The 115,343-nt window shown below is 52.7% G+C and carries 86 protein-coding genes and 1 pseudogene (2 of these 87 running past the window's edge); 19 read left to right on the top strand and 68 right to left on the bottom strand.

Annotated features, from left to right (window positions below; all coding sequences use genetic code 11):
* On the top strand, positions 1-628 hold the 3' portion of the coding sequence (locus HFP08_RS08970) for an ABC transporter ATP-binding protein (protein ID WP_168120241.1). It extends 389 nt beyond the left edge of the window; the window shows 628 of its 1,017 coding nt (coding positions 390-1,017); the start codon falls outside the window, past its left edge; it ends in the stop codon at positions 626-628.
* Entirely contained in the window at positions 618-1,667 is a 1,050-nt protein-coding gene (locus HFP08_RS08965; protein WP_168120240.1) for an ABC transporter permease, read from the top strand. Before HFP08_RS08970 ends, HFP08_RS08965 begins: the two co-directional genes overlap by 11 nt.
* Before the next feature lie 1,345 nt (positions 1,668-3,012).
* On the opposite strand, the gene HFP08_RS08960 is transcribed toward HFP08_RS08965, so the two are convergent.
* From HFP08_RS08960 to HFP08_RS08940, 5 genes are all read right to left on the bottom strand, one after another.
* Entirely contained in the window at positions 3,013-5,361 is a 2,349-nt protein-coding gene (locus tag HFP08_RS08960) for a helix-turn-helix domain-containing protein (protein WP_168120239.1), read from the bottom strand.
* Between the two features lie 22 nt (positions 5,362-5,383).
* On the bottom strand, positions 5,384-6,277 hold the full coding sequence (locus HFP08_RS08955; RefSeq protein WP_168120238.1) for a carbohydrate ABC transporter permease: 894 nt from the start codon (positions 6,275-6,277) through the stop codon (positions 5,384-5,386).
* A gap of 275 nt (positions 6,278-6,552) precedes the next feature.
* A complete protein-coding gene (locus HFP08_RS08950) occupies positions 6,553-7,458 on the bottom strand; it encodes an ABC transporter permease (protein WP_168120237.1) in 906 nt (301 codons plus the stop codon).
* An 80-nt stretch (positions 7,459-7,538) separates the two neighbouring features.
* Positions 7,539-9,179, bottom strand: a complete 1,641-nt coding sequence (locus HFP08_RS08945; RefSeq protein ID WP_168120236.1) for an extracellular solute-binding protein — start codon at positions 9,177-9,179, stop codon at positions 7,539-7,541.
* 496 nt (positions 9,180-9,675) lie between these two features.
* A complete protein-coding gene (locus HFP08_RS08940; protein WP_168120235.1) occupies positions 9,676-10,035 on the bottom strand; it encodes a hypothetical protein in 360 nt (119 codons plus the stop codon).
* Here HFP08_RS08940 and HFP08_RS08935 point away from each other — a divergent pair.
* Positions 10,004-10,951 (top strand): helix-turn-helix transcriptional regulator, encoded by a 948-nt coding sequence (locus HFP08_RS08935; protein ID WP_168120234.1) that lies wholly within the window; start codon positions 10,004-10,006, stop codon positions 10,949-10,951. The two genes, HFP08_RS08940 and HFP08_RS08935, sit on opposite strands and share 32 nt — an antisense overlap.
* Positions 10,952-11,311: 360 nt before the next feature.
* Here the strand turns inward: HFP08_RS08935 and HFP08_RS29235 are convergent, their stop codons facing one another.
* The 3 genes and pseudogenes from HFP08_RS29235 to HFP08_RS08925 form a co-directional block, all read right to left on the bottom strand.
* Positions 11,312-11,755, bottom strand: coding sequence for an SRPBCC family protein (locus tag HFP08_RS29235; protein ID WP_240941227.1), 444 nt, complete (start codon positions 11,753-11,755; stop codon positions 11,312-11,314).
* Positions 11,741-12,247 (bottom strand): annotated as a pseudogene (locus HFP08_RS08930) (SRPBCC family protein); the annotation flags it as partial. The pseudogene HFP08_RS08930 and the gene HFP08_RS29235, both read right to left, overlap by 15 nt.
* A gap of 22 nt (positions 12,248-12,269) precedes the next feature.
* The gene (locus HFP08_RS08925) at positions 12,270-12,599 is read right to left on the bottom strand and encodes an ArsR/SmtB family transcription factor (RefSeq protein ID WP_168120233.1); all 330 of its coding nucleotides are present in this window, start codon (positions 12,597-12,599) and stop codon (positions 12,270-12,272) included.
* Between the two features lie 1,056 nt (positions 12,600-13,655).
* Here HFP08_RS08925 and HFP08_RS08920 point away from each other — a divergent pair.
* Positions 13,656-14,918 (top strand): Nramp family divalent metal transporter, encoded by a 1,263-nt coding sequence (locus HFP08_RS08920; RefSeq protein WP_168120232.1) that lies wholly within the window; start codon positions 13,656-13,658, stop codon positions 14,916-14,918.
* On the opposite strand, the gene HFP08_RS08915 is transcribed toward HFP08_RS08920, so the two are convergent.
* From HFP08_RS08915 to HFP08_RS08845, 15 genes are all read right to left on the bottom strand, one after another.
* Complete coding sequence (locus HFP08_RS08915) at positions 14,904-15,776, bottom strand: hypothetical protein (RefSeq protein WP_168120231.1); 873 nt, start codon at positions 15,774-15,776, stop codon at positions 14,904-14,906. The genes HFP08_RS08920 and HFP08_RS08915 overlap by 15 nt on opposite strands.
* Before the next feature lie 203 nt (positions 15,777-15,979).
* The gene (locus tag HFP08_RS08910) at positions 15,980-17,524 is read right to left on the bottom strand and encodes an extracellular solute-binding protein (protein WP_168120230.1); all 1,545 of its coding nucleotides are present in this window, start codon (positions 17,522-17,524) and stop codon (positions 15,980-15,982) included.
* A gap of 100 nt (positions 17,525-17,624) precedes the next feature.
* The gene (locus HFP08_RS08905; RefSeq protein ID WP_168120229.1) at positions 17,625-18,509 is read right to left on the bottom strand and encodes a carbohydrate ABC transporter permease; all 885 of its coding nucleotides are present in this window, start codon (positions 18,507-18,509) and stop codon (positions 17,625-17,627) included.
* Positions 18,510-18,527: 18 nt separating this feature from the next.
* Complete coding sequence (locus HFP08_RS08900) at positions 18,528-19,442, bottom strand: ABC transporter permease (protein WP_168120228.1); 915 nt, start codon at positions 19,440-19,442, stop codon at positions 18,528-18,530.
* A 214-nt stretch (positions 19,443-19,656) separates the two neighbouring features.
* A complete protein-coding gene (locus HFP08_RS08895; protein ID WP_168120227.1) occupies positions 19,657-21,459 on the bottom strand; it encodes a cache domain-containing sensor histidine kinase in 1,803 nt (600 codons plus the stop codon).
* 23 nt (positions 21,460-21,482) lie between these two features.
* Complete coding sequence (locus HFP08_RS08890; protein WP_168120226.1) at positions 21,483-22,106, bottom strand: SGNH/GDSL hydrolase family protein; 624 nt, start codon at positions 22,104-22,106, stop codon at positions 21,483-21,485.
* Positions 22,103-23,743 carry a response regulator gene (locus tag HFP08_RS08885; RefSeq protein WP_168120225.1) on the bottom strand — a complete coding sequence of 547 codons (1,641 nt, stop codon included), beginning with the start codon at positions 23,741-23,743 and terminating at the stop codon, positions 22,103-22,105. Before HFP08_RS08885 ends, HFP08_RS08890 begins: the two co-directional genes overlap by 4 nt.
* A gap of 246 nt (positions 23,744-23,989) precedes the next feature.
* Positions 23,990-24,472 carry a DsrE/DsrF/DrsH-like family protein gene (locus HFP08_RS08880; RefSeq protein WP_168120224.1) on the bottom strand — a complete coding sequence of 161 codons (483 nt, stop codon included), beginning with the start codon at positions 24,470-24,472 and terminating at the stop codon, positions 23,990-23,992.
* 218 nt (positions 24,473-24,690) lie between these two features.
* Complete coding sequence (locus HFP08_RS08875) at positions 24,691-24,954, bottom strand: metal-sensitive transcriptional regulator (RefSeq protein WP_168120223.1); 264 nt, start codon at positions 24,952-24,954, stop codon at positions 24,691-24,693.
* 140 nt (positions 24,955-25,094) lie between these two features.
* Positions 25,095-25,322, bottom strand: a complete 228-nt coding sequence (locus HFP08_RS08870) for a sulfurtransferase TusA family protein (protein ID WP_168120222.1) — start codon at positions 25,320-25,322, stop codon at positions 25,095-25,097.
* Entirely contained in the window at positions 25,322-26,476 is a 1,155-nt protein-coding gene (locus tag HFP08_RS08865; RefSeq protein ID WP_168120221.1) for an MBL fold metallo-hydrolase, read from the bottom strand. The genes HFP08_RS08870 and HFP08_RS08865 overlap by 1 nt, the downstream gene beginning before the upstream one ends.
* Positions 26,477-26,478: 2 nt before the next feature.
* Positions 26,479-27,060 carry a sulfurtransferase TusA family protein gene (locus tag HFP08_RS08860; RefSeq protein ID WP_168120220.1) on the bottom strand — a complete coding sequence of 194 codons (582 nt, stop codon included), beginning with the start codon at positions 27,058-27,060 and terminating at the stop codon, positions 26,479-26,481.
* A 345-nt stretch (positions 27,061-27,405) separates the two neighbouring features.
* Positions 27,406-28,113, bottom strand: a complete 708-nt coding sequence (locus tag HFP08_RS08855; RefSeq protein ID WP_168120219.1) for an LrgB family protein — start codon at positions 28,111-28,113, stop codon at positions 27,406-27,408.
* Positions 28,082-28,462: a CidA/LrgA family protein gene (locus tag HFP08_RS08850; RefSeq protein WP_168120218.1), complete on the bottom strand. Its 381-nt coding sequence runs from the start codon at positions 28,460-28,462 to the stop codon at positions 28,082-28,084. The genes HFP08_RS08855 and HFP08_RS08850 overlap by 32 nt, the downstream gene beginning before the upstream one ends.
* 121 nt (positions 28,463-28,583) lie before the next feature.
* Entirely contained in the window at positions 28,584-29,363 is a 780-nt protein-coding gene (locus tag HFP08_RS08845) for a helix-turn-helix domain-containing protein (protein ID WP_168120217.1), read from the bottom strand.
* A gap of 246 nt (positions 29,364-29,609) precedes the next feature.
* Here HFP08_RS08845 and HFP08_RS08840 point away from each other — a divergent pair, with 246 nt between their 5' ends.
* Both HFP08_RS08840 and rnhA read left to right on the top strand, forming a co-directional pair.
* Entirely contained in the window at positions 29,610-31,124 is a 1,515-nt protein-coding gene (locus tag HFP08_RS08840) for a PAS domain-containing sensor histidine kinase (RefSeq protein WP_168120216.1), read from the top strand.
* A 90-nt stretch (positions 31,125-31,214) separates the two neighbouring features.
* On the top strand, positions 31,215-31,922 hold the full coding sequence (gene rnhA / locus HFP08_RS08835) for a ribonuclease H (RefSeq protein ID WP_168120215.1): 708 nt from the start codon (positions 31,215-31,217) through the stop codon (positions 31,920-31,922).
* A 204-nt stretch (positions 31,923-32,126) separates the two neighbouring features.
* On the opposite strand, the gene HFP08_RS08830 is transcribed toward rnhA, so the two are convergent.
* Entirely contained in the window at positions 32,127-33,872 is a 1,746-nt protein-coding gene (locus HFP08_RS08830) for an ABC transporter ATP-binding protein (protein ID WP_168120214.1), read from the bottom strand.
* A gap of 393 nt (positions 33,873-34,265) precedes the next feature.
* Complete coding sequence (gene lacZ, locus HFP08_RS08825; protein WP_168120213.1) at positions 34,266-37,397, bottom strand: beta-galactosidase, LacZ type; 3,132 nt, start codon at positions 37,395-37,397, stop codon at positions 34,266-34,268.
* 433 nt (positions 37,398-37,830) lie between these two features.
* Between lacZ and HFP08_RS08820 the strand changes: the two genes are divergently transcribed.
* Complete coding sequence (locus HFP08_RS08820) at positions 37,831-38,655, top strand: helix-turn-helix transcriptional regulator (protein ID WP_168120212.1); 825 nt, start codon at positions 37,831-37,833, stop codon at positions 38,653-38,655.
* 15 nt (positions 38,656-38,670) lie between these two features.
* On the opposite strand, the gene HFP08_RS08815 is transcribed toward HFP08_RS08820, so the two are convergent.
* The 12 genes from HFP08_RS08815 to HFP08_RS08760 all read right to left on the bottom strand — a co-directional run bounded on the left by HFP08_RS08815 (position 38,671) and on the right by HFP08_RS08760 (position 53,738).
* Positions 38,671-39,882: an ROK family transcriptional regulator gene (locus HFP08_RS08815; protein ID WP_168120211.1), complete on the bottom strand. Its 1,212-nt coding sequence runs from the start codon at positions 39,880-39,882 to the stop codon at positions 38,671-38,673.
* A 13-nt stretch (positions 39,883-39,895) separates the two neighbouring features.
* A complete protein-coding gene (locus HFP08_RS08810; protein WP_168120210.1) occupies positions 39,896-41,200 on the bottom strand; it encodes a sulfatase-like hydrolase/transferase in 1,305 nt (434 codons plus the stop codon).
* A gap of 6 nt (positions 41,201-41,206) precedes the next feature.
* Complete coding sequence (locus tag HFP08_RS08805; protein WP_168120209.1) at positions 41,207-42,712, bottom strand: tripartite tricarboxylate transporter permease; 1,506 nt, start codon at positions 42,710-42,712, stop codon at positions 41,207-41,209.
* 37 nt (positions 42,713-42,749) lie between these two features.
* Complete coding sequence (locus HFP08_RS08800) at positions 42,750-43,238, bottom strand: tripartite tricarboxylate transporter TctB family protein (RefSeq protein WP_168120208.1); 489 nt, start codon at positions 43,236-43,238, stop codon at positions 42,750-42,752.
* Between the two features lie 35 nt (positions 43,239-43,273).
* Positions 43,274-44,290, bottom strand: a complete 1,017-nt coding sequence (locus HFP08_RS08795) for a tripartite tricarboxylate transporter substrate binding protein (RefSeq protein WP_168120207.1) — start codon at positions 44,288-44,290, stop codon at positions 43,274-43,276.
* 306 nt (positions 44,291-44,596) lie between these two features.
* On the bottom strand, positions 44,597-45,751 hold the full coding sequence (locus HFP08_RS08790; RefSeq protein ID WP_168120206.1) for an AGE family epimerase/isomerase: 1,155 nt from the start codon (positions 45,749-45,751) through the stop codon (positions 44,597-44,599).
* A gap of 275 nt (positions 45,752-46,026) precedes the next feature.
* Positions 46,027-46,869, bottom strand: a complete 843-nt coding sequence (locus HFP08_RS08785; RefSeq protein WP_168120205.1) for a carbohydrate ABC transporter permease — start codon at positions 46,867-46,869, stop codon at positions 46,027-46,029.
* On the bottom strand, positions 46,870-47,775 hold the full coding sequence (locus HFP08_RS08780; protein ID WP_168120204.1) for a carbohydrate ABC transporter permease: 906 nt from the start codon (positions 47,773-47,775) through the stop codon (positions 46,870-46,872).
* A gap of 106 nt (positions 47,776-47,881) precedes the next feature.
* Entirely contained in the window at positions 47,882-49,231 is a 1,350-nt protein-coding gene (locus HFP08_RS08775; RefSeq protein WP_168120203.1) for an ABC transporter substrate-binding protein, read from the bottom strand.
* Positions 49,232-49,373: 142 nt separating this feature from the next.
* Entirely contained in the window at positions 49,374-51,176 is a 1,803-nt protein-coding gene (locus HFP08_RS08770) for a cache domain-containing sensor histidine kinase (RefSeq protein ID WP_168120202.1), read from the bottom strand.
* A 283-nt stretch (positions 51,177-51,459) separates the two neighbouring features.
* Entirely contained in the window at positions 51,460-52,164 is a 705-nt protein-coding gene (locus tag HFP08_RS08765; protein WP_240941203.1) for a beta-xylosidase family glycoside hydrolase, read from the bottom strand.
* Positions 52,134-53,738, bottom strand: coding sequence for a response regulator (locus HFP08_RS08760; protein ID WP_168120201.1), 1,605 nt, complete (start codon positions 53,736-53,738; stop codon positions 52,134-52,136). Before HFP08_RS08760 ends, HFP08_RS08765 begins: the two co-directional genes overlap by 31 nt.
* 171 nt (positions 53,739-53,909) lie before the next feature.
* Between HFP08_RS08760 and HFP08_RS08755 the strand changes: the two genes are divergently transcribed.
* Positions 53,910-54,887, top strand: a complete 978-nt coding sequence (locus tag HFP08_RS08755; RefSeq protein ID WP_168120200.1) for an SHOCT domain-containing protein — start codon at positions 53,910-53,912, stop codon at positions 54,885-54,887.
* A gap of 264 nt (positions 54,888-55,151) precedes the next feature.
* Here HFP08_RS08755 and HFP08_RS08750 read toward each other — a convergent pair whose 3' ends face one another.
* Positions 55,152-55,469, bottom strand: a complete 318-nt coding sequence (locus HFP08_RS08750) for an L-rhamnose mutarotase (protein ID WP_168120199.1) — start codon at positions 55,467-55,469, stop codon at positions 55,152-55,154.
* A 184-nt stretch (positions 55,470-55,653) separates the two neighbouring features.
* Here HFP08_RS08750 and HFP08_RS08745 point away from each other — a divergent pair, with 184 nt between their 5' ends.
* Positions 55,654-57,615, top strand: coding sequence for a stalk domain-containing protein (locus HFP08_RS08745; RefSeq protein WP_168120198.1), 1,962 nt, complete (start codon positions 55,654-55,656; stop codon positions 57,613-57,615).
* A gap of 65 nt (positions 57,616-57,680) precedes the next feature.
* Here the strand turns inward: HFP08_RS08745 and HFP08_RS08740 are convergent, their stop codons facing one another.
* Positions 57,681-58,460 (bottom strand): helix-turn-helix domain-containing protein, encoded by a 780-nt coding sequence (locus tag HFP08_RS08740; protein WP_168120197.1) that lies wholly within the window; start codon positions 58,458-58,460, stop codon positions 57,681-57,683.
* Positions 58,461-58,643: 183 nt separating this feature from the next.
* On the opposite strand from HFP08_RS08740, the gene HFP08_RS08735 reads away from it, so the two are divergent.
* From HFP08_RS08735 to HFP08_RS08725, 3 genes are all read left to right on the top strand, one after another.
* Complete coding sequence (locus HFP08_RS08735; protein ID WP_168120196.1) at positions 58,644-59,450, top strand: phytanoyl-CoA dioxygenase family protein; 807 nt, start codon at positions 58,644-58,646, stop codon at positions 59,448-59,450.
* A gap of 71 nt (positions 59,451-59,521) precedes the next feature.
* Entirely contained in the window at positions 59,522-59,845 is a 324-nt protein-coding gene (locus tag HFP08_RS08730) for a 2Fe-2S iron-sulfur cluster-binding protein (RefSeq protein ID WP_168120195.1), read from the top strand.
* 132 nt (positions 59,846-59,977) lie between these two features.
* Positions 59,978-60,433 carry a VOC family protein gene (locus HFP08_RS08725; protein ID WP_168120194.1) on the top strand — a complete coding sequence of 152 codons (456 nt, stop codon included), beginning with the start codon at positions 59,978-59,980 and terminating at the stop codon, positions 60,431-60,433.
* Here HFP08_RS08725 and HFP08_RS08720 read toward each other — a convergent pair.
* The 5 genes from HFP08_RS08720 to HFP08_RS08700 all read right to left on the bottom strand — a co-directional run bounded on the left by HFP08_RS08720 (position 60,430) and on the right by HFP08_RS08700 (position 64,843).
* Entirely contained in the window at positions 60,430-60,981 is a 552-nt protein-coding gene (locus HFP08_RS08720) for a glutathione peroxidase (RefSeq protein WP_168120193.1), read from the bottom strand. The genes HFP08_RS08725 and HFP08_RS08720 overlap by 4 nt on opposite strands.
* Positions 60,982-61,209: 228 nt before the next feature.
* The gene (locus HFP08_RS08715; protein WP_168120192.1) at positions 61,210-61,785 is read right to left on the bottom strand and encodes a nitroreductase family protein; all 576 of its coding nucleotides are present in this window, start codon (positions 61,783-61,785) and stop codon (positions 61,210-61,212) included.
* 17 nt (positions 61,786-61,802) lie between these two features.
* A complete protein-coding gene (locus tag HFP08_RS08710; RefSeq protein ID WP_240941200.1) occupies positions 61,803-62,810 on the bottom strand; it encodes a FecCD family ABC transporter permease in 1,008 nt (335 codons plus the stop codon).
* 3 nt (positions 62,811-62,813) lie between these two features.
* The gene (locus HFP08_RS08705) at positions 62,814-63,794 is read right to left on the bottom strand and encodes a FecCD family ABC transporter permease (protein WP_168120191.1); all 981 of its coding nucleotides are present in this window, start codon (positions 63,792-63,794) and stop codon (positions 62,814-62,816) included.
* 68 nt (positions 63,795-63,862) lie between these two features.
* The gene (locus tag HFP08_RS08700) at positions 63,863-64,843 is read right to left on the bottom strand and encodes an ABC transporter substrate-binding protein (protein ID WP_168120190.1); all 981 of its coding nucleotides are present in this window, start codon (positions 64,841-64,843) and stop codon (positions 63,863-63,865) included.
* A gap of 255 nt (positions 64,844-65,098) precedes the next feature.
* On the opposite strand from HFP08_RS08700, the gene HFP08_RS08695 reads away from it, so the two are divergent.
* Entirely contained in the window at positions 65,099-66,682 is a 1,584-nt protein-coding gene (locus tag HFP08_RS08695; RefSeq protein WP_168120189.1) for an AraC family transcriptional regulator, read from the top strand.
* A gap of 54 nt (positions 66,683-66,736) precedes the next feature.
* Here HFP08_RS08695 and HFP08_RS08690 read toward each other — a convergent pair whose 3' ends face one another.
* The 5 genes from HFP08_RS08690 to HFP08_RS08670 form a co-directional block, all read right to left on the bottom strand.
* On the bottom strand, positions 66,737-67,705 hold the full coding sequence (locus HFP08_RS08690) for an aldo/keto reductase (RefSeq protein ID WP_168120188.1): 969 nt from the start codon (positions 67,703-67,705) through the stop codon (positions 66,737-66,739).
* Positions 67,706-67,870: 165 nt separating this feature from the next.
* The gene (locus HFP08_RS08685) at positions 67,871-73,225 is read right to left on the bottom strand and encodes a GH92 family glycosyl hydrolase (protein ID WP_168120187.1); all 5,355 of its coding nucleotides are present in this window, start codon (positions 73,223-73,225) and stop codon (positions 67,871-67,873) included.
* Positions 73,226-73,254: 29 nt separating this feature from the next.
* On the bottom strand, positions 73,255-74,949 hold the full coding sequence (locus HFP08_RS08680) for an S-layer homology domain-containing protein (RefSeq protein ID WP_168120186.1): 1,695 nt from the start codon (positions 74,947-74,949) through the stop codon (positions 73,255-73,257).
* On the bottom strand, positions 74,949-78,947 hold the full coding sequence (locus tag HFP08_RS08675) for a discoidin domain-containing protein (protein ID WP_168120185.1): 3,999 nt from the start codon (positions 78,945-78,947) through the stop codon (positions 74,949-74,951). Before HFP08_RS08675 ends, HFP08_RS08680 begins: the two co-directional genes overlap by 1 nt.
* 344 nt (positions 78,948-79,291) lie before the next feature.
* Positions 79,292-80,173 (bottom strand): SMP-30/gluconolactonase/LRE family protein, encoded by an 882-nt coding sequence (locus HFP08_RS08670; RefSeq protein ID WP_168120184.1) that lies wholly within the window; start codon positions 80,171-80,173, stop codon positions 79,292-79,294.
* A 270-nt stretch (positions 80,174-80,443) separates the two neighbouring features.
* Here HFP08_RS08670 and HFP08_RS08665 point away from each other — a divergent pair, with 270 nt between their 5' ends.
* Positions 80,444-81,328 carry an ATP-binding cassette domain-containing protein gene (locus HFP08_RS08665; RefSeq protein ID WP_168120183.1) on the top strand — a complete coding sequence of 295 codons (885 nt, stop codon included), beginning with the start codon at positions 80,444-80,446 and terminating at the stop codon, positions 81,326-81,328.
* Between the two features lie 77 nt (positions 81,329-81,405).
* Complete coding sequence (locus HFP08_RS08660; protein WP_206109211.1) at positions 81,406-82,179, top strand: ABC transporter permease; 774 nt, start codon at positions 81,406-81,408, stop codon at positions 82,177-82,179.
* 135 nt (positions 82,180-82,314) lie between these two features.
* Here the strand turns inward: HFP08_RS08660 and HFP08_RS08655 are convergent, their stop codons facing one another.
* The 13 genes from HFP08_RS08655 to HFP08_RS08595 all read right to left on the bottom strand — a co-directional run bounded on the left by HFP08_RS08655 (position 82,315) and on the right by HFP08_RS08595 (position 99,029).
* Positions 82,315-83,121, bottom strand: coding sequence for a TetR/AcrR family transcriptional regulator (locus HFP08_RS08655; protein ID WP_240941199.1), 807 nt, complete (start codon positions 83,119-83,121; stop codon positions 82,315-82,317).
* 141 nt (positions 83,122-83,262) lie between these two features.
* The gene (locus HFP08_RS08650) at positions 83,263-83,781 is read right to left on the bottom strand and encodes a hypothetical protein (protein WP_168120182.1); all 519 of its coding nucleotides are present in this window, start codon (positions 83,779-83,781) and stop codon (positions 83,263-83,265) included.
* Positions 83,782-83,857: 76 nt separating this feature from the next.
* Positions 83,858-84,109 (bottom strand): DUF7667 family protein, encoded by a 252-nt coding sequence (locus HFP08_RS08645; protein WP_168120181.1) that lies wholly within the window; start codon positions 84,107-84,109, stop codon positions 83,858-83,860.
* 151 nt (positions 84,110-84,260) lie between these two features.
* Positions 84,261-84,896, bottom strand: a complete 636-nt coding sequence (locus tag HFP08_RS08640; RefSeq protein WP_168120180.1) for a DNA-3-methyladenine glycosylase family protein — start codon at positions 84,894-84,896, stop codon at positions 84,261-84,263.
* A 214-nt stretch (positions 84,897-85,110) separates the two neighbouring features.
* On the bottom strand, positions 85,111-85,887 hold the full coding sequence (locus HFP08_RS08635; protein ID WP_168120179.1) for a pirin family protein: 777 nt from the start codon (positions 85,885-85,887) through the stop codon (positions 85,111-85,113).
* Positions 85,888-86,196: 309 nt separating this feature from the next.
* Positions 86,197-88,245 carry an alpha-L-arabinofuranosidase C-terminal domain-containing protein gene (locus HFP08_RS08630; protein WP_240941197.1) on the bottom strand — a complete coding sequence of 683 codons (2,049 nt, stop codon included), beginning with the start codon at positions 88,243-88,245 and terminating at the stop codon, positions 86,197-86,199.
* A 37-nt stretch (positions 88,246-88,282) separates the two neighbouring features.
* Positions 88,283-89,206, bottom strand: a complete 924-nt coding sequence (locus tag HFP08_RS08625) for a carbohydrate ABC transporter permease (RefSeq protein ID WP_168120178.1) — start codon at positions 89,204-89,206, stop codon at positions 88,283-88,285.
* A complete protein-coding gene (locus HFP08_RS08620) occupies positions 89,200-90,180 on the bottom strand; it encodes an ABC transporter permease (RefSeq protein WP_168120177.1) in 981 nt (326 codons plus the stop codon). Before HFP08_RS08620 ends, HFP08_RS08625 begins: the two co-directional genes overlap by 7 nt.
* A 159-nt stretch (positions 90,181-90,339) precedes the next feature.
* Positions 90,340-91,941 (bottom strand): extracellular solute-binding protein, encoded by a 1,602-nt coding sequence (locus HFP08_RS08615; RefSeq protein ID WP_168120176.1) that lies wholly within the window; start codon positions 91,939-91,941, stop codon positions 90,340-90,342.
* Between the two features lie 113 nt (positions 91,942-92,054).
* Positions 92,055-93,665: a response regulator transcription factor gene (locus HFP08_RS08610; protein WP_168120175.1), complete on the bottom strand. Its 1,611-nt coding sequence runs from the start codon at positions 93,663-93,665 to the stop codon at positions 92,055-92,057.
* On the bottom strand, positions 93,640-95,433 hold the full coding sequence (locus tag HFP08_RS08605; protein ID WP_168120174.1) for a sensor histidine kinase: 1,794 nt from the start codon (positions 95,431-95,433) through the stop codon (positions 93,640-93,642). The genes HFP08_RS08610 and HFP08_RS08605 overlap by 26 nt, the downstream gene beginning before the upstream one ends.
* Before the next feature lie 476 nt (positions 95,434-95,909).
* Positions 95,910-96,899 (bottom strand): transposase, encoded by a 990-nt coding sequence (locus tag HFP08_RS08600; RefSeq protein WP_168120173.1) that lies wholly within the window; start codon positions 96,897-96,899, stop codon positions 95,910-95,912.
* A 468-nt stretch (positions 96,900-97,367) separates the two neighbouring features.
* Positions 97,368-99,029, bottom strand: coding sequence for a 2-isopropylmalate synthase (locus tag HFP08_RS08595; protein ID WP_168120172.1), 1,662 nt, complete (start codon positions 99,027-99,029; stop codon positions 97,368-97,370).
* A 338-nt stretch (positions 99,030-99,367) separates the two neighbouring features.
* Here HFP08_RS08595 and HFP08_RS08590 point away from each other — a divergent pair, with 338 nt between their 5' ends.
* Complete coding sequence (locus tag HFP08_RS08590; RefSeq protein WP_168120171.1) at positions 99,368-101,554, top strand: alpha-galactosidase; 2,187 nt, start codon at positions 99,368-99,370, stop codon at positions 101,552-101,554.
* 28 nt (positions 101,555-101,582) lie between these two features.
* On the opposite strand, the gene HFP08_RS08585 is transcribed toward HFP08_RS08590, so the two are convergent.
* The gene (locus HFP08_RS08585) at positions 101,583-102,653 is read right to left on the bottom strand and encodes an undecaprenyldiphospho-muramoylpentapeptide beta-N-acetylglucosaminyltransferase (RefSeq protein WP_168120170.1); all 1,071 of its coding nucleotides are present in this window, start codon (positions 102,651-102,653) and stop codon (positions 101,583-101,585) included.
* 122 nt (positions 102,654-102,775) lie between these two features.
* A complete protein-coding gene (locus HFP08_RS08580; protein ID WP_168120169.1) occupies positions 102,776-105,013 on the bottom strand; it encodes a glycoside hydrolase family 43 protein in 2,238 nt (745 codons plus the stop codon).
* Positions 105,014-105,250: 237 nt separating this feature from the next.
* Between HFP08_RS08580 and HFP08_RS08575 the strand changes: the two genes are divergently transcribed.
* Genes HFP08_RS08575 through HFP08_RS08565 form a run of 3 tightly spaced genes read left to right on the top strand, consistent with a single transcriptional unit; the run spans position 105,251 to position 108,271 of the window.
* Entirely contained in the window at positions 105,251-106,405 is a 1,155-nt protein-coding gene (locus HFP08_RS08575; protein WP_168120168.1) for a GntR family transcriptional regulator, read from the top strand.
* A gap of 7 nt (positions 106,406-106,412) precedes the next feature.
* Positions 106,413-107,891: an alpha-N-arabinofuranosidase gene (locus HFP08_RS08570; protein ID WP_168120167.1), complete on the top strand. Its 1,479-nt coding sequence runs from the start codon at positions 106,413-106,415 to the stop codon at positions 107,889-107,891.
* A gap of 14 nt (positions 107,892-107,905) precedes the next feature.
* Positions 107,906-108,271, top strand: a complete 366-nt coding sequence (locus HFP08_RS08565) for a hypothetical protein (RefSeq protein ID WP_168120166.1) — start codon at positions 107,906-107,908, stop codon at positions 108,269-108,271.
* A 556-nt stretch (positions 108,272-108,827) separates the two neighbouring features.
* Here HFP08_RS08565 and HFP08_RS08560 read toward each other — a convergent pair.
* From HFP08_RS08560 to HFP08_RS08545, 4 genes are all read right to left on the bottom strand, one after another.
* Positions 108,828-110,099, bottom strand: coding sequence for an MFS transporter (locus HFP08_RS08560; RefSeq protein ID WP_481856552.1), 1,272 nt, complete (start codon positions 110,097-110,099; stop codon positions 108,828-108,830).
* A gap of 281 nt (positions 110,100-110,380) precedes the next feature.
* The gene (locus tag HFP08_RS08555; RefSeq protein WP_168120164.1) at positions 110,381-113,716 is read right to left on the bottom strand and encodes a 6-bladed beta-propeller; all 3,336 of its coding nucleotides are present in this window, start codon (positions 113,714-113,716) and stop codon (positions 110,381-110,383) included.
* A 279-nt stretch (positions 113,717-113,995) separates the two neighbouring features.
* Positions 113,996-115,147, bottom strand: a complete 1,152-nt coding sequence (locus tag HFP08_RS08550; RefSeq protein WP_168120163.1) for a response regulator — start codon at positions 115,145-115,147, stop codon at positions 113,996-113,998.
* A protein-coding gene (locus HFP08_RS08545) for an ATP-binding protein (RefSeq protein WP_168120162.1) crosses the window boundary here: on the bottom strand, positions 115,144-115,343 show its 3' portion. Its footprint extends 3,058 nt past the window's final position; 200 of the gene's 3,258 nt are visible here — the last part of the coding sequence; its start codon lies beyond the right edge, outside the window; its stop codon occupies positions 115,144-115,146. Before HFP08_RS08545 ends, HFP08_RS08550 begins: the two co-directional genes overlap by 4 nt.

Genomic DNA, 115,343 nt, shown 5'->3' with positions numbered 1-115,343 from the left:
GAGCGCGGAGAGACTGCTCGGGAAGGTCGGCCTCTCCGGCGCCGCCGGCAAGAAGGTCGGCACCTTCTCCCGCGGCATGAGGCAGCGCCTCGGACTGGCCGACGTGCTGATCAAGAAGCCCGAGATGATCATACTCGACGAGCCGACGCTAGGCATCGACCCGAGCGGCGTGGCGGAGCTTCTTGAACTGATTACCTCGCTCAGCAAGGAGGAGGGCTTGACCGTGCTGTTATCCTCGCATCATCTGCATCAGGTGCAGCAGATTTGCGATCGCGTCGGATTATTCGTGCAAGGAAGCTTGATTGCCTGCGGCGGCGTAGAGGAACTGGCGAGCTCTCTCCAAGAGGATGAATTCGTTGTGGTCGAACTCGAGGTCGCCGCTTGCTCCGACGAGCTTTTCGAAGCGCTCCAGGCGATAGAGGGTGTGGAAAACGTTTACAGAATGCCAAGTCCAACCGGAGGCCACAGCAGCGTCTCGCTTCGCCTCTCCTGCCGGGAAGACCTGACATCGGTCATCGCGAGACAAGCCGCCTCCAAAGGTGAATTGCTGGCGATTCGCCGCAAATCGTACAATTTGGACGATATCTATCGTCGCTATTTCGAAGGAGGCGAAACCGATGGCGCTTAAGCGGCTCATCACTTCAGAAGCATCAAAAGCTTCAAAGCTTCCCCAAACGGCAAGCAGCGAAAATGGAAGGAGCAAGCCGCTCCATTCGCAGGCTTCTCCCTTCTGGATCATGGTGCAGAAGGAGTTCGGGGATCATATTCGCAGCTGGCGCTTCGCCATACTGCTCGTCATCATCTTCCTGGCGTGCATCGGCTCCGTCTATGCAGCGATCACAGCGATCAAGAGCGGCGGAGGTACGGAGGATACCGGTACCGATTTCCTCTTCTTGAACGTGTTCACCTCGTCGGACGGCACGCTGCCGAGCTTCATTTCCTTCGTGTCCTTCCTCGGTCCGCTTATGGGCATCTCGCTCGGCTTCGACGCGGTGAACACGGAGCGCAGCAAAGGAACGCTCAGTCGTCTCATCTCGCAGCCGATCTACCGCGATGATTTCCTGAAGGCCAAATTCGTCGCTTCGCTGCTGCTGATCGCCGTCGTCATGCTCGCGCTGGGCTTCCTCGTCATGGGGGCAAGTCTGATCGTAATCGGCTATCCGCCGACGCCGGAGCAATTCTGGCGCGTGCTCTTGTTCCTGTTGTCCACCGTCGTCTATGTCGGCTTCTGGCTGAATCTGTCCATTCTGTTCTCGGTGCGCTTCAAGCAAGCGGCAACCTCGGCGCTGTCGGGCATCTCGCTATGGATCTTCTTCTCGGTCTTCTACAGCATGATTCTAGGTCTGATCGCCAAAGGGATTGCGCCCGCCAGCGATGCAAGCGCCGACTCGATCATGAGCTATCAGCAGCTGATGCTTGGGCTTGGCCGACTGTCTCCGGCCCAGCTCTTCAACGACGCGACCTCGGCGCTGCTCATGCCGAGCGTCAGATCGCTCGGACCGCTTACGATGGAGCAGGTGTACGGCGCGCTTCCAAGCCCGCTGCCGCTCGTCCAAAGCCTGAACATCGTATGGCCGCAGCTGACCGGCTTGCTTGCCGCGACGATGATCTGCTTCGGGTTGTCCTACTACGTCTTCATGCGGCAGGAAATTCGGTCAAGGTCCTAAGTGACACCCGTTTCGTCCCACAGCGCGGCGGGAGCTGCGCGGCGGGAGCTGCGCGCGGTGCAGAAAGTGGCGAAAGAGCCGCTCTCCCATTTTGGAGAACGGCCCTGCATATAATCGACAGCCTCAATATATACCATGCACATTAAGCACGGCGATCAACTGGAATTTCTCCAGTATATTTTCTTCTTTTCGACTAAATTATTATTTATGCAGGAATTACTCCAGCTTATAACGCCCAGCTTGCATCATACGAGCAGATACAGTGAAATAAGCAGGACAAATTCCAGCTTATTCATAATCATCGCCGCCGTTTAGCCATTATGCTGGAGTATTTCCATCCTATGTAAGCACAAGCAACCTCTACGCAACTCTACACGCTAATTTTTTCGCCTTTGTGCGAAAAAGGAACAGCCTTTACGACACCTTCCGGCTCCCTTGCCTCAAAACCAAGCAGCAACGAAAATACGCCAGTATCCTCGTTGCTGCTTGGTTAAAGTAATCTATTGGCTATTTATGAACAATCTTCACCTCTACATTATTCGCGCGATTGCTCGCCGAGCTGTGCTGGACGAACACCTCATAGTCGCCTGCGGCCGGAATGTTCGGCTGATATTATGAATCTGAGGAGGAGGTCCTCAGCGCCGAAATGAGGTTGTCGATTCATTGCAGGCCATCACATAAAAGTTCTGTTTGAAATTTAACGGCACACAGCGCGCCTGCTCGCACCAAAAAGCATTCTAAGGAAGACTCATAACGCTAATATCCTCAAAATGCCCGTTCCCTGAATCTAAGGAAGATTCATAACGTTATTGCAGCAAAGCAAGCCCTTTTTTGAGCTTAAAACGTGAAATAAGCATATGAATATTCGTTAGCTTTCCATTCATGCCTAATTATTACTTTTAACGCTATCAGTATTCGTTAGAGCTCCGTCTGAGCAAGGTGAAACAACTATGCCCTTCTAGGGCGTCGGGACGCGTTTCGTCCCGGAGAAATATAGAGAAAGTGCTAACATATACCTTCCTATATTTCAAGGTGAAACGGCTATGCATTACTTGAGCGGCGGGCGCGTAACATTTCCCGCACATGCAGATTACTTCGAAAACCAGTATCAGCGCTCTTGCTCCACTTGCTTGCCTCACGCTCTTGTTCCACTCACTTGCCTCACTCGCTTGCCTCACTCGCTTGCCCCACTCGCTTGCCTCACTCTCAGCGCTCTTGCTCCTTTCGCATGCCGCTTGCCTCACGCTCAGGGTCCCTCCTCCACTCGTTTGCCTCACGCTCTTTTTCCACTCACTTGCCTCACGCTCCTGCTCCACTCACTTGCCTCACCCTCAGCGCTCTTGCCTCATTCTCTTGCATCGCTCTGATATTTGCCGCTTTCCCGATACGCGCTTGGCGTTACGCCTTCATATTTCTTGAACAGTCGAATATAGGTGCTGATGCTGTAGAAGCCGACAAGATCGCTAATATCCTTGATGAAAATATCGTCCCGCAGCAGCAGCTCCTTCGACTTCTCCACCCGGAACCGGTTCATATAGTCGGTTAACGTGTCGCCCGCCTGCTCCTTGAAAAATCGCGACATATAGGAGGGATGCAGGCCGAAATGCTCCGAGATCATGTTGATGCCGAGCTTATTGTCCTTATAATGCTCTTCAATGTAATCAAGCACGCGATCCTTCAGCCGGTACTTGCTGCTCTTCCGTCTCTCCTCCGAGAGCAGGCAGATCTTGTACAGGAACTGGGACATGCGCTCGCGCATGGCGGATACGGTGCTGCCGCTGGACAGCTCGCGAATCGCCGCCAAATTCTCTTCATAGAGCTCGTCGCGCTCCAGATTCGCCTCCATGCCTGCCTTCATCATCGTGCTGCACATATCAAACAGGAGGCAGCGGAGCAAATCAGCCGATACGTTCTCCTGCTCCAGATTGCCGTCGATAATCGCGTCGAGCGTCGCCTTCGCTCCCGTATAATCGCCCGCGTTCACATAATTAATCAATTGCTGCTCCTTTTCGATCGAATAATCGTAAGAGAGCTCCTGATGCTTGATCTGATCATGCCAAATAATCGATTGGCCGCTCTGCAGCATCCGATATTCCATCGCCTCCATCGCCTCTTGATACGCTGTCGGCAGCTCCGCCGCGCTCCGGTGAATGGAGCTGACCGATACCGTGAAGAAGATTTTGAAGCGACTTCCAATGAAGCGCTGCGCTTCCTCCGCCACTCGTTTCAGGGATGCGTTCGCCTCCTCCGCAGACGTATTCCCCTTGAAATTGACGATGCATACCAGCATCTCGTCAAGCTCGCTCATCCAGCCTTGATGCTCCTGTCCCGCCAGCTCCTCCACAATATTCGTCATAATGAGATGCACGAATTCGCGCTTCTTCTCAGCATCTTGCTCATCCAGTCGGAAGAAGCCGCTGTAATCCTCGATGTAGAACAGCAGCACCGCGACTTGATCGCCTTGGAGCGTCATGCCGTGCTCGGGAAGCATCTCGGCAATCGGATAGCCGTTCTTGATCCGTCCCTTGAGCAAACGCGCAATCAGATTGGAGCGAAGCGCCTTATTCTGCGTCTCTATCGTTTGATTCATGAGCTGATAGCGTCCCAGCGTATTGTCCAGCGCCTCCTCCAGATAGTCGTACTCGCTGGAACTGGATGCTCTGGAAGGGTCGATTTCGCTGCGCGCCGCCACGCTTCGAATCAGCTTTTGCAACGGATGGTAGTTGCGTCTTGCGAGCAGAACGGCAATGATCGAGCCGACAACGGCTGCAATCGCAAGCGTCAGAATGGAGATATTGCGCACATATTCGGCCTTCTGGCTGTAGAGCCGCGATGGAAGCGCATAGACGATCTTCCAATTGGTCAGAGAAGATTTCGTATAGGACAGCACCATCTTCTCGCCGTCCCAATGCTCGATAATCGTGCCGGTGGAAGCCTCCTTCTTCTCCTGAGGAAAATGGAACTCCCGTTCCTCCGCGCCGCTTGGCTCCGAGGACGCAAGCAGCCGATTCTCTTCATCGAGAATATAGACCTTCCCTTGATTATAGGCTTGCAGATTGCGAATGGACTCCATCAACCGCTCCTGATTCAGCTCGATAACGAGCGTCGATGCGGATTTGCCTCCCCTCGACTTGAAGGGAAGCGACTGCGTGTACATAATGCCCGAACGGGCCCCTTTGCTGAAGTCGCTCATGTTAATGAATTGCCCGCGATGCTCTTGCGAGAGAAAGCTTCTCCAATCCGAGAGCGACAGAGCCGAATTTTCATAAAATAAGGAATAATACATCTCCGTCTCGTAATAGGAGCTGTCCGTCAGCACGAAGTCCCCGCTATTGAAATAAATGTAGAAATGATCCACAAAGCGCTTGGCGATGTTGTAGGACTTGAAATCGGCGAGCGTGTGCACGATATCAAGGCGCTGCTTGGCGTCAAGCTGGTCCTGATTGCTGATAATGGACGTCACCTTGGCATTCAGGGACACCATCTCCGTCAGCCGGTAAACATAATCCGTATAATTGTCGATCTCTTGCTGAAGCTGCGACAGCAGGGCGGAATTGGCGCGATTGATTTCGTCGTTGATAACATGTCTGGTCTGCAAATACGTCGCCGTCATCATCACAATGGGAATGAGCAGCACAATCGCATAGGACTGCAGCCATCTCCTTTGCACGCCGTGCTTCTTCCAACCCCGCATTTCCGCACGCTCCCTCCGGTCGTTATCCTTTGATTGACCCAATCATAACACCTTTGACAAAGTATTTCTGCAGGAAAGGATATACCGCCAGAATCGGCAAGGTCGCCACGATAATCGTCGCATACTTGATGCTCTCTCCTACGGCCTCGACATCCGAAGCCGAAGCGTCGCCTGACATATAGGCCGTGCTGTTCTGAATAAGAATCTCCCGAAGAATGAGCTGCAAAGGGAACAGCTCTCTGTCGCGCAGATACAGCATCGCGTTGAACCAGGAATTCCAATGATTCACCCCATAGAACAGAATCATGACCGCCATGACGGGAAGAGACAGCGGAATGACAATGCGGAACAGAATGGTGAAATCCTGGGCTCCGTCTATGCGGGCAGATTCAATAAGACTGTCCGGAATGCTCTCGAAGGAGGTTCTGAGAATGATCAGATTCCAGGTGGAGATCATCCCGGGAATAATGAGCGCCAGCAGCGAATTACCCAGATGCAGCCAATTGTTGACGAGCAGATAGATGGGAATGAGGCCGCCCGAGAAGAACATCGTGAATACGATCATCAGCATCACGATTCTGGCCCAAGGCACGCCCTTCCGCGACAGCACGTAGGCGCCCAGACTCGTCATGAACAAATTAAGCAAGGTTCCGCCAAACACGATGAGGATGGTGTTGAGATAACCCCCGAGTATGTTCGGATTCTGGAACACCTTCGTATAAGCGTCGAAGGTCAAGCCCTGCGAGGTCAGCAGGAGACCCGAGTGGGAAATCAGCTTCCTCGAATCGCTGATCGAGGAAAGCAGTACATAGACGAACGGGTATAGCGTAATCAAAATCATGAAGAGCATGAAGAGAACAAGAATGACTTGAAAAATCTGTTCACCCCTGCTCTTTCGAATGGCGCTGGTTTCCATTTTGTATCACCTCCTCATGTTGAATTGCGGCTTGGCGGATATGGGCCCGCCGCGATGAATGGCGGCTTGCGGCGAGTCTGGGGCAAATCCCGGTGAGTCTGCAGATGTCCTCGGCGAGTCTACGGCAGACTTCGGCAAGTCTACGGCAGACCTCGGAGAGTCTATGCCAAATCCCGGCGAGTCTACGGCAGACCTCGGTGAGTCTATGCCAAATCCCGGCGAGTCTGCGGCAGACCTTGGTGAGTCTACGGCAGACCTCGGCAAGTGCGCGGCGGCTACCATAGACTGTTCTCGCTTACCTTCTTGCTGAAGCGGTTGGCCGCAATCAGCAGCACGAAGTTGATCCCCGACTGGAACAGGCCGATTGCCGTTGCGTAGCTAAACTCATTATTTCCACCCAGGCCCTTGCGATAGACAAACGTGCTGATCACATCGGCCGTCGTATACGTGCTCGGATTGTAGAGCAGAATGATTTTCTCGAAGCCTACATCCAGCATATTGCCGATCTTCAGAATGAATAGAATCGTAATGATCGCGGCCAGGCCAGGAAGCGTAATATGAAGCGTCTGCTTCCAGCGATTGGCGCCGTCGATCCGCGAGGCTTCGTACAGCTCCGGATTGATTCCCGTAATCGCCGCGAGATAGATGATGGAGCCCCAGCCGACGCTCTGCCAAATATCCGATACAATATACACCGCCCGGAAATATTCCGGATGGCCGAGCAGCGCGGTGCGCTCCATCCCGAGCCAGACGAGAATGTCCATCACGAAGCCGTCTCTCGCCGCGAATTGGGTAATCATGCCGCAGATGACGATCATGGAGATGAAATGGGGCAGGTAGGTCACCGTTTGCACCGCCCGCTTGAACAGCTTGCCGCCGATTTCATTGATCAGCAAGGCGAAGATGATCGGAGCAGGGAAGGAGAACAGCAGCATATACAGGTTAATCAACAGCGTATTTTTGATCAGGCGCCAGAAATAGTAGCTGTCGAAAAAGCTTGTAAAATGGCTGAAGCCCGCCCACGAGCTGCCCAGAAAGCCCTCCGCTATCCGATAGTTCTTGAACGCGATTATCGCTCCGTACATCGGAACATATTGAAAGATGATATAGTACAACACAACGGGCAAAATCATCAGATACAAATATTTGTGCCGCCGGTAGTCTTTAGCGAGAAATTTCATGAGGCCCTCCTTCTTCATGCCGCCGGAGAAGCGCCGGAACTTACGCCGTTCAGCGTTGTATGGCGCTTCTCCGCCGCCGATTACCTCTGGTTGTAACGATCCAGCGCGGCTTGATTGATTTCGATCGCGCGTTCAATGCCCATTTTCTTCAGCTGCTCCTTGTAGCTGTCGAATTCGCTTAGCGGCGCGGAGCCCATGACGAACTGCATGAACATTTCCTCGCGATACGTATTCACCTCCGCCATAATCGCGGACAGCTCCTGGCCTTCCTCATCCGTCGCCGTTACGCGAGGCATGCGCGTATCCTTCAGATTGTCATAATACTTGTTGAATACTTTCACGGCGTTCTTCTGTTGATCGAAGCCGTAGTACTGCTCGGTATAACGATCATCGCCGACAAAGCCCGGAGACGGAGAAGATACGCGAAGGTACTTCGCCATGGCGTCGCCGATCGAAAGTCCGTCGGGATTGTTCACGATGAGATCGGTGTACTTCGGATAATCGCCCTCCAGATTGTAGGTCTCGCCTTCAACGCCGAACGATTTCAGCAGGTCGCCCTCAGCCGAATAAAGATAATCTAGCCATTTGGCCGTCTGTTCCACATGCGTGTTCGCGGGCGTAATTCCCGCGCTGCCTTCGCCGCGATAATCATAAGCCGCCGTGAAGAACTTCGGCTCGTCGCCCTTGTTCAATACCGGATGCTGCGCCGCTACAAGATCGTAAGCAGGATCGCTGTCCTTGTTCGCGTTCAAATATTTGCCCATCGCCGAGCCGATATATGCCGGGAATGCGCCGGCGCCTCCGTTCGTAGCCTTGGCGTCCTTCGCCGCGCTGTCCTGCGTCGCGAAGTCGGGATCGAGCAAGCCTTCCTTATACCAACTGTTCAATAAAGCCAAATAATCCTTATAGGCGTCTTCGTAAGGGCCGAATTTCACCTTTCCTTCCTCCTGGTAGAAGCTTGCGCCAACGCCATAGGCCCCGTTAAGCCGCTCGCTCCTGAAGTCGCTCAGCGTCATCGTCAGAGGCGTCTTCACGCCCTTCTTCTCCTTGAACGCCCGCAGCACATTCGTCCATTCGTCAATCGTCTCCGGCACGGCAAGTCCCAGCTCGTCAAGCCAGTCCTTGCGAAGCATAAAGCCGCTGCTCACATTGGAATGGCCTACACCGAGCGCCGGGAAGGCATAGATGGTGCCGTTATCCGTGCTGATCTCCTTCAGCATATCGGGATGCTCGTCCAGAAACTCCTTCAAATTCGGCGCATATTGCTCGATCACATCGTTAAGCGGAATGATGACCTTGTCCGCAATCGCCTTCTCGGGTCCGCCGGGATAGCTCGTGAAATTGCTCTCGATCACATCCGGGAGCTTGCCCGATGCGATCATCAGGTTGAATTGCTCGCTTTCCGTGCCTACCGCCGGATGGATGAAATCTACGCTTACATTCGTACGTTTCTCCAGCTCCTTATAGAACAAAGATTCGCCGTAATCCTTCAAGGAACGGGCGGCGTTCGCCGGCAAACCTACCCAATAGGATAAGGAAATCGCTTCGGCTTGCGAATCGCCGTTTGATGGTGAAGCGCTTTCAGACGAGCCGGGCTTGTTGGATGCGTTCTCACCGTTATTGCCGTTATTGCCGGAGCTGCATCCGGCGATAAGCGCCGTCGACAGCGCAAGCACCGTTGTCAGCTTAAGCCAAGATGGTTTGAATCGATTTGTTTTCAATGAAAGAGACCTCCCTATGCCTGTGTAATGCACAGCGGTTGCAGTGAGACTTAGCATTGCTCTCCGTCAACGTATCTCGGTAAGTTTCAGTAGATCTCGGTGGATCGACTTTTCGCTTGCCTCTCGCCGCTGCTGTGAATTCGACCTCAGTGTATCGCCGCTCCATGGAATTCACAATCTGTATCTCTTGATTATATGGGCAATCCGTGACCTTGTCATGAGATAGCAAGCCGGGTCATGAGATGCGAATCTGGTGAAAAGCCTTGCCTGCAGCGGCTTTGACGGTATTGGGGCAGGTTGTGGGGGGAGGTTATGTGACAAATATTGCAGAGGGGGCACAGCGAAGTTATAATAGTGACAATCTATGTCATGATTGGCGATTTCATAACTTTTACTTGTCCTTATTTGATCAGGTGGACACAGGAGACGTTATTAGATGATAAATACAGAGCTTGTTCACTACGGAGTTTGTTCACTCTGGCGGACACTGGAGACCTTATTCGCGGAAAATACGGGGTTGGTGCAATTTGGCGGACACAGAAGTCCTTATTTCCTCAAAAATCAAAATAAAACGCAGTTTTTTCGAAAATAACGTACTCTCTGTCCGCGAAATCACAAAAACAGCTAATTCTGAGGAAATAGCGTATCTACGGTCCGCAACAGTAGTACTGTGATAGCCCTGCCATTTTACTTCAATAATCTTGTCCTGATTCGCGATACGCGATACAAGAACGAGATGGAAGACAGTCTCGCCTAAAACATTTATAAATTCTGGAGTAGCAAATAGGGGCGCCGCATTTTCATGCCCGTTAAGGAGCTGTACGATGTCCAAATCAAAACGTTTGATGGAGCTCATGATGACCGTCAACCGCATGCGCAAATTTACGGTAAGGGAGCTCGCCGACCAATTTCAGGTATCGTCCCGTACGATACTGCGGGATTTGCAGGAGCTGAGCGAGCTTGGCGTTCCGCTTTATTCGGAGGTGGGGCCGCATGGCGGCTATCAGGTGCTGAAGGAGCGAATTCTTCCTCCAATCGCCTTCGGGGAGGACGAAGCGGTTGCGATGTTCTTCGCCAGCCATGCGCTTCGCCACTATTTGTTCCTCCCTTTCGAGACGGAGGCTTCGAAGGCGCTGAACAAATTCTACTATTATATGCCGGGGGACGTGCGGGATCGGATTGATCAGATGAAGAACCGCGTCGATTTCTTCACGCCGACGAGGCAACTGCAGCACGCTCATCTTGCGGTATTGCTGGAGGCGGCTATCCAGCAGAAGGTTTTGAGAATTGATTACGGCTCGCGGGGCAGCAAATCTTCTCGTTCGATTCAGCCTGTCGGCATCTATGCCAGCAACGGCTTCTGGTATTGTCCCGCGTATTGTTTCCTCCGCGAGGACTTCCGCCTGTTCCGCTGCGATCGGATGATGGAGGTGGAGGATGATCCTGCTGTGGTGCCGCTGGAGCACGGTCATATTCACCTCGGCAATTGGCAAGACTTTATTCGCGCGGAGAGGCCCGAGATGCGTATGGTCGTGGAGCTGACGAGCGAGGGAGCGCAGCGCTGCGAGGCCGAGGTTTGGCCTGCGCCGCGGCTTGAGCTCGGTGAAGATGGATCAGGGCGGCTGGATCAGCTGGTTCCGCGCAGCGAGCTCCCCTTCTTCGCCAAGTTCTTCCTCGGATTGGGGGAAGACGCGCGGGTCGTGGAGCCGCCGGAGCTGGTAGAACTAATCCGACGGACGCTGTCGGAGCTCGCGGCGCGGTACGAGGCTTAGCGTCCCATCGCGGGCAAGCTTGTGTTGCAGGCGCAGATTTGCAGCGGCGGCTCGTAGGCCCGCGGACGAGTAATGTACGTTTACACTTACAGCGCTCATCTCCCTCGTTCTGACTGTCCAGACCGGACAGAGTTACTTTTTATGTTTGCAGCGTTTGTTATGCTCATTTCCGCCACTGCAGAGTTACTTTCTACACTTACAGCGCTCATCTTCCTCATTCCCGCCTCTGCAGAGTTACTTTCAACGTTTGCAGCGTCCCACGAGTTCGATTTCCGCACTCCAAATCTGATTATCAGACCCCAGCTGCAACAAGAAGAAGGGATGGCCGCGGCCATCCCCCCTTCTTTCACACAACCAACTTTATTTCAAACCTTCAGCATAGGTCTTGAAGGAGCCAAGTATCGCGTTCCAACCGCCCCTCTGCATCTCGATCGAATTCGTCGTTTCGGCGTCAAACGTCTCGATGACCTTGATTCCGCCTTCCTGAGCTTCGAAAACAATCTCCACTTTCCTGCCATCATCCATCGTGTAGGCAATATATTCGTTAAGCCTCACTTCATCATAAACACCGCCAAAGTCAAATCCAAAGCTGCCGTCCTTCGCTTCCATTCTGGACATGAATTTCCCACCGGTACTCAGATCATTCTCTGCGCGAGTCGTATGCCAATCGTCAGAAGCCGCATTCCACTTCTTAATATGCTCCGGCTCCGTCCAGCAGCTCCACACTTGATCGACCGGCGCATGAACAATCGCTTCCACCGTTACGCGCTCTGGACTGCCAGACGACTTCTGTACAGCTTCCAAGTGTTCTTCCAGACGGTTCCAGGTTTGCGTGAAACCCTCCACCATACCCATCTCGAGAACTTGCTTGAGTCCTTCGGCTGTCGCATATTCCGCTCTATTGATAATCTTGGTTCCGTCCTCGACCTCGATGAAAGTGAGGGTGCACAGCGTCGAAGGCATATTATCCGCCAAATTCCCTTCCGCATCGGAGAAATAGTCCGTATAAGCAATCTTCTCCGGCATCTCGATCTCATCATAGATGGCCTTGCCCCATGACTCCATTCCGTAAAAATCACCTTGATTCCTGTCTTCGCACTTCATGCAATAATGCCATACTCCGCCGACGCGGAAGTCGATGTGACAGACTGGAAGCGTCCACCCCTTCGGCCCCCACCAATGCTTCAGATGCTCCGCCTTGGAGAAAGCCTCGAACACGAGCTCACGCGGCGCTTTGAAGTTACGCTCAAACACTAGCACCTTTTCTTCTACAGTCGTTACCGTTTGATTTGACATTTCAACTTCCTCCTCGAATGAATTAATGTTTTGGCCTTCCCTTGCCTTGCAGCTCTTGCAAATAATCATCCAACCGGTCGAACTTCTCCTCCCACATCTGACGATAACGACTGAGCCACTCATCCAATTCCTGAAACGGAGCCTTCTGCAGCCTGTAAATCCTCCGATTCGCGTCCGCTTCCGCCTCTACGATGCCAGCCTCGCTCAGAACCCGCAAATGCTTGGATGCCTGCGGCTGACGGATTTGCAGCTCGTTCGCAATTCCTCCTACCGTTTGGGGTCCTGTCCGCAGCAGCTCCACAATCTGCATGCGATTCGGCTCTGCCAGAGCGCTCAACACTTCAACATTCATAATCACCATCCGTTCTTTTGATGTAATTGAAGCCGATTATGTTGGTGTATGGCAATCGGATTTCCTGTCTGAAAACAATATAACACATCAGGAATATTCCCGTAAAGGAATATTTTAAATATTTTTTACATGCGTCGAAAAATGCTTGTGAATTTAATGTTGTATCGTTAGAAAGCGGATAGACTCACGAGAGGAAATCTGGCGGATGCCGGTAAAGCCGGTGACCTTTAGAATCGTTTCTCGCTCATTACCGAAACTTAACGGACTCGTAACACGTATATGGCCATCGATTTTTTGTCGATTCGTGAGAGCCTCGCCATTTGTCCATGGCGTTAGTCTAACGTTGTAGTCTGACGCGTTTAGTCTGACGCGTTTAGCCTAACGTGTGTAGCCTTACTTGTAGCCTAACGTGTGTAGCCTTACGGTCACATTTGACCGTAAGAATCAAATTTAATTCATTTCTGGTTTTTAAAGGTCACGAATGACCGTAAGAGAAGGTAAATGAGGGTTTCATCTATCATTTCTGTCTCTAACGGTCATCGACGACCTTTACATTTGGATAATGAGTGAAAGCGTCGCGTAACGGTCAAGAATGTCCTTATCAAATGGCTCGCCGTTATTTATAGTTACTCGACACCCTGGCAAAGCGCGGCGAGCGAATATTCTCTCCAATTTCCAAGTCTGTTTTTCTGACTTGCAGCGCGACGCGCAACTGTTCACCGTGTTCCAAGTCTGTTTTTCTGACTTGCATCGTAGCGCGCGACTGTTCACCGTACTCCAAGTCTGTTTTTCAGACTTGCAGCACTTCGCATAACTCTTCGCGGGCTCAAAGCCTGCAGCCTGACGCGCAGCGCTTCAAGCTGCCGCGATCTTCCACGCCGTCTCTCCCGCTCGCCTGAGCTCAAATTGTTAAACAGGCAGCTTCGAGCCAATAATAATACAATTGACATCGTTCCAAACTCGCAACTATACTATTCGTATACAAGTTGCTTATAGGAAACTTTTTGTCCTACGCGCAAACTCATTCACTTGTCATACCAGGACGGAGGTTTTAATATGAGCCAATCCCTGCAAAACAATGCCAATCTGTCCTTATCCGGCCAGTCCAAGGGCTTCAAGCGATTTTTCCCGTTTCTGGGACCGGCATTCATAGCGGCGGTTGCCTATATCGATCCCGGCAATTACGCCACGAATATAGCGGCGGGCTCCAAATACGGCTACACCTTGTTATGGGTCGTGCTCGCTTCCAATTTAATGGCCGTCTTGATCCAGACCATGTCGGCCAAGCTCGGAATCGCTACGGGAAGGAATCTTCCCGAAATTTGCCGGGACCGCTTCTCGAAGAAGACCTCTTTCCTATTATGGATGCAAGCCGAGTTAGTCGTCATGGCTACGGATCTCGCGGAGTTTATCGGCGCGGCGCTGGGGCTCTATCTGCTGTTCGATATTCCAATGATTGCCGCCGCCCTCATCGCGGCGGTCGGTTCGTTCGCCATTCTCGAGCTTCAGCGCAGAGGGGTCCGTCCCTTGGAAGCCATCATTACGGGCATGGTCTTCATTGTCGTCATCGCGTTCGGCATTCAAGTATTTTTCGCGCGGCCAGAAGCGGCTCCCTTGCTCGAAGGGCTGCTGACGCCCAGATTCGACGGCGTAGACAGCATTCTGTTGTCCGCAGGCATGCTTGGCGCAACCGTCATGCCGCATGCCATCTACCTGCACTCCGCTCTGACGCAGAAGAGAATCGTCGGCGCGACGGAGCAAGAACGCAGGAAGATTTTCCGCTTTGAATTGGTGGATGTCGTCATTGCCATGGTCGTCGCGGGCGGGATTAACGCAAGCATGGTGATCGTGTCGGCGGCTTTGTTCCATCAAGCCGGATCCTTTGTCGAGGATTTGGAGGTTGCTTTCCATCAATTCCATGACCTGCTCGGCCCGCTCACTGCCATTCTATTCGGCATCGGACTGCTGACGGCCGGACTGTCCAGTTCATCCGTAGGAACGATGTCAGGCGACGTTATTATGCAAGGCTTCATCCGCAGATCCATCCCGATTTATTTGAGAAGATTCATCACCATGCTGCCGCCTTTGATCATCATTCTGTGCGGCATCAACCCGACCAAAGCGCTCGTAGCCAGCCAAGTGATCCTGTCGTTCGGCATTGCTTTTGCGCTTATTCCGCTCATTCTGTTCACGGGCGACAAGAAGCTGATGAAATCGCTGGTTAACAAAAAGATCACAACAATCCTGGCATGGATCGTTGCGATCATCATTATCGCCCTCAATATTTTTCTGCTATACCAGACTTTATTCGGAGGATAGGCTGACGGGATGTCCCGCCTTGCGGGCTCCCCTGCCCATCCACGCTTTCACTGCCGACGCGGCCACGAGCAGGAAGAAGGCCGCGGTCGCAGCCGAGTAGCCCGACCATTCCAGCAGAGGACGTCCCTCGAACGTCTGCCAGCCCATAATAAGCAAGCCGCAAAGGAATGCCGCGCCCGAGAAATGTATGATCCGCTTCCGTTCTCGCAAGGCCCCTCCTCCTCTCGTTGTCAGCCAGGCAATAATCGGCAACGCCTGCAACGCGTGAAACCCCATGCCGTGCAGCCAGATCAGATTGCCCTCCCCGCCAATATATCTTCCGCCATTGACGGAGATGCTTATGCCGACGGCGAAGGACACCATGACCGCCGCAATTGCATACCGAATGCCAAGAACAAGCTCGGGGTTGCTCTTGAACACCTTCCTCCGATAGAACTGGACCATGAAGAAGAGATAGAATACGATCAGCAGCATCGCCACCGTTGTGAAAATATTGGCTACAGCCTGATCGAACGCCAGCGCGCTTTCCGTAAACCGCGGATCGACGCCCCTCATATTCTGCACCGTTTCCGCAAAATAACAATAAAGTCCAAGCGCAATGTACGACCATCGAAAGAAAGCGCTGCTCCCTTTCTTCATGCCTGCCGCCGGCAGGATGGCCGCCGTAGATATCAAGAACACCCCAAGCGCCGCGTCAAACGAAACCGCCTTCCACAAATCGCCGTGGGGCTCCACTTCTCCCCCGCCAACCACTGCCATAACCAAACAAATGACGGAAAGCGCCAATCCCAGCAGCCCCGTATATACCAAGGAGCGCTCACTCTTCACCCAGTCCGGCAACCTCATCCCAATCACCATTCCTTCTCTTGTTTATTACCTCAACTCTACAAGAAGAAGAGCATGTCACGTAACGCACCGCGGTCGAGCGTATCCCTCGTTCATTGGAATGTGCTGATCTACGTCTTAAGGAGGAGCCAGCAGCAAAAAAGCTCTTGAAAATCAGCCGCGCGGGCATGATTTTCAAGAGCTATTACAGGCTTGCAATCAACGGATAAACGCTTTTACGATTTGCTCGAGAACCAGTCGTTGATTTCCTTCGATACCGCTTCTCCGCCCGCCGCCTTCCATGCTTTCTGCAAGTCCGCAATCGCGTCATCCGTTACGCCGTCTACAATCATCTTGATCAGATTCTCGGTTACGGCGCTGGCAAGATTGGCGCTGTCGTTGGAATATTGGGGCAAATAAGGCGAGAAGGAAAGCGGATCCTGATGAATCTGCTCCTCCGGAATATTATTGATAATGAGATAGTTGTCGAACATCGGCTTGCTTTTCTGCAATCGCGCCTGCCAGTAGGTCACGAAATTGGCCTCATCCATCCCGATTACGAAGCTGTTGGCATTGCCTCTTTCATCGAAGAATGCAGGCGCAATCGGCATATAATTGCCGTCCTCTACCTTGTACGTGACGCCTTCCTCTCCAATGAACAATTCCTTGAAGGTATCCTTTTCGAGCATCGCGTTAACCAGCTTGATCGCATCCTCGGCATGCTTGGAGGATTTCGGTATGAACGTAATTTTGTTAAAACCGCCGATTTTCGTTAGTCCGCTTTGCCCGTCCGGCCCTTGCATCGGCGGAATAAATTCGTAAGTCGCATTAGGCGCGTTCTTCTTCAACGCTTCGTCAAAGCCGGGAATCGAGGACCAGCCTGCCAGAATGACCCCGGCGCGCCCGCTCGTGAACTTCTCGGCGGATGTCGCGCTCTTATTGGTCGCGAACTCATTGTCAAGCAAGCCTTCGTCATACAGCTTGCGCATGAACGTCGCATACGCCTTCAATTGGGGATGATTGGCGATGCTCAGAACGCTGTCGCCCATATCGTTCCAATGGCCGTAGATGCCGAAAGCGCCCATCACATTATCAAGAAGACCCGTGCTGTCCATCGTCAGCGCAATATTGTTTTTCCCGTTGCCGCCCGGATCCTGATCCTTAAACGCCTTCAACACATCGACGAATTCGTCCAATGTCGTCGGCATCTTCTTGCCGACCTTCTCGAGCCAGTCGGTGCGAATCAGCAAGCCGCTTCTCACGTAGCTGACATTCAGGGTAGGGATGCCGTAGATTTTCCCGTCCAGGCTTGCTCCGTCCAGACTTTCCTGAGAGATCGCTTCTTTAATATTCGGTCCGTATTCGTCGATTAGAGGCGTCAAATCCGTTAAGGCGCCATTCTGGGCAAGATTGAAGAAATCCTGTTTGTTCTGAGCGTCGACAAGATCATAATCCGAACCGGACGCCATGATCAAATTAAGCTTGTCGCTGGGCTTCTCTTGCGGCAGCATGTCGTTCTGAAGCTTGTAGTCCGTCTTCTCTTCCAGAAACGTATTTACGGGATACGTGTTATAATCGACCGCCATATAGACGCGAAGCAGCTTCAAGGTCGGCTTCTCCTCCTGCTTGCCGCCAGACGCATTCGACGTCGCGCCAGTCGCATTGCCGTTTTTTCCGCCGGAATTCGTGTTCGAATCATTGCCGTTCGAGCAGCCTGCCGCCATGACTGCCATCGCCAGCATAAGCACAAGTACCGCCGAAATCCAATTCCTTCTTTTCATGGTACAACCCCTCCGTTATTTTTATTATGAACAAACCCCGCACATTGTAGCAACGCCAGGGAATATCCCGCACCTGAGGCTTTGCTCTGCTCGCTTGCCGTTACCCTTTGACAGAGCCAATAAGAATGCCTTTGATAAAATATTTCTGCAACATCGGATACACCAGCAGAATCGGAATCGTAGACACAATAATGGTAGCGTTCCGGATGCCCTCCGGGGACAAATTCAGCAGTGAATCGATGTCGGCGTTGAGCAAATTCTCATCGGATGCCTGAATGATGATGTCGCGAAGATAGAGCTGAAGCGGCTTTAAAGCCGGATCGTTCAGGTACAGCATCGGATGGAACCAATCGCTCCAGAAGGCTACCGCATAGAACAAGCTGATGGTCGCGAATACGGGAGCCGAGATTGGGATAATGATCCGCAGCACGATTAGCAGATTGCTCGCCCCGTCAAGCTTCGCCGATTCCTCCAGGCTCTCGGGCAAGCTCTCGTAATAATTTTTCATGAGAAGCAGATTGAATACATTGATTAACGCCGGCAGGATGAGGGAGGATAGATTGTCCATTAGCCCCAAATTTTTGATGAGCAGATAATTCGGAATCATTCCTCCGTTGAACAGCATGGTGAAGATATAGAGCAGCAGCACGAACTTGATGCCTGGCAGATTTTTCTTCGACAGCGGATACGCGGATACCGCGGTCAGCACGACCGCTCCAAGCGTGCCTGCGACCGTCACGAACACGGAGATGAGGAACGCATTCTGAAACAGATGATCCTGCACAACGAACCTCACGTTCTCGAATGTCATATCGACCGGCAGCAGCCCGACCTTGCCGGATATGATTGCCCAATTGGGACTCAAGGATTTGGACAGCACATTCAGGAACGGGAACAAGCAGAGCATTCCCGAGACGATGAGCGCCAGATAGGCGATCGTGGTGTAGATCATTTCGGAGATGGGTTTTCTAATCCAATGATCCATTTGCTTTGCCTCCCGTCATTACCATATGCTTCTGCCTGAATATTTCTTGGCGAGATAATTCCCTCCGATGACTAGCGCGAAGCCAATCACGGATTCGAATAGACCAACCGCGGTGGAGAAGCTGAATTCCATGGAGGTCAATCCCATCCGATAAATATAAGTGCCGATGACATCGCCCGTCTCGTACACGGTCGGGTTGTACAAGAGCAGAATTTGCTCCGTGCCCGCTTCGAGCACATGCCCGATGCGAAGGATGAGCATCAGAATGATTGTCGAGGCGATGCCGGGCAGCGTAATCGTGAATACCTGCTGCACCTTGCTAGCGCCATCCAGCTTGGACGCCTCGTACAATTCGGGATCCAGCCCTGCGATGGCGGCGATGAAGATAATCGCGTTCCAGCCCGCTTCCTTCCAGCCCGCGGTCGCTACGATTACGCTTCGGAAGAAATCATTGTCCATGAAGAAATTAATCGGCTCTCCTCCGAAGAATACGACCATGCTGTTCAGAATACCGGTAGAGGGCGACATGATGTTGATGAACAGACCGGCGATAATGACCCAGGACAGAAAATGCGGCAGATAGATTATCGTCTGTATCGTTCGCTTGAACCACATCTTGCCTACTTCGTTCAGAAATACGGCGATCGCGATCGGAATAGGAAAGAGAATGACGATCTTATACAAGCTGATGAGCAGCGTGTTCCTCATGATGCGTCCGAATTCGGCGGTGGAGAACAGCCGGTCGAATTGGGCGAATCCGACCCATTCGCTGCCATTGATGCCTTGGAAAATATTAAAGTTCTGAAAAGCGATGACCAAGCCGTAAATGGGTGTGTACTTGAATATCCCCAAGAAGACAAGGCCCGGAATCAACAAGAGATACAAGTCATAATTGCGGCGAACCTGCGACAGCCATTGCATCCTGAGCTTCATAGCTTCCCTCCCGTCATGTTGTTCGTTGTTGGTAATGCTTATGATCCTATCTTACAAGCAAAGCAATCCGTTCCGTGAGGTACAATGTTCAGCGCGAATGGTTCATTCTTCAGGCATCCCGTTTCTGTTACCCAGAGCATCCCGCAGCTTGTACGCAAAAAAACATGCAAGCATCGGCAGCTCGGCTGCATGCTCGCATGTTCCAATTCATCTCTTATTCCTCTGCCCCCGTGACACCCGGCATTCGAATACTTACGGTTGTGCCCGCTCCAGGCTCGGATTCTATCTCCAAACTGCCCGCGCCTTCCGTGAACAGGCGTACTCGCTCCCATACATTGTACAAGCCGTAGCTGGATGGCGAGGATGAGGCATGCAGGGAGGCCATAATCGCATCGACCTGCGCCTTCTCCATGCCTGTTCCATCATCTGTCACCTGAATGACCAGCGTGCCTTCCTCTTCATACGCAACGACGCGAAGATGCCCGTAATGCTCCTCCTTGTTATGGATGCCGTGCATAATCGCGTTCTCGATGATCGGCTGAACGGTAAGCTTGGGCAGCTGCCGGCCGAAGAGCGATTCCGCAACCTCCACCGAATAATCGAAATTGTGAAACCGCTGCTTCTGAATTTCCAGGAACGCCCTCGTCAGATTCATCTCATCCTCCAGGGCGACAATATCATTGCCTTTGTTCAGGGTCAGCCGAAAATATTGCGCAAGCATGTTCAGCATCTTGCTAATATCATGCGCGCCCTTCGTCAGCGCCATCCAATTGATCGTATCGAGCGCGTTGTACAAGAAATGGGGATTTATCTGGGCTTGCAAGGCGCGCAGCCGTGCCTCCTTCTCGCGTTCCTTCGCGCGATAATTGTCGTCCATCAGCCGTTGGAAGGTCGCGAGCATATGAGAAACGCTCTTCTCGAGCTGAATGACGACGCCGCTGCGATGCGGAATGCCTTCTTCAATCATGGAAGCGCCGCGCTCCCTCAGTTGCTCGGTAATATGACGCACTCTGCCGATCGTCCCTCGCGTAACATGAGCGAAGACAAGAAAGGCGCTGACAATGAATAACAGGGCAAGCGAAAGGGTCAGCACAATGGAAAAGCCGAAATTGAAATCGGCGCTTCTGTGGTTGATCTGCCTGGCCGGAAGCAAGGACGCGATCTTCCATCCGCCCTCGCTCAGCGAATCATAGATGACGTAATAAGGCTCCGAATTCAGCTTGCGGCTGACAATGCCGGTTGCCCTCTCTTCCATGGAAGTATGTAATTCGGAAGCTTGAGGCAGAGTCAGGGCCGATTCCCGTTGCTCGTATGAAACGACATATTCAGCCTGATTAACGATATACATGCTGCGGCTGGACTCGTCTAGCTCGGCTTGCCGCAGAATGGACAAGAGATTGGCTTCCGGCACGTCCAGCACGAGAATGCCGATGATACGCGAGAATTCCTTCGGGTCTCTGATGATGCGGGCAGCCGAGATTACCCTCACCTCACCGTTTACTCCGCTGTAGCGCTCCTCATGCGAGGGCGCCCAGTAGATGGAGCCGTTCTGGCGGATAATCTCGTCATACCACGCCAACTGGGTCGCTTCCCTCAGACTGAAGAAATTCACATGCTCTCTGGCGTACATTTTATCAGGGTTGACGTAAAGCTTGATCTTCGCGATATCATTGCCTTGAAGATTGCGAATCATGCTCTCCAGCTTCTCCTCTTCCTCCACCTGATCATAATTAACGCCGCTCTTCGGATCGTTGGACAAGAGCTCGTACAGCTCCTTATTCAGAATCAAAGCATCCGAAATCTCCGCCACCTTCGAAAGTCGATAGTCCACGTTGATCTTCACCTGCTGAACCGATTTCAAGATCGATTGCGTCACCTGCTTCTCCACGATATGAGACGAGGTAACCATATAATAATAGAGCAAGCCCCCCGCCGGAAGAAGTACAATCAGCATGTACACGATCAGCATTCGGCGATAGGCAAGCCACAGCAGTTGATATTTGCGCCAAAAATGCATAGCTTACCCCCGCTTTCTTGACATTAGAGCGTTGCCAGAAAAGCTGCCGCCATATCCGCTATCCGCTTGTGGCCGGCTTCGTTCGGATGAAGGCGGTCGCTGGTGAAGGCGTCCAGGGTCAGCTTGTTGAAGCCGCTGAGCGCATAGAGATCGAGCACCGGCAAGGCGTAGGCCCTTCCGATAAAGCGGACGGCGTCGGCATAATCCCCGAGCAAGCTGCCCCAATCATTCCTCGTCGTAGAGTCGAACCCGTCTTTGTCCCGCTGCAGCGGTGTCCATAGGCTTAATCTGCTGCCGGGAAACCGTCCAAGCAAGCTTTCAATCAAGAACTGATAGGCGCCTACAAACGTGTTCTTGTCGAACTCCGAACCGATTCCCTTCCATTCTCCGACCGGGATATGGAGACGGTAGTCATTCGTTCCCGCGAACACGGTTATGCAATCGAAAGCCTCGTCGAGCTCCTCCGCGACCCGCACGGTGGCTCCCTCATCCCGGTCTGTGCCAAGAGCTAACGGGCAGCCGCTTCTTCCCTTATTATCAATTCTTGCAAAGCCCAAAGCCTCGCCGACAAGCGGCTGATAGCCGTTCGCCGCCGTAATGCTGTCGCCCAGTGTCGCCCAGCTTGCGCCTTGCCATCTCTGCTTCATTCCATCGCCCTCCTGTGAATGTCTCGATATTCGCTCGGATTAAGTCCGGCGTGCTTGCGGAATTGCTTCGTGAAGTAGCTGGGCTCGGAATACCCGATAGCCGTGCAAATATCCGCAAGCTTATCCTCCGAATTCGCGAGCAGCTCCTTCGCCTTCTCCATGCGAACTCTTGTCATATATTCGTTGATCGTCTCTCCGGTTTCCTGCTTGAACAGCATGCAGATATAAGTTTTGGCCAAGTAGACCTGCGAGGCGATATCCGCAATCGTCAAATTGCCAGGGAATTGTTCCTGAATAATGCGAATGATGGCTGTGATGACATCAGGCGCCTTCCTCTGCGCGCGCTTCTCGATAAAGCTGCAGACGCGGGTCAAATAATGCTGGAGATGCAGCTGCATCTCATCCAGCGTCTCCAGCTTCATGAGCCGCTGCCAGGCTTCCGATTCCCTTTCATTCCGATCATCGTCTAACGGTATGCCGAATTCGGACAGGAATTGGGAGGTGACGAGCATCACTTGCAGGCATACGCGCTGGCAATCGCCGTAACCGATTCCTTCGCTCTCTCGAAGCTCGCCGAACAATGCGTCCAATTGCAAGAAAACCGGATCGATTGCGCCCGTCTTCAGCATGGAGGCCAGCGCTTCGATTCTCTCCGTAATTCGCCGGTAATCCACATTCTTCTGATCGGCCAGCGCATCGAAGGTCAGCACCTGGTTCTTCCCCAGAAACAGCCTCCGCTCGATTGCCTCCGCCGCCATCTGATAGCTCTCGGCAAGCCTGCCCAACTCCTCAATCGTTCCGCCGACGCCTATCGTCAGACTGATCTTCATCATGCGGCTCAGAAATCCGTTCAGATGATCCATAAGATCGCTTACCAGCGGAAAGATCATCTCCTCGCCCTCCAGCTCGGGAAGCTTCAGGATAAGCACGTATTCGCCCCGCTGATGCTCGAAAATATAGCCCGAAACGCGAGCTTCCACGATTTCCTGGCAAATATTCTGAATGGAAAACGAGATGAGCTGCATATTCTGCTCCGAGATGTGCTCGAATACGGTTCGGAAGTTGTCGATTCGAATAATCAATGCGCAATACGCCGCGTTGTACGGCAAATTCAGCTCGAGAAACTCGGCGCGCTTCTCGGCCGTCGTCTGATCGATGCTTCCGTCCCGAATCAATTGAATGAGAAATTTCTCCCGCAGCAGCGGTATGCTTTCTTTCAGCTTGTCGTTCATGCGCTGCAGCATGTCCTTCCTGCTCGCTTCCTGCTTCGACAGCTTCATGATTTTCTCGATTACCATCGTCAGCTCTTCGAGGTTGACAGGCTTCAGAATATAATCGACTGCGTCCATCTTCATCGCCGACTTCAAATAGTCAATATCATCGTAGCCGCTAATGAACACAATTTTCGTATCGGGGAAATCAGCCTTGATCCGATGTACCATCTCTATGCCGTCCATGCCCGGCATCTTCACATCCGTAAGCACAATATGCGGCTTCAAACGGCCGGCAAGCTCGAGCCCTTTCTTCCCGTTCTCGGCTTCTCCCGCCACCTCAATGCCGTAATCGGCCCAATTCATGCACAGCTTCAGACCGTTCCGGGTTGAGAATTCGTCATCGACAATCAATAGTTTGTACATGGCCTCCTCCAACTTTCCGGCTTGCATTCATTATAATCCAAGCGAGCTAGGACAGGCTTATGGAAAATTGGTTCATTCTTCAATAATACGTCTGCTGCTTGCTTGCGCTCAAAGTATGATTTGCGAAAGCGAACGGAACACTAAGCTAACCAGCAATATGCCAGCTCGCAGCCGCAACGAAAACCCCGACATCGGCACTGAAATGCCAGATGACGGGGTTTTATCAAACCAAACGCGCATGCCATGTTAAATAAACAAATTGACCTTCGCCTCGTTCGCGTCACCGAGATAAGCGGCCACGCCGGCGTATTCGATATCGTCCAGCAGCTCCTCCTGCTTGAGGCCGAGCAAATCCATCGTCATGGTGCAAGCAACCAGCTTCACCCCTTGCTCTTGAGCCAGTTCAATAAGCTGCGGCAGGGACAGCGCGTTATGCTTCTTCATGACATGCTTGATCATCTTCGGCCCCATGCCCGCCATATGCATCTTGGACAGGCCCAGCTTCTTCGCGCCGCGAGGCATCATCCATCCGAACATTCGCTCGAGCATGCCCTTGTCCGTCTTCACGAGCTCATCCTTGCGGAGCGCGTTCAGCCCCCAGAAGGTGAAAAATATCGTGACGTCATGATCGTAAGCCGCTGCTCCGTTCGCAATGATGAACGCCGCGATCGCTTTATCCAAGTCTCCGCTAAACAAGACGATCGTTGTTTTGTCTTTCTCCATTATCATTCTCTCCCAACATATAATTTATCATATAAAATTCCGAGTCCCTATATACCCATATGGGTATTATTTCAGGCATGCGGAATTCAGGGCAACAAGGATGACATCCGTTGCTGCTCGAACAAATAAAGTTTAACGGACGCTCCGCCCCTGATCCCGCTGAATTACGATTGCATCTCTGCCCGCGTCTGCCGCGCCCGCCGCTTCCGCCTGCAGCCGCTTCTTTAGCGGCTTTTCACCAGCAAATCGACGGCTTCCTGAACAAGCCTGCTTGTATCGCCGCCTCGCTCCTGCTCTTCCATGATGCATTGCTCCAAATTCGTCGCGACGATATAAGCCATCGCCTTGTCCGCGGCGCTCCGTACGGCGGAAAGCTGCGTGATAACATCCTTGCAATCCTTCCTTTCTTCCATCATCCGCATGACGCCCCGGATTTGACCTTCCATTCGCTTCAATCTTCTCATCGTATTGTCATCATAAGTGTGCATGCGTTATCCCCCTCCTGCTTTACCCGGCCAAGGCCGAAGCAAGCAGCGATTCTCGATCTCGATACCCCTAGAGGTACTTCTATGAGGTACTATATCTTGTTTGGGGCAGAATTTCAACGCCAGACCGCGACCAACAGACCCTAATGCTTGCGAACATAGAACGTGTACACGCCCGCATTCTCCTCGTGATGAAGCATCTCATGCTTGGTTCCCTTCACCCAAGCTTGAAAGTCGTTCAATGACCCCATATCCGTAGACACGACTTCCATCACTTCTCCAACTGCTATCGTCTCGAGTGCTTTCTTCGCCTTCACAATCGGCATCGGACATGCCATTCCCTTTGTATCCACCACAATAGTTGCTTTCATTATTCAGTCTCCTCCTTAATGGCGCATCGGTTTGGTCCTGTTTCCATCTCACGCAGTTCCTCTTCTTCCGGCTGCAGTTTGCCCAGATTCGTCTGGCGAATGTCTTGATAGGCGTTCGGATGCTTCGGCAAATTCTCGGTAACCGCGCGTCTGAAGTCTCCTTCGCTCTCGATTTGCAAGCCTTCGTTTGTTTGGAACAGCCTGCCGAGCGGCGCCGAAACGCTGCCGTTCTCATTTAATTCGCGAATGCTTCCGAAATGCGCAGGAAGCACGACAAGTTCCTCTGGCAAAGCTTTGTAACGGGAGTACAACGTCTCGCGAAGATCACCCGCCCAATCCTCGGCGCTGCCCGCCAGATCAGGACGCCCAATCGACTTCACGAACAGAATATCGCCTGTAAGCAAGTAACGTTCATCGATAATAAAGGACGTGCTGCCGATTGTATGCCCCGGGGAGTATACGGCATCAATCCTGATGTTTATGCCGCCGACAGTTATCGTTGTTCCATTCTCTAACGGCGCATAGGCAAAGGTCGCCTCTTCTGCATCCTTGGGCGGAAGCCAATAGGAGGCTCCCGTATGCTCAGCCAGCATCCTGCCGCCGGAGATATGATCCGCATGAAGATGCGTATCCATCGCATGCTTGATAACAGCTCTCTTCTCCTCTGCAAATTGCTCATAGACATGCGTCATTCTCATCGAATCAATGACAGCGGCTTCGCCGCCTGAGATGACCATGTAGGAGAGACATCCTTTGCCAAGCCGAACAAACTGGTACAGTTCTCCGCCGTCTCTCAGCTCGGCTATCTTCACCGGCTCAAGATGCTCGCTCCATGCCTTCATGCCGCCTTCGAGATAATAGACGTCAGCAATTCCTGCTTCGACCAGCGCATCAGCTACGAACCGCGAAGATCCTTCCTTGGCGCATACTACCAACACCTTCTCTCCCCGCGGCAGCAGCTCGATCGCCGCATCGACGCTGTCCAAAAGATCGAAATAAGGAATATTCGCCGCTGTAACGCCTACGCCTTCGATCTTCCAATTATTGAAAAGCTCTTCATTGCGAACATCAAGAATGAACAGCTTCTCTCTGCGAATAACGGCTTGCGCTGCCTCTGCCGCCTTCATTGCCTTTGCTTCTGTCGTAGTTGTCATTGTTATTCTCCTCTCACAGGTCCATGCCACTCGGACATTCCTGGCAATATATTAACCGTCTTATCGAAACCCTTCTCCGCGAGCTGACGACACGCCAGATCGCTTCGAGTTCCTGTTCGGCAGATGACATAAATTTGATCTTCTTTGCTCAGTTCGTTCCATCTTGCTTCGAGCTCGCCGAGCGGAATCGAGACAGCGCCTGGAATATGGCCAAAAGCATATTCCGCCGGTTCGCGCACATCAAGCACGAATAGCTTTTCTCCGCCATCGATCATACGTTCCAGCTCTTCATTGCTGAGCTTGTATTCATGCTTCGGCGGCTCCTTCGCCTCGCTCGCGGTTGCTTTTCGAACATAATGCCTAAGCAGGTCTCCTTCTGTTAGCGTGCCTATATAATGATGACCCGCGCTCTTGCTCCATGCTTGCAGATCGGCTAGCGAACCTTTGTCCGTTGCCTGAATTTCGAGCACTTCTCCATCTTGCATTCCAGTGATTGTCTTCTTCGTCTTTACGATGGGCATCGGACATGCAAGACCTTTGCAATCCAGGATTTGATTCGCTTGAAATGATTTTGTCTGCGACATAATTGCTTTCCCTCCAAAAGAATAATTTTCATAGCGGATAGTTAAATCGATTAAGCAAAATACCCTATAGGGTATTAAAAAGACCAAAAAAATATTCAGCACACCGCTTCAACAATACCCTACTGGGTATTAAAATCATAATCCGAAATGCTGCATTTGTCAACGACAAAAAAATCGATCAAGAAACAGGACCGCTAATAATGCGGTCCTGCGGTAGATTCGAATTTATTACGGGCATTGGCCCTATTTCCTTCAATCGTTTCCACCATTCGAGTTATTTCCCGGAAAATAATTGAATGTACTATATTGCGACAACCCTCGTGCAAATGCCAATACAGTCTTCGTTCATTGTGACAGCCACCAATAAACCGGCAGCATCAGCAGCGACGTGATCAGTCCTGCCGACGCCATCGCGAACCCGCTGACGCTGCCCTGCAGCTCGGACATCGACATGAGACGAGCCGTACCGATGCCATGCGAGCCGGTGCCAACCGCAGCTCCGAGAGGCACATCCTCCTTCACTCCGCATAGTCTTAGCAAAGCTGGCCCTGCCAGGCTTCCGAGCAGTCCGGTTAAGACGGACAGCGCCGCCGCCAGCTCCGGTATGCCGCCAAGCCTGGACGCAATCGCCATCGAGAACGGTGCAGAAGAGGATTTGCTAAGCGCGGAGAAGAGCAATTGAGAAGAAGCTCCTGATGCAGCCAAGAAACAAGCGGTCGAGACGGCAGAGACGATGGAACCGATCGTAATACCCGCGAGCACAGCAGTCAGCTTGCTTCTTATCAGCGGCGCATGCTTGTACAGCGGCACGGCAAGCGCCACGGTCGCCGGACCGAGCGCCCAACTGATCCAGTCTCCTCCCGACTTGTACCAAGCAAGAGGAATGTCCCCAACTTGAAGCACAACCATAATAATACCCGATGTAAGAATAAGCGGATGAATCCAGCCCCAGCCCCGTCTTCGCTTGAAATAGACAGCCAAGCAATACAGAAGCAGCGTCAGTGCAACGCCGAATGCGGGGTTATGCAGGAAAGACTCGATTTTGCTCGTCATCCTTGCTCGCCTCCTTCCCCCGGCCCCAATGACGTACGATGAAGCCCGTAACAAGCATCGTCAAAAGCGTGCTTCCGATAATGCTGCAAGCAAGCGACAGCCAGTAGGCCCGCAGCAGCTCTCCGAACACCATCGTTCCCACGATAGCCGGCGCGAAGAATAAACTCATATGGCGCAGAACTAATCGCGAGCCGATATCCACCCACTCCAGCTTGATGATCTTGCAGTAGAGGGCCAACGCGAGCAGCGCCATGCCAATCACATTGGCGGGCAGCGGCACATGAAGGAGCCTCTCCATCAAAACGCCGGCCAGGTAAAATAGTGTGAATAGGATAAAACCTCTAATCATGACGATCCTCCGTATCCTGCGCAAAGCAAGTCATCTTTTCTTATGATACAGTATTTTTAAATTTTATACTTAAACCTATATTCACAATCGAACTTTGCGTTATTCCAGCTCCTGAACATGCTTATCGCCGAGAGCCTTTCCATTGAAATTTCGATGGAGGATCACCGAAATGCGCCTTGAATTGTTTGCTGAACAAATACAAATTCGCATAGCCGAGCGCCTCGGCAACCTGAGACACATTCATTGTCGTTTCCGTCAATAGACGCATGGCGCGGTCTAGCCGCACAGTTGTTGTAAATTGCTTCATAGAAGTGCCCGTATATCTCTTGAACAAAACGCTAAGATATTCCTTCGACAAACCAATCTGGGCCGCAATTCCTTCATTCGGCACGCGTCTGCCCCCGTTTTCCCGCAGGATGCATTTCACCCTTCCGATCAACACCCGATGCCTGCTGTCCGTCGAATTGCCCTGCGCGGTTTCCCTTAGCAGCATGAACCAGAGCATTCTAAACAGTGCATCGATCTCCTCTTCCCTCCAAGGAGAGCTCTCTTCATTGCTAATTTCCAACAATAGCTCCAGCAGCAGTTCGAAGCGATGCCTCGCCTCCACTTGAATATGCCTGGGCGGCATATTTGCTTCAACGTCCTGATCGCCTTCAATCGAAAAATGAATGAAGATCACCGTCAGTCTGTTATCCGGATTCTGATCAGCGGCAGGCTGATCGCCCGGCCTAAGCAGAAAACAGCTTCCCCGGCTCAGATGATAGCGTGAATTCCCTAGCGTCAGGCATCCCTCTCCCTCCATGACATACCAAAGATCATAGTCTTCTAACGGTGGAGGTCTCCATTGCCATCCCTTTTCACAATAAGCCTTGCCCCTGTTGGATGATTCTCGAAACATTGTCGTCCCCCCCTTGATTAAATGTAAATTGAGTACGATGTTTATTGGACATAATTGCCTCATCGTTGTATGCTTGATTTATACTCAACCTTTAACAGAACTAATCCCCCTTCTATTCTGCGCATTGATTGAAACGCTTAACCCCACATCATCCTCCCTTACTTTTTTCACATAGCAGATTCAATCTTTGCCGTTGACGAAATTTAATTTTGTTATCAATTGAGGTGACTTATGGAGAACCAATCCATGCTGATGTACTATGAATCCTCCTACCAATTGCATCCTGATGCCATCCTCGTTCTCGATTTGGATGAACGGATTGCTTACGTCAATGCAAGCGCTTCACGAATTATGCAGCTTATACAGGATCAACTGATAGGGAAGAGTATAGCAAACTTCGTCAATCCGTATTCCTTCCAGATTTTTGATAGACACTTCCAGATGGCGCGCAGCGGAAAGACCAGCAAATTCCACTGGAAGCTGGATGTCGCGTTAGACGACATGGACTTTGAACCGCGGAATTTCGAGGTTACCTTGGTGCCGGGCATGATGAATAATAACATCTCGAGCATTACCTGCTTCCTGTCGATTGATGCGACAAGCGCCGGTCCCGCAACGTTCAAATCTGCTGAATCGGATGAAATCTCCTATTCGTTCATCGAGAATTGCAGCGATCCCATCCTTCTGCTTTCGCTCGACGCCAGCATTGTGCTTGTCAACCGGGCATTCTCTAATTTACTAGGCTGGAGCAGCAAGAAGCTTCTTCATCTACATATCCTGCAATGCACCACAATTCCTTCCTATCTCAGCAGGCAGGTCGAGGAATACGTGCATAATATCGTGAATCGATACAATGAGGGCAAGCTCTCCCCCTCGCAATCCTTCGGCACCTTCAATCATATCGAGACCATTCGAGTTATCGATCAAGGCATCGAATATCATATTCTCTTATCCATTACACCAATTTATCGCAATGGCCAGATTTGCAATTGGGCGATTCATTTGAAGTACGTCACCGATCCAAAAACGATTGGAAGACAGCATCATTTGAACAAAATCGAGCGTTCGGTCCACCAGGAAATGAACAAATTGGTACACTTGAATACAGTCAGCCAATTGGCCGCGAGCATTTCGCATGAGGTTCGCAATCCGCTAACCGTCACGAGGGGCTTTATTCAACTGATGCGCGAACCGGATATCGACTTCGGCAGGCGAAGCGAATTCATTAAGCTGTGTCTGTCCGAGCTGGATCGCGCGGAAAGCATCATAACAGACTATCTCACCTTTGCGAAGCCGGTCATTGATGAAGCGGAATGTTTGGAAGTCGGGAAGGAGTTGGATTATATCGCCAAGGTCATGCAGCCTTATTGCACCTTGCATGATGTAGAATACCACAACATCCTTCCTGCGGAAATTATGAAGTTTTATGGGAATCTCAAAAAATTTCATCAAGCTCTGATTAATCTTATCAAGAATGGCATCGAAGCGATGAAGGATGGAGGAGTTATGCGCATTGAAGCTGCTCTTGAGAATGAGGAGAGTATTCTCATTCGAATTAGCGATACAGGCGAGGGTATGGATACCGCAGCGCTCGAGAGCCTTGGCAAGCCTTTTTTTACGACCAAGGACGCGGGCACGGGACTTGGCACGATGGTTTCCTTCGGCATAATCCACGCCATGAAAGGCTCCATAGAGGTTGACAGCGAGCCTGGAACGGGAACCTCCTTCTCGATCAGGCTGCCGGCGTGGAGAGAGACTTGATTCAAGCTGCGAGAATCGCTTACCTTTACTCCTCTCTTTCACTATTTGTATAATAGCAGGTAGAACAACACAATCGGAAGGAATGACATGATGGGCAAATCCAAATATTATGTCGTATGGGTTGGCAAGAAGACCGGCGTATTCCCGACCTGGGCGGAATGCCAGGCTCAAGTAAACGGCGAGAAGGACGCGAAATTCAAATCCTACGAGACGAAGGCTCTCGCGGAGGCCGCGTTCAAGGACGGGTGGCGCAAGCATTGGGGCGCGGGGAAATCGAATTCGGCAAGCAGCGGAGCCGGCGCAAGCTCCAACAGCGGCAAAGCGCGGAAAAGTCCGGGAACGGGCAAAGCCTCCTCTCCAAAGCAGACCATACTCGCCTTGGACGAGTCCTCCATCGACTACGACAGCATTTCGGTTGATGTCGGGACCAGGGGCAATCCGGGACCCGTGGAATACAAGGGCGTGGACACGCAGACCGGCGATATTCTCTTCTATGTCGGGCCGATTCCGAACGGGACGAATAATCTTGGCGAATTCATCGCCGTTGTGCATGCGCTCGATTATTTGAAGAAGCAGGGCAGCACCAAGACCATATACAGCGATTCAAAAACCGCGCTTGCCTGGTTGCGCAACAAGAAGGTCGCGTCCTCCCTGAAGCGAGACGCTTCAACTGCCCGTATCTGGGAATTGACGGACAACGCTTTGAAATGGCTGCAGACGAATTCGTACAAGAACAAAGTGCTGAAATGGAACACCGAGGAATGGGGCGAGATACGAGCGGATTTTGGGCGCAAATAGCTTACTTGAGAAGCTGTTTCTGCTGAAAGATCCGCAAAGCGTCCTCATCGAGCAGACGGAGAATCTGCAATCGGCGCCAATTCGGTTCACCAACGTGTATGAAATCGTAAAAAGACATGTCCGTCCTGAAGACAGCCTTTGAGACGCTGACTCCGGGACGGCGGAGAGCCTGACGGAAAGGAATTAAATGATTAGCGTTGCTTGTTACAAAGAACGCTGCACGTTGAACAGTCTTGCATAGCCTCCGTCCTGTTTCATCAGCTCCTCATGCGTGCCCTTCTCCGTAATTTCCCCATTCTCGATGAGCACGATCTGATCCGCATGCGTAATCGTGGACAAGCGATGCGCCACAATAAGCGTCGTCCGATTCTTCGCAAGCCGCTCCAGCGATTCTTGAATGGATTGCTCCGACTCCAGATCGAGCGCCGAGGTCGCTTCGTCCAGAATGAGAATAGCCGGATCCTTCAGGAACACGCGGGCGATCGCGATCCGCTGCTTCTGTCCTCCGGACAGCTTGACGCCTCTCTCCCCGATCTCCGTATCATAGCCCTTCGGCAATCCCATAATGAATTCATGCGCGCTTGCCGCCTTGGCCGCCTCCATCATTCCTTCCTCCGTCGCCTCCGGATTACCGAACAGAATATTTTCACGCACGCTTCCGCTAAACAGGATATTATCCTGCATCACCATCCCGATCTGACTGCGCAGGCTCTTGATCGTCATATCCGTGAGCGCATAATGATCAAGCAGAATGCTGCCCTTCTGAATATCGTAAAATCTCGGAATCAAGCTGATCAGCGAGGACTTTCCGCCGCCGCTCATCCCGACAAAGGCAATCGTCTCTCCCGCCTTGATATGCAAATCCAGATCGCGCAGCACCCATTCGGAGGAGTCATCGTAGCGAAAGGACACATTCCGGAACGTGATCTCGCCTCGCACATGCTCAACCGCTTTAGCTTCCGGTCCGTCTACAATATCGTAAGGCTCGTTCATCAATTCAAGCACTCTCTCCAGAGAAGCGCTCGCTTGCGTCAATTGGGTGGAGGAGGTGACCAAGCGGCGCAGCGGACTGTACAGACGGTCAAGATACGCGAAGAAGGCGACGAATGCCCCCAGCGTCAGATGGTTTTGAATGACCTGATACCCGCCATAGAACAGCACCAGCAAAGGCGCGATCTCCGTGAGCGTGTTCACAATCATATTCGTCAGCGCATTCCATCTCGTGAGCGCAAGCGCGCGATCAAGAAAGCTGCCGTTCTTCTCCCCGAATTGAACGCGTTCCTTCTCCTCGAGCGTGAAGCTCTTGATAACTGCCATTCCGTTTACACGTTCGAACAGATAGCTCTGCATGTTGGCAAGCGCCTGACTTCTGGCCTTTGTATACTCGCGCAGCCGCTTGTACAGCGTCTTCACCGCAACGCCGTAGAAGGGAAAGACAACAATGGCGACGAGCGTCAGCTTCACATCCATCGTGAACATGAACGCCATCGCGATCGTCAGCGTGAACATGTCAAGCCAGATGTTCATCATGCCCGTCTCGACGATGCTCTTCGTCTGCTCGGCGTCATTAATCATGCGGGAGATGGTCTCGCCGGTCTTGCGGTTCTGATAGTACCGCAAGGACAGCTTCTGGATATGGGCGTACAGCTTGTTCCGCAGATCGAACAGGATCCGGCTCGTAATGAGCTGGGCGAAATATTGCCTGAGATATTCAACGGGCGCCCGCAGGATAACGAACAAGCCGAAGGCGCCGATCATCACATAGATCAGCTTCTGCACCTTGTCGTCCACGGACATGACGCTGTTGTTCAGAATGTCGTCAATGACGTACTTCATGAACAACGGCATCGTAAGCGGTATCGCGAATTTTACCATGCCGATGACGAGCGTGAGAAGCACAAGCTTCCAATAAGGCTTTACAAATACAAAATAAGATTTAAACAGCGACATCGAATTCTCCTTTGACTGACTCTCAAGAAATAAGGAATCCAAACAGCGATCTTCTCATTATACTTGATTTTCATAGTAAAAAGTCAAAGGACTTATGGCATTTAATTCTCTCCGACCATGGAATTCTAATGAAGACTCATATCGTTAAACGCCTGAATCTCAGGCCTACGTGAATCTAACGAAGATTAGTATCGTTAAATCATCAAAACGAGCATGATTGCTGCCCGAAACCATGAAATAAGACGATAAATCTTCGTTAGATTTGTTTAGGATGCTTTTTTATCCTCTTAACGTTATCAAGTTTCGTTAGCGCCTGCCTGTTTCCACACCGGTCGCTTCATCGATTTCCACGCCTGTTTCCGTCAAAGCCGATTTTCGAGGTCTATTTCAAGCTTATTTGCCTTGAATCACAAACCGCGCATAATGGACGCGATTCGCTTGCAGCGTATATTCCGTATGCACCCTGGCTCTCCAGCTATCGTCTCCGCCAACGCCCATCTGTTGACCGATCAACCGCACGACCGTCTTCGAGCTTTCAGGCAGCTTATACACATGATCATTCGCTTCCAGCTCTGCCGGGGTATACGGTAGAGCATTCAATTCGAACGGCAGCCTGCCGCTTATCGCAAGTCCTGCTCCCTTCGCATCCTTGATGTCCGCGAACCGAACTCCGATCTTGTTGCCGCATTCCTGCGGCCGGAGATATGGCACGAATTGCTCCGCCACCTTGCCGCTGTGAAGCGCGAGCTTGCCGCTGCTCTGGCGGTCCCAATATGTCTCATGCGGTCCCTTGCCGTACCAAGACAAATCCTCAAACCTTCCATCCATCTCGAACATTACGCCAACCTCCGGAATCTCGGGAAGCCCCGCTCCAGGCATCAGGGAAAGTTCGAGCTCGATGCTGCCGTCTCCTCGAATCAAGTAGTTCATCGAGCATTGCGACTCCGTCGTCGTCGGCAACGAATAGGTCGTTTCGACAACGACCTGCTTCCCTTGCTGCTCATAGGTCATGGCAAGCAAGGTCCGCTCAGTTCCCGCGTCACGCCACGTTGCGCAGCGCTCCGGATGTCCGTTGCCGCGATCGTTGTCCGTATAAGGCCGCCAGAAGTTCGGGCGTACAGGAGACAGCAGCAGCTCTTGTCCGTTCACAACATAAGAGCTTAGCTCGCCGTTCCTCGTGCTGAAGGCGACAGAGAAGCCTGCACCCTCGACCTTCAATCGATCCAAGGAATTCGTCACAGTCAGAGCAGCTCCTCCTTGTAGCTTCTCGCTCGCCTGCGCTGGAGCAAGCTCTCCTTCTTTAAGAAGCGCGGAGGCCCCAACGATGAACTGCTCGAACGCGACCTCGTGACCCGCCGGCACCATGCCCGCCGATTGCTTGGTCACGAAGCGCAGCGTCAGAACATATTCCTCTCCTGGAGCCGCCTTGGACACCCCCTTGAACGGTACCTTCACATGAACGGAAGACAGGGGAGCCGCCTCGATATCCAGGCTTCCTTGCTCAATCGGCAATCCATTCCGCGCCAGCTCCCACTCCAGCGAATAAGCGCTCAGATCAGCGAACAGATTCTTGTTCGTAATCTTGACTATTTTCGCCGACCAGTCTTCCACTCTCACATCGATGGCTTCGTAGCATTTCTTCGTCTCGATCAACTTCGGAGTGATAGAGCGGTCCGCGAAGATGAGTCCGTTGCCGCAGAAGTTGCCGTCATGCGGCTCTTCTCCGAAATCTCCGCCATAGGCCAAGCGGCTCTCTCCTTCCGGCGTCTTCGTCATGATCGCCTGATCCACCCAATCCCAGATGAAGCCGCCCTGCAGCACCGGGTACTTGTCGAACAGCTCGGTGTATTTGTGCAGCCCGCCGCAGGAATTGCCCATCGCATGACTGTATTCGCATAGAATGTAAGGCTTCCTCGGCTCATGGTTCGCGTATTCTTCAACCAGATGCGGCTTCACATACATCGTGCTCTCGATATCCGAAGCCGCCTCGCTCGCGCGGAAATGGAATATCCCCTCGTAATGCACCAGTCTGGAAGGATCCTGCTCCTTCAAATAATCATGCATCGCGAGGAAGTTGTCGCCGCCGAAGGACTCGTTGCCAAGCGACCAGATCAGGATGCTCGGATGATTCTTGTCCCGCTGGAACATCGAGTTGCAGCGATCCAGCACATTCGCCTTCCATTCCGGTCTGCTGCCCGGCACCGTGTTCTCCAGCTCCTTCTGGGCGTAACGCCAGGAGCCATGTGTCTCGAGATTCGTTTCGTCGATCACATACAGGCCATGCTCGTCGCAGAGCTCGTACCATACGGGTTGATTCGGATAATGGGAGGTGCGGACCGCATTAATGTTATGCGTCTTCATCAGCAAGATATCCCGCTCCATATCCTCGATTCCGAGCGCTCGGCCGGTATGACAGGAGAATTCATGGCGGTTCACGCCGCGGAAAAGAATTCGCTTGCCGTTGATCTGCATGAGGCCGTCCTTCAGCTCGAACTTGCGGAAGCCGACCTTGCTGCTCGCCGCTTCGAGAACGGCTCCACTCTCATCGAGGAGCGTCAAGACGAGCGTGTACAGATTCGGAATCTCCGCGCTCCACTTCAGCGGATTGACCGTATGGGCGGATAAGCGAACCTGCCTCGTCTGTTGGGAAGCCAAGCTTGTTTCCAGCCGTTCGGGCTTCGTCCACACCGCCTCTCCTTGCGCGTCATACAGCATCGTCTGCAGAACGATTCGTCTGGAATCTTTCTCGCTGTAATTGGACAGCTTAACATCCACGCTCAGTTCCGCGTCCCTATACTCCGCATCCAGCTCCGTGTTCACGAAAAAGTCACAGAGATGCGTCAGCGGCTTCGCATACAGATACACCTCGCGGAAGATGCCGCTCATGCGCCAGAAATCCTGATCCTCCAGCCAACTGGCGTCGCACCAGCGATACACCTCAACCGCCAATCGGTTCTCTCCACTGCATAAGTAAGGCGTAAGATCGAATTCCGCCGGCGTGAACGTATCCTCGCTGTAGCCGACCAGCTCGCCGTTCAGCCAAACATAGAAGGCGGACTCTACCCCCTGGAAGCTAATGAACACCGGCTCGCCGTCCCAGCTCTGCGGCACCTCGAAGGAAGTCAGATAGGAGCCGACCGGATTGTAATTGACCGGCGCGAACGGCGCTTCGAGCGGCTCGCGAACAACCCATGGATATTTCACATTCGTGTATTGCGGATAATCATAGCCTTGCAGCTGCCAATGACTCGGCACCTCTATCGTATCCCATCCACTCGAATCGTAATCGTTTTCGTAGAAATTCACTATTCGACTTGCCGGATTCTCGGCGAAAGCAAACTTCCACTTGCCATTCAGAGACAGCTTGCGTCTGGACTGTCTCTCGCCTCGCAGCGCTTCCTCCGCGCTGTCATAGGACAGGAAGGACGCGCGCGCATCCATGCGGTTAAGCTCGAAAATCTCCGGATTATTATTCCATTCAGGATAACCGTTAACAGGCGGCGTATAGACCAATTTCTTCTTCATCGCTCAAACCTCTTTTCCTCATGAATTGAAAGCATTACAATATTCATATTATAATGCCGCGCCGCATGAATAACGATAAAGGAAATTCTTGAATTCTATCAAAATTTGAATATACGATTGGTCTTTAACGAATATAACGTTATCTTCTCAAAATTATCTATTCCTGAAATCTAATGAAGATTCACAACGCTATTTCATCCGAAAATGTCATTCATTAACTTCAGCCGGTACCGCTTTTGAAGCGGCAGCGCTGGCAATCAACGTTAGAGCGCCTGGAGGGGCGACTTCCAAGGCGGCAGCGCTGGTAATCAGCATTGCAGGCCAGTCCACCGTTAGTCGACAGGCTATAGATCTTCGTTAGATTAATAAGTGCAGCATTAAACAGCTACAAAATAAAGCTTCCTTAGATTCCAGGGAAAGGAGACTGTCTCGTATGCATGAACTTCATTATATGACGCCGACCGCATCAGAGCTTCAGCTTCCCATCTATCTGACGGGAATCGGACATTGGAGCAGCCAGGAGAGGACCTATCGGGCGGAGGGCTTTCACGAGCATCAATTATCGTTCGCGCTGAGGGGCGAGGGCATTCTGGAGGTCGACGGCGCCGAGAGACGCGTCCGGGGAGGCGACTTCTTCTATCTGCCGCCGCATATCGAGCATACCTACTATGCGGTCAAAGAACCATGGGAGGTCTTATGGCTGACATTCGAGGGACATTACGCGGAGACGCTGCTGCGGCTCAGCGGCTTGCCGAAGGCGGGCGTCTATCAGGCGGAGCAAAACGAGGCTTTGCTGCTGTCTGTCCGCACCTTGTTCGACCTCGGCAGACAGAGAAAGGCCGGTCACGGAACCCAGTGCTCCAAGCTGTTGTACGGCATGCTGCTCGATCTGCGGCAGCAGCTCGCGGAAGACGGCACCGGTACTTCCTCTCTGCAGCTCAGCGAGAGACTTCAGCCCGTGCTGAGCTATATCGAGGAGCATTACAAGAACAACCTGAAGCTGAGCGAGCTGGCGAGGCTTATTCATGTGACGCCTCAGCATCTCTGCCTGCTCTTCAAGCGCAGCTTCCAGCTTAGACCCATTGCCTACGTGAACAGAATCCGAATCAACAAGAGCAAGGAGCTCATCCTGAAGCATCCGGATATGAAGATTAACGAAATCGCGAGAGAGATCGGCTTTGACAATTCCAGCTATTTCAACGCTGTATTCAAAGCGCAGACCGGCACTAGCCCGAATGCGTTCAAGAAATCCTTCTAGGGCGTGTATGCACGCTCAAAAGACGGTAAAAAAGGAAAAGGTGTCGTCAATAACCAAAGCCGCCGCGCCAAGCACAACGGCATTGTTCAGCTCGGAGGATACGACCGGCGTCTCCCTGCCGCTTCGTCCGAGTACATAGGAGCGAATGCGATTTTGCGCGGAATCGATCAAGATGGGAGAAGACATGCCTAGTCTTCCTCCGACAATGATAATTTCGGGATCAAGAAACTCGATCATGTTCGCGGCGCCGATACCGAGATTTTCGCCGACATCCTGCATAACTTCCTTGATCGCATCCGATCCTTGATTCAAGGCAAGCATGATATTCTCGAACGTCAGCTCGTCGAGCACATTCTTCTGCAAGTTTAGCTGTTTGTCGGAGTCCTGGTCGTCATTGCCTAGTTTTCGTTTGACCTCCCTGACAATCCTGGGAATGGAGACCACCGTTTCCAAGCAGCCGTATTTGCCGCACGCGCAGAGTTCCCCATGCAGATCGACCGTCGTATGGCCGATATCTCCCGCCTCTCCGTTCACGCCCCGATAGAGATTTCCATTAATAATAATGCCGCTCCCTATCCCGACGTCGGCCATGATATAGACGAAATTGTTGTAGCCCACGCCTTTCCCGAACCATTTCTCGGCTATCGCCGCCACATTCGCCATGCGATCTATAATAACGGGCAGATCGTAGCTCTCTTGCAGCATAGCCCTAAGCGGAATATTGTTCCGATTGTAGAAGTTCGGCGGGGAAATAAGCCCGTCTTTCGTCTCGTTAACCGGACCCGGCACGCCCACGCCTATGCCAAGCAGGAGAGCGGGGTCTATCCCGCTCTCCTGAATAACATCCGCTATCATGCGCTTAACGGAATTTATAATATAATCGAAGTCTTCCGTATTGGAAACAGTCTTCATCTTCAATGAGATGATATTCCCGTTCAAATCCGTCAGAGCAACCTGTATAGAGGGCCGACCCAGGTGAATGCCGACGGAATAGAAAGTCGTTGCGTTGAACCGGAGCAAAACCGGCCTTCTTCCCCGCGCAGAATGCACGGAGCCGCATTCCTGAATGAGATTTTCCTTGATTAACGCATCCGTAATTCGGGTCACAGTCGGTCTTGTTATGCCTGTCAGCTCGGAAATATCGACTCTGGAGATTGGACCTTGCTCCCGAATGATTTTGATAATTCGCTTATGATTGATTTCTTGTATAAGTGAAAATATATTCATCCGGTATCTCCCTTTATTTCGTTTGGGCTGCTGTCATTTCCTCATACCAGGCTTTCACGTCATTCGCCATTTGAAGCGTAAGCTCGGGGTTCCGCTCGGCCAGATTCACTTTCTCGCCGGGGTCGAGCTCTATGTCCGACAGATGGACGGAGGCTTTGGCGGTTCGATCGAAATCGAGCTTCCCGTTCAGCACAAGCTTCCATTTCCCTTGACGGACGGCCAATTGACCATCGTATTCCCAGTATACCTTATCATGGGGACTGTCCGCATCAACGGCAGCCATGGCGGCGACGCTTCTTCCGTCAACCTCGCTCTCATGTGCGAGAGGAGCCCCCGCCCACTCCATGAAGGTCGGCACGATATCCATCATAACCCCGATTTTATCGCTCACTTGACCGCCCGCGATATGATTCGGATACGACATAATGGCAGGTTCCCGAATGCCTCCCTCGAACAAGCTCGCTTTATGGCCGGTCAATTTGCCTGCGCTTCCACCATAATACAAATCCTCTTTGCCGTCCAGCCAATTTCTCGCTTCGGTCGAGGGGCCGTTGTCGCTGGAGAAGAAAATGACCGTGTCCTCATATTTCCCCGATGCTTTCAGCGTTTCAATAATGCTGCCGACTCCGTCGTCGACCGCCGCAATCATGGCTGCCATGATGCGGCGATCAGGCGGCAGATCCGGAAAGCGGTCCAGATATTCCTTCGGCGCATGCATCGGGAAGTGCGGCGCGTTATACGCGACATAGAGGAAGAACGGATCATCGGCTTGACTGCGAATATAATCGCAGGCATTGTCCGTAATCAAATTCGTCATATAACGCCCATTGCTCCACATTTCCTTGCCGTTGTTCCACAGATCGTGTACAGGATCCATCCCCTTGCGTTGAATCCAATAGTTGATATGCGAATAATAATCGATGACTCCGGAATGAAAGCCGAGAAACTCATCGAAGCCATGAGCATTCGGGAGATTCTCCGCTTGCGAACCCAGATGCCATTTCCCGAACAAGGCTGTGCGATAGCCATTCGATTGCAATCTTGCCGCAAGCGTCCGATGCCGCTTCGTCAGGCCCGCCGCGCCGCGATTGCCGGCTATGATCTGATCGACTCCCGTTCTGGCCGGATAACAGCCCGTGAGCAACGACGCTCTCGACGGCGAGCATACCGGCGAATTCGAATACCAATGCGTGAATCGGATGCCTTCCTCCGCCAGCATGTCCAAATTGGGCGTTTTTGCCGTTTCAGAGCCGTAGCAGCCCAGATCGCCATAGCCCAAATCATCGCAATAAACGATGATGAAATTAGGTTTCTTCATTGCAACCTACTCCTCTTTATTCAATCTTCTCTGTACATTCCGATGCATACGAAGGGTGAACACCATCGATAATGCGGCCAGAATGAGAATTCCTGCTGTCAATGGTTGAATGAGAAAGGAAGCTAAGTCTCCTCCCGATGACGCCATCGCGAGCAGAAAGTTCTTCTCGATGATGGGGCCCAGAATGATGCCAAGCAATAAGGGAACAACCGGATAATCCAGTCTTCTCATCGCATAACCCAAAATTCCGAAAATTAAAGTAACCCAGACGTTGAACATATCGTTCGTCAAAGCGTATGAGCCCGTCACGACAAGTACCGTTATGACAGAGAACAGATACGTCTTGGGAATGCGAACAAGCTTGGACACGAGCGACGATCCATACCAGCCCGACAAAAATACCAGGGCTTCGAGCAAAATGATGCCAAGGAAGATCGCTCCGACAATGTCGCCCGAGGTTTGGAACAATTGCGGTCCGACATGCACGCCATGCAGAATGAACGCTCCTAGCAAAATCGCGGTCGAAACATCTCCGGGAATGCCGAAGGTAAGCAGAGGAATTAATGCCGATGATTCCGTGCTGACCGAGCCCGATTCGGCAGCCGCCACTCCGTCAAGCTCACCTTTCCCGTATTTCTCCGGAGTCTTCGAGGAACGCACCGCTTCGTTATAGCTGAAGAAGGAGGAAATGACCGCTCCCGTTCCTGGCAAAGCTCCGATCAGGACGCCGATTCCGCTTCCCTTTATAATGGTTTTCAGGGAGCGCTTCAAATCCGCGAAGGTCAGCGCCATTCCTGTCAGCACATGACTGGAATTATCCTTGTCCTTCGCAACGGCTCCCCCGGGCAGCAGTTGGGTCAGGATCTCGGGAATGGCGAACAAGCCGATCAGAACGGGAACAAGATCAAGACCATCCGTCAAGTGCGCGCTTCCAAAAGTAAAGCGCTGCGTGCCGACGATCGGATCCGTTCCAATGAAAGAAACGAAGATGCCCAGAGAAGCGGCAATTAACGCCTTGGATAACGACCTGCCGGCAACGCCGGCGACAACGGACAAGCCGAACAAGCCCAGCGCGAAATACTCGGACGGTCCGAACTTCAGCGCAGCCTTCGAAAGCAGCGGCGCGAAAATCATTAAGGCCGCAACCGATATCAATGCGCCGATAAACGCGGATATCGCGGACATTTGAAGCGCTTTGCGGGATTGTCCTTGAAGCGTCAAAGGATAACCGTCCAAGGCTGCCGCGGCTCCTGCGGGCGTTCCCGGCGTGTTAATCAGAATTGCGGTAATCGAACCTCCGTATACCGCCCCGAAATGGATGCCGAGCAAGAACAGGATCGCTTGAACGGGCTCCATGCTGAAGGTGAACGGAATTGCGAGCCCCAGCGCCATCGGATCGGTCAGACCGGGCAAAGCGCCGATGATCATCCCCGCCAATACCCCGATGCACATAAAGAGGAGCACGCTCGGATGAAATAATAACGGCAATGCTTGAATAAAATCTAAACCCATTGGCTCCACTCCTTTCTAAAGCTGCTCATGCTCGTTCCTATATGCCAATGAAGCCTTCCGGCAACGGAACATGAAGCAGCTCATGGAACCCTGCCCATAACAGCAAAGCAACGACAACGGAAAAAGCGACAGCTTTGAGCCCGTTCAGCTTTCCCAGCAAATAAATCATGCCCAAAATCGCCAAAATGGTGGATATCACAAATCCGACAATCCCCATCAGAATCGCATAGCCGATCAGCAAGGCGATTCCAAGCAGAACTTGGCGTTGCGAGGGCGATGAAGCCTCCGTTTTCTCGCTTTGCACGCTCTTTCCTTTGGCAAGCAATGCCATTGCGAATCGAATCGCGGCGATGACAATGAATGCCCAGGCAATTAGCTTGGGAAACAGCTGCGGATCTGTAGAGGCGCCCATGCCTAATCCAGCGGATTTCGCATCGATCTGATGCGGAATAAGCAGGAGCAGCCCAATTCCTAACGCAAGCAGTACGATGAATTCGATGAAATCACGACTTCTATTGATGTTCAATTGATTCACCCTATCTTGTGGGAAATATATTTCTGTTACAGATTTTCCTTCACGGCTTCGATATTATCGCGGTCCTCGGAAATTTCTTGTATCAAATTCTCCGGCTCGGTCTTGGTAAGAAGCAGACTGGTGTTAGTCGCGAACTCCTGAAATGGCTTGGATTCCATTGTTTGCAGGAAAACATCATGGAGCTTCTGCACCACGTCCTCGGGCATGCCGGCAGGTCCGTAGATGGCAAACGTCGCGCCGCCCACAACATTGATTCCTTGCTCCTTAAGCGTAGGCGCATCCGGAAAGTTCGAATAACGTTCCTTCGCGGGCACGCCGAGCACCTTCACCGTTCCCGCTTTAATTTGCTCCGCCACGTTCGAAAGATTCACGATGACAATATCGGTATGCTTGCCGAGCAACGCCGTAACCGCCTCCGCATTGCCCTCGAACGGCAAATGTCGAATGCCTGCTCCCGTCTCCTTGGACAGCATCGCCGCCAGCAGATGACTGTACGTGTTGACGCCGGAGGTACTGATCTTTACTTCTTCGTTTTTGTCCTTATAATAGTCCACCAATTCGGTCATATTGTTATAAGGAGCGTCGCTTAGAGCCGCGAATACGATTTCAAAATCGCCAACTCCGACGATAGGCGTGAAATCATCCGGAAAGCTGTAATCAACCGGCTGCAAAGCAGGGCGAAGACTTAGCTGTCCGCTTGGAATCATGCTGATCGTGTAACCGTCAGGCTCCGCGTTCACCAAATCCATGGTTCCCGGAATGCCCGCTCCACCCGAATGATTCTCGATGACAAGCGATTGCCCTGTAATTTCCTTGAAGCTTTCCGCCATGGCGCGAGGAGCCAAATCAAGCGTTCCGCCCGCTCCGAACGCAACAACCATCTTTACTTCTTTCTCGGGGAAACTGGCTGCGGCAGCCTGATTGGATCCGCCGTTGTCCTTTTGATTGCCGCCGTCTCCGTTAGAGCCGCATGCGGCAAGAGAGAAAGCGATTACAATTAACATAGAGATAAAACTGATCTTCTTGATTCCAAAGCTATTCATTTGATTGACCATCCCTTCTTCTGTACAACTGGATTTGATACTAATATAGCATCGCCTCGATTTAATTTCAAGTAGAAATTAAATAGGCAATAAAGACCCCCTGCTCGAAAACGAATGAGCAAGGGGTTCTTCAGGTTGCTCTTAATCGGCTTAACTCGCGGTCACAAAGCGAATAAATATGGGATATATCCCCACAAGTTCTGACTGGCAGGCTCCGCGTTCTGGAACTCCGGTAACGTTAACGTTCATTTATAGAAAATAACGTAATGAGTCTTCGTTACATTGAGCCCGCCCGTCAGCAGCCATCTACCACAAATACAAATCATTGCCCTTCAGCTTGAAGATAGCCTCCATGAAATAATAATCGCCGTAAATAATCGCCGTATGACGGTTCGGATTATGATACGCCGCCGAGCCGTTCAGCAGCAGGCAGTCGGTCGCTGACGTCCAGTCGCTGCGCGATTCGTCCAGCGTCCGCAGCAGCTTGACCGCCGCGCGGATATATACATCCCGCTCATTAGCCTGAACCGCCTTCGCGATCTCGATCAATCCGCAGGCTGCGATCGCCGCCGCGGTCGAATCCTCGTACGCCGGCTCCTTCGGCTGGCGGAAATCGATCGGAATAAGGCCGCTCTCGGGAATGTTCGCCATAAAATAATGCGCAATTCGCTTGGCCGTATGGAGGTATTCAATCTTGCCGGTGTGGATATAGCTCATCATGAAGCCGTACAGCGCCCAGGTCTGCCCCCTCGTCCACGATGAGCCCTCCTCATAGCCTTGTCCGCCATAAGTCTTCACCACGCCGCCGTTCACCGGATCGAATTCAACGATATGATTCACCGAGCCGTCCCCTCGTACGAAAGCATCGATCGCCGTGTCCGCATGCCTCATCGCAATCTGCTTGAAGCGAGGATCACCGGTCTCCTCCGTCGCCCAATAGAGCAGCGGAATGTTGAACATGCAGTCGATGATCGCCCAGCCGCGCGTATCCTCGCCCTCCAGGTCATTCCATGCGCGAATGAAGCCGCCCGCCAGATTGAAGCGTCCCGCGAGCAGATTCGCCGCATGCAGCGCTCTTTTGCGCGACTCGCCATTACCCGTCACCTTGTAATTGGCCACGCTCGTCGGCAGCCACATAAAGCCCACGTCATGATGCAAGCCGTAGAATTCGTCAAAGCAGCGATCCAGCGCCCTCTCGGAGAACTCGGCAATCTCCTTGTACTTCTCCTGCCCGGTCTCATGATGCATCAGCCACATCATGCCGCCCCAGAACCCGTTCGTCCACCAGTTGATGCCGTCGGTCTCGGTGCCTGACGGATTGTCGACAATCCGGTTGTCATGCGTCCCGTCTATCGTCGTGTACGGAATCTTCTCCCGCGACTTCTCGCTTACCCAATCCAGCTTGGTCCTTACTCTTTCAACGACTTCATTCAGCCACAGCTGATCTTGACCCTGAAGCATTCGCGCATCACACTTTCTTATAGAAATTTATGGTTATTCCGTAAGTTCAAACATCATATTCGATGAAAAGTCAGAGCTCTAACGAATCCTCATAACGTTATAAGTCGATTTTCTGCATAATTGAGAATCTAACGAAGATCTGTATGCTTATTCACCTTTTTTAGCGACAAAATGTCTGTTTTTGCTGCAATTACGTTATGAATCTTCGTTAAATTTAGAAAACGGGCGGCAGGATGAGATTAACGCTATGAGTCTTCGTTAGGTTCGGCCCGAGTTCAGCCCTTGATCGCCCCTGACGAGACACCCTTCACAAAATACTTCTGCAGAGACAAAAACGCGATCAGCACCGGAACGAGCGACATCGTCGTGCCTGCGAAGATCATGTCCCAGCGGGACGAGAATTCGCCGACAAAGTAGAACAGCTCGACGACCATCGTCTTCGCCTGGCCGGAGGGAAGCGCCAGCATCGGCATGAGGAAGTCGTTCCAGATGCCAAGGCCTTGCAGCACGACCATGCTTGCCGTAACCGGTCCAAGCAGCGGGAAGACCACTCTCCAGAAGATGCCCATGCGCGAGCAGCCGTCAATCTCCGCCGATTCCTCGATTTCTCTAGGAACGCCCTTCAGAAAGCTTGTGAACAGCAGCACGCCAAAGCCTACGGAGCCCGCCACGTAGATGAAGATAGGTCCGATGAGCGAGCCGAACAAGCCCATCAGCTTGAGCTGCTTGAACAGCGGAATCATGTACACCTGGAACGGAATCATCATGCCGAACAGGAAGAACACATAAACCGCGTTCGTCCATTTCCTATTCGTTCGCTCGATGGCGTACGCCGCCATCGGGATAATAAGCACCATTGCGGCGATCGACCCGAGGGTCAGAATCGCGCTGTTCGCCATCGCCTGCGGATATCTCGTCTCCGTCAGCAGATACTTGAAGCTGTCCAGATACACTCCCGTGGGGAATGATAGCGCGTCTCTCAGAATTTGTGCATTCGTCTTGAACGCCGACATGATGTTGAAGAAGATCGGGAAGACGAAGATGAGCGCCAGGATCAAAGTGACGACGAGAATGACCATATCGCTGGATGTTATCGGTTTCTTCACCTTGCTTCTCATCTACATCTGCACCTCCCTGCTGCGCAGCAGCTTAATCTGAATCAGCGAGACGATGAGGATGAGCAGGAAGAGCACGAACGCCAGCGCCGTTCCGAAGCCTTGTCTCAGCTCGCCAAAACCAACCTTATAGACAATGTAAGTCAACGTTTCCGTCGCGAAGCCCGGACCGCCGTCGGTCATAACCGCGATCTGATCGAACAGCTTCAAGGAATTGATCATCGACAGCATGACGCATACCGTGGTCGCGCCGGCCAGCAGCGGGAACGTGATGCTCTTGAAAATCTTCCACTTGCCCGCTCCGTCGATGCTTGCCGCCTCGAGCAAATCCTGCGGGATGCCCTGCAAGCCGGCGAGATAGATGATCATATAATAGCCCGCGGACTTCCAAACCGTTGACAGTATGATCGAAATCAGCGCGAAATTCGGATTGCCCAGCCAATCCAGCTTCCAGGACTCCAGTCCAATCATGCTCAGAAGCTGATTCACGACGCCGAAATTATAGTTAAGAATAATACTCCAGATGAAGCCCATAATAATACCGCTCATGAGCACGGGAAAATAGAAGATGCTGCGGAAGAAGTTTTTGAACCATCGCACATGATCCATCAGGATCGCAAGTGCAAGCGCTGCTATATTTTCTAATAAAACAAGCGCGACAGCAACAATAATCGTATTCTTGAGCGCGTTATGCACGCGGGGACTGCTCCATATTTCCTTGAAGTTATCGAATCCAATGTAATGGACCGTATCGCTGATGCCGTCCCATGAGGTGAAGCTGAGATAGACGCTGCTGAAGGTCGGCACCATGACGAACACGGTGTAGAACAGAAATGCGGGCAACACGAACCAGATGGCGTAGTTGCGATACCACTTCCTCTTCTTTCTCTGTAAAGCTGCGGCATTCATGGCTCTCTCCTGCCTTTCATGTTGAACTTTGAGCGGGCGTTAAAGCCCCTTTGAAAACAATAACCCCCGCCGTAAGCGGCAGAGGTTATGTTCGCAGAAAGCTGGATTACTGCGCGTTAGCTTTCACATTGCTGTCGTACTCCGTATCGGCTTGCTTCATATAGTCGGCTACATTGCCGTCCTTCACGACCAATTCCTGCATCAGCTTGTAGAACCAGTTGCGGAATTGCGGCGGAATCGCATTGTCGCCGAACCAGTTGTTGATCATCATCGACTTGCCGACGGAATCATCCGCCATCAGACGCAGCACTTCCTTCATTTGCTCGCCGGTTTCGTACGTAACCTCGGCCTTCGTTGTCGGAATGCCGTTAACCGTCGCCAGATATGGACCGTATTGCTCCGGCTCGAAGAAGAATTTGATGAACGCTTCAATCGCCGCTACTTTATCCGGATCCTTGTCTGCTTCCGCGGATAGCGACCATCCCGCAAGTGTAGGCAGGCCGTTGACCGTTACGCTTCCGTCATCGCCAGGCAGCGCATAGAAGCCGTATTCGAAGCTCGGATCCGCTTCTTCGATCTGTCCGAACATCCACGGACCGGAGTACAGCTCGGCCGCCTTGCCCGTAATGAGCATCGAAGCCGTTTGATTGTCGCCGGTGCTCAGCCAGCCTTTGTCGATATATTTCGAGAATAATTCTTTATAATCCGTCATCGCCTTCACCACATTCTCGTCCGTGAAGCTTGCCGTTTGCGCCGTGCGCTTGGAGTTCCAGTCCGGATCATTCGCGTACACATTATTAATCAGGAAGTAATTGATCCAGAAGCCCATATGGAACAGATCCTTGCCGCCGACCACGATCGGCGAGATGCCGGAGTCCAGCAGCTTCTGCTGCGCTTCGATGAATTCGCCGTAAGTTTTCGGCAATTCGGTGATGCCCGCGTCCGCATACGCCTTCTTGCTGTATATGATGCCTTGAGGCGCGTTGCCGGTCATCGGCGCGTTATAGTTCTTGCCTTCATATTCCGGCAGATACGTGAACAGTCCTTGCAGATCCTCTGGAAGCTCGGCCAGCTTGCCCGCGTCCGCGAACACCTTCGTATCGCGCATCTCGACGAGATCCGGGAACTCGCCTACCGCATCCTTCGTTTTCAACCAATCGAGGTAGGAATCGCTTGTCGTTTCGCTGATGTTCTTGATCGTAATATTAGGATTCGCATCTGTGAACGCGTCAATCGTGTTCTCGATCGCTTGCTTCGTGGCCGGGTCGCCGGTCGCGTAGCCCATCGAGATCGTAACCTTCTTCGAAGGAGCATCTGTCGCATCGGATGTCGGCGCATTGGTCGCGGCATTGCCGTTCGAGCCGTTATTGCCGTTATTGTTTCCTCCGCATGCCGTCAATACCAACGACGCGGCAAGCAGGATGGAGAAGGATTGGAAAACCGTCTTTTTCTTCATTTTCTGTAAGCCTCCCTTTTCGTTCTGCGCTTTGAATGGTTGTGCTTGTTCCTTGATCTAAGAGTAACACCGCTTACAGATTCATTGAATGAAGTTTTTTAAGCCTCATGTGCGGGGAATTTAAGATGTTTCGAGCGCTGCTTCAGCTTTGAGGGGGACCCTCCTTCTCGATGACGGCTTTGGTCGCCGCATCCTTGACGGGCAGCCATAGCCTGATCGAGGTGCCGACATGCTGCTTGCTGCTAAGCTCCAGGCCATAGTCGTCGCCGCACATCGATTTGATGCGGTCATGCACATTCTTCATTCCGACATTCTTGCTGGGCGCCGCCGGTTCATCCAGCGCTTGCTTCAAGCGCCGCAATCGCTCCGTCTCGATTCCGACACCGTCGTCGTACACGGTAATCGCGAGCTTCCCTTTCAAGCTCTCGACGGTCACAAGCACGCTCCCCTTGCTGCCTTTGGGCCGAATGCCGTGCTGAATCGCATTCTCCACGATCGGCTGCAGCGACAGCTTGAGAATCTGCCAATCCAAATCGATATCATGCGCTATATTGACTTTGAGGTCGATGCGATTTTCGAACCTGACCCGAATAATGTAGAAATAATCCTCGAGATGGGCAAGCTCCTTCTGCAGCGTTACCCAATCCTCTCCGTAATCAATGACGTATTTCAATTGATTGGATAAGGAACGAATCATCTCCGCAACCTCGCCGTCGTCATTATAGACCGCGTTCATCCTTATGACTTCCAGCGTATTGTAGAGATAATGCGGACGAATCTGGCTCTTCAGCGCGTTAAGCTCCGCCTGCTTCTGCTTGATCTCCGCCACATAGGCCTCATTGATGAAAATCTTCAACCGATCGAGCATTCGATTAAAGCCGAACGCGAGCCTGCCCATCTCATCCTTGCCGTAGCTTGTAATCGGCGTATCGAGATTGCCCATCTCAACCTTGTTCATATGCTGCAGCACATTGCGGATCGGCGAGCCAAGCCGTTTCGAGAACCAGATACCCATCGCAAGCAGCACCGCCGCACAGATAATGATTGCAATGTAAACGGCGAATCGGGTGGAGGTGAGCTGCTGATACAGATTTTCCTTCGAGACGAGCATCAGCACTCTGCCTTTCAGATTGGGAACCTCCTCACTAAGCACGAGGAAATTGCCCGTGTCGAAATGCTCGAAGTCGGGATTCTTACCCGCTTTCGAGCTGCTGCTCTGGCTGTAATACACCTTATTCTCGCCATCCAGCACGTAGAGCTGATCCGACTCGCCCAAATTCAGCTCGCGGAAGAAGGCGTCGAGCGCTCCCGCGTCCACATCGATGAACAAGCTGCCGACCACCTTCGGCTCCGCCGTCAGCTTGCCGGAAATATCAATGAGATTGCGTCCGAAGGTAATGACGCGGTAGTTGGAATTGGTGTAATAGCTCTCATCATGGGTCGGATAGATCGAGAGATAGTTCGGGTTCTCGGCAAGCGGCCTCGACCATTCCTCAAGGGGCAGTTGATCCGCCCGAAGCGGCTTGCTCTGGCGGGTCTGCGTATACAGCTTGCCGTCCATGGCGCGAACAAAGTAGACGCTGCGGATTTGCTTGTCGCTGTATAGAACTGTTTTCAGAAATCCGTCTATCGGCGCGTCATTGATCTGTCCGTACTCGTTCACGTTCTGCGTCTGATTCACGGACAAGCTCTGCGAATAGCCTTCGTATCTTCCCGTGTACATCAGCCTCGTAATATCGTCGTAATCCGAGATGAAGTTGTTCACGTTGTAGCTCATGTAGAGCGACATCTGCTTCAGATTATTCACGGTGAATTGCTGCACATGGCCTGTGAACGCCTGCAAGGAGAAGATGCTGAGCGCGATTAACGGAATCAGCCCGACCAACAGGAACGCCGCGGAAAATTTAACGAATATGCTGTTGCGCCAGCTGCGCAGGAATGCCATTGCGATCCCCCCGTTTCTCTGTGTGCTTGCTTTTGTCCATCATACCTTGTTCAGAGTGTATATCAAACAAGCTCGCGGTAATATACTGGAATAATTCCCTTATATTCATCTCGTCTGCTCAGATTCATGCGATAAACAGGATTTTCACCCTTATATTTTACACTTCCCCGCTCTCACTAATCTCACTAACTCTCTCCATGGCCTCATATTGCTTCAAAACAAAAATACACCTCCCGGCAAACAGCATGTCGCCGCTGTCTGCCGGAAAGCATATTTCTCTTGCCTATTCGACCCCCGCATCCGCACTCGCATAGTTGAAATAATCAAAATCGGCATGCAGTCCCGTGCCGGACAAATCCTGCGCGCAGAGGCCAATCAAGGTGCCGGTGAAGCCCAGCTTGCCCTCATATTCGTCGGATAGCTGGCCAAGATCCAGCGCCGGACCGACAGGCTGCCAATCCGCACCGTCAGGGGATGCGCTGAACTGAACCTCGTCGTAACGAATCGTCGCCTTCAAATAACAACGATCCCAGCCCTCCGCCGACAATGCGGCTCCTTCGGGCTCGCCGTACTGCCCCTGCTTCGTTACCGAAAGCGCAATCTGCTTGCCCTTGTCCTCATCCCTGCTGACATACAGATAGAAATGATCAGCTTCGTCATAATACAGCGCCAAGCCCGCCATCTGGTTAAAATGCAGCGGCTCGAACTCCACGCAGGTCTCCGCTTCGCATTCATAATGCTGGAGCCTTCTGGCGATCAGGCTCTGATCGAACCAGGAGTTCAGCGACTCCCGGCCGCGAAGCCGCAGAAATCCCGGACGCTCCGTCAGACTCATCCATTCTTCGCTTGCAGGAACTCGGAGCGAGAAATACTGGCCGCCCAACTGTGGTTCGTCGAAATGATCCTCAGCCGATTCAGCCGGGAAGGGATGCGGCGGCAGATTTGGCCCTTCTTCAATTAGAGGCGGCCGCTTGCCGCCTGACGCCAACCGCAGCCAGCCGTCTTCCGTCCACTCGAGTCTGGCAACATATCGCTGAAATGACGCGCGTTCTTGTAGCCGACCTCCTCCGCGATTTCATACACCATCATGTCGGTGCTCGCAAGCAGCTTAATCGCATGCTTCATCCGCAGATCGGTCACGTATTGCTTGAAGTTCTGCTTCATATGCTTCTTGAAGAAGCTGCTGAAATAATAGGGATTCATGAAAGCGATCGCCGCGACAGACTCCAGCGAAATATCCTCTCTGTAGTGCTCGTCGATATAGGCGACCAGCTTCGCGATCAAGGTCTTCTCCTTGCTGCCCGATCGATCATCTATCCGGTCGTACAGCTCCTGCAATATCTCCCGCACGCCTTCGGAAAGCTCGACATAGCTGTCGTATTGCTCCAATCGGCTTTGCAAATGCTGAATATCGAAGCCCCCTTCGGGGAGGTTCGCGCCGGATTTCTTCACCTCCTGCGCGATGTGCAGAATCGACGAGAATGCAGCGGAGACCGCCAGCTTGCGGTTCCCGATCGTCGCCGACTCGATCACCGTCATCAGTTCTTCCAGCTTTGCCAGCACAGTCTCCCATTGTTGCCCGATCATCGCCTTGATCATATCAAGCTGCAGGGCAAACAGCTTATGCTCGCTGTCCTTCCTCTGCTCGGGCAGCCGATAGGAAAGCGTCCGGTTCATGCCGTAGAAATAAGTCATTCCAAGCGCATACTCCGCTTCCTCGCAGGAGGTCTTAAGCTGGGTCAGCTCCCGCTTTGAGCCGCCGATGCCGATCGATACCTTCAGCTTCAGGAAGCCGTCGATGTTGCGGATCAGCGTATCCGCCAGCAGCTTGGGCATATCGGGCTCGTCATGATCCAGAACAACCGTGTAGTTGCCATTTTTCAGAAACAAATAACCGGCTCCATAAGCAAGCAAGCTCTCCTGCACAACATTATGAATAGCGAATTCTACGAGCTTGCGCGTCTGCGCGGGCCACCGCTCGTGATCATTGCCCTTCGGATCGACCTGAATGACGCTTACCGTCCGAAGCTCCCCGGCCATCATCTCTTGCAGCGTCTGATAGGCGTCGGAATGAAGCGACAGGGTGCCCTCCGTCAGTTGCTTAAGCCAGCTTCCGATTTCGTCTTCGCCGGCTTTGCGCTCAAGCTGCTCGAGCTTATGTCTCCGTTTGCCTTCCTCGTCCTCCTCTTGCAGCAAAGAGATCGCCTTGCGGACAACCTCCTCCAGCTCGCTCTTGTTGACCGGCTTCACAAGGTAATCCACCGCGCCGTAGGCCACGGCATCCTTGGCATAAGAGAATTCCTGGTAAGCGCTGATGAAGATAACCTTCACGGGAAGCTCCAGCCGCTTCATCTCCTTAATCATGTCGATACCCGTAAAATGCGGCATGCTAATGTCGCTGACCACGATATCCGGCTGATGCTGCGCAATGGCGTCCAGCAGCTCCTTGCCGTCATATGCGAAGGCAACGAGGTCAAGCTCATAGTCATTCCATGGAATCAGCTTGCTGAGACCCTTCACGATAAGCGGCTCGTCATCCGCGAGCACGACCTTTCTTCTCATTTCGCGCCCTCCCTCTAATGTCCATCTCCCGACTTGATTAGAATCATTATAGCATCCAAAAAAATTTAGATTAAATTAAGGATTTTTTCAGATTGTTTTAAAGGGAAATTAAGGGTGGTTGTCTATGATGGGTAAGGTAATATCCCATACCTGTGAAAAGGAGGAGAACGAATGATCAAAAGTAAACCTGCGAAAACGGTAATTGCCTGTTCCATCGCGTTGTCTCTGGCATTGGGCGGCGGCGCACTGTGGTCCGGAGGACAAGCGAATGCGGCTGCCGGGGATACGGACGGAGGAAGCAAGCTCGAGTTGAAGGACGGCAGGAACTGGAATGACGGGATTGGCAAGCGGAGAGGCAGGCATGACGGTTCGCCGATGCTGAGATCCGAGGACGGCGTCCTGCTCGACACGCTCGGCATTACCGGCGAGGAATTGAAAGCAGCTCTGAAGGAAGGCAAGACGATTGCGGATATTGCTGCGGAGAAGGGCATTGACGTGCAGACCGTTATCGATGCAGGCGTCGCTGCCGTGAAAGCCAAGCTGGATGAGAAGCTGGCTTCCGGAGCTATTACACAGGAGCAGTATGACAAGCTGCTCGATCAGGCCACGAACGGAATCGACAAGCTGGTGAACAACGCGCAGCGGATTCATGACAAGGCGGACAGCGCTGACGTTGCGACAGGTTCAGGCAAAGGAGGGCTGAAAGGCCCGAACGCGGGAATACCAGGCTCCGGCGGCAAGCTGGGCGTCGGCCTGGAAGCCATAACAGCCGCATTGGGCATAACAGCTGAGGAGCTGACGACAGAGCTTGCAGCCGGCAAAGCCGTCGCGGATATTGCGGCCGAGAAAGGCGTCGACGTTGATGCTGTTATCGCAGCCGGACTCGAAGATGTGAAGGAGAAGCTGACCGAGCAATTAAATGCGGGCACGATTACGCAAGAGCAATTCGATCAGAAGCTGCAGCGCGCGGAGGCTGGCTTGACCGCCTTCGTGAACGGCGAGTTCAAGCAAGGACTTGGCGGGCATGGCCGGAAGCCGGGAGTCCGCAAGCCGGCGGGTGCCTCGGATGCTGACGCGGGCGGCGCGGACGGAGGAGCCGCTGGAGGAGCCGGAACATCGGCCGACTCTGCTGCCTCAGCTGACGCTTAAATGTAAAAAGCAAATCTGCACAGCTGAAAAGTTGCGAATTGGCTGCTGCAAGTGTAAAAAGTAACTCTGCACGCATCTCGCCCCCCAGCGCTGCAGCACGGGCTTGCGCCGCTTCTCGCCTTCCAGCGCTGATTTTCAGCGCTGCAGGCCCCGCGGTTGCACGGCTCACAACGCTGTTCACCAGCGTTGCAATAGAGGACTGTCCGGCAAGCAACCCCACTCACTGTACCGGACAGCCCTCTCTATCGCGCATGCCAAGCGCTTCTATCCTTTTCGCTCGAACCGATACATCTCCGGAATTTGCTTCTGCATCGAGCCGTCCTCCCATGCCTGCAGCATGTCCGACATGAACGCTTGCCACTTCAGGTTCGCGGGATGATCCGCCAGATGCTTCATCGCCTGTTCGAAATTCTCTACTTCCATGTAAGCAAACAGCGTTCCTTCATGCAGGAAGATATGATAGCGGTGAATGCCCGCCGCCTCGAACTGTTCCTCCAACTCCGGATCGACGCGGTTATGGCGCCGCTTGTATTCCTCCATCTCTTGCTGATCAATTTTCAGTACAAACGATACATGCTCCATTCCATCCTGCTCCCTTCATAAATTCGTTCCTATTTCTGTGCAAATGTGCAAATTTCATCATGCTTTCCTCATTATAAAGAATACAGCCCTATTTACAAATATAAAGAAGGATATCCGCCTCCGGACGTCGTATACCTATCATTTGGAAATTATTCATTATGATGTGGAAGGTGGAACCTTTTTGATGACAAGAAAGATGAGCAACACCCTTGTATGCCTGATTATCCTGACCGGCATGCTGATGTGGACCGGTCCTGCAGAGTGGAATACCGCTGAAGCAGCACCAATCGATGAGCTGCTTAAACTGGATGAAGAGCTTGAACCGGATGTAGAGAAGGAAGTCAGGAAGGAACTGGCGCTCTATGATAACACGGAAATAACAGGTGCGGAGCTCTCCCTGTTAACAACATTAACAATCAGCAAAGATATGGACGTTCACTCGTTGGATTTTCTGACTGAAGCCCCGTTTCTTGAACAATTGTATGTAGAAGCGCACTCGGATTTGGACTTATCTCCGTTGACAAAGCTGATTTTCATAAAGGTGCTGTCTGTTGAGGAGAACAATCTGAGCAAGGAGAATAAGGCGGTTATTGCCGAGCTGAAATCCAAAGGCGTTCGAATTCTGTATACCAATCCTGTCCCGGAAACACTCTCGCCTATTCAGGTATATGTAGACTACGAGCCGATTGCTTTCACGATTGACCCCGTGCTGGTGAACGGAACGACCATGGTGCAATTCCGCCCGCTGTTCGAGAGCTTCGGCCTCGAGGTGGACTGGGACAACGAGACCCGCACGGTAACCGGAACGAAGGAAAAACTGCTCATCCAGCTTGTCATTGACAGCAAGAAGGCAGTCGTCAGCGGACAAGATATCGAGCTTCTGCAGGCTCCTGCACTCCTTCAAGATAACACGATGATTCCTCTCCGATTCATAGGAGAAGCAACGGGCCGCAGCGTCGTGTGGGATGGAGAAAATCGCAGAATCGACATCGCTTCAACCTTTATGTCCCAAAGCTTTGACGCCTTGTTTGCGAATGACACCATTTATAAAGGCGAAATGACCGACGGTGTGCCGAACGGAACCGGCAAATGGCTTTACCGCGACGAAGTTCTCTACGAAGGTCAAGTGAAGAACGGTCTGCTTGACGGGAAAGGAACGCTGTATGATCTTAATGATCCCAGCGCGTATTATGAGGGAGATTTCAAAAATAACCGCTTTGATGGAATTGGCAAAACCGTCTACGATGACGGCAGCTATCATTTCGGCTCATACAGCAAGGGCTTGAAGGAAGGCGTTGGAAAAGCCTACGCTACCGATGGCACGCTCGTTTATTCAGGTACGTTCAAGGATAACGATATGACCGGCAGAGGAAACTATTTCTACGGCGACTTCCGTTACAACGGCGATATGGAATCTACCTATTTTATCGGCCAAGGAAGGCTTTACTATCAAAACGAGTTGGTCTATGACGGACAATGGTACTATGATGAGAAGACGCAGGGAAAGCTGTATGTGGACGGCATCCTCGTCTATGACGGCATGTTCGCCAATGATTTGCCCGGCGGCTACGGTACCTATTATTCCGTAACGGGAGAATTGGCTATGCGAGGAAAGCTGGATCCGTATTCCATAACTGGCCTGGCCATTGTTTATATGCCTGATGGAGGGTTATATATCGGACAAGTCTACCAATCATTAGCCGACGGTCTCGGTTTAATGATTTCCGCCGACGGAGAGCTGCTCTATGCAGGATATTTCACGGATGATAAGCCGGATTTGAACCATGAGGCTACCCTCCAAACCAACGAATGGATTCAGAAGGAGCTTACAAGGCGAGCCACCTTCGACTTCTATGCGAATTACTATGATGACGGATCTGACGAAAATGCGGATGAAGCTTCACTAGGCATTTATCTCGATTCAGAGGAGGATCTGGCAGAATTCCAATCCTGGACCGAAGAGCAGCAAGAGGTCTTTATGAACAATTATGCACAGCATCATTGGGAGGCCATTGAGGGAATTGAGCAGTGCGGCATCTATATCGTGTACGACGATATCACTTATGCGTATGCTTCCATCAGCAAAGACCAGCCGAATGATGAGCTTGAAATTGAGCTTTACCCGGACGGCGATTATTGGTTCTAATGGTCGCAATATTCCCGAAAACAGGCTGTCTCCCGTTCTTTCTGAGCGGGAGGCAGCCTGTTTCGCTAGCCGTCCCGATATCGGCTCGGGCTGCGATTGAACCGTCTGCGAAACAACGCCGCGAAGTGATTATAGCTCTGAAAGCCGACATCAAATGCCGCTTCGGTGGCCGTTCGTCCAGCATGGGTCATCAGCATTGCTGCCTGATCCAGCCGCATGCCATTCAAGGTGTCGAGAATGGAGCTTCCCGTCTCTTGCTTGAAAAGATGCGAGAGCCTCGAAACGGATAATCCCGCATCTTCCGCCAGCTCTTCCAGAGACAATTGCTCCTGCATGCGGGAAGACAGCAGCCGCATTACCTGACTGACGCGCGGATCCATCCCCTCTGTCAAATGCTCCGCCATAATAAGCAGCATTCCGCTGAGCTGATTCTCGCAGAGCTCCTGCCATAGCCTGCTGCGATCTCTGGAGTACTGCAGCAGCGAGCGGAACATTCTCGCAAGCTGGCGCTGCACCGAGCTCGATGCGACGGGGCAAATCAGCACCTCCTCGACCGGCAGCAGCCCAACCTCCGGCAAAGCCTCGAAATGCGCCCACATGAAATGCCAAGTTCTCCCTTGCTTCGTGCCATAGGAATGCGGCGTTCCTTTGCGGAGCAGCGCCATATCCCCCTCTCCGCAGCTTCTCTCCCCTGCTGGCGTGTGGAAATACCCTTCTCCGTCTATCGTGTAGAGAAGAAGCCAATCGTTCATGCCTTCCGGCCGCGAAATCAAGTAATGATCGTTCTCGCGGAAATGTCCCGCTATAATGCCATTCCCCGGCAAATATGTCCCCCCCGCAGCCATGCCTCTTCCTCCTCCTAACAGTATTCAAGCAATAACTTATTATTTAATATAAGGAATATAAACAAAATTATCAATCTCATAGCATAATCCAACCAGTATACAGCAGCAACGAGACTTCTTGCCGTGAGTGCTCCCTCTTATAATAAAAGCATCACCAATACGCACAGAAAGAGGCGATCGAATATGACAAGAGCGTTGAACGCATTGACCCAAGAGCAGCTCCAGCAATTCCAAACCGAGGGCTATCTCATTGTGAAAAGCGTATGGAGCGAATCGGAAGTCGAGGAAATCAGAAGCAACTTTGATGAAATCAGCAAAACATCGGTTCCGGGTTACTTCGAGCCTTTATTGGAGGATGGGATCGAAGAAGATCCTCTCAAAAGATATCCGCGCGTCATGCATCCGCATCGCTTCAACGTCGTCGCGAAAAGCTATATGCTTCATCCCCAAGTGCTGGGCATACTAGGCGATTTGTACGGCGAGGAAGCCTATGCCGCCCAGAGCATGTTCTACTACAAGCCCCCGGGCTCGCGGGGGCAGGCGCTTCATCAAGATAACTTTTATCTGAAGGTAGAGCCTGGAAATTGCATTGCCGCATGGGCGGCCATCGACCGCTGCGACGAAGAGAATGGCTGCATGCTGCTGGTGCCGAAAACCAATACGTACGAGATCGTATGCCCGGAGGAATCCGATTCGAAGGAATCCTTCACCACGCACTACGTAAAGCCGCCCAAAGAGGAGAAGCCGATACAAGCGTTGATGGAGCCCGGAGATATTCTGTTCTTCAACGGCAACCTCATTCACGGCTCTTATCGCAACAAGACGAAGGACCGCTTCCGCCGAGCGTTCATCTCCCATTACGCCAATGCGAGCGCCATGAGCATCTCGCACTGGTATAACCCGCTCTATCGCGCCGACGGAACGACTCTGGAGCTTGAGAACAACCCGGACGGCGGCCCATGCGGCATCGAAACGCCGGCTTACCATTAATGAATTTACGCCTCCGTATTGAATTCTCTTAAATCGGTTACTATGATAGAAGAGAAAGGGAGGCGATAGCAATGGCAATGATAACCGTGGAAGGCAAAGGCTCATTCGAGGTGGAAGAAGGCAAGAAGCTGGTTCTCGCATTAGAGGATAATGGCGTGGATATTCTTCATCGCTGCGGCGGAAACGCACGATGCACAACCTGTATCGTGGACGTGCAAGACGGAGAAGCTGGAGAAATGGGCGAGGCTGAAGCAGCCGTTCGTTCAACCAAGGGCATCGACAACCCGAGTCATCGGCTCTCTTGTCAGATTCACGTGCACGAAGATCTTACCGTGCAGCCGCTGAAGACCGTTTCATCCACTGGCCTCGACGCCGGTCCCAGACCGCAAGATTAGGCCGGAATTGGAATTCCTCGCCGTCATGGCTGCATGACGGCGAGGAATTCTTTGTTACCACAATAGCGGGCCTCGATAGAGGTTTTCTCATTATGAACGGCGACAAAATAATAAGGATAAGGAGATCCATCCATGTCAAATAACAATTTGCTAAGAATGGACAATGTCGGAATCGTTGTAGAATCCCTTGATGACGCAATCTCTTTCTTCGAGGAGATCGGCTTGAGGCTCGAAGGGCGAGCTACTATCGAAGGGGAATGGGCTGGTCGCGTTACCGGGCTGGGTTCGCAGTGTGTAGAGATCGCTATGATGGTCACGCCGGATGGCCACAGCCGACTTGAGCTTTCGCGTTTTCTCACCCCGCCCGCAATATCGGATCACCGAGCTGCTCCTGTGAATGCCCTTGGTTATTTGCGCGTCATGTTCGCCGTTGAGGACATCGATGAATTGGTATCCAGACTCACGAAGAAAGGGGCTCAGCTCGTAGGCGAAATCGTCCAGTACGAGAACTCGTATCGACTCTGCTACATTCGTGGAACAGAAGGACTTTTAATCGGTTTGGCGGAGCAGCTGCGTTCGAGCGATTAATTGGCCAGAAGAGCTTCGATGTCCGGATTGATATCGCCGGGTTCTAATGACGGCTCGTATCTGCCTCTCACCGCGCCATCTCGATTGATGAGGAACTTCGTGAAATTCCACTTGATACCGTCTCCCCGATAAATGTCCGGATGCTTCTCTCGCAGGAAATCATCCATCCAGCGGCCGCCCGAGGTTTCCATGTCGAAGCCTCGAAAGGGCGACTGCTCTGTTAAGTACGCGAACAACGGATGAGCATGCGCTCCCCTGACCTCCACCTTCTCGAGCATCGGAAAGGTTAGGCCAAAGCTAGTCTCGCAGTAGCCTTGAATCTCCGCATTGCTGCCAGGCTCTTTCCCGTTAAATTGATTGCATGGGAATGCGAGAATCTCGAAGCCCTGCTCGCGAAGGCTCTCATACAGCCCTTGAAGATCGGCGAATTGACGCGAATAAGCGCATTGGCTCGCAGTATTGACAATTAAGAGAACCTTTCCGCGATATATTGACATGTCTATCAGCTTGCCGGATATTGCTCTCAGCTTGAAATCATAAATGGACATGAGCTTCTTCCTCCTCATTGCTTATTTATGATTAGCATATAGTCAAACAACGTTATTGGTCTAATATATAATATAAATAATGTTTATAGTTATAAACTATAGTTCTTAACGCGTTTATCTCATTCCAGCCCCCTATTGACTTTCATAGAAGAATCCGTTCCCTTCGAATTCAGAAAGGCCAAGAAAATTAGGCTGTGAAATGGCTATTGAATTTAGACGCCGGGCTCCTTAACAGTCGACGACCGTCAACTTCTCCACAGCCGGTGTTCGAGGAGATGCCTTTGGTACGATACGCGGGTAGCCGATATGCAACACCGCGACAATCTTTTCTCCGGGTCGTACGCCAACGCTCTCGCGAAATTTGGGATTGTACATGTACGGATTAGACTTCCAGACCATTCCAATCCCTTCCTCCCAGGCGGCGAGTTGCAGATTTTGCAGCAAACAGCATACAGCTGCAAAATCCTCATCCCATTGTTTTTGCCTCGGGTCTTCACGTAGTACAATAACCAGGTGCAGTGGCGTCTCGATGTATTCGATACGCCTGGCTTCGCCGTATTTTTTACGTTCGTCGGCGCTGTACGTGTTGAACACCGCATTTGCAAATACGCTCCGGCCTTCTCCGGTAAACGCGATAAAGCGCCACGGTTCGCGAAGATTGTGATTAGGAGCCCAAATCGCAATGTCCAACAGCGCCGTCAATTGCCCTATGGTGACCGGATCGTCAGTGAATAACCGAACAGTGCGCCGTGACTTGATAAGCTGCGCGATAGCGTTGCGGGGTGTGAAGCTGTTCGTTGCCATTCCCTCTCCTCCTGTACTCAGCTCGGCCGCCGATTGCGGCAGAGCAGGTAGATTAAATATGGCGCGCCAAGCGCAGCTGTGATGATGCCAGCCGGAATTTCAATCGGCGGCCAGAGCGCCCTTCCGAGCAAGTCAGCCGTCATTACAATAAGCCCCCCGCATAACACAGATGTACTGAGCAATCGCAGACTCATCGAACCCACCAAATGGCGCGCGATATGCGGGCCCATCAGTCCAATAAAGCCGATCGTACCAGCCATAGCGACCGAGGCGCCAGCAAGGCAAACACAAGCGAGCAACAGTAGCGCGCGTGTGCGCTCAACGGCATTACCCAAGCCAATCGCCAGTTCGTCGCCCAGCTTCAGCACATCGAGCCGTCTTGCCATAACAAGCATAGCCGGCACGAGCAAGACGAACCAGGGCAGCAGCGACCAGAAATGCTCCCAAGTACGGCCGTAGGTACTGCCCATCAACCACAACATCGCCTGCTTGACCGAATTAATATCGCGCGTCGTTACCCAGAAAGTAATATAAGCGTTAGCGGAAGCCGCAATGCCGACGCCGACGAGCAGCATCCTCATCGGCGAACTGCCTCTTCGACGCCAAGCCAGCGCATAGCTAAGCAAGGCTGCCGCCAATGCTCCTGCGAAGGCTGCGAAGGGCAGCGCCGCTACAGGGAATGCGGGAATGACAACGATCGCGGTCACTGCCAGTGCTGCCGCGCCGCTGTTGATGCCGATTACCCCGGGAGCGGCCAGCGGATTACGGGTCAAGCCCTGCAAGACCGCCCCAGCCAGCGCCAGACCAGCACCAACAAGAAAGGCAACGAGCGCACGCGGCAAGCGCAGCTCATGAATGACAAAGCGATACGCCGAATCACCAATGCCGATCATCGACTTCAAGGCTTCCAGAGGCGGGACGGGAAATTCTCCAATCATAACGCCTAGAAGCAGCACAGCGAAATTCGCCGCCGCGAGCAATATCATAATCGAGCCCCAACGACGTGTGGTCCAGTTTCGTTGCACCTCCTAGCCCTCCTTCCTATGCACGAGGTAAATCAGAAGCGGGGCACCCAGCATAGCTGTCACAACGCCCGCAGAGATCTCCTCATCCGGCAGAATGAAGCGCGCGCCGATGTCCGCCAGCAGCAGCAGCGCCGCACCGAGCAGGGCGGCATAAGGAATGACCCAGCGGTAATCGATACCAGCCAGGAAGCGTGCGATATGAGGTACAGCCAGTCCGAGGAAGCCAATAGGACCTGCGACAGCCACTGCACCGCCGACAAGACACATTGCCGACAGCAGAGCAACGACCTTGTACAGTCCTATCCTAAGCCCAAGTCCCTGAGCCACATCGTCGCCTAGACTAATCAAATTGATCTGCCTGCTTGCCGCAATCGCGCCCGTGAGTCCAACCAGCATATACGGCAAGACGCGCAAGAACATGTCCATGCTGCCGCCAGTCAACGAACCGGCGAGCCAGTATCGCATTTCGTCCAGCGACTGCTCACTGAAGATGAGGATGCCCTGCACGAGCGAAGCTAACAGCATGTTAATCGTCGATCCCGCCAGAAGGAGCTTGATTGCTGTCAACTTACCACCCCACGAACCCAGCACATACACGACAAGGCTTGCCAATCCTGTCCCAATCAATGCTGCCCAGACATGAATTATGGAGGAGGTATAGCCGAACAGGAACATGGAGATGACAAGCAACAACGCAGCGCCGTTACTCCCAGCAAGCATCTCCGGTCCGGCCAATGTATTTCGGCTGACCGCCTGCATGACACTGCCTGCCGCGCCAAGCGAGGCACCTACCATCATCGCCATGAGGGCGCGCGGCATCCGTACAGAGCGTACAATGAGATGCTCCCGCGAGCCATCGAAGGAAGTAAACGCATCCAAGACCGTACCCATCGGAAGCATCGCCTTGCCGAGCGCTACACTCGCCGCCAAGGCAACTAACACGAGCATAGCGCTGGCTACAAGACCAACAATACGTGTGTTCATCGCACGCCTCCCATCTCCACGATTACTCGGTTGCAAAGCTGCCAAAAGCCGTCTCCTCGTCGCAAGCCTTACTGCGCCAAAAATTTGGCATAATCGTCAATCATCAGATTTACAGCTTGAATACCGTGCCCGCTCAGCCATACTTCCCAATTCGCGGAATAGACGCGGTTGTTTTTCACTGCCTTAAGCGTCTGCCATAGCGGACTCGTCTTAATTTTATGCTCGAAATAATCCTGCTCCGTCTCGCGTCCGAACAGAATGATAACATCCCCGTCCAAATCAGCGATCTGCTCCTCGGTCACATTGAAGTTGAAATCGTCGTCGCGATCCTGGAGCGCCGGACGCTTGATGCCGAGCTTCGCGGCGACTCCGCCTGTGAAGCCAGGCTTCAGATACACAGAGACACGGTCCTTGCGCGGCCGCAGCAATGACACCTCGGTCGTTTCCAACATATCGCCAAACGTATTGTGCAGCTCCGTTATCCTCTTGTCCAACTCCTCAAGCAACTTCTTCGCTTCATCTTCCTTGCCTGTCACGTTAGCATGCACGACAAGATTCTCTTCCCACTGACCGCCCCCGACCTCGGTAAATACTGTCGGCGCAATCTGTGTCAATTGATCATAAATTGCCTCATGAGTGTCCTTCAGACCGATAATGACATCCGGTGCCAACGAAGCAATCGTCTCAAGGTTGGGTTGTTCCACCGTCCCGATGTTCTTAATACTCTCTGTCCCCTTAAGATAGGAGGAGAAGCCGTTCTCCACGGCAATGATAGACGGTGCACCGACAGGTGTCACACCAAGTGCCAACACGTTATCAAGCGCCCCGCTGTCGAGTACCACTACCCTCACCGGATGAAGCGGTACTTTCGTTTCTCCCATGGCATGTTTGATCGTCTGCGTCTGCCCTTCTGTCATGTTCTCTACATCTGCATTCCGGTCATTCTCCCCTTCTCCAACATTCGAATGATTCAGCGAATTTCCGCAGCCGACCGCGAGCAGCATTCCTACCAGTAATGCTGCGAACCAAAGTGAGCGTAACCTAGTCATCCTCTTAAAAAACCTCCCTGGAATTCTTTCAATCCTCACGATTCATTATTTGATAATGATTATCATTGATAATGATACGGATTTCGACATTATTTGTACATATCTTTTTTTATCCGGTTCCCTGTACGATTATATCCACTAGTGCAAATCTACCATACACAAAATCAACCATAGCCAGCATTGACATTGAAAATGATTATCACTTAAAATGATATCGAATACGCAATTCCGCATTTTACGACTGGAGATGCTGCTATGAAACGGCGCATGTTTTTCTTGCTAACCGCAGTCCGTCGGCTCGACCCTATCATCCGTAACACCATTAGCCGTCGTATACCAGTACCTCTGCTAACAATTCTTACTGAAGGCTCTGGGACGTTGACTATCAACGGCTGCTCCCGAAGCATACAAACCATGCAGCCTTTGCTGCTTCTGCCAGAGGAGAAGGTAAGCATCGATTCAGAAGGTCTCTTCAGCGGCTATCTGCTTGTGCTCGAGCCAGTAAGTCTCATCAAGGCCGGGCAGCGTTGGCAAACGACAGACAAACATATATGGCCTGAGCCACTGCGAGGCAGTGACATTCGTCTTCGCAACACGAGCCAAGTACGCGAATGGCTGGTACAAATGCATAACGAATCACGGCGGCCGCGTCTGCAACGCGATGACGAATACCTGCAGAGGCTTTTTCGCGAATTGTATGACACAATGCTTCAGGATGCTTCTGAGCAATGGCAAGTCGGCGACGATGACAATCTACAGCGCAGCATTCGCTATATGCACTACCATCTGCACGAATCGATCACCCTTCCTCAGTTAGCCGATATCGCCAATCTAACCCCTACCTCCTACTCCCGTAAATTCAAAAAAACAATGGGCGTCTCGCCCATTGAGTATTTGACACGCTCACGAGTTGACGAGGCCAAAAAACGCCTCACTGAAGAGGAAAGCAGCATTAAAGAGATTTCTATTCAGCTCGGCTTCAACAGTGAATTCTATTTCAGCCGGGTATTCAAGCATACTATTGGAATCGCGCCTCAGCTCTATCGGCGCAGAGCAACGTTACGCGTCGCTGTAACTGCTTGCTCCGATTTCGCCAGCATCCTGCGTTCGCTCGGAGTACAGCCGGTGGCCGTGTTCAATTGCTTCCATTATCCAGACACCGCTCCCGAATCTCATTCGCGCGCGGTCGCCGCACAGTTGCGTGCTTTGCGACATCTGCAGCCCGAAATCATCCTGATCGACCGCTATCACCAGAATTGCGAGTCTCTGTTGCAGCAAGTGGCTCCGACCGTGTGCATCGAGCATCAGAGTGACTGGCGGCTCGCGGTGCGTAAAATTGCAGAGCTCGTCGGTCGGGAGCGCTTGGCCGGACAGCAGTTACAGCGACTTGCCCGGCGCTCCGAGGATGCCCGCAAGCGACTGCGCTCCTCATTTAGCGGAGCCAGCCTCACGATGCTGCGTATCACCGATCGTGCGATACGTATTCAGGGGCTGCCCAGCCATCCCATTAATGAGCTTCTCTACGACGAGTTAGACTTAACTCCCGGAAGCGCCATTGAAGCGCTTGATCGCAAGATCGAGATGTCACCAGAGCAGCTTGATCGTCTGGAGCTGCATACCGATTATCTGTTCGTGCAACGGCTGCATCGTCACCCCGAAAGCCAACGCATACTCCAGCAGCTGCAGAGCAGTCCTTTCTGGCAGAATCATAAAGCGGTGCAGGGACGCTGCGCTCGCTTCATACCTAATTGGTACGCTATGAGTTGGACGCCAGGAGGCAGAGACACCATTATCGATTCACTGCTTCACCTTCATGAAACAAAGCCGATACAGCCCTGAATATTCCTGGGCTGTATCGGCTTTGTTTTCTTGTTCTCGCGTCAAATAGCTCCGTTACAGCCGATAGATCGCCATCGGGTCGCCGTGGCGGAACGCGTCGCTGACTTCATCCAGCTCCAGCACAATCTCAGGCGTCAGCTCAAACTCCGCGCTTTTCACGTTCTCCCGAAGCTGCTCAGCGCGCGAAGCGCCGACGATAACAGTAGATACGGCCGGCCGACTCATGAGCCAAGCGGTCGACAATACGCTTGGCGAGCAGCCTGCCCTCTCGGCGATGGAGCTTACCCGCTTCCCGAGCTCGATATTATTCTCTCCCATGAAGCGAGAGAAGCCGGGATCCACCTGCCCCCGCGACCCCTGTGGAGCTTGACCCTCGTTATATTTTCCCGTAAGAATGCCTGCCGCCAGCGGGAAATACGGAATAACGCCCACCCCTTGATCGAGGCACATCGGCACAAGCTCGCGCTCCGGTGTGCGATCCGCAAGCGAATAACTGACCTGGGTGGAGACGAAGCGGTTCAGCCCAAGCTTCTCGCTAATGCCGATCGCCTTCATCAGCTCCCAGGCGTAATAGTTGGAGGCGCCGATATAACGGACCTTGCCGGAAGCGATCATATTCTCAAGCGCACGGAGCGTCTCCTCCAGCGGAGTATTCGGATCGAAGGTGTGGATTTGATAGAGATCCACGTAATCCGTCTTCAACCTTCGCAGGCTGCCCTCCAGCTCCAGCTCGAGATGATAGCGCGAAGAGCCTTTTTCGTTAACGCCTTTCCCCTTCGGCAATCCGGCCTTCGTCGCGAGCACGACCTCATGCCTGCGACCTTCGAGCACTTGTCCGATAATTGTCTCGGACTGCGTCCCCGCATAAATATTGGCCGTATCGATAAAGTTGATGCCGCTGTCGATCGCCAGCTCCAGAATTTGCTTCGACGCCTCGAAGTCGGCCCGTTTGCCGAAGGCGTTCGTGCCAAGTCCCAGTGCAGACACGTTTAATCCGCTCCCGCCTAATCGATTGTATTTCATGATGGTTCAGCTCCTTCTTGAACATTCGTTTTTAACCGTTGCTATGGATTTTATTCCTTCTTGGGGAGCGATGCAAGCCTTTATACCCGATATAGCAACAGCCCCCTTGTTCCCGAAGGAAGCAAGGAGGCTGTACGCCCATTTTGGCTTATTGCCAAGAAAAGATTAGTCGATGTTCACCTTCGAGAAGATCATCTTATCGAAATTGCCGGGATACTTCAGCGCAGACGTTGTCGCGCCCTTCAAAACGATACAAATCGTTTGCTCGCCGATGAGGAGCTGATTCAAATCTCCTTCGGCCGTCAGATAGGTCGACCAGCCGTTGCCCGTGTTCGGCAAATCGATCGTGCCCAGAAGCTCGCCGTCCTTGTCGTTCAGGCGAATCTCCGCCGTTACGCCAGCGGGCGATTTATCCGTTGGAGACGTGTACGTTATCGCGATATGATTCTTGCCCTGCTCTCCGAAGTCAAGATTATTGTAGGCGAGCCATGCGCCGTCAAATGTATTCTTAACCACCGTTCCGCCATTGCCCGATTCCGTACCAAGTGGAGAACCATTGAACGCGTTCGTTTCCGACGACCAATCGCTCTTGTCCTCAAATTCGACCGTCAAGTCGGATTCCGGAACAATCTCCTTGACGGAGAAGCTTGCGTTATCGAAGTTGCCAAGATAGGTTTTGCCGTTGCCCGTCGTTCCAGTCAGCACGAGATAGATATCTTGAATGCCGGTAAGAGCCTGCGTCAAATCACCGCTCGCCACAGCGTAGGTTCCCCATGATCCTGCGGTCGGAGGCACCGGAATCACGCCGACCAAAGCTCCGTCCACGCTGCCGAGCCGAACCTCGACCGCTGAATCCGGTGCGCAATTCCCGCTGTTGCTGGAATATTCAATGGAAAGTTGATTCACGCCTTCGCTGCCGAAGTCCATTCGGTTAAAGGCGAGCCATGCGCCGTCGTACGTATTCGCGACCTGCAGCCCATCCTTGCCGTTCTCTGTCTTGAGCGGCGTGCCTTTGTCCGGATTAAGCGCCGTCGACCATTGATCATAGCTCTCTAATTGCAACAGCGCAAAGTCTGTTCTTACTTGCTCGTAATCGAGAATCATGCGATCCAGATTGCCGATGTAGGGATGTCCGCTGTCGGTTGTGCCGGTCATCACCACATAGATATCCTGAATGCCTTTCACCGTCGTATTGAGATTGGCATCCACCGTATCATAATTGCCCCAGCCGCTGCCCGTTGTCGGCAGCGGAATCGTTCCAACGAGCTCGCCGTCGACGCTGCCCAGATGGAGCTCCAGCTTGGCATCCGCCGGCACCTTGTTCGAAGGAGCGTCATATTCCACCGTAATGGTGTTCTTGCCTTCTTCTCCGAAATCAACGTTGTCATAGGCCATCCACGCGCCTGTGAAGGTGTTGCCCACCGTCGTGCCTCCGTTATTGCCTTCGGTCTTGAGCGGACCGTTGTTGAAGGTATTCTTGTCCGCGGACCAGTCGCTCCTGCTCTCGAATTCCACCGTCAACGCCTCGTCGACCGGCTCCTCCGGCTTCGTAGGGACCGGCAATGGATCGAGCTCGGGATCCTCCGGGTCCGTTCCCGGATCCGTGCCGGGATCAGTCCCTGGGTCTGTGCCAGGGTCCGTTCCGGGGTCCGTGCCAGGATCAACATCCGGCACAGGCTCCGGCTTCGGCGCAACCGGCTCGGCAAGCCAGAGGGAATCATAGATATTGCCATTGTACGCATCAGCCAAGTAGACATTCACTTGATACTTGTCGGCGGTGACGTTGAAGATTTGCGACAGCTGAAAGTCGCCTTCGCCAATCGGCACGGCGTTCGACATCCACGCCTCGTCTTCCCCGTTCATTAATTGGAAGACCAGTACGGCCGGGCCCTCGTAATCGCCTGTCAGCGCGCCTGCAACGTCAACCTTCAAATTCCCGCCGCTGCGATTCACGTCCACATTCAGATTATAGACCTTCCACACGCGGTCGGAGGTATACGCGATATCGGAGAGCAAAGCCGTCCCCGTCGCTACATCCTCCTCTTCGTTCGCTTTCACTCTGACCTGAACCGCTCCCGCCGCATACGCATCCGGACCTAATGTCTGCGGATTGGCCGCAACGGGTCTCCAGCTTGCTCCGCCGTTCAGGCTGTATTCGTAATCAGACGGCTCATCGAAGCCCGTAACATTCGTCCATCCGAAGGTGTTCGCCGCGTCATCGGCGACAGGCCCGGTTGGAGCAGCCGGAACAAGCTTCTTCTTCGTTCCTTGAAGCGTCAGGGAGAACGCGATATCCGAGCTTGTGCCATTCGCTTGATGCACCTCGGCGGCAATCACATTCTCGCCTTTCGCCAGATATTTCGGATCAATGGTATAGCTGATGCCGTCCCGCTCGTCATTGACGGTGCCATTCGCATACGTATCATACGTCGCTTCGCCGTCCGGCATGTTCGTGCGAATAATCTCATGTCCGTTCAAGTAGACGATCGCTCCGTCATCGCGAATCAGGGTCGCGTTCAGCGCCTGAATATCCGACGGCTCATCTACTTGGAAGCTTTGGCGGAAATAGGTGGTCGGATACTTCCTCGTTGCATCCGGACCGTAGCTGACAATCGTATTCGGATTGTCGAACTTGTCGTAGCCGAGCATGGCCGCGCCCGTTGCCCAAGCGCTGTCGTCGTAATCGACGCCTGTCCAATGGTCTCCCGCGGAATGGCCTTGATCAAGATACTTCCAGTCGGAATGCTCCGCGATCAGTTCCTTGTTCGCAATCAGATTATCCACCGGGGCGGAATAATCCATCGTCGGAGGCGCCGCGCTTGCAGCCGCGCCCCATGCGTAATTCGGCTCGGGGCCCATCTCGAATTCCAGCGTGCCGCCGGCCATCAGATCCTCATAGGAAATCCATGCCTGATCAAATGCCGCGCCGTTCAGCTTCGCCGATTGAATAAAGCGATTCTCGCTTGATACACCGTTAGCTGTTATCGTGAAGGACTTGCCGCCATCCAGATTCAGCTTCGTCTCCGCGAAGATAGGCGATCCGATCACATAATACGGATCTCCCGGATTGCCCGGATAGAGGCCCATCGCGCTGTAGACGAACCACGAGGACATCGCGCCCGCGTCATCGTCCATCGACGGCAGATAACCTTCCGGATCATCGCGGTAGACGCGCGATTCCAGCGGATAATTGTACAGACCGTGATTATGATACTTCTGTATGACCGTTTCCGTGGTGTACTCTCTCGCATAATATTGCGTCAGATAAGGCATGCCGAGATAATCGTACAGGAACGGCACCTGCAAATCCGGTTCGTTGACCGCCATGTATTCATTCTTGGCGAAGAAGGTTTGCAGATCGATCGCCATGTCCCGCTTGCCGCCCATCAGTTCGGCCAGACCGTTCACATCCTGCGGCACGAACCAGCGATAGGTCCACAGATTGCCTTGATAAGCAAATTTGTCTACCGCCGTAATATCGTTCTTGTTCACCGTCTGCCCGTTCGGCGTGAAGAAGCCGGTCTCCACGCCCTTCTCGTCCACTTGCTCCTCGTTCCATAGCTCCTTGTAGGACAAGGCAATGGCTTTGTACTTGTCATACGTTTGCTTGTCTCCAAGCAGCGCCGCAAGCTTCATCGGATAATAGGCGCTGTAGGCCTTCTCGAGCTTGCCCGATATTTCGTTGTCATTAACGGAATAATGGTCGGTGTCGACCGCCATCCCTTGAAGCGCCGTATTGATGTCATAATCGCTGAACGAGAAGCCCTTTGCATACGCGTCCAGAATGACTGCGCCGTTGAACTCATTCCTTACGCTCGGGCTTGGCCAATAGCCTTCCGCCCATTGCTGATAGGAGCCTCTTGTCTTGTAGACGTCGATCATCGAAGCCACCATATTTTTGTAGCGTTCAGGATCGAGCAGCGAGTACAGGGAATATTTGCGGAAATCATCCCAGGTCGTCCAGCCGTTATAATACTCGAAATCTTCGCCGATTTCCGAGGTTTGCCGTATGGTATCCTCGTCTCTTGCCGCGCGGAATTCGCCATTCGAGCTCGTCACGTTATTCGGGTGAAGGAAGGAATGATAGAGCTGCGTGTAAAATACCGTCTTGTTCTCCTCATCCGCATCCGTCACCTCCACCTTGCCGAGCTGTTCGCTCCACAACGCTCTCGTCTCCGCATGCCGCGCATCGAAATCCCAGTCCGAGCTGTCGCTGTCCCGCTCGATCTTCGCTTGATCCACGCTGATCGTGGACAAGCCCACCTTCGCTTGAATCACCTTATCATTCGTCGTGTCGAAGTTTGCCCATACGCCGCTGTTCGAGCCGCTGCGCGCATCGACATTGCCTATCGAATCGTCCTTCCACGTTGTATAAGATGCAAAATCATGATCGAACTTGATCGAATAATACATCGTATAATAGCCATGTCCGCATACATTATGGGATTGAATCATGCCCGAAATCTCGTTGTTGTTCTCCACCAGCAAGTTCGCGTCCACCATGCCCGCATAGGAATTGCTTAGATCGACGAGCACTGAGCCGTCCGTCTCTGATTGCGGGAATGTGTACCGGTGATAGCCGACGTTATCGGAAGCCGTAAGCTCGGCCTTGATGCCGGAAGCCAGCTCGACCGTATAATAACCGGGCGACGCCTGCTCGCTGCTCTTATCGTACGCCTGCTTGTACACATTGCTGTCCTTCGTGAAGGTCTGCGTCTCCGGCATCATCAGAATGTTGCCGCCTGCGCCACTGCAGCCCACCCCGCTAAAACGCAGATGCGAGAAGCCCTTCATATAGTTGTCCTGATAATAATAGCCGCTGAAAGCTCCGCCGTCGGTGTCCGGGCCGAGCGACACCAAGCCGAACGGCGTCGTCGGTCCCGGATTCGTCTGACCGTTATCGCCCAACGTGTTAATGAACGGGTCCACGTAATCGACCGGCTCCAGATTCACGTCGGGATAGACGGGAATTTGATCCTCGCCCACTCCGTACAGCTCGAATTCGTACAAGCGAACGGTATTGTTGTCGCTCGCCCCCTTGTCGATATAGAGCCTGACATATCTCGCTGAGAAGGTCTCGACATAGCGGTCAACGATGGTCTGTACATTGCCGGTCACGACATCGACATCTTCCCATGCCTCGCCGTCACTGCTCTTCTGCAGACGGAAATCCTTCGTATTCCAATACGGACATTGATTGGATTCGCCTATGCAGGCGTTCTGCAGCTTCCATTCGTTGATGTTGTATACCTGTCCCAAATCGAGCTGAAGCCATTTCTTCTGAGCGCTGGAATTTTCGCACCACTTCGTATCCGTTCTGCCGTCGATAGCTTGGCCGGCGCTTTCATTGTCCGCGCATTGTCCCGTAGCCGTTGCCTGCGCTCCCAGAGCGACATTCGTCGTCGCTGCCGCGATGAAAGGCTGAACTGGATCTGCAGAGACGATTGCCGCAGACGACGGTTTTGCCAGAGATAATAGAATGCAGAGAATCATGCCGATGGCACCTAACTTTTTGAACATTGGTCTGTCGTCCTCCCGCTTGCTTATGATTACGAGCCTATTAACCGGTTGATCACTGCCGCGACTTCAGCTCGGGTTACCGCATGCTTCGGATTGAAGCTCATGCCGTCGCCTTGCATGAGTCCGAACGACCATGCGTCCTTCACCGCTTCCTCCGCCCAAGCGGATACGGCAGCCCGATCCGCGTATGGAGGCTCACCTTCGTTCACTGCTGCGTTCAAGTCGAAATAAGAAGCGGCGCGCATCAGCGCAACGGCGGCTTCCTCCCGCGTAATCTTGTCCGCCGGCCTGAATTTGCCGTCGTAGCCCGTCACAATGCCAAGCTCCGCCGCTGCCGCCACATATTCGGTATAATATTGACCGGGGATTACATCCGAGAATGCGTTCGCGTTGCCGCTTGCGGCTGTCTCTCTCTCCCCTTCCATTGCGCGCATGATGAGTGTGACAAAGTCAGCCCGGGTAATATCGAGCTCGGGAGCGTAATGCTGCTCGTCCACGCCTGTCACGATATGCTTCGCCGCAAGCCGCTTCACCGCATTCTCCGACCAATGTCCGCGAAGATCGGTGAAGGATTTATCATATTCCAGAATCGCATAATAGGAGAAATGCTCCGCCATGAAGGAAATCTCGCCGTTATGAATGGCGCCTCCCACATATTGCGCGTTATTGCCATCCACGTAGTACACGCCGGCAAGTTCATCTTGGATAAGAGCTTCTTGTTCCTTGCTCAGCTTGATCGACACCTTCACCGGCTTCTTCATCTCGTGGATGGACGTAGAGGCTCCGCCGGAGATGAGCTCGATGGAAGCAGACAACACCACGCCTGTAGCGGTATAATCCTGCTGCTTGGAGATCGAGTCATGAACGATGCCGCTCGCTTCATCCGACCATGCCGTGTTCAGCACAATGCGAATCCGACCCTGCTCGTCAGCCGGCGTTGCCGGCAATGAGCCCGCAGGGAAGGAGAGGGTCAACTCTCCCGATGTGATGACGAGATTTTTGTTCTGCCGCTGCAGAGCATCCAGCGTATCCGCGGGCAAATCCAGCGCCTTGCCCGAGCTTGCCGCAGAGGAAGGAAGATGAATCGTGATCGCCGCATCGCCGTCATTCATAGCCTGCTTGACGATGCTGCTTCCGATTTGGAAATGTCCGTCCTCAGCCTCCTCCGGCTGAAGGTTCGATCCGTCGGCCGTTCCCGTATCGACGGGGATGCCCGGCTCATCTGTCGGCGGTGTCGTCACGCCGCCGTTGTTGCCGCCGTTTTCGCTGTCACCAGAGCCGTCGCCGTTGCCGCCATTATCGCTGTCGCCGCCGTTGTTGCCGTCTCCGTCGCCTTCTCCGCCGCCGAGCGACTCGACAACCCGGAACGATTTCGTCGCTTTCTCGGAGCCTGCTCCGGCGATGACGGTGTAGCTGCCGTAAGGAGCAAGATTCTCATCCGCGGGAATGCCGACCGTAACGGAATAACCGCCTTCTACAGGCAACAGAGTATCTACATAGAATACCGCGCCTTCAGGGCTTACGATTTTCACTACCACATCATCCACTGTATTCGAGGTCGTTCCATGAATCGTCAGTTCACCTCCGCGCAGCACTTCCTCCGCGCTCAATTCGAGCGCGAAGGCCGCCGCCGCGTAACTCTTCAGAGGCGATAGCACGAACATGACGACCAGCAACATTGCGATATATCTTTTCACCGTTGTCAGTCCTCTCTTTCCTTCCATTACTGCAGCTCTATGGTTTGCGATAGATTAACCGGTATATCGGACTCGCCGTCGAAGGAATCGAATACGAATACCTTGACTCTGTAATTCGAACCGCTGACATTGAAATATTGCGATAATTCCAGTTCGCTTTGCCCGATCGGAATCGCGTTAATCAGAATCGGCTTCTTGCCGTCCAGCAGCTCGAACACGACATAAGCTTCGCCGCTGTAATCCGCGAATGGATCAACTGCAACATCAACCTTCAGCTTATCTCCTCGAGTCAGCTCGCCCGACAGCGTATAGGTCTGATGAATGCCGTTGATTGTGAACGGCTTGTCGGACAACAGAGGCTGACCCGCTTCCCTGTTCGTCTCCTCATCCGCTCTCACGCGAACCTGCACCGAGCCCGCTTCATATTCGTCGTCTCCGACAGGCTGCGGGTTGGCGGTAACTGCCGTCCACGTCTCCCCGCCGTCCACGCTGAATTCATAGTCCGACAGCTCATCGTAGCCCGGGACATTGGTCCAGCCGAACGTGTTGAAGCCGTCATTGACCACAGGCACCGTCGGAGCTGCTGTCAGATTGCCGTCAACCGTCACAATCGCCGCCTCCGAGTTGTCGCGTTTGTCCACGCTCCTCACGGCAAAGTCGTAGCTTTGATCCAGGTCTGCATTTTCCACTACATATTGATAATTGACTTGTCCCGCAGTCGCCGGAACATACACGCTCCAGTTATGGCCCAGCTTTCCGTTCACCTCATAAATGCGGAAGCCGCGAATGGCATCCTCGGCGCTTGCGTCGGCCGGCTTGCTCCAGGAGATCGCAATCGATTCATCGCCGCTCTTGCCTGCGGAAAGCTCCTCAACCCCATTCGGCTTGCCGTCGTCCCTTACAATCGTATACGTATCGAACGGATCATCCTCGCCCGATTTGTACGAATTAATCGTGAAGCTGTTTTCGGTGAAATGAATGCCGGAGTAGATCGCCACATGCGGCTGTTCGAACACATCCGCGTAGAAGCCGTTCGCGTTGTTGTTCAGCTCGTAGAACTTCGTGCCGGCCGAGTTGTTGACGATATACATGGTTCCGTCCGGATTGAGCGGATTGCCTTGCCCGTCCGTATCGATGTCCGTCACGACCTGGTTATTGTACAGCTGATGCGAGCGCATGAACGTGTGATCATGGCCTTGCAGCACCACGTCGATGCCCAGCTCGTCGAAGACCGGATACATTCTTGCCCGCAGCGCTTGAATATCCGAATCCGTGGCATGATTGCCCATCGAATAAATCGCTTTATGGAAGGCGACGACCTTCCACTTTTTGTCCGTCTGCGCCACTTCGCGCTTCAGCCATTCCACTTCCTGATCGAACGCCTTCTTCTGATTGTCGTCCCAGCCGATATCCATCGTGTTCAGCACCATGAAATGAGCGTCGCCGTAATCATAGGCATACACGCTGCCCGGCGGCAGAGGATTGGCAATTGAATCATTCGGATAGTTGAAATGATAATAATAATTGTCGTTATAAGGGCCTTCATGATTGCCAACGGCAGCCATCACCGGAAGATGGATGAGCGAATCCTTGGCTTTGCCGAAATAATCCAGCCATTGATACTCCAGCGCTCCGGCATCGACCTGGTCTCCCGTCATCATCAGGAACTTCGCGTTCGGATAATCCTCGAGCGCATTGCGCAGCGTATTGCCCCATACGCTGTATTCCTGCGAGTTGCCGCCTTGCGAGTCGGTCATATAGAGGAAATCGAAGGTTTTCTCGTCTTCGGCTTCCGTCGTGAAAGTCCCTGTCTCGCTCCAATTGTCGTCAGCGCCGACCCGGTATTTGTAAGCCATGCCCGGGGCCAGTTCTTCCACCAGCACCTTGTGGCTTATAAATGAGCCGTTCGTGGAATTGGTGATCTTCAAATTGTTCAGAATTTGCGAGTCTCCGCTCACTCTGATCTTTGCATCCGAGCTGAAATCTTGATCCGCCGGCACAAGCTCCACAATACTGTCCAAAATATTCGCAGGCGCGTTATCCGGCATATCATATCGCGAATACCAGGCGAAGGCGCGCTTTGTCTTCGCGTCCTTGAAGAGCGTCATCGCTGCAGCAATCGGAGAATAGTCCACGTACTCGGATAGATTGGCGAGCGCAAAAGCGAATTCGTTAATTGTCGCCCCTTCGCCGCTCTTCCAATTCGCCGCGCCGTCATACTGCAGACTTACGCCTGCCCCAGGCGCGACAGGCTTGCTGAATTGCACCTGAAGCACCGACGGATCTTCGGCGAACAGCTGAACATCCGCCGCAGCGTAGGAATCATTCCCCGCTTTCACAGTCAAATGGCTGGCCAGATCGTCGGGCAGAGCTCCCAGGCCAACAGGAAAATGCAGAGCCGCATGATCGCCGGCCGTCGTTACAGAACCGCTTGTAGGGCCGATGTAATCTGCCGGCAGGAAGAAGGCCGATTCCGGCACAACCTGCTTCACGACATTCGGACCAGACCATTTCAAGTACAGATTCGAACCGCCGTTATTCTCGAAATAATCGATGCGAATTTGATATTTCTGTCCGGCTGCGAGATGCACCGTCTCGCTCGTCTGCTCGACATCCCATACATTTTGCCAGAAGTCGATAATCGGCGTGCTCATATCGTCAACCCACAGACGGAAGCCGTTGTCGCCGATCATATAGAACGTATAATCCCCGGTCGTCTCCGGCAAAATCTGCCCCGTCCAGCGCACATTGCTGCTGTCCTGGGAGCCCGTTCTCGCTTCCAGCACCGGATCAAGGTTGCTGAAGTTGATCTGGGAATCAATCGCCGATGTCTTCCAATCGCCGAAGCCGAAATCCTGGCCGCTGCCCAGACCGGAATAATATTGGCCAAGCAGACCTTGGTTCTTCGCCGGCTCCTGCGTCGAGCCAGTCAATGTCAAGGAGAAATCCGTATCCGAGCTTGAACCCGCGTTCTGATGAACCTCCGCCGCGATGACATTCGTACCGTCAACGAGCAGGGAAGGATCGATGTCGAACGGAATCTCGTCGCGCTCATCCGCTACCGCGCTTGAAGCAAGCGTATTGTAGGCGATTGTTCCGTTCGGCATGTTGCTGCGGAAGATCTCCTGTCCGTTCAGGTAGACCGCTGCCCCGTCATCTCGGACAAGCACCGCCTTAAGCTGCTTGATCGCATCCGCATCCTCCACCTGGAAGCTCTTGCGATAATAAGCCGTAATATGCTTGTTCCCGGAGTCGCCGCCGTAGCCGATTATCGTATTCAGATCCTGTCCTTTGCCGCTGCCCGCGTAACCGAGCGGCGCCTGTCCGGATTGCCAGGCATCATCGTCGAACGCAAGCTCGCGCCATCCCGTCCCTTGATCCGAGCCGTCATCAAGATAGCGCCACTCGTCATCCTGTTCGATCAGCAGGGATTCTGCGGCTTGCTCCTCGTTCACATGGCCGTAAGCCTCGAATTCATAAACATTCGCCTCATACGTGCTGTCCGGCTTCGCGGCTCCTACATCCGTAATGGACAGCTTGATATATCTCGCCTTTACAGGCTCCTCCAACTGATGAGTCGATGCATCGTAGGTGCTGTCCGTCACCGAGACAACATCGTTCCATGCCATATCGTCGTCGCTGACTTGAATCTTGTAATCCTTCGTATTGTACAGGGAAGAATCGCCGCCCGAGCCTGCATGCTTCAGCTCAAATCGGCTGATCGTCGCCTCCGTGCCCAAGTCGATCTTGAGCCAAACCGGATTCAACTCGGAGGGCGCGGTCGTTCCCGTGTTGTATACCCAATTGCTGACGGTATCGCCGTCAATCGCATTCGCCTGCGGCTTGCCGGAATCCGATCCGCTCGCGGTTACGGAAACTCCCGGCATCAGGAATACATTCGATTCGCTCGGCACCGCTTCGACCAGCGGCAAGATATGCTTCGTGTACGTGGAGAACACCATGAAGCAGCACATCAATGCCACCAGCACGCGATTCATCATCGACTTTCTCTTTGTTGATCTCACTGCTCTTCCTCCTAAACTATAATTCTCTCTATGGTTTTCTCCGGCTATTCAATAGAATGCCTATTGAAAAGTATACGTCACGATTATTTAGATAAACAACAATTGTAATATGAAGATTACGAAAATAAAGTCCAAATAATGTTATATATTTTACTTTTATAGATTGTGTAAATCGCAAATACTATTTACAAAATATTAATATAAATTATTTATAAAAATTATATATACTACAGCCTTAGGGGTATATACATATACCCCCAACGCAAATAAGGCGGTTTCCATGAGTTGCCCCAACTCCGGAAACCGCCTTAAACTCCTATATCTTATTTTACGTATGGCCAAAATTACCCCTGAAAAACAAAGCTCTCCTGCCCTCTCACGTTCAATTCGATCTTGAACACGCCGCCCGCATGCGGCTGCTTCTGAAGCGTATCCTCATCCAAGCCTATCCTTGCCGATGTGATATACAATTCGTTCCTGTTCTTCCCGCCGAAAGCGCATGAGGTCACTTGAGCGGCCGGAACCGCGATCTCGTCCAGCTTTTTGCCCGTTTCGGGATTCCACCTTGAAACCTTGTAGCCGCCCCAATGGGCAATCCACAGCATCCCTTCTTCATCGATCGTCATGCCGTCCGGCGAGCCTTCCTCCTTCGGCACCGAAATCGCGACCTTCGGCGATTCAATGTCTCCCGTGCCGGCATCATAGCGGAATGCCGCGACTTCTCTGGTCGGCGTATCGATATAATACATCGTGGACTGATCCAGGCTCCAAGCCAGTCCGTTCGAGCAGCGGATGCCATCCCGCATATGCCGAACCTTGAAATCCGCCTCCATGCAATAGAGATGTCCCGTCGGAGCTCCGCCTTCGAACGGCATCGAGCCCGCCCAGAAGCGGCCGGACGGATCGCATTTGCCATCATTGAACCGATTCGTCGGCAGCTCCTCGCTCGGAGCATGCAGCAGCTCGACTCGGCGGGATGCGGGAGCGAGCGAGTAGAAGCCTTGATCGGCCGCCATCACGATGCCGCCGGATTGCCGAAGCGCCATTGAGCCCACATGCATGCCGACGGGAATGATTTCATTCGTATCCATCTCAGGATTATGAACATGGATGTTCTTGCCCATAATATCAACCCAGTAGAGAAGCCCGTTCTTAGCATCCCAACACGGCCCTTCTCCAAGCTGCGCCTTTGCGTCAACCGCCAATTTCAAGTTGGATTCTGTCATTTCCGCATCTCCCTCGTTTCTGTTCCATTTCAAATTTCCGTAAATTCGTCGAAAGTCGCCGCTCCAGGACAACTTTCCCCTCTCGTTATCTTAGAGCTATTCACAGCGTTGCGCAAATATAATCTTGGTTCAATGCAGCGAATGAGCCATCGCCAACACTCCAAAAAAAATCGGTCTCCAGACGGAGGAGAAAAATGAGTGTATACAATACACTGTTTATATATTAAACTGTTTATACAATACACACATTAGAACTGGAGGAGCATTCTCATGAAGGAAAAGATTATCGAAGTGAAGGGCCTGCACAAAGCTTTCGGCAAGACGGAGGTGCTGTCGGGACTCGATTTATCCGTAACATCGGGCAGTATATTCGCCTTGCTGGGACCAAACGGCGCTGGCAAAACGACCCTGATTCATATCCTGTCCACTCTCGTGGCCCCCGATAGAGGAACGGCCGCGGTTGCAGGCTATAACATCGCGTCCCAGCGCAATGAAGTGAAACGCTCTATCAGCCTGACCGGACAATTCGCGGCGGTTGACGAGGTGTTGACCGGGGCAGAGAATCTTCGCTTGATGTGCCGGCTGGCCGGTCTGTCCCGTTCGCAGACGGAGACGAGAACGGCCGAGCTCCTGCGGCAATTCGATCTGGAAGCAGCGGCGGGCAAACATGCGGGAACGTATTCGGGAGGCATGCGGCGAAGACTGGATCTTGCCGTCTCTCTCGTAATCAGCCGCCCGGTCCTGTTCCTGGACGAACCGACGACCGGACTCGATACGATTAGCAGGCGCGCGCTGTGGGAGATCATACTCCAGCTGAAAAATCAGGGGATGACGATTTTTCTTACAACGCAATATTTGGAGGAAGCCGATGAGCTGGCCGATACGATCGCCGTGATAAACGGCGGCAGAATCGTGGCGTCCGGCACCGCGGAGGAGCTGAAGGCGCAGGTAGGCGGCGAGGTTATTGAGCTTCGGGATCATCAGGATCGGCTGCTGGAGACATTCCCGACAACCGGGGGAATTTCGGATGTGCGAGAAGCGATGGAGCAGGCGGCGGCGCGTTATCCCGGGGATGCGAGAATCAGCATTCGCAAGCCAAGCATGGATGATGTATTCATTGCCTTAACAACCAATCAAATGGAGGTATCACGATAATGAAAACAACTCAAGAGATAACAGCCGCTGTCCCAAGCCGTCCATCCGATCCATCCAAGATGGCAACAATTGCTTCCATGTCGATCAAGCCGCCATCCCTTCTCGTAACGAACGCCGTCTTCATCGGCCGCAGCCTGCGACATAGCATTCGCAATATCGAAGCGTTAATAATGGCCATCATGCTCCCCATTATGCTCATGCTGCTATTCACCTATGTGTTCGGAGGCGCCCTCGATCCCGGCGGAGATTATGTGAATTATGTCGTGCCCGGCATCATTCTGCTATGCGCGGGCTTTGGCTCCTCCAGCACGGCTGTCGATGTCGCAACGGATATGACGAACGGCATTATCGATCGCTTCCGCACGATGCCCGTTCGCTCCATCAGCGTCATAACCGGCCATGTCACCGCGAGTCTCGTGCGAAACCTGCTGGCGACTTGCGTTGTTCTGGGCGTTGCGCTGCTCGTCGGCTTCAACCCCTCGGCGAATGTCCCGGAATGGCTCGCGGCCTTCGGAATCATAACGTTATTCATCCTGAGCTTTACCTGGCTGTTCGCGGCGATCGGGCTCATGACCGGAAGTCCGGCGGCGGCGAGCGGCTACGGCTTCGCGCTGCTGTTCTTTCCCTATCTGTCCAGCGCTTTTGTGCCGACAAGCACAATGCCTTCCTGGCTTCAGGGCTTCTCGAATCATCAGCCGATCACGCCGGTTATCGAAACGATCCGCAGCCTGCTTGGCGGAGCCGGGGTCGGCGACCAGTGCTGGACCGCGATAGCTTGGTGCGGCGGCATCCTTGTTCTGTCCCTCGTCTGGTGCTCTATCGCATTCCGCAAGAAGGCGGGGAAGAGATAACACCAACGAGGAAAAACTCCCGTATATTGAGGACTTTCAGCATGATTCTGCGAAATGTCTTCAAATATACGGGAGTTTTTCCTGCTTAATCTGATTTTCGGAAGAAAGCTCTCGATTATGCGGGGGGCAACGGATTCAAGCCTGCGGCATGCCGCGCCTCGTCTCGATATACTGCTCGATGCCGTCGAGTATAATCTCCAGCCCGAAGGCGAGGTCGTCGCCGATCGGGCTTTCCGTCTCTCCGGTATAAGCTCCCGACATCAGTACCGGAAACAGAAACGGGAATCGCTCCTTTGTGACAAGCTTCTTAAGCGCCGCCGTATAGCTGAGTCCGCTGAAGGCTTCCAGCGTATCGCCTTCCTTCAAGGCTTGCTGCATATCCCGTTCGATCATGCCCGCCGCCCTTGCATAACTGCTCAGCAGGAGCACGAATGACATTTTCTCGAAATCATTAATCGGGAAATCCTTCATAATCCTGAGCGTCCAGTCAATGACTAGCAGATTATTCGGCGCAAGGGGCACGCTTTGAATCGGAATATCCCCGAACCAGGGATGCTCGCGAAACACCTTCATGCATGCAAATACATATTGCCTCAATTCCTCGCGCCAGCCCGCTCCCTCATTCTCCTCGGGAATATCAATCTCGCAGGCGGCATCCTGCATCAGTACAAGCAAGTCGTTCTTGCTGGTCACATAGCGGTACAGCGACATCGTCGTGAAGCCGAGCGACTGCGCGACCCTGCTCATCGACACGGCCGCCAGCCCGTCCTCATCCGCGATCGAAACCGCCGTATCCACGATTTTCTTAATGCTAAGCTCGCCCTTCGGCCCTCTGCGGGGCTTCTTCACAATACCCCAGCTTAGCGCGACTCCGCCGGGCAATGCATCAAGATCTTCATCCTTCAAATGGTCCATCCCATCTTCGCGTCTATCCTTCGCCATGCGCTGCGAACCTCCAATTGCTTACGATTGAATAATTGTATACGTCGTAAACAGTATAGCATAATCAATGGCCATGCTGCTTGGGGCTCTAGTCCGCGAACTGACATTTGGAGTCAGACGCACTGTGAGCGCGTTTGCGCATCAATCATATCCACCGACCGATTCAGGCAGACTAATGTACGCTTCCTTCTCTTTAACAAGGTTAAAGATAAATTGCCTCAAGGCTTTCAGCTTCTTCGCGTCCTCGGTAGTGGCGCAATGTTCCTCCGACCAATCATAGTTGTACGTTTTTCCGTTCAAGATAATCGTCCAATGCTCCTCCGAGTAAGGCATCTGTGAACAGGTATATCTCGATAACGACACAGACATATCCAACTTGTCTGAAATTGGAATAGCGCGCATTTGTTCATAAATGCTTTGAATTTCGTCCTCCGAGAACGCGAACGATGTCTTAGCGACGCCATCCGCCACAAGATCCTTCGTCACCTCGTCTGTGAACGTGTTGATCTCATTCTTCCCGGTAATGCCGTATCGGACGGAGAAATCGAAATCTGAAGGCATCTCTTCGGGCAATACGGCGATGGCCTCACGATTGTTATAGCCATCGAGCACTAGAACGAGAAGCAAGAGCAGCACCGCCGCGCCAATCATTTTTCTCATGACAAAAAAACCCCTCCCCTTTGCGCTTTAAGACGTAGTCGGGAAAGGATTTGTTTCAGCCGCTGAACCGTAAAACTTACATAAGCTTCGCTTCAATGGCGTCGATCTTCTGACACAGCTCCTGCTGCCAATCGAGATCGCCGCAGTCATAAGCTACGAACGCAATGCTCTTGAGCGAATCGAGCTTATACACGAGATCGAAATTCGCCTTCATGCAATGCTCGAGCTCCTGCCTGTCCACGTAATTCAGCCTGTCGAAGCCGCCCATCTGGCGCGCCTTGTTCGTCAGCTCCGCAAGCCGTCGATGTATGGGATGTATGCCGATCAACCGCATTCGCCTCCTCGGTATATGCATGCCGCTCTTATCAGCATATCCCGTACAGTCCCTTCACAAACGCGGTATCCGCAATCCTTTACAGGGAATTAGCAAATATCATCATAAACCTATCGACGTTGCATGCGTCTACTGTTTTCCCCGTTCACTGGCACGGCCATTCCGGCACGGACGAGATTTCCCAGAGATAGATGGAAGCTACCGTTCCGTAAGGAGCATATTTGCTTCTGAATTGCTCGAATTCCGGCTTTGTGAGCGACTCTAATCCGTACAATCGCATCATTCCTTTGCGAATTGCGAAGTCGCCCCAGCTGACGATATCCGGGCGCTCCATCGCATGAATCATCAGCATTTCTGCCGTCCACCGACCGATGCCATTCCAGGCGACAAGCTGCTTCATCACCTCTTCATCCGGCAGCTCATGAAGCTTATCCAGCTCGAAAGCTCCGTTCGCAACCGCCTCCGCAATGGAGCGAATCGATATCGCCTTTTTCATGCTGATTCCGCAGCTTTGGATGAACTCCGGAGGATGGGCTGCGATATTTTGCGGAGTCATGTCTCCAAGCTTGTCCTGCATGCGTCCCCATATCGTACTCGCCGCCTTCACCGAAATCAGCTGACTTACGATAGCATTGAGGAGCGCGATGAACAGATCCGGAACAACAACCCGATCCAGCATGCCAAAATGCCTTATCGCCGCAGCGAGCCGTTCATCCGCACCGCTCAAATAATCCAGTTCCTTCTGTCCGTAACGAAATAACCTCGTATCGACTCCTTGCAATTCCCTCGCCTCCGCTCTGCCTGCGCAATATTGCCGCGCTCGATTATTCCCTACTATACACTTGTGCGGCGAAGAAATGAAAGGGCCACGGAATGAATCGGCAAGATTTCGTAATTTCGCAGAGCGTGGCAGAGCCTTGCAGTGATGACATGCTTATCTCTTGATAGGCCAAAATACGGAATGCCGACTTCAGTCATCGGCCTCCAATCTGCCGTCAGCGTTTCGGATATAACGGATAATCGACAGTAGTCGGGGCTTGGATGAGAATTAATCTGAGCTTCTCTCCACCTGAGTTCTCTATAACCGCCTCAGTATCTTCTCTGGCCGCAGCCACGATAAAGTCCCTGTGCCGGAATGTCTCCCCAGCTTTCTCAGAACCTGACTCGCTCCAGACGCCTCCGCCGCGAATCGCCAATGCCGTCAGACTGTAGCCTTCGGGTACGAGATGCTTGTAAGAAGCACCGCTGCTTATTTCCACATCCCACATCCCAATATCCGCCACCAGCTCAAGCGGCGAGCCATCTCCGATAATCGTCTTCGCCGTGTAGCCTTGCGGGCTCTGAGCGAACGGAAATTGCTCATGCTCGTATTGCGAATAGGTCGGCTGCCTTCGAATCGCTTCGTTGAAATTCGGCTCGAACCAGATTTGGAACATCTCCGCGTCCGCGCTTAATCTCTCTTGATGGCTCACGCCCGAGCCGGTCTGCATGAATTGCACACCTCCCGCTCCAATCGTACTGTTCGTACCAAGTGTGTCTCCGTGAAACGCTGTGCCGTCTACGACATAGGTCATGATCTCGAAGCCTTTATGAGGATGCAGCCCGATTCGCGCTTCCTCGCTCGCCGTGCCCCATGCCCAGTAGAACAGCGGACCGACACGTTTCACCACGGAGCCTTCGCCCGGAAAACCGATCGGCTTCTGCTCGACCAGCTTCCCACCATCGAAAGCGCCTTCGCCTTGCATGGCCGGTGTATACACAAGTGCTTGCATCGCAATAACCTCCTTAAATTTAATATTCTTTAATTTAAGATAAATATACGCCTTGCAGACTGAAATGTCAACCCGTGCAGTCCGGTCGCAAAAAACAGGCCGCAGCCCCGCGTAAATCGCGTTGCTGCGGCCTTGTGAGTGCTCCTAGTCGAAAATTACGACTTGCAGTCCGTTCATGCGGCCGACGACACACTCGAAGTCGATTTTTTCGACTTGCAGTCCGATAAAGCTGCCGATTACGCCGCCGAAGTCGGATTTTCCGACTTGCAGCGCTTTAACACAATCGGCGAACCGCTCAACCTCATTCGGTTATTTCCGAATTTCGACCACGCAAACCGAATGCGGCTTCATCGCGAGGAGGAGTCCCCTTGCGCCGAAGTCCAGACGAGACTCTTGCACCGTGACGGCCTCCGGCTCAAACACGGAATTGATCGTCTCGAAATCGTCGCCCGCAAGCTCCCACACGGTCGCGCCGCCCGCATCCGCAAACGAGCCGATGCGCAGCTCGGCTTCCACCGCCGTCAGTCCGCGATTGACAGCGAATACGGTGAGCACCTCGCCCGATTCGTCGAGCGTCGCCGTAACGTCGAGCACCGGCAACGGCTGCGGCTCCAGACCGAAGCGCTTCGAGCCGCTCGCCCAATCGAACGTTGCGCAATCCAGCTCTACCGGCAGCACGCGCGAGATGTCGCGATTCGCATACGCCTTCATAATATGGAACGTCGGCGACCCGTATACAACGCGGCTGCGCTCGCTCCAGCCCGTCTGCTTGCCTCGGTATTGATCCGCATAGCAGTCGCCTACCCGGATGCAGCCGCCGAGCCAGCCATTGACCAGATCGGAGTAGCTGCCGATCTCCACGAGATGGGACTGGCGGATGAATTCATTGAAGTTGGCGGCATTAGCCACCGCGGCCTCCAGCGTATGCTCCATCGGCGTGCCTTCGCGAATCGTGTTCGGGTAATACATCGTATTGTATTCCGTGATCGCCAGTTTCACATGGGCGTAATCCGGATTGCCGTTGATTATCTCCTCGGTCAATCCGATAGCAGCGCGACTCACCTCCGGGAACGACATGACTGCCGGATAGCGTTCCTCCTTCGGCGTCTTCGGCATAATGCCGACCGTGCCGGAGCCATGATAGATATGCAGCGTCAGCATATCCATCTTCGAAGCCGAGAGCTCCAGCAATGTGCCATTCCATTCCGGATTACAGTCGCCGCATGCGAGCAATATGATGTCAGGGTCGACCGCCTTCATCGCGTCGGCGAACCGATTGTACCGATGGCCGAACTCTTCGGCAATGCAATGGCCATGCTGCCACGGGCCGTAGATCTCATTGCCGATTTCCCAATACTTTACGCCGTATGGCTCGGGATGGCCGTTGCGCGCGCGCAATGAGCCATACGGCGAATCGGCGTCGCCGTTGCAATATTGAAGCCAAGCCGCCGCTTCCTCCGGCGTGCCGTTGCCTGCATTGACGCAGATTAGCGGCTCTGTATCCGTATCACGGCAGAACTGAAGGAACTCGTCCGTGCCGAAATATTTGTTCGTCCAGCCGCCCCATGCTTCATTCAGCATGTTCGGACGCTCGAGCTCGGGCCCGATGACGTCCTCGAAGTGATAGGCGCTGATGTAATTGCCCGCGAGCCGCATCATGCCCGGCTTCAGCTCACGCGTCATCTCCACGACCTCGCGTTTCACATAGCCGATGCTGTCCGCTGGAAGCATCGAGACATGATCCAGCCATAGCATGCCGGAGCCCATGCCGTCTCGCCAAGTGTCCTGCTCCGAGGAAATCAGGATGCGCAGCTCCGCATGCTCGCAAGAGCTGCTCGGAACAAGCTCCACATGGTATTCCTGCCAGCGATGTCCGAGCAGAGCGAGCTCTGCCTTGCCCAGCCGTTCGCCGGTTCTGCGGTCGACGAGCTCGCATACGCCCTTCTTCAGATCCATCGAGGCGCGCGCTACGATTTTCACCTTATAAGTCATGCCGCCTTCCACGCTGACATCCTGCCCGATTCCGCCATGGCAGCGATCCGCACTGAAGATGCGAATGTACTGGCTGTGCCCGGAGTGACGCGGAGCTGCCGGCTCCAGCCTGTATTCCGTATTCTTGCCATTCGTCACGGCGTACCAGCCGGAGGACACGCCGCGATTGTCCGCTTCATCCTCGAAGTCCATATCCTTGGAGACGAAGGCCAGCATGGCGTCCATATGATCGCGGATATCCTCCACGAAATGTCCGAAGATGTACGGATTCACTCGATGGGCCGACGGCTGCTCTGTTTGGACCATAATCGTTGCTGTTGTTCCCTGAGACAGCTCGTTTTGCTGAGATTGCTCGTTCTCGTTCATAATATTTGTTCCATCTCCTGTTCCATAATATACTTTCTTATTCTTTGATCGAGCCGATCATGACGCCTTTGACGAAATGCTTCTGCACGAAAGGATACATGATCAGCACAGGAATGCTTGCGATAATAATCAGGCCATACTTGATGCTCTCCGCGAGCAGCAGCTTCTCCGTCATGCCGAAGGTCGATCCCGAAGAATCGAGGAAGCTGCTTTGGCTGACGATCAGAATTTCCCGGAGTACGAGCTGAAGCGGATACAGATTCTCGTCTCTCAAATAAATCAAAGCATTAAAGAACGCGTTCCAATGACCGACGGCGTAAAACAGCACCATAACGGCGATAATCGGCTTCGAAAGCGGCAATATGATATGAATCAGCAGCCTCGTGTTGGAGCAGCCGTCCATAAGCGACGCCTCCTGCAGCTCCCAGGGAATGCTGTTCTGGAAGTACGTCCGCATGACGATCAGATTGTACGTCGCGACAGCCGTCGGCACGACCATCGCCCACATCGTATTGACGAGGTGCAGATCCTTAACGATGAGATAAGTCGGGATCAGTCCGCCGTTGAAAAACATCGTGAAGGTAATCGCGAACATGATGATCCTTTTGCCGGGAAGATCTCTCCGCGACAAGGGGTAAGCCGCAAGCGTTGTCATAAGTACATTCACGAGCGTACCTACAACCGTATAGACGATGGTATTGGTGTAGCCGGTCCAGACAGCGTCGTATTTGAATATTTCTTTGTATGCGTCCAACGTAAAGCCCGTCGGCCACAGCCACATCTCGCCGTTCATCACCATGACGGGGTCGCTGAAGGAAGCGCTGAGCACGAAGATGAGCGGATAGAGCACGATTAACAGCAGAATGGACGAGATGGTGTAGACTACAGCGTCGAAACCTCTCTCTCCCGTATTCAGCAAAGAGCCGCCGCGTTGCGCGGAAACTTCATGATCTCTTACCATAAGCTCGTCTCCGCCTTTCTGCGGGCATACCCGTTAATGATGACAAGCAGAACAAAGTTGATAGCCGAGTTGAACAGCCCAATTGCCGCGCTGTAGCTGTAATCGCCTTGCAGAATGCCGTTTTTGTATATAAAAGTTTGAATAACATCGCTCGCTTCTTTGTTCAGATCATTCTGCATAAGCAGGATCTTCTCGAAGCCCACATTCATGAACGCGCCGACATCGAGGATCAGCATAATGACCATGATCGGCACAATGCCCGGCAAGGAGATATGCCACAATCTTCTGAACCGGCTCGCTCCATCCACCTTGGCCGCCTCGTAGAGCTGCGGATTGATACCGCTTAGCGCGGCAATATAGATGATGGAAGCCCAGCCCATGTTCTGCCAGATATTGGAGCCAATCAGGATCGGCTTGAACCAACCCGCGCTCTCCATGAATGAGACCGAGTCCAAACCAATCGCGTTCAGCATCAGATTCACAACGCCGGTTTCCGGATCCAGAAACAGCTGCAGCATCCCGACGATAACGACTACCGAGATGAAATGCGGCATGTACGTCACATTCTGCAGCACCTTCTTGAATCGGTCGCTCGGAATTTCCGTAATGAGCAGGGCCAGCATAATCGGAATCGGGAACGCGATCAGAAGCGACAGGATGCTGATGCTGATCGTATTCCAGAGCAATCTGCCGAAATAATACGAAGAGAAGAATCGATCGAAATTGTCCATGCCGACCCATTCGCTGCCGACGATGCCCTTCACGGGGTTGAAATCTCTAAAGGCGATTTGAACGCCATACATAGGTCCATATTGAAAAATGACATACCATGCCACCGGAATGAGCAGCATGAGATACAGATCGTATCTCGTCGCAACCCGCCTCCAGCCTCTTCGTCTGCGCTCCTTGCCCGTCAACAAACCAGGAGTGCCGGAGATATCGGATAATTCGGTAGCTTCGGGAGCCGTTGCCATGATGAACACCTCTCTTAGTCAAGCCGGATTTTACACTGTGCCGCAATTGCCTAGAAACGAATGCCGTTCCGATTCGTCAGCAGCCTGGTATAAGAGACCGCGGCCGCCTCGAGCAGCAGCCCCTTGCGGGGCGCATTCCAAGCGACCGCCTCCGATTTGTTACTTGTTGCTGTCGTAAGCCTTCTGATAGAACGCTTGAAGATCTTCAAGATGCATCTTGCCCAAGGTGTTCACATATTCATCCCATTTGTCGAAGGACAAAGCTCCTGTTATGAATTTGGAGGTCATCTCCGCAACATAGGTATCGATATCCTGGCGCAATGTGTTCACTTCCTTCGAGGTATCCTCGTCGAAGATTGGCGCGCCGTAAATTTGCTTCGGCATATACGGCTCAAGCGCCTCTTGCGCGGCCTGCACTTCAGGCGGATTGATCGCCGATGAATTCCTCTCGCTGATCAGATGCGGCGCTCCGCCGCCCGGCCATGGCGTGAATTGTCCGATTGTCGGACCTGTGCCGCGCGGATCGGTCAGAATCGCGTCCGTATACTCCGGCAAACCGTCCTTCATATTGTAAGTTTCGCCTTCAATGCCATAGCGGAAGAAGATCGATCCCTCATCGCCATAGAAATAGTCGATCCAACGCATAGTCGCCTCCGGATACTTGTTCACCGACGTAATCGCAAAGGTGCCGAAGTCGCGGGCAATCGGACGTCCCGACGCCCCTCTTTCTCCACCTGGACCTGCCGGAGGAGCAATACCCACGAAATCATCCTTCTTCGAGGTGAACGGATCATTCGCCTGATTCGAGAAGAAGCCCAGATTGCCAGACGCCATCTTCGCCACATATTGTGATTCCTTCTGCGTGAACACCTCGTGATCGAGCAGGTTCTCCGAGTACAGTTGGTTCGCGAACATCAGCTCTTCCTTCAGCTCCGGATTATCGAGCCAGATATCGACTTTGTCGTCCTTGATCGAGATGCTGTAGCCCATCTGTTGATCCAGTCCCCAAGCTCCTGCAAATTCATTAATAATTTGTTCGCGGGTGCGCGCGGACATCGGAATTTCATCCTTCTCGCCGTTGCCGTTCGGATCCTTGTCGCGGAACGCGCGCAGCACTTCGATAAGCTCATCGGTTGTTTCCGGCGCCTTTAGCCCCAGATTGTTAAGCCAGGTCTGGTTAATCCAGTACTTGTCGGTTCTGCCCGCGCCGAGCGTAACAATGCCCGGCAACGCATAGATATGTCCGTCCGGCGCTGTGATGGAAGACGCGATCTCCGGGTACTGCTCAAGCAATGCTTTCAAATTTGGCGCATACTGATCAATGAGCTCCTCCAGCGGAATCAGCATGCCGCTGCTTCCATATTTCACTGCTTCGAGCTGTGAAATACCCGACTTGAACAGAGCGTCCGGCAGTTCATTCGAGGCGAACAACAGATTTTTCTTCTCCACGAAGCCTTCTGTCGGAACATCCTCCCAATCCACATCGATATTCGTCATTTTCTCGTATTCCTTGAACATCAGCATATCTTCGTACGGTCCGTTCGGCGGAGACTTCTGCGAGAACATCTTCAGCTTGATCCCCTCTTGCACGATCGGGAAGCCTTCCGCTTGAACCCCGGAAGATTCACCGCCCGCTGACGGAGCATTCGAGGCGTTGCCGCCGTTGCCGTTATTTCCGTTATTATCCGACGAACAAGCCGACATTGCGGTTACCAGCATTGCAGCAGATAGAACAAAGCTGACCTTCTTAATCGCTTTCATCTTTTTTTGACCTCCCATAATTTCATATTGGAAACGCTTTTATTGTATACCGTAAGCGGTTACATGAAGATTGCAATAAACCGAACAGAAGCTGCAAAAATCCGAAATGTTAATTACTTCCTCCTTTTGGCATATTCCTGAGGCGTCATGCCGGTATGATTCTTGAACACCTTGAAGAAATAGGAGTACCCCGAGAAGCCTACCCGTTCGAAAATATCCTTGGCGCGATAATCGCCGCTGTCAATCAACTGCTTCGCCGCTTCGATCCGAATACCGTTCAAATATTCGGTGAAATGAACGCCCGTCTCCTGCTTGAATAAACGTCCCATGTACGTATCGGTAATGCCTGCCGCCTCTGCCGCCATCTCCAGCGAAATGCCTTCCGAGAATTTCGCACGGACGAAAGACACCGCCTGAGCGACATAGGGGGAATATTCGCGTTCTTTGCGCGATTCCTTCAACTTCAGCAACAGCATCATATAGACCGACTTCACCCAGGCGGCGATCGCATCCAGCTTGTCCGGATCGGACAACTCCCCTCTGGTCGGCCACTCTCCCTCGTAATAGGTCGTGCCGGATCCGCTGCCCGACTTGCTCCAGATCTTATCCGCCAATTGCGCAAGCTCGCCAACCGTATGCGGAAGCACCGCCGGCAGCCCTTCCTTCCCGGCCTCTCTCTTCCCCGAGAAAATGTCATCCAGCAAAATAGCGACGGCTGCCTGCGATCCATCCTCTACAGCTGCCATCAAGTCCTTCTCCTGTCGCAGAGTAAGTCCGGCAGGTTTTCCACCGCTTGAAGAAGCTTCTGTCGAAGGAGCATCGGTACCTGCCCTTACCGACAAAGCCGTATAATCCTCCCCGATGCGATTCAGATTCGCATTGACCGGACCGATCCCATAAGACAAATGCACATTCATGAACATCCGAAGCGTATCCATCATCTTCTGCAGACAAGACCGGACGCGCTGCAGAATCGCATGCTGGCTTCGCTCGTCGGCGAAAGCGAACAACGCGACGTAGCGTCCTTGCTCCAGCTCCGCGACAATGCCTTCCTCATCCTGCTCCGCAGTCTGTCTCATGACATTCAGAATTGCTTTCGCACGCTGAGCCAGTTCGGCTTGCGTTCGCTTGCCTAGCGCTTCTTGCACATCGGACACTCGAAGAGCGGCTATAACAATTCTTCCGTTGCCAACCGGCGACAAGCTGCGGAAGTATTCAATGGCCTGCGCGGCTACGTCGTCATGCCCGAGCACTAGCCCCTTCAAATAGTTCTGCGCAAGATCCCGGTTCAGAGCCGGCCAATGACGCTCCATGAACGCAATGCCCTCCGGCTTCGTCTCGGATTGCTTGACCTCCTCCTTAAGCCGCAGCAGCAATTCCAGGAGCGCATTCGCATCCGTTCGATGCTTCAACAAGTAATCCGACGCTCCGTTCCTCATCGTTTCCCTTACATACTCATAATTGTCAAAGGAGCTCAGCATCACAAGCTTTATGCGTCCGTCGCCGTGATCATGCACATAGCGGCTGAGCGCCACACCGTCCATGCCCGCCATATCGATATCCGCTATAATGATTCTAGGCTGGGTGCCAGGCAGCATATCGACCGCCTCTTGACCGCTCGAAGCTTCTCCGCATATGCAGAAGCCATGTGCCTCCCAGTCGATCAATCTTCGCAAATGAGTACGCGCAAGCGGCTCGTCATCCACCAATAATACGTTCAGCATTCGAACTCTCCCCTTTCTCAATCGGTATGCGAATTTCCGCTTTTGTGAAAGCACCGGGACGGCTGTACAGCTTCACGCCGTAGCTCGGGCCGTACACCATGCCGATTCGCTCATTTACATTGCGAATGCCCATTCCTCCGCTTCTGTAGCCGTCCTTCAGCGTTTCATCACGCAGCGCAGCTGCAATCTGCTCCGTTGTCATGCCCACTCCATTGTCGCCAACCTCAAGTACAAGCTCCGCCTCATCCTTGTACGCTTTAATCAAAATCGAGCCGTTATTCGACAAGCTTCCAATGCCATGCGTAAGCGCATTCTCAACAAGAGGCTGCAGCGTCAGCTTCAGCACCTGCGCATCCAGCAGCTCATCTTCAATCTCATAACCGACTTTGAACCGGTCGGCGTATTTGTACCTTTGGATGGTCAAGTAACTGTTCACGTAAGACAGCTCCTCCCGAAGCGCGACGAACTCCTTTGTGTTGCCAAGCACGCCTCGCAGCATCTCGATGAGCGAACCCGACACCTCTTCAATATTTCTCGTTCCGTTGAGCGATGCCATATATTTGATCGTATTGAGAGAATTATAGAGAAAATGAGGGCGAATCTGCGCTTGCAGCGCCGCCAACTCCGCCTCCCGCTTCGCTGCTTCCCGCTGCTTAACACCTTCCATCAGCTCCCTGATTCGCCCCAGCATCGACTGGAACATGCTGTAGAATTGGCCCACCTCATCCTTTGCCGCGATATCGGCGGTCACGAAGAAGTTCCCTTCCTGCACCCGCTTCATCGCATTGTGGAGTCGGCGCAAATTCCGCGTAATATGAGAGGCGAGTCCAATCGAGACGAAGAGGACGGCGAGATAGACGAGCAATACGACTTGAATGATTTTTCGGCCAAGCGTGAATGAATCCTTCATGAGCGCCTCCAGTGGAATGACGCCGATCGTCGTCCATCCTGTCGCTTCCGAAATCTGCGACACCATTAAGCTGGATTTGCCCGCTATCTTTATTTCGCGCACGCCCGTTTGTGCCGCCGATTGCTGCAGCAGTTCGTCGCTTAACTGCTCTTGCTGGCCCGACAAATTGAAGATCACCTCTCCGCTTTCGTTCACGACCCACACTCCGCTGTCCTCGGAAGGCCGAATATTATAATTGTTACTCAGCAATTCATAGTTCAGATCAATCATCGCTACACCGATCGTCTGACGGTTATGCATGATCTTGCGCCCGAGTGTTACAGCATCCTGGCTGTCGTTGTTCGTATGCTTGATGATCAGCTTGCCGTCCGGTTCATTCATAATCTGGTCGATGAGCTCCTGATCCAGATTGAGTCTGTCCATATACGGGGCTCCGTCATAGAACACCCTGTTGTCGACAGCGCTTACAACCGAAATGCGATTGATGTTCGATTTATAGGCAATCAAATACGACAGAAAGCTGTCGATTTTCTTCATATCCCGGAAGCCCTCCAGAGACACTTCGGAATTGCCGCTCATAAGCACCGGAGGGACAATATCCTGATTCGTCACGACGAGCGCCATGAGCTTGCTCGCATCCTGTATGGCGACATTCACATTCTCGTCCGCCCGATGAAAGCTATCCGTCACATAATCAATCGCGTTTCGCTTAATAATGCTGGTCATGTGGAGATATACAACAAGACTTACAAGCAGAAGCGCTGCCAGAATAACAAGACTGAACACGACGAATATTCTCCCTTGAATGCTCTTTCGGAACGACAGCGGCATCGCCGCTCTTCTCAATCTTGCAAGCATCCTCATTCTCCTTTGACGATTTATTGTTTATTATCAAGAGTAACCCAGAAACTCGAATTTTGTCAGCTTGGAAAAAGCAGGAGATTTAGAGACTACGAGTCCGCCAATAGACACGATGCCAGGATTGCTCAACCAAAAAAGCGAGCAGAGCAAAAGCTCATGCACGCTAAAATTCAGGGTGATCCGTCAATCTCATCGACGAATTTCCCCAATTTTGAATTCGTAAGTTGACTTGCCCCCTATCTCGCTTGAGCTCCTTTAATTAACTCTCCCATTAGCTCAGGAAAACCAGCTCAAGAAGCAAGTAAAAGAATCAGAAGCCAACCTAAAACCAGCATAAGAAACCAGCATAAGAATTGAACCTGAACATGCGTCGGATAGTTAACGTAGCATAAGCCATGCCCAATCCGAAGTTTTCTAACTCACGACTGAAGTCACAAGGTTGCGAAAACTACACATCAACAGAAAAATCGAGCCTAAGCTGCTCTGAAGAGCGCTTGTAACGATAGTTTTGCAAAAGGATCATGAATCGATCCACTAAGCGAATTAGACCGATAACAATATTCATCTAAATAATGCTGTATATACTTCAGCCCAAGTCCATGAAACGTATCATTGATCCACGAGAAAGCGCGAGCCGTCAAATCTGAAATAAAATTGCCATTCCGTGTTAAATGCTTGGTATAGTCAGATGCGTTGTTTGCTGTGGTGTTTTTGGTGTTTTTGGATTTTAATGATTCACCGGAATCAGAAGACCCAGTAGATAGAATAGATACATCAGATTCATTGGATTCAACAAATGAAGTTCGGAAGCTGTACTCTCTCTGATGTCGGGGATTTATAGCTGCGGATTCCAATGACTCGTCGGTGTGGCGCATCAAAAAACGATCCACCTCTTCCTCCGACAGTCGGTTTCTCGCCTGCACCTTTCGCGTCAACAACTTCAACTTTAAATAAGCGGTATTGGCGTTTTCGCTCAATACAGTAAGAACCGACCTCTCCTTCTCCAAATAGGCATCGGAGGGATAAGCCTGCTTCATGAGAATCTCATGTTTCCCCTTCACAAATCCGCTTAAAAGGACGGTCTGATCCAAACCGGATACCAGTTGACGAATTTTGTGCAAAATATTCCACGCCGTCTTGTACGTAACCGAAAGCAGTTCTTGCAGTTGTACAGCATTCACACCTTTCTCGTAGAAGGTGACGATATATAGAGACAGCAGCCACTTGCTAAGAGGCGTTCTACTCTTATGAAAAAGCGTATTCGCAGTGAGGGTCGTTTGTTTAGCACAGCTCGCACATTCGTAAAGGGTCTGCTTGCGGGAAGCTATAGTGTACGCATGATGATATCCACATTCCGAGCATCGAAATCCATTCGGCCACTTAAGTTCATATAGAAACGAAACGCATGCTTCTTCATCTTCGAACCGCTGATTAAACTGTTTCAAAATTCCATCAATATCCACAACCGCACCCCCAAACAAGATCATATGTTCTCATAAATAATAGCACACATGTTCGTATAATTCAACATATACTTCATTGTTATCACTCCATTCATCAAGCTTCTTTCTCTGCCAAAGATTCTTTCCTGTTTTGAGGGGATAGTGTCTTCAACTTCGTTCATACATGATACATCCAGCTCAGATTCAAATCATTTCCAACGGAGTAACGATATGCAACGGCTGCAGTTCACTCTTCAAAAGAACTTTCTACTGTCCAGTCTCCGCCTAAAACAATAGAAAAAGAGAAGCCCACCCGCTATTGGGGAGAGCCTCTCTTCTTCGGTTCTTTTCTTCCGTACTTTTCTTCCGTACTCTTCTTCTATTCCTCCGTACTTTTCTTCCGTAATTTCTTCCGTTCTTTTCTTCTTTTCTTCTTTTCTTCTTTTCTTCCTTACTTTTCTGTTCTTTTTTGTTTCTCCTTGTCTGTAACTAGCCCTGCTGCTTGAGCAAGTTCACTGCGCTGAACAGCGCTTTGACGGAGGAAGCCATGATGTCGACATCAATGCCGCAGCCCCAGGATGATGTGCCTTTATTATCGGTTACGCCGATGTAGGATACCGCCTGCGACTTCGAACCAGCCTCCAAAGCATGCTCCTTATAAATCAAATTGTTATAGGACAAGCCGAGATTCGTCTGCAAAGCTTGATTGATCGCATCCAAACGTCCGTTGCCCGTTCCCGTCCACTCCAACTCTTCGCCATTCACGCGTACGGTTACGACGGTCTCATAATCATCTTGCTGAGTAGCGCGATAGCGGACGAACTCGATCGGCGCTTTAATATTGACGTATTTCTCTTGGAACAAATCGTAAATTTCCTTCGGCTGCAGTTCCTTATGCGTCCGGTCGGAGACACTCTTCACATGATAGCCGAAGCTTTCGCGCATGCCCTGCGGCAAATCCAATCCGAAATTAAGCTGCAGCACATAACCAATGCCGCCTTTGCCCGACTGGCTGTTAATGCGGATAATATCCCCTTCGTATTCACGTCCGATATCCTTCGGATCGATCGGCAGATACGGCACAGACCAGTACTTGCATTCCTGCTCCTCGCGCCACTTCATGCCCTTCGCTATCGCATCCTGATGAGAGCCAGAGAACGCGGTGAACACAAGCTCGCCCGCATAAGGCTGCCGCTCGCCGACTCTCATGCGCGTCAGTCGCTCGTAGATCGCGATAATTTCATTGATGTTATCGAATTGAAGGAGGGGATCGACGCCATGCGAGTACATGTTGAGCGCCAAGGTCACGATATCCACATTGCCTGTTCGCTCTCCGTTGCCGAACAATGTTCCCTCCACGCGCTGTCCGCCCGCAAGCATGCCAAGCTCCGTATCCGCGACGCCCGTCCCTCTGTCGTTATGCGGATGCAGAGATAGAATGACATTGTCGCGGTAGCGCATATTCTCGCTCATATATTCGATCTGGCTCGCGTACACATGCGGCATCGACATCGACACCGTCGCGGGGAGATTAATAATAACTTTATTGTCCGGCGTAGGCTGCCACACATCCAATACGCTGTTGCAGATCTCCAGCGCGAATTCGATTTCCGTTCCCGTGAAGCTCTCAGGCGAATATTGGAATTGGAAGTTGCCCTCCGTATCTTCTCCGCACTCCTTGAGCAGCTTCGCGCCGGATACCGCGATAGCGATAATCTCTTCCTTAGACTTGCGGAATACCTGCTCCCGCTGGGCCACCGAGGTCGAATTATAGAGATGCACAACCGCCTTCTTGGCGCCTTTAAGCGATTCGAAGGTTTTCCGAATAATATGCTCTCTGGACTGCGTCAGCACCTGAATGGTCACATCATCCGGGATGAGATCCTGTTCAATCAATGTGCGCAAGAAGGCGAATTCCGTCTCCGATGCGGCTGGGAAGCCCACTTCAATTTCCTTGAAGCCGATCTTCAGCAGCAACTGGAAATATTCCAACTTCTCCTCCAAGCTCATAGGCACGATCAAAGCTTGGTTGCCATCGCGCAGATCCACGCTGCACCAGATTGGCGGCTCCGTAATATATTCCTTCCGAGTCCAGTTCAGGCTGGTCTTCGGCGGCATGAAATAGCCTCGTGTATATTTGTTATGATTCATTCTGATTTCCTTCCCTTCCTTAACTAAGCTTATCAAGCAGACCGTATATCAAGGCCGCAGTCCCACAGCCTCAAACAAAGAAGAAGTCCCCCGCCTCCACACTAGAGACGAGAGACCAAACATATTACTAATGATTATACGCTACCGTTTTCCAGCAAGCAAGGCTGAAATCCCTATTTGCTTACCCGATTTCAAAGCTTCTCCCTCGTCCATGCAAGCATATAAATATCACAATTTTTTACCACTATAGATCATAACATTACTATTTATAGCTATAATTATCATTAATATAATGAGATGTATAAATGACTAATCCACCAATGAAAGGATGCATTCGCATGACCATTCTCCAATTGCTCCAAGATTGTTATATTCGCCTTGAGACACAAAAGCTTATTGTCGGCAACGCCAGCATCGAACGAAGCTGGTCACTTGCGGAGGGCGTTCCCGTTAATCTCACGCTCACCGATAAGAGAAACGGGAAGGAGTGGCTGCGGAAGGAGCAGCAGGGAGCGCTGTTCGCTTCGCCTTGGCTGCCCCCTATCGCCGATCTGGAGTCGGTCTTCCTCTCCTCGTCCGTCGACAATGATCTGGGCGTATCCGAATCCTGTCTGCAAGCCCATCTGGATCTTCACTACACCAATCAGGATTGGTTCGTAAGACTGTGCATCCTGATCTATCCCAATCAGCCTTTCATCCGCCATCATCTGAAGGCGCTCTCTTCCGACACTTCAACGAATTCGGGACACATCCGCATAGAGCCTCTGAGACAATACGCCGCCGCGGAAAGCGAAAGCGTCGCCGCAATGACGCTCGACAACAATAATAAGCAGGCTGCAGAGGCGGGGATCGATTACTTGGATCGTTTGCCGCTGAGCGACCTCCATTGCCGTTGGGAATCCGTTATCTTCCGCGACCAGACGGATGTGAACAATAATTTGATCTCCCGCGACCAAGGGCTGCTATATCGAAACGAGCGACGCAGCCTGCGGGGCAATCTGCTCATTCTTCAGAACAATTTGTCTGACAATGGGCTGCTTCTCATCAAGGAAGGAGCTACGCCGACCGGCCATCAGAACGATACCGGAGCCGACTTCGACTTCCACGGCGTACAGCTTCGGATGATCGGCTCCGGCGTCGGCGTCAGCGATACGCTTGCCGGCCAATCCATAACCTCATACGGAGCGACGGTCGGCGTAATGAGCGGAGACCGCTATGAGCACTATCAGCTTCTTCAGCGCTATCATCGAACCATTAAGCGGCATCAACCGCAGAAGGACAGCTATTTGCTCAGCAATACGTGGGGAGACCGCTCCCGCGACGGCCGAGTGACCGAAGCGTTCCTTCTGAAGGAGCTGGAAGCGGCGGCGAAGCTGGGCATTGCTATTTTGCAAATTGACGACGGGTGGCAAAAGGGGGTTACGAGCAATTCTGTTCATGCGGCGAAAGCGGGAGGCCGCTGGGGTGATTACTATAGCGGTGGCGGCGATTTCTGGGAGGTGCATCCCGAACGCTTCCCGAGAGGCCTCGCGCCCGTCATCGAGAAAGCGAGCAAGCTTGGCATCAAGCTGGGACTCTGGTATTCGCCGGACTCAGCTCAGGATTGTGTGCACTGGAAAAAAGATCGAGATACGTTGATTCGCATGCATCGGGAATGGGGAATTACGGTTTTCAAGCTTGACGGCGTCAATTTGACCTCGAAGCTTGCCGAGGAGCGCTTGTTGAAGATGATTCGCGGGGTTGTGGAAGCAAGCGGAGGCGCAGTCGATTTCAATATGGACACTACCGCGCAAAAGCGACTTGGCTATTGGAACAGTGTGCAATACGGCAATCTTTTTCTCGAAAACCGCTATACCGACTGGAGATCCTATTACCCGCACTGGACTCTCCGCAATTTATGGCTGCTTAGCCCGTATATGCCGACCTCAAAGCTGCAAATGGAGTTTCTGAACGTGAATCGCAATACGGAATTGTACGAAGATGATCCGCTTGCCCCTTCGGCTTGCGGACAAGTCTATGCGTTTGCAACCGTTGCTTTCGCTAATCCATTGGCCTGGATGGAGCTGTCTTCGCTCAGCGACGGTCAAATGAACGCGCTGACGCAAGCCATTCACGCATGGAAGCCGCATCACGACCGCATTCTCGCCGGCCATGTGCTGCCGATCGGAGAAGAACCGACAGGCGTCGGCTGGACCGGCTTTCAGAGTATTGCCGATGCCCGGAGCGGCTATTTGCTCATTATGAGAGAGCTGCATCCTTCGGAGGAATTTGCGATGAAGCTATGGGGACTTGGAGCAGGATCGACCGAATCAAGCGTTTCTGAACGAGCGGCGGCAATACGGTTGACCGAAATTGTTCGCATGGATGAGAAAGACATCGTTCATGCCGGAGCAGGCAAGCATGACGGCGACGAGGGCGGCTCCGAGATCGGGACGCAGCTTCTGCCGCCAAACGCAAACGGGACGTACAGCTTCCGCCGTCCCGCCCCGTTCACATTCACCATCTATCGTTATGAGATCCAATAATGCATTGGACCACTCGCCATAGATGAGCTTATCTCGCAGATCCCTTAATGACAGCTAACAGCTTCTGCAAGGGATCTTCTCCTTCGCCCGTCCGCATATTGCGCTTCAACTCGTCGCGTCTTGCATAGACTTCCTGAATCCGTTCCAACAGCATGCCATCGGACATATGCTCCTCTTCCAGCACCTCGCAGTAGCCTTGCTTCAGGAAGGATTGCGCATTGAGCAGCTGATCGCCGCGGCTCGCGCTGAGCGACAGCGGAATAAGCAGCATCGGCTTCTCAAGCGCCAAAAATTCAAAAATCGAATTGGAGCCCGCTCGAGACACGACGATGCTCGTCATCGCCAGCACATCCGCAAGCTCCTCTCTTATGTACTCGAATTGCTTGTAGCCGCGAATGTTGTTCTTCGACTCATCCACCTGTCCCTTGCCGCACAAATGTACGATCTGGAATTGCTGAAGCAGGGCGTCCAGCGAATCGCGAATCTGCTGATTAATCTTGCGGGCGCCTTGGCTGCCCCCCATTACGAGCAGCACCGGCTTCTCCTGCGTGAACTCGCAGAAATGCAGGCCCCTCAGCTTATTGCCGCTTCGCAAATGATCTCGCACCACGGCTCCGACATGCACCGATTTCTCCTTGCTCAGATGCCGCCCCGTCTCCGGAAAGGTGTAGCATACCTTCGTCGCATAGGGAACTGAGATGCGGTTCGCCAGTCCCGGCGTAATGTCGGATTCATGAATGACAACCGGCACCCTGTTCAACCAAGCGGCAATGACGACCGGCACCGAGACGAAGCCGCCCTTCGAGAACACCACATTCGGCTTGTAGCTCCGAATCTCCCGATACGCCTGCCATAAGCCTTGGATGACGCGAAAGGGATCCTTCACATTTTGCCAGGAGAAATATCTGCGGAGCTTGCCTGTTGCAATCCCGATATATTCCACTCGCTGCAGAGGTTCAATCAACTCCGCTTCGATTCCCTTCATCGAGCCCATGTATTTCACTTCCCAGCCGTCCTTCTGGAAATAAGGGATAAGCGCGAGATTCACCGTCACATGCCCCGCCGTTCCGCCGCCGGTGAATAAAATTTTCTTCGGCAATTTTGCTGCCTCCTTGACCTGATCTCATTTCGGCTATCGTATCATGTTTCCCTTGCCGGTGCCATATGTCTAACTATACGCCGAGGTCAACGCAATCATGTGACGGTTCGGTTAATTGATTGTTAATAAATCACTTCGATATGTCTAAAAGCCGCTTCCCCGGAAGCTAGAATACCGACCGAAGCGGATAGCTCTGGCTCGGCCTTAGTTAAATCCGCTTGGAGCTTGCCGTGAAATATGACCGTCTGATCCAGAAGAATGAGAGTCTGCTCGCCCGCCCGCTTCATCCAGAAGCAATGCTCTTCCATTGGATCGAAGGCTGCGGGAAGATTGATGGCATGAATGATTTCGCTGATGCCGTCTGCCGCTTGAATATGCTTCAGCAGATGGCCATTGCGCTCATATTGAAAGACGGTATAATGATCTGCATTCCCATAGACGGGAAAGAAGCCTAACATGCCCGTTTGGCGCTCATGGTCGAGACTCCAATCCATACGGAACTGGAAATCTCCTGCTGTGAAGCGAGAATCCAGCAGAAGGATCGACGGCTCATTCCCCGGGTTGCGATGGCGAAGCTGACCGTCTTCGATGGTCCACTGAGGCATCATGCCGCTTGCGGCTGCTGAGCCGTTCGCCGCCGCGTCTCTATATTCGCCCGCTCGGAGCAGAGCAGCGAACTCTTCCGCAGTTTCACGCTCAAGCTTGAAACTGCGCGTAATGGCAAAGCCGCTGAAGGACGCCATCGCATATTGCGTGAAGAAGCCAACCCGGCCTTCAGTAATTGAAATAAAGGCGCGCAGAAGAAGTACCCCGTCCAGGTGCACCGCCAGCTGACGTCCCGTCTTTTCCACGCTCATTTCATGATACGCCTTGGCCTGGAAGCCAGTCGGCAGCGAAGCCGCCTCGCTCTCCAGTCTGATTCCATTGCGCACGCTGTAAATCTCCAACGTTCTTCTGCCTTTGTCCAGCACAATAACCGAATAGTTACGAGCATCCCGGTAGGCCGAGTAGAAGCCATACCTTGCGCCCGCATGATTATCAATCGCTTTCAAGCTGAGCTCCGCGACATAATGCTCGTAGACATGCTCGGTCAAAATCGTTCCTAAACTGGCGGCATTCGTCTGTAGGAGCTCGCCATCGCGAACCTCCCATTGCCCTCCTGCAGACTTCCAGCCTTTTCCCGGAGCGCCGTCTTCTTGGTCGAAATGATCCATGAACGAAGCCTTGGCGGGAGCATCCTGCTCCTCGGAGGAAGGTCCGGCGATCCAAGGATGGTCGCCCTGCCACAGCATGCGATCCAATCGCATCTGACGCTTCTCCTCATCATTCGATTGCGTTGACGCATCCCCTTCAGAGGATGTCTCCGCAACGGCCGGCTTCACAGCCCGGCCATGGTACACGACCCATTCCTCGATCAGGTTCGGTCCGACAACCATCGAATTATGCCCCGCGCCCTCGACTTGGTCATTCTGCTGAAGCAAGGGGCGATACGTTTTGGCGCTTGGCGCTTTGCCCCAGCTCAGCTCTCGCAAATCCTCCTGCCCGCCCTGCCCCTTGGCTGCAGAAAGCCCTAGAAAATAGGTCGGGCTGCCGAATGCGTTGCCGCTGTACATGACGTAGTGCATGCCGTTCCTCCGGAAGTAAAAGGCTCCCTCAATCGTGTGCCAATCCCGGCCGTCGCCGAAGCGGTCGACCGCGAAGATCTCCTCCTCGATGCTCGGCTCCACAACCAGCTTGGGCTCATGCTCCAGCGTCATCATGTCCGTCAAGCGATCGACGAGAATGACTGTGCCCGGCCGATAAGGATCCGTGCCGCTGTACTCGTTGTTGGAATAGAACAAATAATAGCGTCCCGCCTCGTCCTTCACGACATGAGAATCAATGGAGAACGTATCGAAGAGCGTCTTCTTGTACTCGAACGGTCCAAGTGGCGATTCCGAGACCGCGACCTTCATCGTGCCATAATGGGCATCCTCCTCTGTAAGCGGATAACAGGACACATACATATAGAAAGCGCCGTTCTCATAAACCACCGAAGGCGCCCAGAATTGATGCTGTCCCTCCATCTGGAAGGCATAGCCGTGACTCCTCCAAGCGAGCAGGTCCTTCGAATGAAGGACGGTTACGCCTCCCGAATGCGTGGCATAGCTGTAATATTGCCCCCGATGCTTCAGCACGTAAGGATCCGGGTGCGTCATAATCGTCGGTTGGGACGTTATCCGTCCCTGGTTTCCTTTTTCGCTGTCAACTGCGACGCTTGCAGGATTTCGAAATTTCTCCTGCCGCAGAGTCGGAAGGCCGCTCAGCGCTTGCCTTGCCGCTTCCACTTCCCGCTCTCTGTCATTGCTTTCCATGTGCATCTGTTCTATTCCTCCTCATCATGATGGTCGTCACTCGCCATCATATCGGAGGCTGCCGCAAAAGAAAAGAATACAATTCATGATTTCTTGTACAATATCACTCTACCGGGATGATTCCCTTTCGCAGATTCCCTGCTGCATTTCAAAATTGGGGCTGGACGTTCGACTCTCCCAGTGGTATTGTATTGGTATTAAATCGATTTAATATTGGTATGAACAGATAGGTGGTACCCCGGGATGAAGAAATCTCCGCTTCTCAAAGAAAAATTAACGGAACAGCTCAGGCGGCAAATTCATGAGCTGCAGACCGATCAACTAGTGAAAATCCCATCGGAACGCAACTTGTCCGAAAGCTTCGAGGCAAGCCGCGTCAGCGTGCGGTCCGCCATTCAGACGCTCGTGCGGGAAGGACTGCTCGTGCAATTGCAAGGCAAAGGCACCTATATCGTGCCCGCCGTGAAGCTTGACACCATGTACGTCATGTGCTCGCCGGATATTAAAGGCAATGACCCGTATTACACCAATTTTCTCGTTGAAATCACGAATTTGGCCGCCAAGCAAGCCATCAAGCTTTCCATGGTGACGCCGGACAGACTGGCAGGCGGCGCGGTGCCGAGTCCGCTTATTCTAATCGGCCAGATGGATGACGAACTGCTGGATCTTATGCGCTCGGCGACCGGTCAGCTCTATTCCACCGTACGGTATGCGCATCGCGAAGATATCATTCAGATCTATTACGACGACTACCGCATCGGAAGCAAGGCCGCCAAGACGCTGCATGATGCCGGGCATCGCAGCTTCGCCCTGCTTGCCGGACCGGACCGCTACGAGTCCTCGCGTCTTCGGAAGCAAGGTTTCCTCGCGTTTTGCCAGCAGCAGGAAGCCAAAGTCACCGTCATCACGGAGAAGATGAACTGGGAAGGCGGCCGGCGCGCCGCGGACAGCCTCCTTGCGGGGCCGATGTCTGGGCGGCCCGGCCCGGACGCCGAGTTAGACGCTGACTCGGGCGCCGGGTCGGATGCTGGTTCAGATTCGGACGCGGATACGAGCTCTAGCTCAGACCCTGGCTCGGGCTCCAGCTCAACCTTCCTTCCGGACGCAATCTTCGCCGTCAACGACTGGATGGCCGCAGGCTGCATACAAGGCCTTCGCGAGCAAGGCCGCAAGGTGCCGGATGAAGTCTCGATCATCGGCTGCGACGATATCCCGCTCGCATCCCAGATTGCGCCCAAGCTGACTACGTTCAGCCTCGACGCCAAGCATATCGTCGAAGAATTGTTGTCCGTCATTCACAAGAACAGCAAGCAGACTTCTCCGAAGTCTGAACAAATCATTCTGACAGCCGCACTCGTCAGTCGGGCGTCGGTTGCCGCGAAGAAAACAAAGGAGTAGATCTCTCATGGCCAAATTAACGATTCACGCGAACTCACCAAAACATATCATTAACAAGAATATTTACAGCCATTTCTCCGAGCATCTCGGACGCTGCATCTATGAAGGCATCTGGGTCGGACATGACTCCCCGATTCCGAATACCGAAGGCATGCGCAACGACGTGCTGGAGGCGTTGAAAGCTCTGAAGATCCCCGTGCTCCGCTGGCCGGGAGGCTGCTTCGCGGATGAATATCACTGGAAGGACGGCATTGGACCTGCCGAGAACCGCAAGCGGATGATCAACACGCATTGGGGCGGCGTTGTCGAGAACAATCATTTCGGCACGCATGAATTTCTGCGCCTGTGCGAGCTGATCGGCGCCGAGCCGTATATTAGCGGCAACGTGGGCAGCGGCACGGTTCAGGAGATGTCCGAATGGGTCGAGTATATGACCTTCGACGGCGAGTCGCCAATGGCGAATCTTCGCAAGGAGAACGGCCGCGAGGAGCCTTGGAAGCTGACTTATTTTGGCGTGGGGAACGAGAATTGGGGCTGCGGCGGCAATATGCGTCCGGAATACTACGCGGATTTGTATCGCCAGTATGCTTGCTATGTGAGGAATTACGGGGATAATCGCATCTTCAAAATCGCCTGTGGAGCCAACAGCTTCGATTACAACTGGACCGAGGTGCTGATGCGCGAAGCGGCCAAGCATATGGACGGCCTCTCCCTCCACTATTACACCGTTCCAACCGGCGTGTGGCAGGACAAAGGCTCCGCGACCGAATTCGGCGAGAAGGAATGGTTTCAAACGCTGCAAGAAACGATGAAGATGGAAGAGCTGCTGGTGCGGCATTCTGCAATTATGGACAAGTATGACCCGGAGAAGAGAGTTGCGCTTATGGTCGACGAATGGGGCACTTGGTACAATGTGGAGCCGGGCACGAATCCTGGCTTCCTCTATCAGCAGAACACAATTCGCGACGCGCTGATCGCCGGCATTAATCTCAACCTGTTCCATCATCACAGCGAGCGCGTGCAGATGACGAATATCGCTCAGGTCGTCAACGTGCTTCAAGCTGTCATTCTGACCGAAGGCGCGGACATGCTGCTGACGCCAACCTACCATGTCTTCGACATGTACAAGGTGCATCAGGATGCGAAGTACATTCCTGTCGAGCTGCAGAGCCCAGCTTATACGATGGAAGGCAAGCATCTGGACCAACTGAGCGCATCCGCCTCGATGGATGACAGCGGCGCCGTGAACGTTTCCCTCTGCAATCTGCATCATAGCGATTCGCTTGAGGTGGAATGCGATGTTCGAGGATATGCTGGCAGCGAAATTTCCGGCACGGCGGTTACTGCGGGCTCTATTAACGCCCATAACAGCTTTGAAGCTCCCGAGGCTGTCATTTCAGAGGCGTTCACAAGTTATCGCATGGATGGAGAGAAGCTGTACGTGACGCTTCCCGCGCATTCCGTCGTGACGCTGCGCTTGGCATAAGAGCTGACCTCGCGATGATGAATCGTCCTGTGAAGGCTGAAGCTAACAGGTTCGGGACGCCAGCAGCAGCCCCCAACAAGCCCGACAGATCGAGCGAGCATGAGCTGGATGCTGTCGTTCCCAATTGCAAGGGCTGCTCCGCAAGCGTTCATGTGAAGCCGGAGGAGATCGCTGAGCTGTATGGCGGCGACATCCTCCTTCGGCCTGGCAGCGTGAAGCTGGTTACCGAATCGGAGTTTTTACGCCGCTTGTCGACCTGCGGCGGCTGCTCCGATTATCGCTGGGGCACCACCTGCCGCTGGTCCGGAGCGCTCATGGAGATCAAAGCGAAGCTCGACTCAACCCGCTGCCCTTCGCCTCACGGCTCGAAGTGGGCATGACCGGACAGCGTTGTTCCTTCATGAGCTTGCTCCGCCTGAATGTATAAACGCAAACGAAGCCCGGCCGTCCTGTTGGACGTCCGGGCCTTTCTCTGACTTCTGCTCTAACGGACATTTCGTCACCTTAGCGGGCAGTCTGAGCAAAAAAATAGCCCCATTTGCTTTCTAAGAAGCGTAAATGTCCGTCAGCAAAGAAATAACCGTTACACCGACTCTCTCTGGTGGAACATTAACCGCTGGACTTCGTTTCACCGACCACTATACCGACTTTATACCTCCGCCGGACCCTTCAACGAGCAGAATTAACATCATCGGGAACATCCAGCAACTATGGGCATGCAGAATCCACAAAAACTTCTACAGCATGATTGTGAGCAAATGGCCCGATATAAAGAAGCCGCTGGAAGGCTACTTGGGCGATGCAGCACTTTGAAAAATCAGATAAGAATAGGCACGGCACTGCCGTGTCTTACATGGATCGCCTGTCCTCTACTAGCATCTCTTATAAATATGTTACATCTGCTATACCAATCCCGCGGCTCCTACATCCCGCCATTCAACCGCTCGCTTCAATCGTCTCCATTTCCCGCCTGCCCAGCGACCAAATGACAACCGGAACGAGCAGCAGCGCAAGGAAGCCCCCGCCTAACGCGAGAGTCGAATAGCTCGTATGCGACGCGATGACGCCGGACATCGCGCCGCTTGATGCTCCGGTCAGCGCAATCAATACATCGACCGAGCCCTGCGTCTTGGCGCGGGTCGAAGCAGTTGTCGCATCGACAATAAGCGTCGTGCCGCTGATCAAGCCGAAGTTCCAGCCGATGCCCAGCAAGGCGAGCGCTATAGTCAGTCCCGGCATCGAATCGCCGGGTGCCGCAGCCGCGAGAATACCTGCACCGAGCAAGGTTATGCCTGCCGCCACTGTCATGGCAATCCTGCCTATTTTGTCAACCAACACGCCTGTAAACAGGGATGGCAAATACATCGCGCCGACATGAATGCCGATGACGAGACCGACGTCCCCGAGTCCATGTCCATGCATCTTCATATGAACCGGCGTCATCGTCATAATGGCGACCATCACAATTTGAGTCATGATCATGACAGCGGCGCCGACAACGATGCCCCGTTTGTCCGCTGATGATGACAGCTCGGCCGAGCTTCCCGTGTTTGACCCTGTTGACGACGCCCAGGGGGTTCCCGTGTTTGCCGATCGACTGCCCGCTACCCCCGCTTGCCCCTCCCGCTTTGCAGAGGCTTCCCGCTCTTTCGCAATCGCTTGCGCGATTAGCAGAGGATCGGGTCTAAGCAGGACAAACAGCACTGCCCCTGCCAGCAGGAAAGCTGCGGCCGCAAGCAGGAACGGCCCCGCCAATCTCGGAATGCCCATCGAATCAGCGACATTCCCCATCACATCGACCAGATTCGGACCTGCTACAGCGCCGAAGGTTGTCGCCACCATTGCGGTGCTGATTGCCGTCGCCCGCTTGTTCGGCGCTGCCAAATCGGTCGCTGCATATCGCGCTTGCAAATTCGTCGACGTACCCGCTCCATAGACCAGCAGCGATGCGAACAACATCGCGGCACTCCCTGTAACGGCAGCGAAAATAACGCCAAGCGCCCCGATGCCGCCGAGCAAAAAGCCCGTCGCAAGTCCATTTCGTCTCCCCGCGCGCTGCGACAGCCTACCGACGAACAGTGCCGTTACAGCCGATCCCAGCGTGATAAGCGCTACCGGCGCTCCGGCGAAGCTGTCCGTTCCCAGCATATCCTGCGCAAGCAGTGCGCCGACTGTAATTCCCGCGGCCAACCCCGCTCCGCCGAACATTTGCGACAGTGCCACAATCCATAAAGAACGTTTGAAGAGCTTCTGCCGTTGTTCCTCCGACCATTGCCCCGACAGCTCCGCCTCTTTCACTCGACTCCCTTTATTCCCTCTCATCACTCGTTCCTCCAAATCACGGGATTGCTTTCTTCTCGCCTAATCGTAACAGCTTCAGGCCCTTTCGGCTATCCCCCGCCTCATTGAACGCTTGCATATTAGAACGAAAATAAAAAAAGACAATACAGAAATTCTGTATTGCCACTTCGTTCGATTTAACTTTTATTCTATTCAAACAAGCGCAATAGAATCGTAACCGCTTCGGCTCTTGTAGCCGTTCGAACAGGAGCGAATCGATTGCCGCCCGTTCCTAATAGAATGCCTTGCTCGAACAAGGCCGAAGCCGCGCCTCTTGCCCATACCGGAATGTCGCCGTCATCGGCGAACGAGGTTGTCGAAGGCGCTGCTATCGTATCCAGCCCCAGAGCATCCAGACCTTTCATAACCATCACAGCCATTTCGGCACGGGTGATGCTGGCGCCCGGACGGAAGGTTCCATCCGGATATCCGCTGATCATGCCGGCTCTAACGGCCATGCTGATCGAGTCGTTAGCCCAATCGCCTATGCCGGAAGCATCTGTGAATGCAAGCAACGGGAATGAATGGTCAAGCTCCAGCGCTCCCTCTTCATCCAATAGCTGCAGAGCGTTCATCAGCATCACGATAAACTCCGCCCGGGTAACGATCCCCTCCGGCTTGAATGTGCCATTGTCATACCCGTGGACCAGCCCTTTCTTATAGGCCGCTTCTATATTCGCCTGTGCCCAGTGTCCGGCTATATCGCCGAAGGAGATCGGAAGGGTCCCGGTCTCGCCCGTCGGCTGCTCCACAGCGGTGTCGCCGTTCGAACCGTCCCCCGTGTCATCACCAGTCTCACTGCCAGTTTCGCTGCCACTTCCTCCGTCTGTGCCGCCGCCAGTCTCGCTGCCAGTACCTCCGCCTGTGTCGCTACCAGTTCCGTTGCCGGTTCCTCCGCCTGTGCCGCCGCCAGTCTCACTGCCAGTTCCTCCTCCTGTGTCCCCGCCAGTTCCAGCGCCGTCGCCGTTGCCTGTTCCTCCACCGTTGCCGGTTCCGCCACCGCTGCCATCGCCCGAGCCGCCGTTGGAGCCGCCGCCGCTTGTTTCCTCCGCATGGCGCGTCAGCTCCAGCGTATACAGATTGCTTGTATCATCCTGAGCAGCCACTTCAATGGTAATTGGATTCACACCGTCAACCAGGCTCGCCGTATAGAGGTAGACCGAATCAGTAACCGTGGAGTCATATGTTGCTCCCGTCACGGTTAATTGTTGCGTTAAATCAGCCTTCATTAACGCTAGCTGAACGGTGTTTACTTGATGCTCCACCTCTGCCGAGTAGCCAAGGATTTCCGAAGAGAAACCAGGCTGGACATCCCCTTGATCAATCGTCAATCCGGCCAACAAGGCAGTTCCGCTCATTCGCAGCGCCTGAAAGACATATTCTTTGCTCGTTATGCCATCCCACGCAGTAACGCGAACGGAGATAACGCCGTTCTCCGATTCTAATGGAACGGCGTACTGCATCGATCCGTCCAGCGCTGTTCCCTCGACCCTTCCCGATGAAGCAGCGACCGCCACACTCGCCATAGGATCAGCCGTTTGAAGCGTCATCAACAGCTCCTCCAGGTCGTCTGGCACAAACACTCGATAAGGACCCGCATCTCCTCCGGCAAACACCGGCTTCGTCCCTCCGCTCGATACGGAAGCTCCAGCCAAATCCGCATTATCATTCGCGCTGTATACATGAATCGAATTGTTACTAGAGAACATGGTCTTCTGAAGGGCATACATCCATCCATTGCGATCCACCGTCAACTGATAAGGAATTTCATATGTCCATGTATCGGGAACGGCAAAGTCCCACTCCTTCAGGAAGACTCCGCTCGAGTCGAATTGCTGAATACGGCCATTGTTAAAGTCGACCGCATACACATTCCCATATGCATCAACAGCAATATCTTTTACATCATCGAATTGACCCGCTTCAGCGCCCGTTTCTCCCCATTCCAGCAGGAGATTTCCGAATGCATCGTACTTCTGAACGTAGCTGTCCTCGCCCCCATATGAAACATAGAGATCCCCGCCCCCATCCACAGAGAGATTAACCGCTGCCGGGAAAAATAAATCCGATTCACTCTTGGGATCCAATTGCCATTCGGATATGTAATTCCCGTTTGAATCAAACTTCTGCAGCCGGCGGTTATCATCGACCACATATACCTGCTGATCCTTGTCCACCGTCAATGCTTTCGTATAATGAAACTCGCCGGCATTGCCGCCGTAGCCGCCCCACTGCAGAAGAAAATTGCCGTCCGCATCGAATTTTTGCACTCTGCTATTCCAACTGTCAACGACATAAACATCATCCTCTTCATCGATAGCGATGTCGGAAGGAGACATAAACTGTCCATCTTCGCTGCCATAACTGCCCCATTGCCGCAAATAATGCCCGGATGCATCAAATTTCAATACTCTGGAAGCGCCAGACTCTGTCATATAGATATTGCCGGAACGATCCGTTGCGATAGAATCGGGAGATATCTCTACATTCCCGCCGGTTCCCCATTTCATCAGAAAAGTCCCGTCCTCGTCAAATATCTGAATCCGATTATTATTGCTGTCCGCGACATAGATATGATTGTCCGCGTCAACGGTCACGCTGGCCGGATAAATGAATTGCCCGTCCTCATCGCCCTGGCTTCCCCACGCGCTCACATAGCCGCCGCTTGAATCGAATTTCTCTATCCGATGATTGTAGGTGTCCGCGACATAGATATTACCGTCAGCATCCACCGCAACGTCTTCCGCATTGAACAACTGTCCATCTCCACCGCCGCGGCTTCCAAACTCCAAGATATAGGTGCCGTCAGAAGCATATTTCACGACTTGTTGATCATTTCGATCCACTACGTACACATTGCCGCTGTTGTCGAGTGCGATTCCGCTTGGCATCGACAACTGTCCGACAGCATTGCCCTGTTTGTCCCATTTCTCGACGAACGCGCCATCTGAAGTGAAAATTTGAACAGTGCATCTATTTTTATCGAGAACATAGAGATTGCCGTCAGCATCCATTGCGAGGCCGGATGGCTCGATAAACTGCCCGTCCCCAGAGCCGTTGCTGCCCCATTCCGCGATAAACTGCCTATTTGCATCAAATTTCTGAATGCGATGATTGCCGGAATCCAGCACGTAAATGTTGCCGTCCCCATCCAGGACGAGCTTGCTCGGCGATCTGAACTGTCCCTCGCCGCTGCCTTCAGAGCCCCACATGGCTATGAAGTTGCCGTTCTTGTCCAGCTCTTGAATGCGGTTGTTATACTGATCCGCTACAAAAATATTCCCTTCCGCATCCACTGCCGTATCGGCGGGATAGTTCAGCAATCCCTCTGTCGGCACCTCGAATCCGCCATCCATCGCGATTTCATGAATGCCGTTCGAATCAGCCTCGGCATAACTTTTTGAGGCATACGGGATTGCAGCAGCTCCTGAAAGCAAGATGACAGCAAGCAAACCGTGAAGCATCGCCTTCGCCTTTTTGACCATTTCGTCATTCCTCCAACTTGTCTATTGTTATCCATTCCTCTTTGCATGCATCGTATTACGCAAATCCTCTTCCATTCTACAGACAGCTTCTAGTTATCATCTGAAAAGAAAGCGCTTCATGTAAGGTTCGGCATGAATTTTATCGATTTCCCGGGAAATTTGTCTTAAAAATAGAGAAGCGACTCTTCCCTTGAATAGGAAAAGTCGCTTCTCCGAAACAAATCGTGCCCCCGCCAAAGGACGGCACAGCCGTTTCACCTTGTGCGGCTTGATACATCGTTACAAGAAAGCTGTCGGATTCTCAAGCAGCGCGTCGAAATCATTCAGCGCTGAATTCTCTGATATATCCAGGTAATTTGAGATCATGTCAAAATAATCCCGGGCATCCCGCCTCCTGTCCGTCAACAGAAAGAGCGCCGTCATTCTGACATGCTGCCGTTCGTCCAGAGGAAGCAATCGAACCAGGCTCCTCATTGGGTGGAGCGCAAGATCATATCGATGCTGCGCGATATAAATATTAAATTGAGACTGGAGCAGTTGTATAAAGTGCAGCTCCAGCTCCGCCTGGCGCGGCGCCGCCCAGTCATAGCCGCTTCCGGCCAGAAATCCCTCGCCGTAAAGCTGAATCGCTTTGATCAAGGATGCAGCGGCATTCGAATGCTTATAATGCGCGATCAGTTGCTCGAATTGCTCCACATCATCCTTAATTGGAGAAGGCCATTGCAGGATATAGCTCCCGCCTCCCGTCTTCCTTTGTTCCACAATACCTTGCAGACCGGCAGTTTCGAGATCCTTGCGAAGCTGATACACAGTAGAATACAAATTCACCTGAGCGCGATCCATATCTTTGCCGGACCATAGACTGTCCAGAATATGGGACTTGGTAACCGGCTTGCCCCGGTAATAATGAAGAAAGGCTAATAGCTCTCTGCTTTTGGAATTGCGAAATCGCACTTCTGCTCCATTCTTCGACAAGATAGTGAAGGTGCCGAAGCTGCTTACCTCGCATAAGAGCTCCGCGCCATAAGCAACCGCCTTATCCGCCATCCTCCCGCGTATAAGCCCGCTCCTCTGCTCGAGCCGCTTGAACGTCCTCGCCAAATCCTCTTCCGCAACAGGCTTGAGCAAATAATCGAGCGCTTCCACATCGAACGCTTCGCGGGCGTAGTCTTCATAAGCCGTCAAGAAAGCAATATGAAGCTCCGGCCTATGCTCCCGAAGCTTCTTGGCCAGCTCAAGTCCGTGCATGCCAGGCATTTCCATATCCAGGAGCGCAAGATCAATAGACAGCGGACAGGTCAGCACATAGTCTAGACATTGCGTCGGACGATCGAATTGAGCGATTAGCCGGGCATCGTCAATCGACTCCAGAAGCTTGCCGATGCGTTTAAGCGCCGGCCCCTCGTCATCCACCGCGATAACATGAATCATGAATTCATTCCCTCCTTCAGCGGAATACGAATGGCTATCCTGGTTCCCCTGCCTAACTCGCTCTCAATCTCAATTCCTTGGCCGTAAAGCTTTAACAGGCGTTTGTGAATATTGCGCAGGCCTACGCCGCCTTCATCTTCCGATCCCTTCCCAACGTTCAAATTCACGGCTTCCGACATGCCCACTCCGTCATCCT

Source organism: Paenibacillus sp. HB172176 (genome assembly GCF_011947265.1).
Lineage (GTDB): Bacteria > Bacillota > Bacilli > Paenibacillales > Paenibacillaceae > Pristimantibacillus.
Note: the sequence above shows the minus strand (reverse complement) of the source record. Positions and strands in the feature narration are given on the sequence as shown.

What these genes read in the sequence shown, in the direction of transcription:
- HFP08_RS08965 (WP_168120240.1), top strand. Translation starts at nt 618, where the DNA reads ATGGCGCTTAAGCGGCTCATCACTTCAGAAGCATCAAAAGCTTCAAAG.
- HFP08_RS08960 (WP_168120239.1), bottom strand. Translation starts at nt 5,361, where the DNA reads ATGCGGGGTTGGAAGAAGCACGGCGTGCAAAGGAGATGGCTGCAGTCC.
- HFP08_RS08955 (WP_168120238.1), bottom strand. Translation starts at nt 6,277, where the DNA reads ATGGAAACCAGCGCCATTCGAAAGAGCAGGGGTGAACAGATTTTTCAA.
- HFP08_RS08950 (WP_168120237.1), bottom strand. Translation starts at nt 7,458, where the DNA reads ATGAAATTTCTCGCTAAAGACTACCGGCGGCACAAATATTTGTATCTG.
- HFP08_RS08935 (WP_168120234.1), top strand. Translation starts at nt 10,004, where the DNA reads ATGTCCAAATCAAAACGTTTGATGGAGCTCATGATGACCGTCAACCGC.
- HFP08_RS08940 (WP_168120235.1), bottom strand. Translation starts at nt 10,035, where the DNA reads ATGAGCTCCATCAAACGTTTTGATTTGGACATCGTACAGCTCCTTAAC.
- HFP08_RS08925 (WP_168120233.1), bottom strand. Translation starts at nt 12,599, where the DNA reads ATGAATGTTGAAGTGTTGAGCGCTCTGGCAGAGCCGAATCGCATGCAG.
- HFP08_RS08920 (WP_168120232.1), top strand. Translation starts at nt 13,656, where the DNA reads ATGAGCCAATCCCTGCAAAACAATGCCAATCTGTCCTTATCCGGCCAG.
- HFP08_RS08915 (WP_168120231.1), bottom strand. Translation starts at nt 15,776, where the DNA reads ATGGTGATTGGGATGAGGTTGCCGGACTGGGTGAAGAGTGAGCGCTCC.
- HFP08_RS08910 (WP_168120230.1), bottom strand. Translation starts at nt 17,524, where the DNA reads ATGAAAAGAAGGAATTGGATTTCGGCGGTACTTGTGCTTATGCTGGCG.
- HFP08_RS08905 (WP_168120229.1), bottom strand. Translation starts at nt 18,509, where the DNA reads ATGGATCATTGGATTAGAAAACCCATCTCCGAAATGATCTACACCACG.
- HFP08_RS08900 (WP_168120228.1), bottom strand. Translation starts at nt 19,442, where the DNA reads ATGAAGCTCAGGATGCAATGGCTGTCGCAGGTTCGCCGCAATTATGAC.
- HFP08_RS08895 (WP_168120227.1), bottom strand. Translation starts at nt 21,459, where the DNA reads ATGCATTTTTGGCGCAAATATCAACTGCTGTGGCTTGCCTATCGCCGA.
- HFP08_RS08890 (WP_168120226.1), bottom strand. Translation starts at nt 22,106, where the DNA reads ATGAAGCAGAGATGGCAAGGCGCAAGCTGGGCGACACTGGGCGACAGC.
- HFP08_RS08885 (WP_168120225.1), bottom strand. Translation starts at nt 23,743, where the DNA reads ATGTACAAACTATTGATTGTCGATGACGAATTCTCAACCCGGAACGGT.
- HFP08_RS08880 (WP_168120224.1), bottom strand. Translation starts at nt 24,472, where the DNA reads ATGATAATGGAGAAAGACAAAACAACGATCGTCTTGTTTAGCGGAGAC.
- HFP08_RS08875 (WP_168120223.1), bottom strand. Translation starts at nt 24,954, where the DNA reads ATGCACACTTATGATGACAATACGATGAGAAGATTGAAGCGAATGGAA.
- HFP08_RS08870 (WP_168120222.1), bottom strand. Translation starts at nt 25,322, where the DNA reads ATGAAAGCAACTATTGTGGTGGATACAAAGGGAATGGCATGTCCGATG.
- HFP08_RS08865 (WP_168120221.1), bottom strand. Translation starts at nt 26,476, where the DNA reads ATGACAACTACGACAGAAGCAAAGGCAATGAAGGCGGCAGAGGCAGCG.
- HFP08_RS08860 (WP_168120220.1), bottom strand. Translation starts at nt 27,060, where the DNA reads ATGTCGCAGACAAAATCATTTCAAGCGAATCAAATCCTGGATTGCAAA.
- HFP08_RS08855 (WP_168120219.1), bottom strand. Translation starts at nt 28,113, where the DNA reads ATGACGAGCAAAATCGAGTCTTTCCTGCATAACCCCGCATTCGGCGTT.
- HFP08_RS08850 (WP_168120218.1), bottom strand. Translation starts at nt 28,462, where the DNA reads ATGATTAGAGGTTTTATCCTATTCACACTATTTTACCTGGCCGGCGTT.
- HFP08_RS08845 (WP_168120217.1), bottom strand. Translation starts at nt 29,363, where the DNA reads ATGTTTCGAGAATCATCCAACAGGGGCAAGGCTTATTGTGAAAAGGGA.
- HFP08_RS08840 (WP_168120216.1), top strand. Translation starts at nt 29,610, where the DNA reads ATGCTGATGTACTATGAATCCTCCTACCAATTGCATCCTGATGCCATC.
- rnhA (WP_168120215.1), top strand. Translation starts at nt 31,215, where the DNA reads ATGGGCAAATCCAAATATTATGTCGTATGGGTTGGCAAGAAGACCGGC.
- HFP08_RS08830 (WP_168120214.1), bottom strand. Translation starts at nt 33,872, where the DNA reads ATGTCGCTGTTTAAATCTTATTTTGTATTTGTAAAGCCTTATTGGAAG.
- lacZ (WP_168120213.1), bottom strand. Translation starts at nt 37,397, where the DNA reads ATGAAGAAGAAATTGGTCTATACGCCGCCTGTTAACGGTTATCCTGAA.
- HFP08_RS08820 (WP_168120212.1), top strand. Translation starts at nt 37,831, where the DNA reads ATGCATGAACTTCATTATATGACGCCGACCGCATCAGAGCTTCAGCTT.
- HFP08_RS08815 (WP_168120211.1), bottom strand. Translation starts at nt 39,882, where the DNA reads ATGAATATATTTTCACTTATACAAGAAATCAATCATAAGCGAATTATC.
- HFP08_RS08810 (WP_168120210.1), bottom strand. Translation starts at nt 41,200, where the DNA reads ATGAAGAAACCTAATTTCATCATCGTTTATTGCGATGATTTGGGCTAT.
- HFP08_RS08805 (WP_168120209.1), bottom strand. Translation starts at nt 42,712, where the DNA reads ATGGGTTTAGATTTTATTCAAGCATTGCCGTTATTATTTCATCCGAGC.
- HFP08_RS08795 (WP_168120207.1), bottom strand. Translation starts at nt 44,290, where the DNA reads ATGAATAGCTTTGGAATCAAGAAGATCAGTTTTATCTCTATGTTAATT.
- HFP08_RS08790 (WP_168120206.1), bottom strand. Translation starts at nt 45,751, where the DNA reads ATGCTTCAGGGTCAAGATCAGCTGTGGCTGAATGAAGTCGTTGAAAGA.
- HFP08_RS08785 (WP_168120205.1), bottom strand. Translation starts at nt 46,869, where the DNA reads ATGAGAAGCAAGGTGAAGAAACCGATAACATCCAGCGATATGGTCATT.
- HFP08_RS08780 (WP_168120204.1), bottom strand. Translation starts at nt 47,775, where the DNA reads ATGAATGCCGCAGCTTTACAGAGAAAGAAGAGGAAGTGGTATCGCAAC.
- HFP08_RS08775 (WP_168120203.1), bottom strand. Translation starts at nt 49,231, where the DNA reads ATGAAGAAAAAGACGGTTTTCCAATCCTTCTCCATCCTGCTTGCCGCG.
- HFP08_RS08770 (WP_168120202.1), bottom strand. Translation starts at nt 51,176, where the DNA reads ATGGCATTCCTGCGCAGCTGGCGCAACAGCATATTCGTTAAATTTTCC.
- HFP08_RS08760 (WP_168120201.1), bottom strand. Translation starts at nt 53,738, where the DNA reads ATGAGAAGAAAGGTCGTGCTCGCGGATGACGAGCCGCTTATCGTGAAG.
- HFP08_RS08755 (WP_168120200.1), top strand. Translation starts at nt 53,910, where the DNA reads ATGATCAAAAGTAAACCTGCGAAAACGGTAATTGCCTGTTCCATCGCG.
- HFP08_RS08750 (WP_168120199.1), bottom strand. Translation starts at nt 55,469, where the DNA reads ATGGAGCATGTATCGTTTGTACTGAAAATTGATCAGCAAGAGATGGAG.
- HFP08_RS08745 (WP_168120198.1), top strand. Translation starts at nt 55,654, where the DNA reads ATGACAAGAAAGATGAGCAACACCCTTGTATGCCTGATTATCCTGACC.
- HFP08_RS08740 (WP_168120197.1), bottom strand. Translation starts at nt 58,460, where the DNA reads ATGGCTGCGGGGGGGACATATTTGCCGGGGAATGGCATTATAGCGGGA.
- HFP08_RS08735 (WP_168120196.1), top strand. Translation starts at nt 58,644, where the DNA reads ATGACAAGAGCGTTGAACGCATTGACCCAAGAGCAGCTCCAGCAATTC.
- HFP08_RS08730 (WP_168120195.1), top strand. Translation starts at nt 59,522, where the DNA reads ATGGCAATGATAACCGTGGAAGGCAAAGGCTCATTCGAGGTGGAAGAA.
- HFP08_RS08725 (WP_168120194.1), top strand. Translation starts at nt 59,978, where the DNA reads ATGTCAAATAACAATTTGCTAAGAATGGACAATGTCGGAATCGTTGTA.
- HFP08_RS08720 (WP_168120193.1), bottom strand. Translation starts at nt 60,981, where the DNA reads ATGTCCATTTATGATTTCAAGCTGAGAGCAATATCCGGCAAGCTGATA.
- HFP08_RS08715 (WP_168120192.1), bottom strand. Translation starts at nt 61,785, where the DNA reads ATGGCAACGAACAGCTTCACACCCCGCAACGCTATCGCGCAGCTTATC.
- HFP08_RS08705 (WP_168120191.1), bottom strand. Translation starts at nt 63,794, where the DNA reads ATGAACACACGTATTGTTGGTCTTGTAGCCAGCGCTATGCTCGTGTTA.
- HFP08_RS08700 (WP_168120190.1), bottom strand. Translation starts at nt 64,843, where the DNA reads ATGACTAGGTTACGCTCACTTTGGTTCGCAGCATTACTGGTAGGAATG.
- HFP08_RS08695 (WP_168120189.1), top strand. Translation starts at nt 65,099, where the DNA reads ATGAAACGGCGCATGTTTTTCTTGCTAACCGCAGTCCGTCGGCTCGAC.
- HFP08_RS08690 (WP_168120188.1), bottom strand. Translation starts at nt 67,705, where the DNA reads ATGAAATACAATCGATTAGGCGGGAGCGGATTAAACGTGTCTGCACTG.
- HFP08_RS08685 (WP_168120187.1), bottom strand. Translation starts at nt 73,225, where the DNA reads ATGTTCAAAAAGTTAGGTGCCATCGGCATGATTCTCTGCATTCTATTA.
- HFP08_RS08680 (WP_168120186.1), bottom strand. Translation starts at nt 74,949, where the DNA reads ATGGAAGGAAAGAGAGGACTGACAACGGTGAAAAGATATATCGCAATG.
- HFP08_RS08670 (WP_168120184.1), bottom strand. Translation starts at nt 80,173, where the DNA reads ATGACAGAATCCAACTTGAAATTGGCGGTTGACGCAAAGGCGCAGCTT.
- HFP08_RS08665 (WP_168120183.1), top strand. Translation starts at nt 80,444, where the DNA reads ATGAAGGAAAAGATTATCGAAGTGAAGGGCCTGCACAAAGCTTTCGGC.
- HFP08_RS08660 (WP_206109211.1), top strand. Translation starts at nt 81,406, where the DNA reads ATGTCGATCAAGCCGCCATCCCTTCTCGTAACGAACGCCGTCTTCATC.
- HFP08_RS08655 (WP_240941199.1), bottom strand. Translation starts at nt 83,121, where the DNA reads ATGGCGAAGGATAGACGCGAAGATGGGATGGACCATTTGAAGGATGAA.
- HFP08_RS08650 (WP_168120182.1), bottom strand. Translation starts at nt 83,781, where the DNA reads ATGAGAAAAATGATTGGCGCGGCGGTGCTGCTCTTGCTTCTCGTTCTA.
- HFP08_RS08635 (WP_168120179.1), bottom strand. Translation starts at nt 85,887, where the DNA reads ATGCAAGCACTTGTGTATACACCGGCCATGCAAGGCGAAGGCGCTTTC.
- HFP08_RS08630 (WP_240941197.1), bottom strand. Translation starts at nt 88,245, where the DNA reads ATGAACGAGAACGAGCAATCTCAGCAAAACGAGCTGTCTCAGGGAACA.
- HFP08_RS08625 (WP_168120178.1), bottom strand. Translation starts at nt 89,206, where the DNA reads ATGGTAAGAGATCATGAAGTTTCCGCGCAACGCGGCGGCTCTTTGCTG.
- HFP08_RS08620 (WP_168120177.1), bottom strand. Translation starts at nt 90,180, where the DNA reads ATGGCAACGGCTCCCGAAGCTACCGAATTATCCGATATCTCCGGCACT.
- HFP08_RS08615 (WP_168120176.1), bottom strand. Translation starts at nt 91,941, where the DNA reads ATGAAAGCGATTAAGAAGGTCAGCTTTGTTCTATCTGCTGCAATGCTG.
- HFP08_RS08610 (WP_168120175.1), bottom strand. Translation starts at nt 93,665, where the DNA reads ATGCTGAACGTATTATTGGTGGATGACGAGCCGCTTGCGCGTACTCAT.
- HFP08_RS08605 (WP_168120174.1), bottom strand. Translation starts at nt 95,433, where the DNA reads ATGCTTGCAAGATTGAGAAGAGCGGCGATGCCGCTGTCGTTCCGAAAG.
- HFP08_RS08595 (WP_168120172.1), bottom strand. Translation starts at nt 99,029, where the DNA reads ATGAATCATAACAAATATACACGAGGCTATTTCATGCCGCCGAAGACC.
- HFP08_RS08590 (WP_168120171.1), top strand. Translation starts at nt 99,368, where the DNA reads ATGACCATTCTCCAATTGCTCCAAGATTGTTATATTCGCCTTGAGACA.
- HFP08_RS08580 (WP_168120169.1), bottom strand. Translation starts at nt 105,013, where the DNA reads ATGCACATGGAAAGCAATGACAGAGAGCGGGAAGTGGAAGCGGCAAGG.
- HFP08_RS08575 (WP_168120168.1), top strand. Translation starts at nt 105,251, where the DNA reads ATGAAGAAATCTCCGCTTCTCAAAGAAAAATTAACGGAACAGCTCAGG.
- HFP08_RS08570 (WP_168120167.1), top strand. Translation starts at nt 106,413, where the DNA reads ATGGCCAAATTAACGATTCACGCGAACTCACCAAAACATATCATTAAC.
- HFP08_RS08565 (WP_168120166.1), top strand. Translation starts at nt 107,906, where the DNA reads ATGATGAATCGTCCTGTGAAGGCTGAAGCTAACAGGTTCGGGACGCCA.
- HFP08_RS08560 (WP_481856552.1), bottom strand. Translation starts at nt 110,099, where the DNA reads ATGTTCGGCGGAGCGGGGTTGGCCGCGGGAATTACAGTCGGCGCACTG.
- HFP08_RS08555 (WP_168120164.1), bottom strand. Translation starts at nt 113,716, where the DNA reads ATGGTCAAAAAGGCGAAGGCGATGCTTCACGGTTTGCTTGCTGTCATC.
- HFP08_RS08550 (WP_168120163.1), bottom strand. Translation starts at nt 115,147, where the DNA reads ATGATTCATGTTATCGCGGTGGATGACGAGGGGCCGGCGCTTAAACGC.